Source organism: Citrobacter sp. RHBSTW-01044 (assembly GCF_013781945.1).
In the GTDB taxonomy this organism is placed as follows: domain Bacteria; phylum Pseudomonadota; class Gammaproteobacteria; order Enterobacterales; family Enterobacteriaceae; genus Citrobacter; species Citrobacter braakii.
In genome coordinates, this window is the sequence record NZ_CP056180.1 from 3,268,709 (window position 1) to 3,384,051 (window position 115,343).

The 115,343-nt window shown below is 52.5% G+C and carries 109 protein-coding genes, 5 tRNA genes, 1 other RNA gene, 1 pseudogene and 1 riboswitch (2 of these 117 running past the window's edge); of the genes and pseudogenes, 60 read left to right on the top strand and 56 right to left on the bottom strand.

What is annotated here, in order from left to right; genetic code table 11:
* The 4 genes in view from hlyD to HV352_RS15960 are tightly spaced (at most 10 nt apart) and all read left to right on the top strand, a layout consistent with a single transcriptional unit that may run on beyond the window.
* Nucleotides 1-599, top strand: the 3' portion of a protein-coding gene (gene hlyD, locus HV352_RS15945; protein WP_016156061.1) for a secretion protein HlyD. 397 nt of this gene lie to the left of the window's left edge; the window shows 599 of its 996 coding nt (coding positions 398-996); its start codon lies beyond the left edge, outside the window; the stop codon is at nt 597-599.
* Entirely contained in the window at nt 592-2,328 is a 1,737-nt protein-coding gene (locus HV352_RS15950; protein ID WP_181634876.1) for an ATP-binding cassette domain-containing protein, read from the top strand. The genes hlyD and HV352_RS15950 overlap by 8 nt, the downstream gene beginning before the upstream one ends.
* Nucleotides 2,321-3,454 (top strand): ABC transporter permease, encoded by a 1,134-nt coding sequence (locus tag HV352_RS15955; RefSeq protein ID WP_016156059.1) that lies wholly within the window; start codon nt 2,321-2,323, stop codon nt 3,452-3,454. Before HV352_RS15950 ends, HV352_RS15955 begins: the two co-directional genes overlap by 8 nt.
* Before the next feature lie 10 nt (nt 3,455-3,464).
* Nucleotides 3,465-4,571, top strand: coding sequence for an ABC transporter permease (locus tag HV352_RS15960; protein WP_016156058.1), 1,107 nt, complete (start codon nt 3,465-3,467; stop codon nt 4,569-4,571).
* Here HV352_RS15960 and HV352_RS15965 read toward each other — a convergent pair.
* Complete coding sequence (locus tag HV352_RS15965; RefSeq protein WP_016152353.1) at nt 4,533-4,943, bottom strand: YbhQ family protein; 411 nt, start codon at nt 4,941-4,943, stop codon at nt 4,533-4,535. The genes HV352_RS15960 and HV352_RS15965 overlap by 39 nt on opposite strands.
* A gap of 131 nt (nt 4,944-5,074) precedes the next feature.
* On the opposite strand from HV352_RS15965, the gene HV352_RS15970 reads away from it, so the two are divergent.
* From HV352_RS15970 to HV352_RS15980, 3 genes are read left to right on the top strand one after another with little or no spacing between them, the layout of a single operon-like run.
* Nucleotides 5,075-5,836: an endonuclease/exonuclease/phosphatase family protein gene (locus HV352_RS15970; protein WP_016156057.1), complete on the top strand. Its 762-nt coding sequence runs from the start codon at nt 5,075-5,077 to the stop codon at nt 5,834-5,836.
* Complete coding sequence (clsB, locus tag HV352_RS15975) at nt 5,833-7,074, top strand: cardiolipin synthase ClsB (RefSeq protein WP_019076341.1); 1,242 nt, start codon at nt 5,833-5,835, stop codon at nt 7,072-7,074. Before HV352_RS15970 ends, clsB begins: the two co-directional genes overlap by 4 nt.
* Nucleotides 7,074-8,036, top strand: a complete 963-nt coding sequence (locus HV352_RS15980) for a YbhN family protein (RefSeq protein ID WP_016152350.1) — start codon at nt 7,074-7,076, stop codon at nt 8,034-8,036. The genes clsB and HV352_RS15980 overlap by 1 nt, the downstream gene beginning before the upstream one ends.
* Before the next feature lie 39 nt (nt 8,037-8,075).
* Here the strand turns inward: HV352_RS15980 and HV352_RS15985 are convergent, their stop codons facing one another.
* From HV352_RS15985 to moaA, 6 genes are all read right to left on the bottom strand, one after another.
* Nucleotides 8,076-8,780 (bottom strand): Bax inhibitor-1/YccA family protein, encoded by a 705-nt coding sequence (locus tag HV352_RS15985; protein WP_003831536.1) that lies wholly within the window; start codon nt 8,778-8,780, stop codon nt 8,076-8,078.
* Between the two features lie 41 nt (nt 8,781-8,821).
* Nucleotides 8,822-9,274, bottom strand: coding sequence for a molybdopterin synthase catalytic subunit MoaE (gene moaE / locus HV352_RS15990; protein ID WP_016152349.1), 453 nt, complete (start codon nt 9,272-9,274; stop codon nt 8,822-8,824).
* A 1-nt stretch (nt 9,275) separates the two neighbouring features.
* On the bottom strand, nt 9,276-9,521 hold the full coding sequence (gene moaD / locus HV352_RS15995) for a molybdopterin synthase sulfur carrier subunit (RefSeq protein WP_016152348.1): 246 nt from the start codon (nt 9,519-9,521) through the stop codon (nt 9,276-9,278).
* Complete coding sequence (gene moaC / locus HV352_RS16000) at nt 9,514-9,999, bottom strand: cyclic pyranopterin monophosphate synthase MoaC (RefSeq protein WP_003035188.1); 486 nt, start codon at nt 9,997-9,999, stop codon at nt 9,514-9,516. Before moaC ends, moaD begins: the two co-directional genes overlap by 8 nt.
* Nucleotides 10,000-10,001: 2 nt before the next feature.
* A complete protein-coding gene (gene moaB, locus HV352_RS16005; protein ID WP_181634877.1) occupies nt 10,002-10,514 on the bottom strand; it encodes a molybdenum cofactor biosynthesis protein B in 513 nt (170 codons plus the stop codon).
* A 19-nt stretch (nt 10,515-10,533) separates the two neighbouring features.
* The gene (gene moaA / locus HV352_RS16010) at nt 10,534-11,523 is read right to left on the bottom strand and encodes a GTP 3',8-cyclase MoaA (protein ID WP_016152346.1); all 990 of its coding nucleotides are present in this window, start codon (nt 11,521-11,523) and stop codon (nt 10,534-10,536) included.
* Nucleotides 11,511-11,656: riboswitch (molybdenum cofactor riboswitch) on the bottom strand. It overlaps the preceding gene by 13 nt.
* A 392-nt stretch (nt 11,657-12,048) precedes the next feature.
* On the opposite strand from moaA, the gene yvcK reads away from it, so the two are divergent.
* Nucleotides 12,049-12,957: a uridine diphosphate-N-acetylglucosamine-binding protein YvcK gene (gene yvcK / locus HV352_RS16015; RefSeq protein ID WP_016156054.1), complete on the top strand. Its 909-nt coding sequence runs from the start codon at nt 12,049-12,051 to the stop codon at nt 12,955-12,957.
* 64 nt (nt 12,958-13,021) lie between these two features.
* Here yvcK and nhaC read toward each other — a convergent pair whose 3' ends face one another.
* From nhaC to uvrB, 3 genes are all read right to left on the bottom strand, one after another.
* Complete coding sequence (gene nhaC, locus HV352_RS16020) at nt 13,022-14,488, bottom strand: Na+/H+ antiporter NhaC (protein WP_181634878.1); 1,467 nt, start codon at nt 14,486-14,488, stop codon at nt 13,022-13,024.
* A gap of 15 nt (nt 14,489-14,503) precedes the next feature.
* A complete protein-coding gene (locus HV352_RS16025) occupies nt 14,504-15,715 on the bottom strand; it encodes an aminotransferase class I/II-fold pyridoxal phosphate-dependent enzyme (RefSeq protein WP_181634879.1) in 1,212 nt (403 codons plus the stop codon).
* Between the two features lie 315 nt (nt 15,716-16,030).
* A complete protein-coding gene (uvrB, locus tag HV352_RS16030; RefSeq protein ID WP_016152344.1) occupies nt 16,031-18,052 on the bottom strand; it encodes an excinuclease ABC subunit UvrB in 2,022 nt (673 codons plus the stop codon).
* A 770-nt stretch (nt 18,053-18,822) separates the two neighbouring features.
* Here uvrB and HV352_RS16035 point away from each other — a divergent pair.
* Nucleotides 18,823-19,545: an ATP-binding cassette domain-containing protein gene (locus HV352_RS16035; protein ID WP_181634880.1), complete on the top strand. Its 723-nt coding sequence runs from the start codon at nt 18,823-18,825 to the stop codon at nt 19,543-19,545.
* On the opposite strand, the gene bioD is transcribed toward HV352_RS16035, so the two are convergent.
* From bioD to bioB, 4 genes are read right to left on the bottom strand one after another with little or no spacing between them, the layout of a single operon-like run.
* A complete protein-coding gene (gene bioD, locus HV352_RS16040; RefSeq protein WP_101699852.1) occupies nt 19,511-20,209 on the bottom strand; it encodes a dethiobiotin synthase in 699 nt (232 codons plus the stop codon). The genes HV352_RS16035 and bioD overlap by 35 nt on opposite strands.
* Entirely contained in the window at nt 20,202-20,957 is a 756-nt protein-coding gene (bioC, locus tag HV352_RS16045) for a malonyl-ACP O-methyltransferase BioC (protein WP_016156049.1), read from the bottom strand. The genes bioD and bioC overlap by 8 nt, the downstream gene beginning before the upstream one ends.
* Nucleotides 20,941-22,098, bottom strand: coding sequence for an 8-amino-7-oxononanoate synthase (gene bioF / locus HV352_RS16050; protein WP_181634881.1), 1,158 nt, complete (start codon nt 22,096-22,098; stop codon nt 20,941-20,943). The genes bioC and bioF overlap by 17 nt, the downstream gene beginning before the upstream one ends.
* Nucleotides 22,095-23,135, bottom strand: coding sequence for a biotin synthase BioB (bioB, locus tag HV352_RS16055; RefSeq protein WP_029139462.1), 1,041 nt, complete (start codon nt 23,133-23,135; stop codon nt 22,095-22,097). The genes bioF and bioB overlap by 4 nt, the downstream gene beginning before the upstream one ends.
* Nucleotides 23,136-23,211: 76 nt before the next feature.
* Between bioB and bioA the strand changes: the two genes are divergently transcribed.
* The 6 genes and pseudogenes from bioA to HV352_RS16080 all read left to right on the top strand — a co-directional run bounded on the left by bioA (nt 23,212) and on the right by HV352_RS16080 (nt 26,422).
* A complete protein-coding gene (bioA, locus tag HV352_RS16060; protein ID WP_088583128.1) occupies nt 23,212-24,501 on the top strand; it encodes an adenosylmethionine--8-amino-7-oxononanoate transaminase in 1,290 nt (429 codons plus the stop codon).
* A gap of 48 nt (nt 24,502-24,549) precedes the next feature.
* The gene (locus HV352_RS16065; protein ID WP_155553748.1) at nt 24,550-24,705 is read left to right on the top strand and encodes a hypothetical protein; all 156 of its coding nucleotides are present in this window, start codon (nt 24,550-24,552) and stop codon (nt 24,703-24,705) included.
* A 154-nt stretch (nt 24,706-24,859) separates the two neighbouring features.
* Nucleotides 24,860-25,294: a hypothetical protein gene (locus HV352_RS16070; RefSeq protein WP_047501295.1), complete on the top strand. Its 435-nt coding sequence runs from the start codon at nt 24,860-24,862 to the stop codon at nt 25,292-25,294.
* Nucleotides 25,295-25,465: 171 nt separating this feature from the next.
* Complete coding sequence (locus HV352_RS16075) at nt 25,466-25,726, top strand: hypothetical protein (protein ID WP_049269854.1); 261 nt, start codon at nt 25,466-25,468, stop codon at nt 25,724-25,726.
* Nucleotides 25,698-25,846 (top strand): annotated as a pseudogene (locus tag HV352_RS23745) (phage tail protein); the annotation flags it as partial. The gene HV352_RS16075 and the pseudogene HV352_RS23745, both read left to right, overlap by 29 nt.
* 99 nt (nt 25,847-25,945) lie before the next feature.
* The gene (locus tag HV352_RS16080) at nt 25,946-26,422 is read left to right on the top strand and encodes a kinase inhibitor (protein WP_016156043.1); all 477 of its coding nucleotides are present in this window, start codon (nt 25,946-25,948) and stop codon (nt 26,420-26,422) included.
* Nucleotides 26,423-26,478: 56 nt separating this feature from the next.
* On the opposite strand, the gene hutH is transcribed toward HV352_RS16080, so the two are convergent.
* From hutH to hutI, 5 genes are all read right to left on the bottom strand, one after another.
* Entirely contained in the window at nt 26,479-27,999 is a 1,521-nt protein-coding gene (gene hutH / locus HV352_RS16085; protein ID WP_181634882.1) for a histidine ammonia-lyase, read from the bottom strand.
* Between the two features lies 1 nt (nt 28,000).
* Nucleotides 28,001-29,686: a urocanate hydratase gene (gene hutU, locus HV352_RS16090; RefSeq protein WP_049043080.1), complete on the bottom strand. Its 1,686-nt coding sequence runs from the start codon at nt 29,684-29,686 to the stop codon at nt 28,001-28,003.
* Nucleotides 29,687-29,811: 125 nt separating this feature from the next.
* Nucleotides 29,812-30,531, bottom strand: coding sequence for a histidine utilization repressor (locus tag HV352_RS16095; protein WP_016152334.1), 720 nt, complete (start codon nt 30,529-30,531; stop codon nt 29,812-29,814).
* Between the two features lie 87 nt (nt 30,532-30,618).
* Nucleotides 30,619-31,560, bottom strand: coding sequence for a formimidoylglutamase (gene hutG, locus HV352_RS16100; RefSeq protein ID WP_181634883.1), 942 nt, complete (start codon nt 31,558-31,560; stop codon nt 30,619-30,621).
* Entirely contained in the window at nt 31,557-32,780 is a 1,224-nt protein-coding gene (hutI, locus tag HV352_RS16105) for an imidazolonepropionase (protein ID WP_181634884.1), read from the bottom strand. The genes hutG and hutI overlap by 4 nt, the downstream gene beginning before the upstream one ends.
* Before the next feature lie 223 nt (nt 32,781-33,003).
* On the opposite strand from hutI, the gene HV352_RS16110 reads away from it, so the two are divergent.
* From HV352_RS16110 to HV352_RS16170, 13 genes are all read left to right on the top strand, one after another.
* Nucleotides 33,004-34,287 (top strand): putative acyl-CoA thioester hydrolase, encoded by a 1,284-nt coding sequence (locus HV352_RS16110; RefSeq protein ID WP_181634885.1) that lies wholly within the window; start codon nt 33,004-33,006, stop codon nt 34,285-34,287.
* A 568-nt stretch (nt 34,288-34,855) separates the two neighbouring features.
* On the top strand, nt 34,856-35,560 hold the full coding sequence (locus HV352_RS16115; protein ID WP_181634886.1) for a type IV pilus major pilin: 705 nt from the start codon (nt 34,856-34,858) through the stop codon (nt 35,558-35,560).
* A gap of 84 nt (nt 35,561-35,644) precedes the next feature.
* Nucleotides 35,645-37,795: a prepilin-type N-terminal cleavage/methylation domain-containing protein gene (locus HV352_RS16120; RefSeq protein ID WP_181632748.1), complete on the top strand. Its 2,151-nt coding sequence runs from the start codon at nt 35,645-35,647 to the stop codon at nt 37,793-37,795.
* Between the two features lie 16 nt (nt 37,796-37,811).
* Complete coding sequence (locus HV352_RS16125; RefSeq protein ID WP_181632749.1) at nt 37,812-38,267, top strand: TcpQ domain-containing protein; 456 nt, start codon at nt 37,812-37,814, stop codon at nt 38,265-38,267.
* Between the two features lie 20 nt (nt 38,268-38,287).
* Entirely contained in the window at nt 38,288-39,730 is a 1,443-nt protein-coding gene (locus HV352_RS16130) for a type II and III secretion system protein (protein WP_049040755.1), read from the top strand.
* Between the two features lie 7 nt (nt 39,731-39,737).
* Nucleotides 39,738-40,283, top strand: coding sequence for a hypothetical protein (locus HV352_RS16135; RefSeq protein WP_103283646.1), 546 nt, complete (start codon nt 39,738-39,740; stop codon nt 40,281-40,283).
* Between the two features lie 4 nt (nt 40,284-40,287).
* Nucleotides 40,288-41,142: a hypothetical protein gene (locus HV352_RS16140; protein ID WP_181632750.1), complete on the top strand. Its 855-nt coding sequence runs from the start codon at nt 40,288-40,290 to the stop codon at nt 41,140-41,142.
* Entirely contained in the window at nt 41,124-41,660 is a 537-nt protein-coding gene (locus HV352_RS16145) for a hypothetical protein (protein WP_181632751.1), read from the top strand. The genes HV352_RS16140 and HV352_RS16145 overlap by 19 nt, the downstream gene beginning before the upstream one ends.
* 143 nt (nt 41,661-41,803) lie before the next feature.
* Nucleotides 41,804-43,186 (top strand): ATPase, T2SS/T4P/T4SS family, encoded by a 1,383-nt coding sequence (locus tag HV352_RS16150; RefSeq protein WP_131341739.1) that lies wholly within the window; start codon nt 41,804-41,806, stop codon nt 43,184-43,186.
* Complete coding sequence (locus tag HV352_RS16155; RefSeq protein ID WP_181632752.1) at nt 43,170-44,207, top strand: type II secretion system F family protein; 1,038 nt, start codon at nt 43,170-43,172, stop codon at nt 44,205-44,207. The genes HV352_RS16150 and HV352_RS16155 overlap by 17 nt, the downstream gene beginning before the upstream one ends.
* A 12-nt stretch (nt 44,208-44,219) precedes the next feature.
* Nucleotides 44,220-45,017 (top strand): A24 family peptidase, encoded by a 798-nt coding sequence (locus HV352_RS23815; RefSeq protein WP_103929041.1) that lies wholly within the window; start codon nt 44,220-44,222, stop codon nt 45,015-45,017.
* A 12-nt stretch (nt 45,018-45,029) separates the two neighbouring features.
* The gene (locus HV352_RS16165; RefSeq protein WP_233896706.1) at nt 45,030-45,806 is read left to right on the top strand and encodes a M23 family metallopeptidase; all 777 of its coding nucleotides are present in this window, start codon (nt 45,030-45,032) and stop codon (nt 45,804-45,806) included.
* Between the two features lie 14 nt (nt 45,807-45,820).
* Entirely contained in the window at nt 45,821-46,930 is a 1,110-nt protein-coding gene (locus HV352_RS16170; protein WP_181632753.1) for a hypothetical protein, read from the top strand.
* An 81-nt stretch (nt 46,931-47,011) separates the two neighbouring features.
* Here HV352_RS16170 and pgl read toward each other — a convergent pair whose 3' ends face one another.
* Nucleotides 47,012-48,007 carry a 6-phosphogluconolactonase gene (gene pgl, locus HV352_RS16175; protein WP_049042052.1) on the bottom strand — a complete coding sequence of 332 codons (996 nt, stop codon included), beginning with the start codon at nt 48,005-48,007 and terminating at the stop codon, nt 47,012-47,014.
* Between the two features lie 165 nt (nt 48,008-48,172).
* Between pgl and HV352_RS16180 the strand changes: the two genes are divergently transcribed.
* Nucleotides 48,173-48,991: a pyridoxal phosphatase gene (locus HV352_RS16180; RefSeq protein WP_181634887.1), complete on the top strand. Its 819-nt coding sequence runs from the start codon at nt 48,173-48,175 to the stop codon at nt 48,989-48,991.
* On the opposite strand, the gene modC is transcribed toward HV352_RS16180, so the two are convergent.
* From modC to HV352_RS16200, 4 genes are all read right to left on the bottom strand, one after another.
* Nucleotides 48,992-50,050, bottom strand: coding sequence for a molybdenum ABC transporter ATP-binding protein ModC (gene modC / locus HV352_RS16185; protein WP_016152328.1), 1,059 nt, complete (start codon nt 50,048-50,050; stop codon nt 48,992-48,994). It abuts the gene before it with no gap.
* 2 nt (nt 50,051-50,052) lie between these two features.
* Complete coding sequence (gene modB, locus HV352_RS16190) at nt 50,053-50,742, bottom strand: molybdate ABC transporter permease subunit (RefSeq protein WP_016152327.1); 690 nt, start codon at nt 50,740-50,742, stop codon at nt 50,053-50,055.
* Complete coding sequence (modA, locus tag HV352_RS16195; protein ID WP_016152326.1) at nt 50,742-51,515, bottom strand: molybdate ABC transporter substrate-binding protein; 774 nt, start codon at nt 51,513-51,515, stop codon at nt 50,742-50,744. Before modA ends, modB begins: the two co-directional genes overlap by 1 nt.
* A 201-nt stretch (nt 51,516-51,716) precedes the next feature.
* Entirely contained in the window at nt 51,717-51,866 is a 150-nt protein-coding gene (locus HV352_RS16200) for an AcrZ family multidrug efflux pump-associated protein (protein WP_003023026.1), read from the bottom strand.
* Nucleotides 51,867-51,996: 130 nt separating this feature from the next.
* On the opposite strand from HV352_RS16200, the gene modE reads away from it, so the two are divergent.
* From modE to gpmA, 7 genes are all read left to right on the top strand, one after another.
* Nucleotides 51,997-52,785 carry a molybdenum-dependent transcriptional regulator gene (gene modE, locus HV352_RS16205; protein ID WP_016152325.1) on the top strand — a complete coding sequence of 263 codons (789 nt, stop codon included), beginning with the start codon at nt 51,997-51,999 and terminating at the stop codon, nt 52,783-52,785.
* A gap of 67 nt (nt 52,786-52,852) precedes the next feature.
* Nucleotides 52,853-54,325 carry a molybdate ABC transporter ATP-binding protein ModF gene (modF, locus tag HV352_RS16210; protein ID WP_181634888.1) on the top strand — a complete coding sequence of 491 codons (1,473 nt, stop codon included), beginning with the start codon at nt 52,853-52,855 and terminating at the stop codon, nt 54,323-54,325.
* Between the two features lie 217 nt (nt 54,326-54,542).
* Nucleotides 54,543-55,559 carry a UDP-glucose 4-epimerase GalE gene (galE, locus tag HV352_RS16215; RefSeq protein ID WP_016152323.1) on the top strand — a complete coding sequence of 339 codons (1,017 nt, stop codon included), beginning with the start codon at nt 54,543-54,545 and terminating at the stop codon, nt 55,557-55,559.
* Between the two features lie 9 nt (nt 55,560-55,568).
* Nucleotides 55,569-56,615 carry a galactose-1-phosphate uridylyltransferase gene (gene galT, locus HV352_RS16220; protein WP_181626319.1) on the top strand — a complete coding sequence of 349 codons (1,047 nt, stop codon included), beginning with the start codon at nt 55,569-55,571 and terminating at the stop codon, nt 56,613-56,615.
* Nucleotides 56,616-56,618: 3 nt separating this feature from the next.
* The gene (galK, locus tag HV352_RS16225) at nt 56,619-57,767 is read left to right on the top strand and encodes a galactokinase (protein WP_019076310.1); all 1,149 of its coding nucleotides are present in this window, start codon (nt 56,619-56,621) and stop codon (nt 57,765-57,767) included.
* A complete protein-coding gene (galM, locus tag HV352_RS16230) occupies nt 57,761-58,801 on the top strand; it encodes a galactose-1-epimerase (RefSeq protein WP_181634889.1) in 1,041 nt (346 codons plus the stop codon). The genes galK and galM overlap by 7 nt, the downstream gene beginning before the upstream one ends.
* Nucleotides 58,802-59,033: 232 nt before the next feature.
* Entirely contained in the window at nt 59,034-59,786 is a 753-nt protein-coding gene (gene gpmA, locus HV352_RS16235) for a 2,3-diphosphoglycerate-dependent phosphoglycerate mutase (protein WP_003022999.1), read from the top strand.
* Between the two features lie 155 nt (nt 59,787-59,941).
* On the opposite strand, the gene aroG is transcribed toward gpmA, so the two are convergent.
* Complete coding sequence (aroG, locus tag HV352_RS16240) at nt 59,942-60,994, bottom strand: 3-deoxy-7-phosphoheptulonate synthase AroG (RefSeq protein WP_016152319.1); 1,053 nt, start codon at nt 60,992-60,994, stop codon at nt 59,942-59,944.
* Nucleotides 60,995-61,311: 317 nt separating this feature from the next.
* On the opposite strand from aroG, the gene HV352_RS16245 reads away from it, so the two are divergent.
* Both HV352_RS16245 and zitB read left to right on the top strand, forming a co-directional pair.
* On the top strand, nt 61,312-61,686 hold the full coding sequence (locus HV352_RS16245; RefSeq protein WP_181634890.1) for a YbgS-like family protein: 375 nt from the start codon (nt 61,312-61,314) through the stop codon (nt 61,684-61,686).
* Nucleotides 61,687-61,799: 113 nt separating this feature from the next.
* The gene (gene zitB, locus HV352_RS16250; RefSeq protein WP_181634891.1) at nt 61,800-62,741 is read left to right on the top strand and encodes a CDF family zinc transporter ZitB; all 942 of its coding nucleotides are present in this window, start codon (nt 61,800-61,802) and stop codon (nt 62,739-62,741) included.
* On the opposite strand, the gene pnuC is transcribed toward zitB, so the two are convergent.
* The 19 genes from pnuC to cydA form a co-directional block, all read right to left on the bottom strand.
* Nucleotides 62,738-63,457 carry a nicotinamide riboside transporter PnuC gene (gene pnuC / locus HV352_RS16255; RefSeq protein WP_016152316.1) on the bottom strand — a complete coding sequence of 240 codons (720 nt, stop codon included), beginning with the start codon at nt 63,455-63,457 and terminating at the stop codon, nt 62,738-62,740. The two genes, zitB and pnuC, sit on opposite strands and share 4 nt — an antisense overlap.
* Before the next feature lie 27 nt (nt 63,458-63,484).
* A complete protein-coding gene (gene nadA, locus HV352_RS16260; protein ID WP_016152315.1) occupies nt 63,485-64,528 on the bottom strand; it encodes a quinolinate synthase NadA in 1,044 nt (347 codons plus the stop codon).
* A gap of 269 nt (nt 64,529-64,797) precedes the next feature.
* A non-coding RNA gene (locus HV352_RS16265) (RtT sRNA) lies at nt 64,798-64,923 on the bottom strand.
* 29 nt (nt 64,924-64,952) lie between these two features.
* A tRNA-Lys gene (locus HV352_RS16270) sits at nt 64,953-65,028 on the bottom strand.
* 32 nt (nt 65,029-65,060) lie between these two features.
* A tRNA-Lys gene (locus HV352_RS16275) sits at nt 65,061-65,136 on the bottom strand.
* Nucleotides 65,137-65,285: 149 nt separating this feature from the next.
* Nucleotides 65,286-65,361, bottom strand: a tRNA-Lys gene (locus HV352_RS16280).
* Nucleotides 65,362-65,364: 3 nt separating this feature from the next.
* A tRNA-Val gene (locus HV352_RS16285) sits at nt 65,365-65,440 on the bottom strand.
* A gap of 26 nt (nt 65,441-65,466) precedes the next feature.
* Nucleotides 65,467-65,542, bottom strand: a tRNA-Lys gene (locus HV352_RS16290).
* A 165-nt stretch (nt 65,543-65,707) separates the two neighbouring features.
* Nucleotides 65,708-66,496, bottom strand: a complete 789-nt coding sequence (cpoB, locus tag HV352_RS16295) for a cell division protein CpoB (protein WP_047359468.1) — start codon at nt 66,494-66,496, stop codon at nt 65,708-65,710.
* Nucleotides 66,497-66,505: 9 nt separating this feature from the next.
* Entirely contained in the window at nt 66,506-67,024 is a 519-nt protein-coding gene (gene pal / locus HV352_RS16300) for a peptidoglycan-associated lipoprotein Pal (RefSeq protein WP_003022983.1), read from the bottom strand.
* 34 nt (nt 67,025-67,058) lie between these two features.
* Nucleotides 67,059-68,351 (bottom strand): Tol-Pal system beta propeller repeat protein TolB, encoded by a 1,293-nt coding sequence (gene tolB / locus HV352_RS16305; RefSeq protein WP_003022981.1) that lies wholly within the window; start codon nt 68,349-68,351, stop codon nt 67,059-67,061.
* A gap of 127 nt (nt 68,352-68,478) precedes the next feature.
* The gene (gene tolA / locus HV352_RS16310; RefSeq protein WP_181634892.1) at nt 68,479-69,720 is read right to left on the bottom strand and encodes a cell envelope integrity protein TolA; all 1,242 of its coding nucleotides are present in this window, start codon (nt 69,718-69,720) and stop codon (nt 68,479-68,481) included.
* 64 nt (nt 69,721-69,784) lie between these two features.
* Nucleotides 69,785-70,213 (bottom strand): colicin uptake protein TolR, encoded by a 429-nt coding sequence (gene tolR / locus HV352_RS16315; protein ID WP_003022978.1) that lies wholly within the window; start codon nt 70,211-70,213, stop codon nt 69,785-69,787.
* Nucleotides 70,214-70,216: 3 nt separating this feature from the next.
* Nucleotides 70,217-70,909, bottom strand: coding sequence for a Tol-Pal system protein TolQ (gene tolQ / locus HV352_RS16320; protein WP_016152312.1), 693 nt, complete (start codon nt 70,907-70,909; stop codon nt 70,217-70,219).
* The gene (gene ybgC, locus HV352_RS16325; RefSeq protein WP_181634893.1) at nt 70,906-71,310 is read right to left on the bottom strand and encodes a tol-pal system-associated acyl-CoA thioesterase; all 405 of its coding nucleotides are present in this window, start codon (nt 71,308-71,310) and stop codon (nt 70,906-70,908) included. Before ybgC ends, tolQ begins: the two co-directional genes overlap by 4 nt.
* Nucleotides 71,311-71,640: 330 nt before the next feature.
* A complete protein-coding gene (ybgE, locus tag HV352_RS16330) occupies nt 71,641-71,934 on the bottom strand; it encodes a cyd operon protein YbgE (RefSeq protein WP_016152311.1) in 294 nt (97 codons plus the stop codon).
* Nucleotides 71,934-72,047, bottom strand: coding sequence for a cytochrome bd-I oxidase subunit CydX (cydX, locus tag HV352_RS16335; protein ID WP_003022970.1), 114 nt, complete (start codon nt 72,045-72,047; stop codon nt 71,934-71,936). The genes ybgE and cydX overlap by 1 nt, the downstream gene beginning before the upstream one ends.
* Nucleotides 72,048-72,061: 14 nt before the next feature.
* Nucleotides 72,062-73,201: a cytochrome d ubiquinol oxidase subunit II gene (cydB, locus tag HV352_RS16340; RefSeq protein ID WP_016152310.1), complete on the bottom strand. Its 1,140-nt coding sequence runs from the start codon at nt 73,199-73,201 to the stop codon at nt 72,062-72,064.
* A 15-nt stretch (nt 73,202-73,216) separates the two neighbouring features.
* Nucleotides 73,217-74,785, bottom strand: a complete 1,569-nt coding sequence (cydA, locus tag HV352_RS16345) for a cytochrome ubiquinol oxidase subunit I (protein WP_016152309.1) — start codon at nt 74,783-74,785, stop codon at nt 73,217-73,219.
* Nucleotides 74,786-76,002: 1,217 nt separating this feature from the next.
* Here cydA and glmS point away from each other — a divergent pair.
* From glmS to cobO, 10 genes are all read left to right on the top strand, one after another.
* Nucleotides 76,003-76,452 (top strand): methylaspartate mutase subunit S, encoded by a 450-nt coding sequence (gene glmS / locus HV352_RS16350; protein ID WP_016152308.1) that lies wholly within the window; start codon nt 76,003-76,005, stop codon nt 76,450-76,452.
* Nucleotides 76,452-77,840 carry a methylaspartate mutase accessory protein GlmL gene (gene glmL / locus HV352_RS16355; protein ID WP_016156015.1) on the top strand — a complete coding sequence of 463 codons (1,389 nt, stop codon included), beginning with the start codon at nt 76,452-76,454 and terminating at the stop codon, nt 77,838-77,840. Before glmS ends, glmL begins: the two co-directional genes overlap by 1 nt.
* Before the next feature lie 18 nt (nt 77,841-77,858).
* Nucleotides 77,859-79,304 carry a methylaspartate mutase subunit E gene (locus tag HV352_RS16360; RefSeq protein WP_016156014.1) on the top strand — a complete coding sequence of 482 codons (1,446 nt, stop codon included), beginning with the start codon at nt 77,859-77,861 and terminating at the stop codon, nt 79,302-79,304.
* Nucleotides 79,304-80,545, top strand: coding sequence for a methylaspartate ammonia-lyase (locus HV352_RS16365; protein ID WP_016152305.1), 1,242 nt, complete (start codon nt 79,304-79,306; stop codon nt 80,543-80,545). The genes HV352_RS16360 and HV352_RS16365 overlap by 1 nt, the downstream gene beginning before the upstream one ends.
* 3 nt (nt 80,546-80,548) lie before the next feature.
* Entirely contained in the window at nt 80,549-81,919 is a 1,371-nt protein-coding gene (locus tag HV352_RS16370; RefSeq protein ID WP_016156013.1) for an acyclic terpene utilization AtuA family protein, read from the top strand.
* Complete coding sequence (locus tag HV352_RS16375; RefSeq protein WP_016152303.1) at nt 81,916-82,233, top strand: DUF4387 domain-containing protein; 318 nt, start codon at nt 81,916-81,918, stop codon at nt 82,231-82,233. The genes HV352_RS16370 and HV352_RS16375 overlap by 4 nt, the downstream gene beginning before the upstream one ends.
* A gap of 168 nt (nt 82,234-82,401) precedes the next feature.
* Nucleotides 82,402-83,706, top strand: coding sequence for a dicarboxylate/amino acid:cation symporter (locus HV352_RS16380; protein ID WP_016152302.1), 1,305 nt, complete (start codon nt 82,402-82,404; stop codon nt 83,704-83,706).
* 125 nt (nt 83,707-83,831) lie between these two features.
* Entirely contained in the window at nt 83,832-84,833 is a 1,002-nt protein-coding gene (gene glsA, locus HV352_RS16385; protein ID WP_016152301.1) for a glutaminase A, read from the top strand.
* Between the two features lie 58 nt (nt 84,834-84,891).
* Nucleotides 84,892-86,544 (top strand): class I fumarate hydratase, encoded by a 1,653-nt coding sequence (locus tag HV352_RS16390; protein ID WP_016152300.1) that lies wholly within the window; start codon nt 84,892-84,894, stop codon nt 86,542-86,544.
* A gap of 9 nt (nt 86,545-86,553) precedes the next feature.
* Complete coding sequence (gene cobO / locus HV352_RS16395; protein WP_016156012.1) at nt 86,554-87,156, top strand: cob(I)yrinic acid a,c-diamide adenosyltransferase; 603 nt, start codon at nt 86,554-86,556, stop codon at nt 87,154-87,156.
* A gap of 82 nt (nt 87,157-87,238) precedes the next feature.
* On the opposite strand, the gene HV352_RS16400 is transcribed toward cobO, so the two are convergent.
* On the bottom strand, nt 87,239-88,141 hold the full coding sequence (locus HV352_RS16400) for a LysR substrate-binding domain-containing protein (RefSeq protein WP_016152298.1): 903 nt from the start codon (nt 88,139-88,141) through the stop codon (nt 87,239-87,241).
* Nucleotides 88,142-88,546: 405 nt separating this feature from the next.
* On the opposite strand from HV352_RS16400, the gene cobA reads away from it, so the two are divergent.
* On the top strand, nt 88,547-89,335 hold the full coding sequence (gene cobA / locus HV352_RS16405) for a uroporphyrinogen-III C-methyltransferase (protein ID WP_181634894.1): 789 nt from the start codon (nt 88,547-88,549) through the stop codon (nt 89,333-89,335).
* Here the strand turns inward: cobA and HV352_RS16410 are convergent.
* Nucleotides 89,314-90,207 carry a PocR ligand-binding domain-containing protein gene (locus HV352_RS16410; RefSeq protein WP_181634895.1) on the bottom strand — a complete coding sequence of 298 codons (894 nt, stop codon included), beginning with the start codon at nt 90,205-90,207 and terminating at the stop codon, nt 89,314-89,316. The genes cobA and HV352_RS16410 overlap by 22 nt on opposite strands.
* Before the next feature lie 371 nt (nt 90,208-90,578).
* Between HV352_RS16410 and otnK the strand changes: the two genes are divergently transcribed.
* The 8 genes from otnK to HV352_RS16450 are packed head-to-tail and all read left to right on the top strand — an operon-like array spanning nt 90,579 to nt 97,333.
* Entirely contained in the window at nt 90,579-91,835 is a 1,257-nt protein-coding gene (gene otnK, locus HV352_RS16415; RefSeq protein WP_109017807.1) for a 3-oxo-tetronate kinase, read from the top strand.
* Nucleotides 91,832-92,476, top strand: a complete 645-nt coding sequence (locus tag HV352_RS16420; protein ID WP_016152294.1) for an aldolase — start codon at nt 91,832-91,834, stop codon at nt 92,474-92,476. The genes otnK and HV352_RS16420 overlap by 4 nt, the downstream gene beginning before the upstream one ends.
* Nucleotides 92,477-92,485: 9 nt before the next feature.
* Entirely contained in the window at nt 92,486-93,292 is an 807-nt protein-coding gene (locus tag HV352_RS16425; protein WP_016156008.1) for a DeoR/GlpR family DNA-binding transcription regulator, read from the top strand.
* Nucleotides 93,273-94,049 carry a TIM barrel protein gene (locus HV352_RS16430; RefSeq protein ID WP_181634896.1) on the top strand — a complete coding sequence of 259 codons (777 nt, stop codon included), beginning with the start codon at nt 93,273-93,275 and terminating at the stop codon, nt 94,047-94,049. Before HV352_RS16425 ends, HV352_RS16430 begins: the two co-directional genes overlap by 20 nt.
* Before the next feature lie 28 nt (nt 94,050-94,077).
* The gene (locus HV352_RS16435) at nt 94,078-94,890 is read left to right on the top strand and encodes a 3-keto-5-aminohexanoate cleavage protein (RefSeq protein WP_181634897.1); all 813 of its coding nucleotides are present in this window, start codon (nt 94,078-94,080) and stop codon (nt 94,888-94,890) included.
* A 21-nt stretch (nt 94,891-94,911) separates the two neighbouring features.
* A complete protein-coding gene (locus HV352_RS16440) occupies nt 94,912-96,258 on the top strand; it encodes a bile acid:sodium symporter family protein (protein WP_181634898.1) in 1,347 nt (448 codons plus the stop codon).
* A 5-nt stretch (nt 96,259-96,263) separates the two neighbouring features.
* A complete protein-coding gene (locus tag HV352_RS16445; protein WP_016152289.1) occupies nt 96,264-96,683 on the top strand; it encodes a heme-binding protein in 420 nt (139 codons plus the stop codon).
* Nucleotides 96,680-97,333 (top strand): aspartate/glutamate racemase family protein, encoded by a 654-nt coding sequence (locus HV352_RS16450; RefSeq protein WP_181634899.1) that lies wholly within the window; start codon nt 96,680-96,682, stop codon nt 97,331-97,333. Before HV352_RS16445 ends, HV352_RS16450 begins: the two co-directional genes overlap by 4 nt.
* Before the next feature lie 53 nt (nt 97,334-97,386).
* On the opposite strand, the gene mngB is transcribed toward HV352_RS16450, so the two are convergent.
* Nucleotides 97,387-100,020 (bottom strand): mannosylglycerate hydrolase, encoded by a 2,634-nt coding sequence (gene mngB, locus HV352_RS16455; protein WP_181634900.1) that lies wholly within the window; start codon nt 100,018-100,020, stop codon nt 97,387-97,389.
* A 24-nt stretch (nt 100,021-100,044) separates the two neighbouring features.
* Nucleotides 100,045-101,961 carry a PTS 2-O-a-mannosyl-D-glycerate transporter subunit IIABC gene (gene mngA, locus HV352_RS16460; RefSeq protein ID WP_181635483.1) on the bottom strand — a complete coding sequence of 639 codons (1,917 nt, stop codon included), beginning with the start codon at nt 101,959-101,961 and terminating at the stop codon, nt 100,045-100,047.
* Between the two features lie 184 nt (nt 101,962-102,145).
* On the opposite strand from mngA, the gene HV352_RS16465 reads away from it, so the two are divergent.
* On the top strand, nt 102,146-102,862 hold the full coding sequence (locus HV352_RS16465) for a GntR family transcriptional regulator (protein ID WP_181634901.1): 717 nt from the start codon (nt 102,146-102,148) through the stop codon (nt 102,860-102,862).
* 81 nt (nt 102,863-102,943) lie between these two features.
* Here HV352_RS16465 and sucD read toward each other — a convergent pair whose 3' ends face one another.
* The 8 genes from sucD to sdhC form a co-directional block, all read right to left on the bottom strand.
* Nucleotides 102,944-103,813, bottom strand: coding sequence for a succinate--CoA ligase subunit alpha (gene sucD / locus HV352_RS16470; RefSeq protein WP_003022929.1), 870 nt, complete (start codon nt 103,811-103,813; stop codon nt 102,944-102,946).
* A complete protein-coding gene (gene sucC, locus HV352_RS16475) occupies nt 103,813-104,979 on the bottom strand; it encodes an ADP-forming succinate--CoA ligase subunit beta (protein ID WP_003022927.1) in 1,167 nt (388 codons plus the stop codon). The genes sucD and sucC overlap by 1 nt, the downstream gene beginning before the upstream one ends.
* Before the next feature lie 90 nt (nt 104,980-105,069).
* Nucleotides 105,070-106,293, bottom strand: a complete 1,224-nt coding sequence (gene odhB, locus HV352_RS16480) for a 2-oxoglutarate dehydrogenase complex dihydrolipoyllysine-residue succinyltransferase (RefSeq protein ID WP_016156001.1) — start codon at nt 106,291-106,293, stop codon at nt 105,070-105,072.
* A gap of 14 nt (nt 106,294-106,307) precedes the next feature.
* Nucleotides 106,308-109,109 (bottom strand): 2-oxoglutarate dehydrogenase E1 component, encoded by a 2,802-nt coding sequence (gene sucA, locus HV352_RS16485; RefSeq protein WP_016152283.1) that lies wholly within the window; start codon nt 109,107-109,109, stop codon nt 106,308-106,310.
* A 235-nt stretch (nt 109,110-109,344) separates the two neighbouring features.
* A complete protein-coding gene (gene sdhB / locus HV352_RS16490) occupies nt 109,345-110,061 on the bottom strand; it encodes a succinate dehydrogenase iron-sulfur subunit SdhB (RefSeq protein WP_003022921.1) in 717 nt (238 codons plus the stop codon).
* A 15-nt stretch (nt 110,062-110,076) separates the two neighbouring features.
* Complete coding sequence (gene sdhA, locus HV352_RS16495) at nt 110,077-111,843, bottom strand: succinate dehydrogenase flavoprotein subunit (RefSeq protein WP_003022919.1); 1,767 nt, start codon at nt 111,841-111,843, stop codon at nt 110,077-110,079.
* Nucleotides 111,843-112,190 carry a succinate dehydrogenase membrane anchor subunit gene (gene sdhD / locus HV352_RS16500; protein WP_005122550.1) on the bottom strand — a complete coding sequence of 116 codons (348 nt, stop codon included), beginning with the start codon at nt 112,188-112,190 and terminating at the stop codon, nt 111,843-111,845. Before sdhD ends, sdhA begins: the two co-directional genes overlap by 1 nt.
* The gene (sdhC, locus tag HV352_RS16505) at nt 112,184-112,588 is read right to left on the bottom strand and encodes a succinate dehydrogenase cytochrome b556 subunit (protein WP_016152282.1); all 405 of its coding nucleotides are present in this window, start codon (nt 112,586-112,588) and stop codon (nt 112,184-112,186) included. Before sdhC ends, sdhD begins: the two co-directional genes overlap by 7 nt.
* Nucleotides 112,589-113,285: 697 nt before the next feature.
* Here sdhC and HV352_RS16510 point away from each other — a divergent pair.
* Nucleotides 113,286-114,569, top strand: coding sequence for a citrate synthase (locus HV352_RS16510; RefSeq protein ID WP_016152281.1), 1,284 nt, complete (start codon nt 113,286-113,288; stop codon nt 114,567-114,569).
* Nucleotides 114,570-114,743: 174 nt separating this feature from the next.
* Nucleotides 114,744-115,343, top strand: the 5' portion of a protein-coding gene (locus HV352_RS16515; RefSeq protein ID WP_016156000.1) for an AbrB family transcriptional regulator. 447 nt of this gene lie beyond the right edge of the window; 600 of the gene's 1,047 nt are visible here — the first part of the coding sequence; it begins with the start codon at nt 114,744-114,746; the stop codon falls past the right edge of the window.

Genomic DNA, 115,343 nt, shown 5'->3' on the forward strand with positions numbered 1-115,343 from the left:
AGGTAGGATTGTGGAAAAGCCGCACTATCTCCGCCAACGATCTGGAAAACGCCCGTTCATCACGCGATCAGGCGCTGGCCTCTCTGAAATCCGCACAGGATAAACTCAGCCAATACCGCAGCGGTAATCGTGTGCAGGACATCGAGCAGGCGAAAGCCACGCTCGAACAAGCTCAGGCCGAGCTGGCCCAGGCAGAGCTTAATTTGCATGACACCACGCTGACCTCGCCGTCTGACGGCACGTTACTCACCCGTGCGGTCGAACCCGGCAGCATGCTGAACGAAGGGGGCACGGTACTGACGCTGTCACTCACGCGTCCGGTATGGGTTCGCGCCTACGTTGATGAACGAAATCTGAGCCAGGCGCAGCCAGGACGCGAAATCCTGCTTTACACCGATGGCCGTCCGGACAAACCGTATCACGGTAAAATCGGCTTCGTGTCGCCCACCGCCGAGTTTACCCCAAAAACAGTCGAGACCCCTGACCTGCGCACCGACCTGGTTTATCGCCTGCGTATTGTGGTGACCGACGCGGACGATGCGCTGCGCCAGGGAATGCCGGTAACGATAAAGTTCAGCGATGAGGCACGGCATGAATGACGCCGTCATTACGCTGAATGGACTGACGAAAAACTTTGCCGGAATGGATAAACCGGCCGTCGCCCCGCTCGACTGTACCGTTCATGCGGGCTACGTGACCGGGCTGGTCGGGCCGGATGGCGCTGGCAAAACCACGCTGATGCGAATGCTGGCAGGGCTGTTGAAACCCGACGCCGGTAGCGCAACGGTAATTGGTTTTGATCCCATCAAAGACGACAGCGCGCTGCATGCGGTACTGGGGTACATGCCGCAGAAATTTGGTCTGTATGAAGATTTGACCGTCATGGAGAACCTTAATCTCTATGCAGATTTACGTAGCGTTACCGGTGAAGCGCGAGAAAAAACCTTTGCCCGACTACTGGAATTTACCTCGCTGGGGCCGTTTACCGGACGACTGGCCGGCAAGCTTTCCGGCGGCATGAAACAGAAGCTCGGACTTGCCTGTACGCTGGTCGGTGAACCCAGCGTGTTACTGCTGGATGAGCCTGGCGTGGGCGTCGACCCTATTTCCCGTCGCGAACTGTGGCAAATGGTTCATGAGCTGGCCGGGGACGGCATGCTGATCCTCTGGAGCACTTCGTATCTGGATGAAGCTGAACAATGCCGTGATGTGCTGCTGATGAACGAAGGTGAATTGCTGTATCAGGGCGATCCCACTCAGCTTACGCAAACCATGTCGGGTCGCAGCTTCCTGATGAGCAGTTCGCAGGAAAATAACCGCCGACTGCTGCAACGCACGTTAAAACTGCCGCAGGTTAGCGACGGGATGATTCAGGGGAAATCCGTCCGCTTAATCCTGAAAAAAGAAGCGACGGCCCAGCAGATTCAAAACGCTGACGGCATGCCGGAGATAACCATCAACGAAACCGCCCCCCGCTTCGAGGATGCCTTTATCGATTTACTTGGCGGGGCCGGAACATCGGAGTCCCCGCTGGGTGCTATCCTGCATACCGTGGAAGGCACGCAAGGTGAAACGGTGATCGAAGCCAAAGCGCTGACCAAAAAATTTGGCGATTTTGCCGCTACCGACCACGTAGACTTTGCCGTGCAGCGCGGCGAGATTTTTGGTTTGTTAGGACCCAACGGCGCGGGCAAATCCACCACCTTTAAAATGATGTGCGGCCTGCTGGTCCCCACCTCGGGTAAAGCGCTGGTGCTGGACATGGACCTGAAGGTCAGCTCCGGTAAAGCGCGTCAGCATCTGGGTTATATGGCACAGAAATTCTCCCTGTATGGCAACCTGACGGTTGAACAGAATCTGCGCTTTTTCTCCGGCGTCTACGGCCTGCGCGGTCGGGCGCAGAAGGAGAAAATCGAGCGGATGAGCGAGGCATTCGGCCTGAAGAGTATCGCCTCCCACGCCACCGACGAACTGCCGCTGGGCTTTAAACAGCGCCTGGCGCTGGCCTGTTCGCTGATGCATGAACCCGACATTCTGTTCCTCGATGAACCCACTTCCGGGGTCGATCCCCTCACCCGTCGGGAGTTCTGGTTACATATCAACAGCATGGTGGAAAAAGGCGTCACGGTGATGGTGACCACCCACTTTATGGATGAGGCAGAATACTGCGATCGCATCGGGCTGGTGTATCGCGGCAAACTGATTGCCAGCGGTACGCCGGACGACCTGAAAGCTCAGGCTGCTGACAGTGAGACGCCAGACCCGACCATGGAACAGGCCTTTATCACGCTAATCAATGACTGGGATAAGGAGCATACGCATGAGTAACTCCGTTCTCTCCTGGCGTCGCGTACGCGCGCTGTGCGTGAAAGAGACGCGCCAGATCGTCCGCGATCCCAGCAGTTGGCTGATTGCGGTGGTGATCCCGCTGCTGCTGCTGTTTATCTTCGGCTACGGGATCAACCTCGACTCCAGCAAGCTGCGGGTAGGGATTCTGCTCGAACAGCAAAGCGAAGAGGCGCTGGATTTTACCCATACCATGACCGGTTCACCGTATATTGACGCCACCATCAGCGATAACCGTCAGGAATTGATTGAGAAAATGCAGGCCGGGCGCATTCGCGGGCTGGTGGTGATCCCGGTGGATTTCGCCCAGCAGATGGCGCGACCCAACGACGTGGCGCCGATCCAGGTGATCACCGACGGCAGTGAACCGAATACCGCTAACTTTGTACAGGGTTATGTCGAAGGCATCTGGCAGATTTGGCAACAACAGCGGGCGGAAGATCGCGGAGAATCATTTGAACCTTTGATCGACGTGCAGACCCGCTACTGGTTTAACCCGGCGGCCATCAGCCAACATTTTATTATTCCCGGGGCGGTAACCATCATCATGACGGTTATTGGCGCTATCCTCACCTCATTAGTGGTGGCGCGCGAATGGGAGCGCGGAACCATGGAAGCGCTGTTGTCTACCGAAGTCACCCGCGTCGAACTGCTGCTGTGCAAACTGATCCCCTATTACTTTCTGGGCATGCTGGCGATGCTGCTGTGTATGCTGGTGTCGGTGTTTATTCTCGGCGTGCCCTATCGCGGTTCGTTGCTGATCCTGTTTTTCATTACCAGCCTGTTCCTGCTCAGCACGCTCGGCATGGGGTTGCTTATCTCCACCATCACCCGCAACCAGTTTAACGCCGCGCAGGTCGCGCTAAACGCCGCCTTCCTGCCCTCGATTATGCTGTCAGGTTTTATCTTCCAGATAGACAGCATGCCGGCGATTATCCGGGCAGTAACCTATATTATTCCGGCTCGTTATTTCGTCAGCACCCTACAAAGCCTGTTTCTGGCGGGAAATATTCCGGTGGTGCTGATTATCAACGTGCTGTTTTTAATCGCTTCGGCGGTGATGTTTATTGGCCTGACGTGGCTTAAAACCAAACGTCGGCTGGATTAAGGGGACGGGCATGTTTCATCGCTTATGGACATTAATTCGTAAAGAGCTGCAATCGCTGTTACGTGAACCGCAGACGCGAGCCATTCTGATTTTACCGGTGCTGATTCAGGTTATTCTGTTCCCGTTCGCGGCCACGCTGGAAGTCACCAACGCCACTATCGCTATCTATAACGAAGACAACGGTAAACATTCGGTGGAACTAACCCAGCGCTTCGCTCGCGCCAGCGCCTTTACGCACGTTCTGCTGCTGAAAAGCCCGCAGGAGATCCAGCCCACCATCGACACGCAAAAAGCCCTGTTGCTGGTGCGCTTCCCGGCCAACTTTTCGCGTAATCTGGATACCTTCAAGCAGGCTCCCATGCAGATTATTCTCGACGGGCGTAACTCTAACAGTGCGCAAATTGCCGCGAATTATCTGCAGCAGATCGTTAAGGAGTATCAGCAGGAGCTGATGGACGGCAAGCCGAAACCGAACAACAGCGAGCTGGTGGTGCGTAACTGGTATAACCCGAATCTGGATTACAAATGGTTTGTGGTTCCGTCGCTGATCGCCATGATCACCACCATCGGCGTCATGATCGTCACTTCGCTCTCGGTTGCCCGCGAGCGCGAGCAAGGCACGCTGGATCAGCTGCTGGTCTCCCCGCTTACCACCTGGCAGATATTCATCGGTAAAGCGGTGCCCGCGTTAATTGTGGCAACGTTTCAGGCCACCATTGTGCTGGCGATCGGCATCTGGGCTTATCACATTCCGTTTGCCGGTTCACTGGGGTTGTTCTATTTCACGATGGTGATTTACGGGCTGTCGCTGGTCGGCTTTGGTCTGCTGATTTCATCACTGTGTGCCACCCAGCAGCAGGCGTTTATCGGCGTGTTTGTGTTTATGATGCCGGCGATTTTACTTTCAGGCTACGTCTCGCCGGTCGAAAATATGCCGGTCTGGCTACAGAATCTGACGTGGATAAACCCAATCCGCCATTTTACGGACATCACGAAACAGATTTACCTGAAGGATGCGAGTCTGCAGATTGTGTGGGGAAGTTTGTGGCCGCTGTTGGTGATAGCGGCCACGACCGGCTCAGCGGCGTATGCGATGTTTAGACGCAAGGTGATGTAGCTTTTTGTCTTTCGCCAACAGCGAGACCACGGCGGGTCCGGCAAGGATCACCAGCCCCGCCAGGGCCAGCAAGACGTTGTTTTGCAGCACGCGCGACAGCAACCACAGTACGATCATCGCGGCACCGAAATACCACGTGGTAGTCAGTTCTTCCAGCACATCAGCTACGTCGCGCCAGCGCTGTTCATGGTGACGTTGCAAGGCCAGCATTAATAAAACCGTTACGCCGTAAACGACGCATAATCCCAGGCCGACGCGCACCAGCGTACCGCTCATCCAGCCCATTACCAGCAACGCCACTACCAGTAAATGCAACACAATCTGCCAGCAACTTAGACCCGTTGCGACACGAACACGTTGTTGCCACCTCATGGCTTTTCTCCTGAAGGATTTTCAACTAATTATTCAGAGTACCGGACTTTACGGAAAATTCCGCAACACCGCATCTTTTTGTGACGACGACTACACTATTTTATTTAGGAAGTGACGCCAACGGGAGGCTCATGAGCGGATCGGGAGTTCAATTTTCATTCAATGTGCTCACCATTAATACTCACAAAGGGTTCACCGCCTTCAACCGGCGTTTTATTTTGCCTGAGCTACGGGAGGCTGTCAGAACGGTCGGTGCAGACATTGTGTGCCTACAGGAAGTTATGGGCGCGCACGATGCTCACTCGCTGCAGATTGAGAACTGGCCGGATACCACCCACTACGAATTTCTGGCGGACACCATGTGGAGCGACTTCGCCTACGGGCGTAACGCCGTGTACCCGCAAGGGCATCACGGTAACGCGGTGCTGTCGCGTTATCCCATTGAACATTATGAAAATCGCGATGTGTCCGTCGGCGCGAGTGAAAAGCGCGGGGTCCTCTACTGCCGCATCGTGCCGCCAATGCTCTCGCACCCAATCCATGTCATGTGCGTGCATCTCGGTTTGCGTGAAGCACACCGTCAGGCCCAGCTCGCTATGCTGGCTGACTGGGTCAATGCCCTGCCCGACGCGGAGCCCGTGGTGATCGCCGGAGATTTTAACGACTGGCGGCAAACGGCCAATCACCCGTTGAAAGCCAGGGCCGGCCTTGACGAGATTTTTACCCGCGCCCACGGTCGCCCGGCGCGGACGTTTCCGGTGCAGTTTCCCCTGCTGCGTCTGGACAGGATCTATGTGAAAAACGCGAATGCCAGTACCCCAACGACGCTGGCGCTGCGTCACTGGCGACATTTGTCCGATCATGCCCCCCTGAGTGCGGAGATTCATTTATGAAAAATGGCTGGCGTGAAGGCAATCAAATTCAACTGCTGGAAAATGGCGATCAATACTATCCCGCCGTCTTTGACGCCATTGAACAGGCACAGCAAAAAATTATCCTTGAGACCTTTATCTGGTTTGAAGATGCGGTCGGAAAACAGCTGCATGCCGCCTTGCTCGGCGCCGCCCAGCGCGGAATCAAAGCAGAGGTGCTGCTGGACGGTTACGGTTCGCCGGATCTTAGCGACAGTTTTGTCGAAGAGTTGACCGTAGCTGGCGTTATTTTCCGCTACTACGATCCGCGCCCGCGTCTGTTCGGTATGCGTACCAATCTCTTTCGCCGTATGCATCGCAAAATTGTGGTCATTGATGACCGTGTTGCCTTTGTCGGCGGCATCAATTATTCCGCTGAACACATGTCTGATTACGGTCCCGAGGCCAAGCAGGATTACGCCGTTCGCGTGGAAGGTCCAGTCGTGGCCGACATCCTGAAATTCGTGCTGGATAACTTACCGGGACAGAGCGCCGTACGACGCTGGTGGCGACGTCATCACCGGGCAATTGAAAATCATCGGCCAGGCGAAGCGCAGGCGCTGTTTGTCTGGCGCGATAACGAAGAGCATCGCGATGATATTGAACGCCACTATTTGAAAATGCTGACCCAGGCCCGGCGGGAAGTGATCATTGCCAATGCCTATTTCTTTCCGGGTTATCGCCTGCTGCATGCCCTACGAAAAGCTGCGCGACGCGGTGTTAGGGTAAAACTCATCGTCCAGGGTGAACCGGATATGCCGATTGTGAAAGTGGGTGCCCGCCTGCTGTATAACTATCTGGTTAAAGGCGGCGTCCATGTCTATGAATACCGGCGTAAGCCCCTGCATGGTAAAGTCGCGCTGATGGACGATCATTGGGCGACGGTAGGTTCCAGCAATCTCGACCCGCTTAGTCTGTCGCTCAATCTGGAGGCAAATCTTATTATTCATGACCGCACGTTTAACCAGACCCTGCGTGACAACCTGAACCCCATTATTGCGCAGGACTGCAAGCGAGTTGATGAATCAATGCTGCCAAAACGCACCTGGTGGAACCTGACCAAAAGCGTGCTGGCCTTCCACTTTTTACGCCACTTCCCGGCGCTGGTCGGCTGGCTACCGGCGCATACCCCGCATCTGGCCGAGGTAGAACCACCCGCACAGCCAACTCTGGAAACCCAGGATCGTATTCCAACTGAGGATGCAGGAGGGGAAACCTGATGCCAAAAAACCACCGACGCTGGCGCTTAGCGAAAAAGATCCTCACATGGCTATTTTTTATTGCGGTCATCGTATTGCTGGTCGTTTATGCCAGTAAGGTCAACTGGCAGGAAGTGTGGACGGTAATCCGCGATTACAATCGGATCGCCCTGCTCAGCGCCGTAGGGCTGGTGATCGTCAGTTATTTACTTTACGGCTGCTATGACTTGCTCGGGCGCTACTACTGCGGGCACAAGCTGGCAAAACGCCAGGTCATGCTGGTGTCGTTTATCTGTTACGCCTTCAACCTGACGTTAAGCACTTGGGTGGGCGGTATTGGGATGCGTTATCGTCTCTACTCGCGTCTCGGATTACCGGGGAGCACAATTACGCGAATTTTTTCACTGAGCATTACCACCAACTGGCTGGGCTATATTCTGCTGGGCGGTTTTATTTTCACCTTCGGCGTCGTTGAACTGCCCGCGCACTGGTATATCGATGAAGGTACGCTACGCCTCTTAGGCATTGCGCTGCTGCTGATGATTGTTGTTTATCTGTGGTTTTGCGCTTTCGCTAAACATCGCCACATCACCATCAAGGGCCAAAAACTGGTACTGCCCTCCTGGAAATTTGCCCTCGCTCAAATGGCGATATCCGGTACTAACTGGATGGTAATGGGGGCGATTATCTGGCTGTTGCTGGGTCAGAATATCAACTATTTCTTCGTGCTGGGCGTGCTGCTGGTGAGCAGTATTGCCGGTGTTATCGTGCATATTCCGGCGGGGATTGGTGTGCTGGAGGCGGTCTTTATGGCGCTGCTGGCAGGAGAGAATACCTCTCAGGGGACAATCATTGCCGCCCTGCTCGCGTATCGCGTGCTGTACTATTTTATTCCGCTGCTGCTGGCGCTGATGTGCTATTTGCTGCTGGAGAGTCGGGCGAAAAAGTTGCGGGTAAAAAACGAGAAGGCGATGGCGAAATGATTCACCGGATGGCGGCTTACGCCATCCGGCAACAGAGAGTTAACGACGATTGCCGAAGATACGCAGCAGCATCAGGAACAGGTTGATGAAGTCCAGATACAGCGTTAAGGCCCCAAGAATCGCGTATTTACGCAGATTGGAGCTGTCACGCAGGTCGATCTGCTCACCGATGTTTTTCAGCTTCTGCGTGTCATAAGCGGTCAGGCCGACAAACACAATCACCCCAATATAGGTCACCGCCCACATCAGCGCTTCGCTCTTCAGCCAGAAGTTAACCAGCGAGGCCAGCACAATACCGATCAGCGCCATAAACAGCATATTGCCGAAACCGCTGAGATCGCGTTTGGTGGTGTAGCCGTACAAACTCATGATCCCGAACATCCCGCCAGTGACCACAAAGGTGCTGGCGATAGACGAGTAGGTATAGACGATAAAAATGCTTGATAGCGTCAGCCCGGTTAATGCCGAATAGAGCATAAACAGCGTGGTCGCCATTCCCGCGCTGAGCCTTTGCACCATGCCGGACAGGACGAACACCAGCGCTAGCTGGGCGATGATCAGTCCAAAGAAGGTGATTTTGCTGGAGAAGACAAACATCATCACCGCGGGCGTATTTGCCGCATACCAGGCGATAAACGCCGTCAGCAACAGTCCGCAGGTCATCCAGCCGTACACCTGCGCCATATACGTTTGCAGGCCGGAACGGGCCTGTACAATAGAATCGGATCGTGGGAATCGGTCCATGACAATCTCCTGAATCAGTATGAGCCTACACCAATTGTACTCTACCAGCGTTTTGCTGCTAGCTTATCGCTGTCGCGGGCATCAACCCAGCGCTCACCTTCTGGCGTGGCCTCGCGCTTCCAGAACGGTGCGCGGGTTTTCAGATAATCCATAATGAACTGCCCGGCATCAAACGCGCTGCTGCGATGCGCACTGGTCACGCCAACAAAAACGATTTCGTCACCCGGCCACAGTTCGCCAATGCGATGAATGACCGTTACTCGTCCCAGCGGCCAGCGCGCACGCGCTTCGTCGACAATCTCCGCCAGCGCTTTTTCGGTCATTCCCGGATAGTGTTCCAGCGTTAACGCCTGCACGCTATCGCCGAGATTGTGATTGCGGACTTTACCGGTGAAAGTGACCACCGCGCCATCTTCATCGCGTTCGGCCAGCCAGGGATACTCTTCCCCGACGCTGAACGGCGCATGACCAACAACAATTCGCGTTTCAGCCATCTTAGCCTCCGGTTACCGGTGGGAAGAAAGCCACTTCGTCACCCGCATTAAGGGGATGGTCAAAACTGACCAGCGTCTGGTTTACCGCGGCCAGCAGCTTGCCGTCTTCCAGCGCCAACGCCCAGCGATCGCTTTTTGCCGCAAGACTCCGGCGCAGCGCTTCTACCGTTGCAAACTCAGCGGCGACTTCTATCGCATCCGTGTTCACCAATTCCCGTACCTGAGCAAAGAAAAGAACCTTAATCATGCGCATCTACCTTAAAATCTCCCGATTTGCCGCCGCTTTTAGCCAGCAAACGCACCGGACCAATTACCATATCCTTTTGCACCGCTTTGCACATATCGTAGATGGTCAACGCTGCCACGGAGGCCGCCGTTAACGCTTCCATTTCGACGCCGGTTTTCCCGGTCAGGCGACACAGCGTTTCAATGCGTACGCGGTTGTGTTCCGGCTCGGCGTGCAGATTAACTTCAACCTTGCTCAACATCAGCGGATGGCACAGCGGGATAAGATCCCAGGTCCGTTTGGCGGCCTGAATACCGGCAATACGCGCCGTGGCGAAAACGTCGCCCTTATGGTGGCTGCCGTCGATAATCATCGCCAGCGTTTCGCTACGCATGGTCACGAATGCTTCTGCACGCGCCTCGCGTACGGTTTCCGCTTTGGCGGAGACATCCACCATATGCGCTTCGCCAGCGGCGTTAATATGAGTCAGTTGCGACATACTTATTTCTTCAAATGTGGGTGGAAATTACACGGACGCGTACGGGCATCGAGCTGCGGCGCAATGATATTTTCCCATGCGGTACGACACGCTTTAGTCGACCCCGGCATGGCGAAAATCAGCGTTTTGTTGGCCACTCCAGCAATCGCCCGGGATTGCAGCGTCGCGGTGCCAATCTCTTCAAACGACAGCATACGGAATACTTCACCAAACCCTTCGACTTCTCTGTCGAACAGCGGTTGCAGCGCTTCTGGCGCCTGGTCCCCTTCGGTTAAGCCCGTGCCGCCTGTAATGAACACAACCTGCACATCCTCACTGGCAATCCATGCAGAAACCTGGGCGCGAATGGCGTAGCGGTTCTCTTTGACAATCGCCTTGTCGACAATCTGATGACCCGCCTCTTGCGCCGAGTCACGCAGATAATGGCCGGAGGTGTCATCTTCTTCGCCGCGACGGTTGGAAACAGTAAGAATAGCAATGCGTGTCGGGATAAATTCAGCGCTTACCTGACTCATGAAAAACTCCTTTTAGCGATCAGCCGCCAATGTAAGATAAGTTTTGCGTAATACCGGTATTGTTCTGATGCAGGAAATGAGTCTGCTTTTTCTCCAGCAGCGCGGCTGAAATGCGTTCTTCCAGCGCCGACTGCTGAGCGTCATCTTCAAGCAAATCACGCAGGCTTACGCCGCCTTCACCAAATAAACACAGATGCAGTTTGCCGACAGAGGAAACGCGCAGACGGTTGCAGGTGGCGCAGAAGTCTTTCTCATAAGGCATGATCAGACCAATTTCACCAGCATAGTCAGGATGACAGAAAACCTGAGCCGGGCCGTCGCTGCGCTGTCGGATCTGGTGGATCCAGCCGCGACGCAACAGCTCATCACGCAGGACCTGGCCTGAGATATGGTGTTTACGGAAGAGAGAGCTGCCCTCGCCCGTTTCCATCAGTTCAATAAAGCGTAGTTGGATAGGACGGGGCTGAACCCACGCCAGGAAGGTGTCCAGTTGATGATGGTTTACGTCGCGCATCAGCACGGTATTGACTTTCACTTTTTCAAAACCCGCATCAAAGGCGGCGTCAATGCCTGCCATCACCTGCTGAAATTTGTCCTGCCCGGTAATGGCGTGAAACTGACGGGCATCGAGGCTGTCGACGCTGACGTTAAGTGCGGTCAGTCCGGCATCGCGCCAGGCAGCAGCATCACGCGCCAGACGATAACCATTAGTGGTCACCGCAATCTGACGGATGGCGTGGTTTTCGCGCACGGCGGCGATAATGTCGGTAAAGTCGCGACGCAATGAAGGTTCGCCCCCTGTCAGACGCACTTTTTCCGTTCCCAGACTGGCGAACGCGCGCGTAACGCGGCGAATTTCATCAACGGTCAAAAAGCCGTTATTGGTGACACCGCCGGGCTTATAGCCATCCGGCAGGCAGTAGGTGCAACGAAAGTTACACACATCGGTAATCGACAAACGTAAGTAGTAAAACTTACGTGCGAAAGCATCGGTAAGTTGAGAGCCCATGTACACCTTTCCAAATACGGGAGACGTAGTCATTTCTTCCTACGCCCTGGTGACAAACTTATTCAAGTATTGTCACGGCCAAAGCACCGTATCATTTGACCCAGGTGCAGAGGCTAGAGTGTTTATTCTCGTCATACTTCAAATTGCAGAAGCGTGGGCTTTATTCGTTCACCCCAGTCACGTACTTATGTCCGCTTACGGGGGATTCTCTCCCTCACTGCCTTCCTGCAACTCAAATTATTCAGAGTACATTGTGGTTATGCCGATACTAGCGTGTAAATGACGCTTTTGCCATGTACACTTTCGCTGTATAAACACATACATAGCGACAAGATCGTGCAATTTCGCTACAGAATAAGCAAAAACCACAGTTTTGCATTGATATACATCATCTTGCCGGCAGGTGAATCTCGTCAGAAAGGAGTAGATCGCAGAAAAAAATTACGCCAGATTCCGCCTGGATAATTGCTGAAAACACACTATTTACGTTACTGTAGCGCCGATCAATTGATATCAGGAAAATATATGCGCACTCGCACGCTGGCAGATCTGGACCGCGTTGTCGCTCTCGGCGGAGGGCATGGACTGGGACGCGTTCTCTCCTCTCTTTCCCCTTTAGGTTCACGCCTGACGGGGATCGTCACCACGACCGATAACGGCGGGTCGACAGGTCGTATTCGTCGCTCTGAAGGAGGCATTGCCTGGGGAGACATGCGTAACTGTCTGAACCAGTTAATTACTCAACCCAGCGTTGCATCCGCCATGTTTGAGTATCGTTTTGGCGGTAATGGTGAGCTTTCCGGGCATAACCTCGGAAATCTGATGTTAAAGGCGCTCGATCACCTCAGCGTGCGGCCTCTGGAAGCCATTAATTTAATTCGTAATCTGCTGAAAGTTGACGCGCATTTAATTCCGATGTCGGAGCTGCCGGTGGATCTGATGGCTATCGACGATCAGGGACATGAAGTCTATGGCGAAGTGAATATCGATCAGCTCACCATCCCGCCTCAGGAACTGATGCTGTCGCCAAAAGTCCCCACCACGCGGGAGGCAGTTGAAGCTATCGCCGAAGCGGATTTGATTTTGATCGGACCCGGCAGTTTTTACACCAGCCTGATGCCGCTCCTGCTGCTCGACGAATTGGCGCAGGCATTACGTCGCACACCTGCCCCGATGGTCTACATCGGCAATCTGGGTCGTGAATTAAGCCTGCCAGCAGCCAGCCTGACGCTTAACGATAAGCTGGCAATCATTGAACAGTACGTTGGCAGGAAAGTGATTGATGCGGTGGTTGTAGGCCCGAAAGTGGATGTATCCACCGTTACCGACCGCGTTGTTATTCAGGAAGTGCTGGAAGCCAGCGACATTCCCTACCGCCATGACCGCCAGCTATTGCATTACGCGCTGGAGAAAGCGGTACAGGCGCTGGGGTAATCTCAAGTGCGTGATTAGCATACAATCCTCATCGTAATGAGGATTGTACTTGTAGCTTACTGCATTAACCTCTCAGCACAGGTACCTGCTCGGCGGATATTGGCTCTTCGTATCTTGTGCCAAAATTAGACCACCGGGCAAGAATGGCAAAGAATACGGCCATAACCAGGCAACTTAAATTGAACAAAACCCAGGGTGCATAATCCAGCGTCGCTACCCCCAGCGTCTTCGCCATGAACATACCAGATATTGTCCAAGGGAAAAGCCCTTCAAGTAGCGTGGCTCCAGACTCCATTGATCGGGACATATTAACCATATGCAATTTTTTGTTTTTAAAACAAGGATCATAAATATTCTTCACCAGAAAGAAACTGATGACTGCATTGCCAGTGCAGGCAACTAATAAAGAACTTGTGAACATTGTCGCCAACAGAGTACTGGTCACCGTTTTTAATTTCTGAACCAGTCGCCCAAGCAGTACATTAAGGCCACCAGAAACATCAAGTGCCGAAGCGAACATAAATGCACAAAGCATAACCACAATTGGGCTAACCATTGAATACATACCGCCACGATTAAGCAATATATTAATATTTTTAGTCGTAGATTCATTCATCGCGACATCTGAAAAATTGCTGATCATATTGGTATTAAAGCCATTAATCGATGCTTGAACGAGGTCCATCATGGTAAACGGCTGAAAAATTGCGCATATTGCCAGAGCAAAAAAAGAAGATGCGATCAAGACAATAATGGTATCCCATTTTTTTATCGCACCAATAAAGACCAGCAATGTCGGTAATATTAATAAAGGGTTAAGCCAGAATAATGAGTTTAGCGCTTTTTTCATGACCGGGATAGTATCTAGTTGGATTGAATTTACCACATTTAAATCTAACCCCGCGATATAAAACCCCAGGCAGCCAAACAAAAAAGCAGGAACCGATGTATACAACATATTTCTAATACTTTGATAAAGCTCAGCCCCCGCAGCTAACGCGGCCATGTTTGTGGTATCTGATAAAGGAGATAATTTATCACCAAAATAGGCACCGGAGATAACGGCTCCAGCAGTAATCGGCAATGACACATTCATCGCCGCAGCAACGGCAACCAACGCCACACCAATTGTTCCTGCGGAACCCCATGAAGTGCCTGTAAATGTCGAGATGCAAACCGTCACTAAAAAAGCTGTAAGATATAAGTAAGCTGGGTTGATAATTTCCAGGCCATAATAGACCATTAACGGAATTGTACCACTAACCATCCAGCATCCAATCAACATACCGATCGACAGTAGAATTAACATTGCAGGGACGGCATCTTTTATTTTTTCTATAAAAGTCTGGAGAATTTCCTTCCAGCCCGCGCCATAGTATCTGGCAAAAAAACCTGTAATAATCGTAATAACAATTAAGATAAATTCAACTGGATAATTTAAAATCCCAATACCTATGAAGAAAACCAGAAAAATAGCCACTAATAACATCAATGCTGCATAAAAGCTCGGTTGCTTATTTGTGCTTACCATGTTATTTTCCCGCTATTAATATGTTTTTATAGAATCAAACGCATTCTCTAAGTCCGCGATTAACATCTCTGGAGATTCTTGTCCAATTGAAATCCTAATTAAACCAGGCGCCATCCCATCTTTGCATATTACATCCTGGTTATAACCGCGATTTGGAGAAATAATCAGGCTTTCATATCCCCCCCAACTGCACCCCGGTTTGAAAATTCTACAACTATCAATGATGGCTTTAACTTTTTCAAAACTGCCATCTTTAAGTTCAAAACTAATGAGACCAGAAGTACCAAACATTTGTTGTGAAACAATTTCACGTTGTTTTGCATCAGCCATAAGGGGGTGACAGATATTCTCAACCTCTGCTCTGCTATTGAGAAAAGTAAGAATTGCATAGGTATTATTCTGATGTTGTCTCATGCGCAGCGGCAACGTTCGTAAACCGCGAATCACTAGCCATGCACTATCCGGGGCCAGCACTGCGCCAAGAAGCTGATGTGAAAAATCACGAATAATATCAAGATAGACTTTTGCGCCTACCACAGCACCCGCCGTTAAATCACTGTGACCGCCGATATATTTAGTACAAGAGTGGAGCACTAAATCGAAACCAAGAGTCAATGGCTTTTGGAAGAGTGGCGTAGCCCATGTATTATCAATGGCAGTAATAATATTATTCTCTTTCGCCAACCCTGCTATCATCTGCAGATCTACAACTCGCATGGTCATTGTTCCTGGGGATTCCGTGTATATCATGCGAGTATTCGGCTTTATTTTCTGCCGAATATCCTCGACATCGCCACTGAGAACAATGTCATAGTCAATACCAAATCGTTGTTGCATTTGCTTCACCAGCACAACTGTTGGACCATAAACATTATTCATCAGAATAATATGGTCACCACTTTTCAGCAGGCCAAACAATGTTGCGCTTATCGCGCCCATGCCCGAGCCAAAAACTTTGCAGGCCGCGCCACGCTCCAACGCTGCCAGTTTATGCTCTAACAGTTCCGTTGTTGGGTTAAGCCCCCGGGAATAGATGTAACGTTCAGCTTCGTGCTGCATATCATCACAGTATTGCTGATAGCTCTGCTGCACAAACAGACTGGTTTTTACTAGCGGAGGGCTGACTGCACCAAAATTTTTCTGGTGTTGTTCACCAACTCCAGAACATATCATGGCGTCCTGAACGGCATAATCATTCTCAGCGTAATTGCATATTATCTCTTTCATAATTTTCCTTTATATTTTCGTCAGGGAAATTTCTATAACAGGACAATTATAAAAAAAGGAACAATGACAGCCTTTTTCTTGCTGCCAAAATGCTGAAAGAATCGTCAGAAATGTAAAGAATAAAACGATGAGGTTCACAAAGTGGAAAAACAAAAATCAATTCAGCAAAGAATCAATTAGAGTGAGTGCATTAATTTTAAGAATAATAAATGGCAATAGAAAAACGAATAATATAATTATAAGTGATAATACATTCTGTATTTTTCCAATCGCCATGGCATTTACGCGATGGCGAATTGGAAAGTGGAAACAATCTTACGATGCCGCGATAAACAACTCGCGCAGCTGATGCAACTGGTCGCGGATTGTCGCAGCCTCTTCAAATTCAAGATTCTGCGCATGCTGCATCATCTGCCCTTCCAGCTCATGAATCTTCTGCTGCAGCGCTTTTGGCGTCATATCCAGTTCGACAATTTCAGACTTCGCGCCTGCGCGTGACTTCCCTTTGCCTTTCGCCTTAGTCTTCGCAATATTCTGACCCAGCGCCAGAATATCGACCACTTTCTTGTTCAGCCCCTGCGGCGTAATACCGTGTTCTTCGTTGTAGAGCTGCTGTTTCTCACGACGGCGTTCAGTTTCCCCTATCGCCTTAGCCATTGAGGCGGTAATTTTGTCGCCGTAGAGAATAGCCTTCCCGTTGATATTACGCGCCGCACGGCCGATGGTCTGAATAAGCGAACGTTCAGAACGCAGGAACCCTTCTTTGTCTGCGTCCAGAATCGCCACCAGTGAGACCTCAGGCATGTCCAGACCCTCACGTAACAGGTTGATACCCACCAGCACGTCAAACTCGCCCAGACGCAGGTCACGAATGATTTCCATACGTTCCACGGTATCGATGTCTGAGTGCAGATAGCGCACCCGCTCACCGTGCTCTTCGAGGTATTCGGTGAGATCCTCTGCCATCCGTTTCGTGAGCGTAGTGACCAGCACACGTTCGTTAATCGCCGCACGGATGCGGATCTCAGACAGCAGATCGTCAACCTGCGTCGCCACCGGGCGTACCTCAATGATCGGATCCAGCAGGCCGGTCGGTCGTACTACCTGATCGACGACGTCATCACCGGATTTCTCCAGCTCATAGTTGCCCGGCGTCGCTGAGACGTAGATGGTCTGCGGGGCCAGCGCTTCAAACTCTTCAAATTTAAGCGGACGGTTATCCAGCGCCGACGGCAGACGGAATCCGTATTCGACCAGAGTCTCTTTACGCGCCCGGTCACCACGATACATACCGCCAATTTGCGGGATAGTGACGTGGGATTCATCCACCACCAGCAGGCCGTCGGCAGGCAGGTAATCAAACAGCGTCGGCGGCGGCTCGCCGGGGCCACGCCCGGACAGATAGCGGGAGTAGTTTTCAATCCCCGAGCAGTAACCCAGCTCATTCATCATTTCCAGATCGAACTGCGTACGCTGACTTAGCCGCTGTTCTTCCAGCAGTTTGTTATTTGCCAGCAGGACCTTACGCCGCTCTGCCAGCTCAACTTTGATTTCTTCCATCGCCTGCACGATACGTTCGCGCGGCGTCACGTAGTGCGTTTTAGGATAGATGGTGTAGCGTGAAATCGTGGATTCAACCTGCCCGGTAAGCGGGTCAAACAGCGATAAACGTTCGACCTCTTCATCAAACAGTTCCACGCGCAGCGCGATATCGTCGGATTCAGCCGGGAAAATGTCGATCACTTCACCACGCACGCGGAAGGTTCCGCGCTGAAATGCCTGATCGTTGCGGGTATATTGCAGTTCCGCCAGGCGGCGCAGGATCGCACGCTGGTCGATAATCATCCCCACCGTCAGGTGCAGCATCATTTTCAGATACAGATCCGGATCGCCCAAACCATAGATAGCGGAAACTGACGCGACGACAACGACATCCCGACGTTCCAGCAGCGCTTTGGTCGCCGACAGACGCATTTGCTCAATATGTTCGTTAACCGAGGCATCCTTCTCGATGAAGGTGTCAGAACTTGGTACGTAGGCTTCCGGTTGATAATAGTCGTAGTAGGAGACGAAATACTCCACCGCGTTATCCGGGAAGAACTCTTTCATCTCACCGTACAACTGCGCGGCCAGCGTCTTATTGGGAGCCAGCACCATGGTAGGCCGCTGCAAGTCCGCAATTACGTTAGCGATGGTGAATGTCTTCCCCGAGCCCGTCACCCCCAGCAGCGTCTGATGCGCCAGACCATCCTCCAGCCCTTCTTCCAGACGGCGAATAGCCTCAGGCTGATCGCCAGAGGGTTTAAAAGCGGAATTTAGTTTGAACGGTTTACTCATGAGCAGCTACCTGAAGCAATGGGCGGGCAGGTGTGTAATTTTACTCGCAGTCGTATATTTTGCCAGTAAAATATACTGGATGAAAAAACAGTAACGCACCAGAATATTTCTGATACGCCATCAGAATGACCGTGACTGCAGGCTAAAATTTGGCCTCAGACAAGATAAAACACCAGCAAAAACGTGTTATCCCCAAAGCAATGACTTTTTTAACATTTGTCAAGCTGCCCGATGAAAGTTTTGTGGCAACGCATGACACTTCTGCGACAGCCATTGATTTTATCTAACATTCTGTAATTTAATGACTATTATCCCGAGCCGTCTTTCGCATCAATTTAGTCGCAGGCCGCGTCTTCTCTCGCTTACATTGTGTTTTCTAACTCTAATACACAAGGTTATCCACAGGAATAGTGGATAACTGCCTCCAGCCCGTATGGACTGTAGCCTGGCAAAAACGCCCTCACTCCCTTTTCCGGAGGGATAAAAAAAATTTATCGCTATTTTTTGATATTTATCAGCTAACGAAGCGGCCTGGAATGGCCGGGATCTTGCTCGCATTTTCATCATTTTCTTGCCTGCACCATTACGACACCGCCAGGCACTGGCAATGTGCACAAAACAACGCCAGCCCTCCGGCCAGCCAGACGTTACCGCCTGCGCGGCACACTCTCCTGCTGTTTTTTGACCCCAATCCCTCTTCTGGCAAGAGAATTGCAATTTTCTTCCGACGACCTGTACGTGGGGCGGATAACATCATGCTGGAGGAATCTATGTTGAGTCTTCGCGCAGTGAATCATTATTACGGTAATCAACACTCTCTATGGGATGTGGATCTCGACCTGCTGCCCGGTAAATGTACCGGTGTGCTGGGGCTTCCAGGAATGGGAAAGACTACGCTGACCAATTGCATTATCGGCAATTTAACGATCGAAAGCGGCACCATGTTCTGGCATCAGGCTGGCGCGCCGCCGCGCGACCTGAGTCCCATTCCGGCGGCAAATCGCATCGCGCTGGGCATTAACTACGTTTCACAAGAGAGACGGATTTTTTCGCAATTGACGGTAGAGGAAAGTCTGCATATTGCGCGCCAGGCGGTTGAGGAAAGCGAAACGATGAACAGCAGTGATATTTACCGCCTGTTTCCACAGCTGTTCGTACTGCGTCAGGCCAAAGGGGCGGCATTATCGGAAGATGATCAGCACCAGCTTGCGCTCGCCAGCGCGCTGGTCACACGCCCGCGCCTGCTGATCCTCGATGAGCCCACGCGGGGAAGTGGCCAGGCATATATCCACAAACTGGGGAACCTGGTTGTAAGGTTAAGCCAGGAGCTCGGCATCGCCATAATGCTCGCGGAGCAGAGCCTGCCGTTTATTCGTCGGGTCGCTGACTGCTACTGCCTGTTACACCGTGGGCGCAACGTGGCTCAGGGGCAAATCACACAGCTCAGCAACCCGCTAATCAACGACTGGGTGACGCCACAGACAAAACGCTAAGATCGATATAACGTCCTGTTGATGCCCGCTCCGGCTCTTCTGCCAGCCAGGGAATCTCCCCCAGCAGCGGAGCCGCAAGCACACGCCTGAGCGTTGCCATATATTCAGCATGACGCTTGCCAGGTGGCGTCACATCATTGGCGACCCATCCGGCAAGCGTCAGTCCGGCCTGCTGCACCGCCTGGGCGGTCAGCACAGCGTGGTTGATACAGCCGAGCTTAACGCCAACCACCAGAATGACCGGCAGCTGCTCTGTTTTCACCCAGTCAGCAAAACTCAGCGTTGGCGAAAGCGGCGTAAACCACCCGCCGGCACCTTCCACCAGCACCCAGTCAGCCTGTTGTTCCAGCGCGCGTAAACCCGCAGACATTACAGAGGCCTGAATGGGGCGACCTTCGTCCGCGCTGATGATATGCGGTGAGGTAGGTTCCGCGAAGGTATAGGGGTTGATAGCCGCATAGTCCACCGTCACAACGCTGTTGCGCTGTAATGCCAGGGCATCACTATTACGCAGACCTTCAACCGTCATTTCACTGCCCGACGCCACTGGCTTATAGCCGACGGTTCGCAATCCCCTCTGCCCCGCCGCCTGCAGCAACGCGCAGCTGGCGATAGTTTTACCCACTTCGGTATCCGTCCCGGTGACAAAAAAAGTGTTAGTCACGTTGAATCACTCCCAAAAATAGATGATAGGTCAGCGGATATTTCCCCTGCTGGCAGGGCCAGGCTAGCTGCAGCTGGCGCAGCTGTGAGCGGGTGAGGACGCGCGGCTCGCGGCCATCATGCAAATGCGTCGCGCCAATGCCCTTCAGCGAGCGCATGGCGCTCAGCGCATCGTCAAACCACAGCGTGACGGCATGAGACTGGTATTCAACGTCCCACCCATGCAGGGCGTTTTCCAGTTGCTCCACGGGCAAAAAACGATTGGCGTGCTCCCGCTCATCAACCGCTCGCCACGCCTGACGAAGCTCCGGCATTGACCCCTGCGCCAGGGTACTAAACGCCACCGTCCCGCCAGGACGCACCACCCGGTAAAGCTCACGTAACGCGCCGCGCAGATCGCTGCACCACTGTACGGCCAGATTGCTCCAGGCCAGGTCGAAAGTAGCAGCAGCCTGCGGAATGGCTTCAATATCCGCCAGCAAATAGCGGTGGGCGACATCGTGACGCTGTGCTTCAGTCAGCATTTGCGCCGACAGATCCAGCGCGCAGACCTCGCTCCCCTGCTCCCGCCAGTAACGGCTCATACGCCCGGGTCCGCAGCCCGCATCTAAAACCTGAGAGAATGCCCGACCATCGAGTCGCGCCAGTAACGCATCGGCGCTCTGACGCTGGAGTTCCGCGTGTTGCTCATAGTGAGTAGCCGCGCGACCAAACGCGGCAGCAATCGCCTGCTTATTGACCTGAGCCATGCAGCACCTCCAGTAAGCGATCGATATCCTGGACTTCATGCGCCTGGGTCAGCGTAAGCCGCAGCCTGGCCGTACCAACCGGCACCGTCGGTGGGCGAATAGCCGTCACCCAGCATCCCTGTTGACGTAATGCCTCCGCCAGCTGCAAGGCTTTATGATTGTCGCCCACGATAAGTGGCTGAATGGCGCTGTCTGACTGCGCCAGCGTAAAGTCCGGCGTATTCACCCCAGCGCGAAAACGCTGGATCAGCATCGCCAGTTTTTCTCTGCGCTCATCGCCTTCGCGGCTGCGGATCACCTCCAGCGCGGCACGCAAGGCCTGGGCCTGCGCCGGAGGCATACTGGTGCTGTAGATCAGATGACGGGCAAACTGCAGCAGATAATCGGCCACGCTGTCTGAGCACAAGATTGCCGCACCGCTGACGCCAAAACCTTTGCCAAACGTCACCACTAACAGCTCGGGTTTCACCTGCTGTCGGGAGCACGAACCGCGCCCTTCCTCACCGCTGACGCCAATCCCGTGCGCATCATCCACCAGCAACCACGCGCCCTGCTGCTCTGCCACCGCGTGAATTTCCGCCAGCGGTGCGCTATCGCCATCCATGCTGAACACACCTTCAGTGACCACGAGTTGTTGCCCCGGACAGGGGGTGGTCAGCAGACGTTCCAGATGTTGGGGATCGTTATGGGTAAAGCGACGTAGCACGGCAGGGCTAAGGCTGGCAGCTTCCAGCAGTGAGGCATGGCTGAGCCGGTCAGCAACAATCCGGTCCTCTTTGCCCATCAGCGCGGCAATGACCGCCTGATTAGCGGCAAAACCGGAGATAAACAGCAGCGCCCGTGAATAGCCGAGCCATTGCGCCAGCTCATCTTCCAGCGCCTGATGAGCAACGGAATAACCGCTGACATGACCCGAGCCGCCGCTGCCGACGCCAAAACGCTCAGCGCCTTGCTGCCACGCGCAGATAATATGCGGATGGTGGCTTAAGCCAAGGTAGTCGTTGCTGGAAAAGTTCAGATACTGGCGACCGTCGGCCTGCAGCCAGCGACCGGCGCCCTGCGTCACCGCATAGCGCCGACGCAACGCATCAGCACGACGACGCGCCGTTAACGCATCGTCTATTTTTTGCTGCCAGGTCATACGGTTGCCGCGTTGTAGTATTCGTCGGTATCTGGGGTACGCAGCGCCTGTTCCAGGCGTTGCTGCTGTTCGTTATCGCCCGCCAGCACCGCCGTTTGCTGCGGATTGAGACCCAGCTTGCGAAACAACAGCAAATCCTTATCTTCGTTCGGATTCGGCGTGGTCAGCAGTTTGCAGCCGTAGAAAATCGAGTTAGCCCCGGCCATAAAGCACATCGCCTGGGTTTGTTCGTTCATTTGCTCGCGTCCGGCTGAAAGACGGACATATGAAGTCGGCATCATGATCCGCGCCACGGCGATAGTACGAATAAAATCAAAGGCATCCACATCGTCGTTATCGGCAAGCGGCGTGCCTTTCACTTTCACCAGCATGTTGATCGGCACGCTTTCTGGCGGCGTTGGCAGATTCGCTAATTGCAGCAACAGACCCGCGCGGTCGGTCACCGTTTCCCCCAGTCCCACAATCCCGCCGGAGCAAACTTTAATGCCCGCCTCACGCACTTTATCCAGCGTATCCAGACGCTCCTGGTACGACCGGGTTGTGATGATATTGCCGTAGAATTCCGGCGAGGTGTCGAGGTTATGGTTGTAGTAGTCCAGACCCGCATTGGCCAGCCGCTGGGCCTGATTTTCGTTCAGCGTACCCAGCGTCATACACGCTTCTAGCCCCAGTTCTTTTACGCCCTGAACCATCTGTTCCAGGTAAGGCATGTCGCGTTCGTGTGGATTCTTCCACGCCGCGCCCATGCAAAACCGCGTTGAACCGGCCTGTTTCGCTTTACGCGCAGAGTCCAGTACCTGTTCAACCTCCATCAAACGTTCCGTTTCCAGACCGGTTTTATAGCGGGAGCTTTGTGGGCAGTATTTGCAGTCTTCCGGGCAGGCACCGGTCTTAATCGACAGCAGCGTACTGACCTGAACCTGCCGCGGATCGAAGTGCTGACGGTGAACCTGCTGCGCTTCAAACAGCAGATCCAACAGCGGTTTTTCAAATAATTCGGTGACTTGCGACATTGTCCAGCGAGAAGAATGAGCCATATTGGTATACGTTTCGTTATGAGTTTGGTGTAGACTCGTAAACCTAAATCTTTTTAATTTGGTTTACAAGTCGATTATGACAACGGACGATCTTGCGTTTGACCAACGCCATATCTGGCACCCTTACACCTCCATGACCTCCCCGTTACCGGTTTATCCGGTGGCGCGTGCCGAAGGTTGCGAACTGATTTTAGCCAGCGGTGAGAGGCTGATAGACGGCATGTCGTCCTGGTGGGCGGCGATCCACGGTTACAATCACCCACAGCTGAACGCCGCGATGAAAACGCAGATTGATGCCATGTCACATGTGATGTTTGGCGGCATTACCCATGCCCCGGCCATTGCACTGTGCCGCCAGTTGGTGGCGATGACGCCAGAGGCGCTGGAGTGCGTTTTTCTCGCGGATTCAGGTTCGGTCGCCGTAGAAGTAGCAATGAAAATGGCGCTGCAATACTGGCAAGCCAAAGGCGAATCCCGTCAGCGTTTCCTGACATTTCGAAACGGTTATCACGGCGATACCTTCGGCGCGATGTCGGTCTGCGATCCCGACAACTCGATGCACAGTCTGTGGAAGGGTTATCTGCCGGAGAACCTGTTTGCGCCCGCCCCGCAAAGCCGCATGGACGGCGAGTGGGACGAACTGGATATGGTGCCTTTTGCCCGCCTGATGGCCGCGCATCGCCACGAGATTGCGGCGGTGATCCTTGAGCCGATTGTGCAGGGCGCTGGCGGCATGCGCATGTATCATCCCGAATGGTTAAAGCGCATCCGTAAGATGTGCGACCGTGAAGGTATCCTGCTGATTGCCGATGAAATCGCCACCGGATTTGGTCGTACAGGCAAGCTTTTTGCCTGTGAACACGCCAACATAACTCCGGACATTTTGTGCCTCGGCAAAGCGTTAACCGGCGGAACGATGACCCTTTCCGCCACCCTGACCACGCGTCAGGTCGCGGAAACCATCAGCAACGGTGAAGCCGGATGCTTCATGCACGGTCCAACCTTTATGGGTAATCCGCTGGCCTGCGCCGTCGCCTCCGCCAGCCTGTCGTTACTCGAAACCGGCGAGTGGCGCTCACAGGTAGCGACTATTGAAGCGCAACTGCGGACAGAACTCGCCCCGGCGGCAGACTCCAGTTGGGTAGCCGACGTGCGCGTACTCGGCGCCATCGGCGTGATCGAAACCACGCATCCGGTGAATATGGCGGCGTTACAGAAGTTCTTTGTTGAACAGGGCGTGTGGGTACGACCGTTTGGCAAACTGATCTATCTGATGCCGCCGTACATTATTCAGCCCGATCAGTTGCGTCGTCTGACCCAGGCCGTAAACGAGGCTGTGCGCAGTGCAACATTTTTTAGCGAGTAATCAGCGCCCGGTCCGGACGTGGAAAAGTGAAACAGCCCGGATTATTCGATGACTGATGAAGTAACAATATTTAGACATGAAGGCCGGATTATTCCGGCCTTTTTTTATTTGCATCAAAGAAATTGCAAATCGTTTTATGTCGATGCTGAGCAAAAATTGACGGGTGTTTTAGTAAGCGATAGCGTGAATTTGTCACGTAAGTGATTAAAGTGAAAGGATTTTATGAGATTTTCCTTAAATGGAGTTTTAAGAAAATGGCTATTCCAGCTTATTTATGGCTCAAAGATGACGGCGGCGCTGATATCAAAGGTTCCGTCGATGTTCATGGACGTGAAGACGGCCCGCTTGAGGTTGTACGATGAAACGGCTCGCATTATTGCTACTACTTCCGTTTATTGTGGCCACTTCAGCAGCTGGCGAAGTGAACTGGCCCGATGCGCTGAAAGGCGTGGCTGCGGGCGATCAAGCGTGGCTGAATAAAACGCCAGAACTCGCGGCTGCGGCAGATGTTAAGCAGGCCATTAAACTGGAAGATGCTTTATCTGCTGCCCTAACAGCAAATACAACCGGCGCTCTTGATGCGCTCAGCGTCATTGACGCGGGAAAATGGCCGCACATGATCGGGACTGATATTGTCTGCGGAGTGCCTGTTGAAGCTCCAGCAACCGTTGAGGATTTTTATCAGCGGACACGTCCTGCGTTGTTAAGCACTGATAAGGGCGCTCGCTGCTTGTGGTTCCTCGAAGCAACATATGAGGAATGGAAAGCAGACAAAGCCCGTCAGGTTAAGTAAGATAATTAACCCGGTCAATATGGCCGGGTCCTTTCCTCCGCTTCCCTTTGATTTTTCGTGCCGCAGCCGCTCCCTGAATACTCAACACCACACAATAACCACTCATGAAGTGGGTTTAACCGACAGCACCGGCACGCCGCACACGTTCCGGCACCCAGTAAGGATTATTTAATGACATTTCCCGTCCCAACCGTTGCGGAAAGTACCGACCGCCAGTTACGCGATATTCAGCACGCGCTACCCGATGAGAACGTCGACACCAGCAGCGACAGCGACTACGCCGTCCGGGCTAATGCTGTATCAGGCGTGGCGGACGGTCTCTACGCCTATCAGGGCTGGATTATTCGCCAGATTTTCCCTGACACCGCCGAGAAGGAGTATCTGGAGTTTACTCGATGCCGAACTGGCTGGACTGGTCACCAGTGCGAATAAAGTACCCGACTTCCCGGAGAGGATAAGGCAGCGCTGGCTGATTTAACTTCTGTTGGTCGTGACATTATCAGCAAGAACGCTATTGCCGACATTCTCACATACCTTGGTTTGCACGAGACCGGATTTGCCCCCCTTGATTGAACGCAAAACAGTCCAGAATATTTCGCCACGCTACATACGGTTCCTGGCTACACTTTTTGGCTAACGAGAGGAGTCAGCATGAAACTAATCAGTAACGATCTGCGCGATGGCGAAAAGCTTGCGCATCGCCACGTCTTTAACGGCATGGGATATGACGGGGATAATATTTCCCCGCATCTGGCGTGGGATGACGTGCCCGCAGGGACTAAAAGCTTTGTCGTGACCTGCTACGATCCTGATGCGCCAACCGGCTCCGGCTGGTGGCACTGGGTGGTGGTAAATCTGCCAGCAGATACCCGCGTACTCACGCAAGGCTTCGGCTCCGGGCTGGTTGCGCTGCCGGATGGGGTGATTCAGACCCGTACGGATTTTGGGAAAGCAGGTTATGGCGGTGCTGCGCCGCCGAAGGGGGAAACCCATCGCTATATCTTTACGGTTCACGCGCTGGATGTGGAGCGTATTGATGTCGATGAGGACGCCAGCGGCGCGATGGTTGGCTTTAACGTTCACTTCCACTCGCTCGCCAGCGCCTCGATTACGGCAATGTTCAGTTAAGCTGTGTTGTGCCGGATGTCGGTTTCGCCGCATCCGGCCTACTAAACAAGGCTTCTCTACAGAAATTCAGGCAACAATTTCAACAACGTCCCCTGGGCTAACAGTTCGGTTGCACATTCAATATCCGGAGCAAAAAAGCGATCCTGCGTATAGTGGGCAACCTGCTCGCGCAGAGCCTGGCGCGCCTGCTCCAGCAGCGGGCTTGAGGTTAACCCTTCACGCAGGTCAATCCCCTGACACGCCGCCAGCCACTCCACGGCAATCACGCCGCGCGTATTCGCCGCCATCTCCCACAACCTGCGGCCCGCTGCCGGCGCCATAGACACATGATCTTCCTGGTTGGCGGAGGTCGGCAGGCTGTCCACACTGTGCGGATGCGCCAGCGCTTTGTTCTCACTCGCCAGCGCGGCCGCGGTTACCTGAGCAATCATAAAGCCGGAGTTCACCCCGCCGTTTTTCACCAGGAACGGCGGCAACTGCGACATATGTTTGTCCATCATCAGCGCAATGCGTCGCTCTGATAACGCCCCGATTTCCGCAATCGCCAGCGCCAGGTTATCTGCCGCCATCGCCACCGGTTCAGCATGGAAGTTGCCGCCGGAAATGACATCGCCCTCTTCAGCAAACACCAGCGGGTTGTCGGAAACCGCGTTGGCTTCTACCAGCAGGACCTCCATTACCTGACGCATTTGCGTCAGGCACGCCCCCATCACCTGCGGCTGACAGCGCAAAGAATACGGATCCTGCACTTTTTCACAGTTATGATGCGACTGAGAAAGCGCGCTGGTGTCGGTCAACACGTGGCGGTACAGCGTTGCGGCATCAATCTGCCCACGCTGTCCTCGTGCGGCATGAATACGGGCATCAAACGGACGACGAGAGCCCAATACGGCTTCGGTGGTCAGCGCCCCACACACCGTCGCAGACGCGAACAGCTCCTGGGCTTCAATTAACCCGCGCAGCGCAAAGGCTGTGGAAGCCTGGGTACCGTTGAGCAGCGCCAGCCCTTCTTTCGCCTCCAGCGTAATCGGCTCCAGCCCGGCCTTTTTCAGCGCTTCGGTCGCCGGAAGCCATTCCCCCTGCCAGCGCGCTTTACCTTCGCCCAGCAGCGTCAGAGACATATGCGCCAGCGGTGCCAGGTCGCCCGATGCGCCCACTGACCCTTTCGCCGGGATCAGCGGATACACCTCGGCATTCACCAGCGCAATCAGCGCTTCAATCACGCTGAGACGAATACCCGAAAAACCCCGCGCCAGGCTGTTGATTTTCAGCACCATAATCAGGCGAACCATCGCGTCATCTAGCGCCTCACCAACGCCTGCCGCATGGGAAAGCACCAGCGAACGCTGTAAATTCTGCAAATCTTCCGTAGCGATACGGGTCTGAGCCAGCAGGCCAAAGCCGGTATTAATGCCATACGCCGTACGGCCTTCAGCGACAATATTATTGACGCAGGCGACGCTTGCGTTGATCGCATCAATCGCCCCGGCATCCAGGCTCAGTTTGACCGGATGCTGCCAGATGTCGCGTAGTTGCGTAAAGCTCAGATGACCCGGCGTTAATGTCATGGTGTTCATATCAGCGTTTCTCCTGCGTCGCCGCGACCATCGGCAAATTCAGCCCTTCTTCGACGGCGCATTCCACCGCAATGTCATACCCGGCGTCGGCGTGGCGCATCACCCCGGTAGCCGGATCGTTATGTAATACCCGGGCGATACGCGCTGCGGCTTCATCAGTGCCATCGCAAACAATCACCATCCCGGCATGCTGGGAGAAGCCCATTCCTACCCCGCCACCGTGATGCAGTGACACCCAGGTTGCACCGCTGGCGGTGTTAAGCAGCGCGTTCAGCAGCGGCCAGTCGGATACTGCATCAGAACCGTCGCGCATGGCTTCGGTTTCGCGGTTCGGGCTGGCGACGGAGCCGGAATCCAGATGATCACGGCCAATAACAATCGGCGCAGACACTTCGCCGCTGCGCACCATTTCATTAAACGCCAGCCCCAGTTTTTGACGCCATTCCAGACCGACCCAGCAAATACGCGCCGGTAATCCCTGGAAGTTAATCCGCTCACGCGCCATATCCAGCCAGTGGTGCAGGTGCTTATCGTCAGCCACGATCTCTTTCACTTTGGCATCCGTTTTATAAATATCCTGCGGATCGCCGGAAAGCGCCACCCAACGGAACGGGCCAATGCCACGGCAGAACAGGGGGCGAATATAAGCAGGGACGAAACCGGGGAAATCAAAGGCGTTTTCCACGCCCATCTCTTTGGCCATCTGGCGAATGTTATTGCCGTAATCAAACGTCGGCACGCCCATTTTGCTGAACGCCAGCATTGCCTCGACGTGCGTTGCCATTGAGCGTTTCGCCGCCTGTACCGTGCCCTGCGGATCGGACACCGCTTTCGCCTGATACGCTTCCCAGCTCCAGCCGGACGGCAGATAACCATGCAGCGGATCGTGGGCGCTGGTCTGGTCAGTGACCATATCCGGGCGCACACCACGCTTCACCAGTTCCGGCACAACGTCGGCGGCGTTAGCGCATAGCGCAATGGAGACCGCTTTACCCTCGCGGGTGTACTTTTCGATACGTGCCAGCGCGTCGTCAAGCGATGTCGCCTGCTCGTCCACGTAGCGGGTACGCAGACGGAAATCGATCCGGCTTTGCTGGCACTCAATATTCAGCGAGCAAGCACCTGCCAGCGTTGCGGCTAACGGTTGCGCCCCACCCATGCCTCCCAGCCCGGCGGTCAGCACCCAGCGTCCGCTCAGGTTACCTTGATAATGCTGACGCCCGGCCTCAACGAAGGTTTCATAAGTCCCCTGCACGATGCCCTGGCTACCGATGTAGATCCAGCTCCCGGCGGTCATCTGGCCATACATCGCCAGCCCCTTGGCGTCCAGCTCGTTGAAGTGTTCCCAGGTAGCCCAATGCGGCACCAGGTTGGAGTTGGCAATCAGCACGCGCGGCGCATTGTCATGGGTTTTGAAAACGCCAACCGGTTTACCGGACTGGACCAGCAGGGTCTCATCGGTCTCCAGTTTGGTCAGCGCGTTGACGATGGCGTCATAACATTCCCAGTCCCGCGCGGCGCGACCAATCCCGCCGTATACCACCAGCTCATGCGGATTTTCCGCCACATCGGGATCCAGGTTGTTCATTAACATGCGCAGCGGCGCTTCGGTCAGCCAGCTTTTGGCCGTTAAGGTGGTGCCGCGTGGGGCACGAATATCCTGCTGACGGTACTTGCTATGAGACATGGTAGAGCACTCCTCGCGAACGATCGGACAGATAAGTAACATATACTTGTCTATACAAGTTGTCGCAAGCGTGCTTTTAACAAAAAAGATACAATTTTATTATACTGCGGCAGCAATCACGCTTTTCAGGACATAAACCGCCCTTGCAGGCGATAGCGGGAACCCGGGAAGAGCAAACGGGCATGAGAGACAATGGATGACGCAGACCAGGTTTTACGGCGGATCAACAGACAGGGATCGTGTTCTTTGATATTCAGCAGCGCGCACTCTTCGGCACTGGCGCGGACCGCTTCAACAATATGCTCGCCTTCCGTTAAAGGGGCTATCAGCGACAGATACGCATGCGGCGTAGTCTGGCTGTAATCCTGCGCCAGATACGCTGGCACAATTTCGGCATTCACGCAGCGATCTTCAATCTGCACCGGCAGTTCGTTCTCGTAGTGCACCATGACAGAGTGAAAAATGGAGGTGCCTTCTTTGACGTTTAACACCAAAGCTTGCTGCGCGCTTGCCTGGGTTCGTTCAAGCGTGATCACCTCGCAGCGGTGCTGATGCTGACGGGCGTTGATTTCATCCGCGATGCTGCGAATTTCAAACAGCGCAGACTGGCCCTTCGGCTCGGCGACAAACGTCCCTACGCCCTGCAAACGAACCAGTAACCCTTCATCCGTTAACTCACGCAGCGCCCGGTTGATGGTCATGCGGCTGAAACCATACTGCGCCACCAGCTCCGCCTCAGAGGGAATGCGATCGTGAGGTTGCCAGATACCGCTGGCAATCTTTTCGCTGATCTCCTGTTTGACCTTTTCGTAAAAAGGTGCCGGAGCAGAACGGGATGGGAGCATGCGTAAGCCTTCCTTAAGCTGAGAATGTGAGTGGGTACAGTTTACAGGCATTACCCGAACCTGATAAGCGCAACGCCATCAGGTATATCAGTGCCACCAGTGCGCGATTTGCCAACCTAATCGCGCCGCAACGCGCGCCGCTCTGCCATCATCGTCAAAGCGTGGATTAAATTCAACCATATCCACCGCCTGCAGTTTACCGCTACGACACAGGGGTTCAATCAGACTCAGCAGCGTCGCCAACGGTACGCCCAGCGCAGCGGGTGCCGACACGCCGGGCATTTCCCACACCGGCAGCACGTCGAGATCGATAGTCAGATAGATAACATCCAGGTTGGCGACAAACTGCGCTAACTGCGCCTGCGCCGTTGCACAGTACAGATCTTCCACCACGGTCACACCAAGCCGCTGCGCCTCATCCCATAACGCCTGGGTGTTTGCCGCCCGACTGACACCGATACAGGCATAGTGAAATTCCCGCTGCTGTTCATCGCAAAGCTGCGCCAGTTGGCGAAACGGTGTGCCGGAAGTAGCCTGATCGGCATGGCGCAAATCGAGGTGGGCATCGAAGTTGACGATCCCCACTTTCGCCTGCAGGAACGCATCCAGCACGCCTGCGCCGTGCGCAAATGCGGTTTCGTGTCCTCCTCCCAGAACAAAGGTACGTATATTCTCCTGCTGACAGCGCTGCACCGCATTGCGTAGCGCCTGCTGCGCGCCCTCAAGGTCGGGGGCCTGGGCCACAATATTTCCCAGATCCACCAGCCGATGATGCCCATCGTGGCTGGCTAAATTCGCCAGCGCCTTGCGCAGCACATCAGGCGCTCCGGCGGCTCCCGTCCGGCCCTGATTACGTTTCACGCCTTCGTCGCAGGCAAACCCAAGCAGCGCTATCTGCTCGCGATACATTTCTGGGCTAAATGTCGGGCTCAGCGTGATCGTCTGAAACAGGCGCAGCGCATTCGGCGATTCGGCGCGGTCATCACGTCCCTGCCACAACGCAGGTGAAACAGGTTGCCAGTGAGTCATACTATTTGTCCTTTGAATACGCGTTGGTAGAGCGGGTTCCGCCCCGGTTCATACAGGATCTCGACCGGGAGAGTTGCATCCCACACCACAAAATCGGCCACAAACCCGGCCTTCAATTGACCATGAGTGGTATGACGTCCCAGCGCCCGGGCCGCATGACGGGTGACGCCCGCCCATGCTTCTTCCGGCGTTAAGCCAAACTGAACGCAGGCCATATTCATCGCCCAGTGCAGGCTGATAAACGGGCTGGTACCTGGGTTAAAATCTGTCGCCACCGCCATCGGTACCTGATACTGACGCAGCAACGCCACCGGCGGACGCTGTTGCTCTTTAAGGAAATAGAATGCGCCGGGCAGCAGCACGCCGACCGTACCGCTTTGGCTCATCGCCGCTACGCCCGCTTCATCGAGATATTCAATATGATCGGCGGATAACCCGTGGTAGCGGCTTACCAGCTGTGCGCCACCCAGCAATGACAGCTGTTCAACATGACCTTTAATCGGGATGCCCAACGCCTGCGCGGCCTGAAACACCCGCTCGCTCTGCGCCAACGTAAAACCCACGCTTTCACAAAACAGATCGACGGTCTCGAACAGCCCTTGTTCCCACAGCTGCGGCAAAATGGTCTCGCACACCAGCGTAATATAGCCGTCAGGATCATCCCGGTATTCTGCTGGAGTCGCATGGGCAGCCAACAGCGTGGGGCTTATTTCAATGATATTCTCCGCCGCCAGCGCCGCTGCCACGCGCAATATTTTCTCTTCTGTCTGCAAATCCAGGCCGTAACCGGATTTTATTTCCAGCAACGTAACGCCTTCTTTGATTAGCTGTTCCATACGCTGATGCGCTAGATGTAAGAGTTGCTCATCACTGGCGCTGCGAGTTGCTGATACGGTGGCATTGATCCCCCCGCCCTGGGCGCTTATCTGCTGGTAGGAGACACCGTTTAGCCGCTGCTCCCATTCGCCTGCGCGGTTTCCACCAAAGACCAGATGCGTATGACAGTCAATCAGGCCAGGTGTAATTAGCCTGCCCTGCATATCAAAGGTATTGTCATGTGTGAGATAGAGCGATGACTCCGGGACGATATCGCGAATCTTCCCCTGGCGGACGATCAGCGCATGACCCTCCACCAGCCCATACGGGGTGTTACGTTCGGGATCCATGGTCGCCAGACGAACATTGCGCCAGATAACATCATCAGGGAAGAATTGCTGCATTCGACTCACCACTTGTCATAGGTTGTATAGACATTTATTTTTGATTATACGGATGTTGTCAACCTGAAGGACCGTAATTGTTATGTATTTGTGATATAAGAACTCTCCGCACCGGGCATTACGGCGATAAAAACAACTTTTTACCTTTTAACCTTCCCGTTTCGCTCAACTTAGTATAAAAAAGCAGGCTTCAATGGATAACTTTCAAAGCCCGGAGCAACCTGTGAACATATCATCAGTTTCCCGTCTGGCGCTGGCAATGGCTTTTGGCGTGATGCTGACCGCCTGTAGCTCTACGCCGCCCGATCAAATTCCTTCCGATCAGACCGCGCCAGGTACTTCTTCGCGCCCGATCTTGTCGGCCAATGAAGCGAATAACTTCGTTGCTGCGCACTATTTTTCCGCGCTGACGCCAAACACCGCGCCGTGGAGCCCTTCTGCTATTTCTCTGCCTGCACAGCCTGACTTCGTGGTTGGCCCGGCTGGGACTCAGGGCGTCACCCATACCAGCATTCAGGCTGCGGTTGATGCGGCAATCATCAAACGTACTAACAAACGTCAGTACATCGCGATTATGCCGGGCGAGTATCAGGGCACGGTATATATCCCGGCAGCAACGGGAAGTCTGACGCTGTACGGTATGGGCGAAAAACCGCTGGATGTGAAAATTGGCCAGGCTATTGATGGTGACATGAGCACCGCAGACTGGCGTCGTACGGTGAACCCGGGCGGTAAATACATGCCGGGTAAACCGGCGTGGTATATGTTTGATAATTGCCAGAACAAGCGCGGCACAAATATTGGCGTGATGTGTTCTGCCGTCGTCTGGTCGCAAAATAATGGTCTGCAATTGCAGAACCTGACCATCGAAAACAATCTGGGTGACAGCGTTGATGCGGGTAATCACCCGGCCGTTGCGCTACGTACCGATGGCGATAAAGTGCAGATCAATAAGGTCAACATCCTCGGTCGCCAGAATACGTTTTTCGTGACTAACAGCGGCGTACAAAACCGTCTGGAAAACGATCGTCAACCGCGTACTTTGGTAACCAACAGCTACATTGAAGGCGATGTGGATATTGTTTCCGGTCGCGGCGCCGTGGTGTTCGATAACACCGATTTCCGCGTTGTGAACTCCCGTACGCAGCAGGAAGCCTATGTGTTTGCACCAGCGACGCAGTCAAACATCTACTACGGCTTCCTCGCCACAAATAGCCGCTTCACGGCGAGTGGTGATGGCGTGGCACAGTTGGGCCGCTCGCTGGATGTCGATTCAAACACAAACGGTCAGGTCGTTATCCGCGACAGCGTGATCAACGAAGGCTTTAACATGGCAAAACCATGGGCTGACAGCGTTATCTCGAAGCGTCCTTTTGCCGGTAATACCGGTGCACAAGATGACAAAGGTGAAATCCAGCGCAACCTGAACGACACCAACTTCAACCGCATGTGGGAATACAACAACCGCGGTATCGGTAGCAAAGTGGTTGCCGAACCGAAGCAGTAATCACAGCCATCAAACCGCTGGCGGGAACACTCCCGCCAGCCCCCTTCACCGCTTTCAACGTCTTTTCTTCACACAGGTCATATTTTCACCAACGCAGGTTTGAAATCGATCGCGTGAATCAATCTATTTATAGCCAAAATAATTCGAGTTGTATGAAGGCAAGCCCAGGCGCTAACATAAGTAAGTTACAGAAACGATTAACTTGATAAATATTATTCTGCCGCTAAACTCAATTTTTAACCCAAAATAGATAAAAGCTAATCCATATTAATTTTAATATATTAACCCCATCAATATATTTTACTCTCTGGAAAAGGGAAATTACCGTAACGTTATCTAAAAACAACTCAAAAAAACCTTATGATATTTGTTATATATAAAATATACATATGGAAAAATGATTCAAAAACAACTCATCTGACCAGTCACCTTTTTTCCTAATTATCCCGTCACAACCTTTAGCTTCTGGTGCTTTCTTAAAAATGCCGCATATAATGTTTTGGCACAATGTGTGTGGGGTTAATTTTTTAATTTTTCAGTAACCAGCAATATCTAAGGATTGATAGACATGAAAAGCATGATTCATTCATGGAAAAAAAAGGCAGCACAGTATCGTGAATTGAAAAAGCAGAAAGGCGTAACGCTGCTTGAAATTATCATTGTACTGGGCATTATTGGTATTATTGCCGCAGGTGTGGTTATTCTGGCACAGCGTGCGTTTACATCTCAGGATATTTCAGACCTGACCGATAATACGAACTCTGTCCGTGTTGCGATGACAGAGGCGTATAAAGACTCCGCTGAATATCCGGCTCGCGCTGATTCAAATTCAGAAACAAAAGCTGGGATCGAGACATCATCTGGAACATCCGCAATCGTTGGTCTGGTCAAGATGGGTAAAATCGGTCCTAGCGAAGCGTTCAATGGATTCTCTAACGATGCTTTTGAAATTGGACCTGCAAAACTTTCCGCTACTGCCGCGAAGAATAAAGCTTTCTTTATGGTAATCAACGGACTGGAGATGGAAGATTGCCGTAACATTGTGTCACAGATTGGTTCTCAATGGGATTACGTGGCGACCACTACAGCGGCTGCAGGTGCAATGTCTGGTAATGCTGCAGCAATTGATATCAGTGTTGAAGCGAACCCTGCTACTGGTATTTTGAAAACAACGACTGATGATAAGTTAACGCCTGCCAATATCGTCGCAACTGGTGTCTGTGACACTGATCCAACTGGTCCAACTAACGCTATCGTTTTAGGTAGCCGTTAATAAATACTGGCAATATTTTTTTAATTTGTTGTACTTATTCTGCCCTCTTTATTAGAGGGCAGTCCTTCTAAATGGACTTTATAAATGATAAGTAAGCACAGCACGAATGCTCACGGCCGTCAGGCAGGCGTCACCCTTCTTGAAATGATTGTTGTGCTTGCCATTATCGGCATGTGCCTGATGACATATGCCAATTATAAACGAAAAGAAGCCCAGCAAAGTCACCAGCTTATTGTCGCTGATATGATCGTCCGTGATATTTCTGGCGTAATGCGCTTTATTGCGCAAAATAAACTGAATGTTCTGGGGGGCGGTGAAGAAGCCAACCCACTATTCGGGACGAAAAATACTAACGTCACCGTCGCGAATTATGATAATCGCGTATCTAATAAAACCTTACAGGATCAACCTTATCCTAATACGGATACAGACAAATTTTATTCCGGCTGGTCTGTTGGTGTGTCAACACAAGCCCAGGTATCGCCCACTCGAGGTTCTCGCTATCTGTTTCTGGGTAGTGAATGTAAAAATGGCAATAACCCGAAAGGGAAACTGCCCTTCGCCCTTGCGGAGTCTATGCTGCCGTGTGAACTGCGCCCTGGCGCCGAATCGCTGGAGCTGATGCTGGAACGCGTGGACTTCGTCAACAACATTCGGCAAGCCGGCACCAGCGGGCCAGGTATTGAACGTGTCGACTTCTACATCACCTACCAGACAGATGCCGAGAACGAAGGCCTCCATTTTGCCGGATTTATTAAGCCGCTGGAAAAAGCGCTGAAAGGCGTCGATCTCAGCTATCTGCAGGCGGTGGTGTTTGAAATCGAGGGTAACGGTAATTTTAAACTGGTAACCTCGGCCTCAGGCCAGCCGCTGCAGATGGGGGACGTTCCCAATCATATGGACAGGCTCAATGCGAATAAACGTTACGGCATTCGCTTAAGCTTAGACAAAAGCAGTGAAGATATTGCAGCCGATGGTTCCGTTCCAACGGCCAAACTATGCTGGAACGATGCCAAAGACGAAGCCGGACCGTGTATTACGGCGATTGATGAAGACCGCCTGCTGATTACCAGCAGCGATGCAACGGGCAAAGATAAAAACGAACCGGCGATGTGCTGGAGCAGAGAGCAAAACAAGAGCACGCTGTGCCTGGCGGCAATGGACAGCAACGGCGTCAATCCTGGCGCGGATAACCCGGACGATCGCATTCTGCATCTGCGTACCAGCGCGGATAAAACAGACGGTAGCGAGGCAGAACCTGCTTTACCAAGCTCACTCAAAGGCACCACCGGCACGCTGTACGCCAATATCGTGATGGAAAATACCTCGCGCAAACATCCGGAAAAATGGCATGTGGCTTACGATCAAGTAGAGGCAAACGCGCTTAAGGATGGTCAGCAGAATAATGATGATACCACTCGTGTATTTTCTGATGCCTTCAGTGGTCAATATGAGCTGGTGACGCCCACCACCACTTTTTATCAGTCATTTAAAAACGATTATCCGCAGGGTAAAGGTCCGACAGGGGCTGATGATATTTATAAAGAGGCAAATAAGAGTACAAATTACGATGGTCTCTTAAGTGAGCCGGGCGTGATTCGTTTACCGTTGCAAACGTGTCCTAAAGTAACCGGTATCGATAAAGACGGTAACACCACGCTGCGAAGCCTCTATCCCCGCCTGTCGGTCGCCATATCATCGGTCGCGGCAGATGAGAATGCTGAAACAGACACTGGTTATACTGACTACACCCAGCAGGGGGCAACGCGTTTGAATACCGTTAAAACCCGCAACAAAGTGGGGGCGGTAGCGGGTGTTGCGATCCAGGCCAATATAGTGGTTAACAAAGATACAGCAGCCCCTGCCAACGATCCGGTGAAAAGGGACAAAAACGGAACCTTTGAGGACTGGATCGCGGAAGACTGGTTCAAAGGTGCAGGTACCAGGGACGACCCCGCCCCCTTCTGGTTAATCAGCGCCACCTCGGCAATGATTAATCCCGATGGTGATGGTATCAATAAAATGAATCCGCAGTCTCTCTCAGTGGTGATTAACCAGTGGTGTAGCACGATCCCGCAAGGGGGAATGATTTCATCCGAAGGTTACGCCTGGAAGACGGCGATGCCGAATAAGTATGTGCTCCATTCTCTTGTTGCGGAAGATAACGATCTTAAGTTTTATAAAGAAGACGGTAATAAACTTGATATTCCGGACCATGAAAGAATCACCTATTAATCATTGGAAGAGTAAGATGAAAAAAACATGGATAATTGGGGCTGCCGTGTCCGCATTATTAGGCAGCCAGGGAAGTTTTGCCGCCAGCGCACCAGCCGGGCAAAAAATTGACGCAGGGATGTTAACCACCACGCCAGTGAAAGAAAGTACAACCACGCCGCGAAATCCCTTTTCCGGGGATGATACGGTGAAAAGCGTCGCACCTGTCAGTGCGCCAGTAATGGAAATAAAAATTGATTTACTGGAGGAGGAGTTATTAAGCCAGCAGCTTTCAAAATGGGCGCAGCAAAATGGCTATAAGCTGCTCTGGAACAGCTCAACTGATTTTGTTATTTACAAGGCAATTCATTTGCAGGGTAAATCAATACAGGATGTGCTGGTTAAGCTTGGACAAGTATTTACGTCAGAAAACTACGGGCTGGTGATAAAAGACTACCAGGCGAATAACGTACTGATCATTGATGAGCAGTAATTAAGCAAGGGAATAATGCTATGAAAATTAAAGTTTCGCTTCTGGCGTTGACGCTGGCTCTTCAGGGTTGTACGTCTATTGATACCAAGTACGATAAAAGTATTGTCCCGCAGGAAACCGGCAACCCGACCACTCCGGATGAGATGAAAACGACCGGTTATATGAAATATAACGAGCCTTATCTGGGCAAAAAGGTTGAATATAACTCCCGTAAACAGGCGCTGCTGCGTAAGCAGGTGAGTATTCAGTCCTACGAGCCTACCGATCTGGCGACAATTCTTGAGGCGGTGACCGCGCAAACCGGTATTAGCTACCGTATTAATACTTCCATTCCCGGTGGAAAATCGGATGCGGGGGAACCGGAGTTCCGTAGCGTTAAGTTCAACGGAACGTTTGAGGAATTTACCCGCTATATTTCCGCACTATATGACGTGAACCCAGTGCTGGATAACAACGGCGTGCTGGTCGTCTCTTATTTCCAGAACTATGTGCTGAAGCTGGATTTTTACGGCGAAGACAACAAGTTTGAGACCAGTCTCGACCTGTCCGGTAATGAAGCCACTACCGGTGGCGGTCTGAAAGGCAAAGCCGAAACCAAATTTGAATCCAGCTTCTGGGACGACGTTGAGGATATGGCGGAAAAATTCGTCTCCAGCGGCGTTTACAGTATTTTTAAAGACGCCTCGATTCTGACGATCACCGCGCGTCCTTCGGAGTATCACGCGCTGAATGAGTCGCTGAAGAAATTCCAGGCGGATAATACCCGTCAGTTTGTCGTGACTTACAAAATATTTACCCTTGATAAGCGCAAAACGAAAGAGCTGGGCGGCGGGGTCAATATGACCTTCAATGACGGGACCTCCTCTTTTGGTATCGACAGCTCAGAAATGCTGATGAAGCTCTCCGGCGGCTTAACCGCAGGCTGGACCAATCAGCATATGAATATCAGCTCTCAACTGGATGCCCTGTACGAACTCACCGGCAGTAAGGTGATCCAGAGCGGTTCGTTTATTACCCGTAATAACATCCCTATTCCACTCAACATGACCACGTCGCAATATTATGTCTCCAGTCGCACCAGGGAAGAAGACTCCAATTCAGGAGACGTCAGTACGGAGGTGGAAACCACGGAACTGGTCACCGGCACCAGCTTTATTCTTACCCCGCGTATCTTAACCGACGGGCGAATTGAAGTGGCCAGCGGCTTTACCAAGCGCTACCTCAACTCAATCGATACCTTTGATGAAGTTCAGTTGCCGTCGGTAAGCACGACGGAAATGTTTAACATTTCCACAATTACGCCGGGTAGCCTGCTGCTGGTCAGCAAATACGAAGCGAAAGAGGATGCTGACGGTCAGGGATGGTCGGTGCTGGCAGGCTCGGTTACCAACAGCGATCATGTCGAAACGGTGGTTATGGTAGTCGGTATTGATAATTACCGTGCCCCAACGCAGACCCGATGAGGGCATCATGCTTAAGCACTTATCAGAAAATCGGGTATTAATTGATCTGGTCTGGAGCTACGAGCCCGCCTCTCACGAACCTTATTATCTTGACTGGCTGGCGCATTTACGGCGAACCCATCGCCAGTTAACGGTCCTGTCGGATGAAGGGGAAATGGTTACGGGTTTCTGTACTAAACACTCCACCTTATATGAGCCTTTCGCCCTGTGGATGAAAGCTCTGTACGGTGACGGTATTTATTATTACGAGCAGGTGGAAAGCTGCTATTTCCTGATTATCTCGCACGGTGTTCCCGTTTCGGGCAGCGATCGTCTGGTCTCCAGACGCTTCTGGATGAAGCTGAAAGAGCAGTTGAAAGAATCGCCACAGTATGCGGAGCTACCGTTAATTCAGTTAACGGAACAGCACATTGAGGCGGTGATTGAAGGCTGTACTGGACATCAGCAGCGGCAGAAAAAGCGGCGACAGATGATGATCGGCGCTCTGATAGCAGGCGGCATCGTATTTTTACTGGTGTTTATGACACTACTGAAATTATTTATAAAAGGATGAGAACGTGGCGGTCTCTGAAAATCTCTATTTCTGGAAGCGTCGTAATATAGGGGGCGCACCTACCGGACGAGGCGGTAAAATTATCGTCTGGGTCGTTACGCTACTGATTTTATTAGCTGGCGGCGGCGGGTCGGGCTATTACTATTTTATCTGGAAACCGGAGCAGGAACGATTAGCCAGAGTCAAGGCTGAACAGGCTGCCCGCCAGCAAAAAATCAAAGCTATCGAAGATTTTTATCGCAAGTCACTCACGGGCGGCAGCATTTCTGATGCCAGCCTGCTGCTGGAGCAGCTCTTGCTGGCAAATAAAAAACTGTCGCAGGTGGGCTTTGCGCCAAAAAGTATTGAATGTACCAGTACGGGTTGCTCACTCAGCTATGCGCTGAATCCAGGGCGGATATTTAGCGTGGCCGATATTAATCTCTGGGGCAAAACCTGGTCGCCCAGTTTTTCAAAAAACACGCTGGACTATACGGGCGTTGAGTCCGGGATGAATAAACACCCATGGCTCAGCGCGTGGCAGAGTAAAAATACGGTCAATCTGCCGGTCTGTACCGATGTATTAAGTTATATCAGCACCTGGAACTCATTAGGCGGACGAAATACCGAACTGGTATTAACGGGAATGCCCTCCTCTGCCGTCGGGCAAAATGAAAGCGCGCTGAAAAGTGCGGTAACGTCATTCGGCATGCTGTTCGTCGGTTGGACGATCACCTCACCGACCAAAATGGATTTCTCAGGCGTGTCGTTGGTGTTGAATAAGCAACCCTTTGCCGACGCGTTTATTATCAAATCAATCGTATTCACTGAAAACTCAACGCTCGTTACCGGAGGACTGGCATGCAAAAAGGGAAATTAATTATTGCGGGAATAGTGTTGACGCTTTCACCTGCTCTTTACGCCGCAGATACGGCAGAAATCATCCCCGCGCAGGAGGTTGTGCAAGCGGAAGGCACGCCGCCGTTAAGCGACGTATCGCCGATGCAGGATCACGTTGTTGAGATGATAGAAAAAGATTTCAACTTCGAGAGCCAGTACCGCGAGCTGGCGAATCAGCTTGCGCTGGAAAAAGTCCGCAGCGAGCTGCGTAAGCTTCGCGGTGAGAAAAAGACGGATAGCGCAGCGATTATGCCGGTGAGCACCGCCAGCACAATGGATTATATTAGCGCTTCCCCAGGAGCAACCTCAGAATCTGCGCCTGGGCTGCGGCCGCTGCTGATTTCCGAAATCGCGGGTCAAAAACGCGTGGCGATTGCCGGCGCCGACGGCGGCGTGAAGATGGTGCCGCTGAATCAGCGTTTTAGTTACGGCGGTTATGACTATATTGCGCGTCATAACAAGGCAAATGACGTGACGGTCGAGGTTGTGGGTAAGTGATCGATTATATCCAGTTTAACGAGGAGAATATTCATTCTCAGGAGTGGCAATTCCAGGAGTATGACGGCGATATTCTGGTTGCTGAGCATGCGGATGAAGCCTGGTTACTGGTATCCACGCCTTTGATTGATAATCTGGCACCAATGCAGGCGGTGTGCCACCGCCTGCAGGTTTCCCATAATATTCAGGTTAAGGGAATAGCGCAGGTTACTGAGAAAAATTATTACCTGATCGTTGAACAACTGCTGTCGGCGGGAAGTAAGCTGCTTGAACAGGAAAGCAGTAACACACAGCTTGCGCTGGAAGAGATGCTGAAAAAGGCCGTGGCGTTGAAGGCCAGCGACCTGCATATCACCCGTAATGATATGGTGGCGAATATTGAGCTGCGCATTAACGGCGTGCTTTGTCCGTTTATACAGATGAAGGCGTCACGCTGCGATGAGCTGGTGTTCGTGCTCTACAACGTTGAGGCAAGCACCCGCGACACCACCTGGAACCGCAATATTGCGCAAAACGCCAATATCCTCTATTCGCTGGCGGGGAAAAGCTACCGCTTCCGCTATGCGCACTATCCGATATTTGGCGAGACCAGCGATTGCTATCACGCGGTATTGCGAATTATTCCATCGGGTCTGGACAGAGCCAGCGTCGCGAGCCTGGATAAGCTTGGCGTTTCCGATGAGGAAATTAGCGACCTCAAAAGGATCCTGAGTAACCCCTACGGCGCTTATATTATTGCCGGAACAACCGGTTCGGGGAAATCCACTACCCTGAAGAATTTGATGGAATGGATGCAAATCAACCGCTATGACAATCGCGGCTGTTTTCTGACCGTAGAAGATCCGGTCGAATATCAGATCTATGGCGCGACGCAAAGTTCGGTATTAAGCGGCGAATCCGGAGGATTCCATTCGGCGATCAAATCCTCGCTGCGTCGCGATCCGGACGTGCTGATGGTGGGGGAAATTCGCGACAATATCTCTTCTAACGCGCTGGCTGGGGCGGTGGAAAGTGGTCACTACTGCTTTACCACCGTGCACGCAGGCAACATCGTTTCGTTATTGCAACGCTTATCCGCGCTCGGTATTACCAGCGATAAGCTTTCAACGCCGGGCTTTATTGCGGGCTTACAGTGCCAGAAGCTAATACCGGTACTGTGCCCGCAGTGTAAAACGTCGTTACGGACCACCGCCATTAAGGGACGCGAATTCCAGCTTTATGAAAAAAACGCTGAAGGCTGTCCGGCCTGCAAACACACCGGTATTGGCGGACGCCAGCTGGTGATGGAGTATTTGCTGCCGGTGTATGACGAGCTGGAGGCCATTGCTGAACAGAAGTGGCTTAAAGTTTATACCGTCTGGCGCGCGAAGCGATTAAAACAGACCGGCCTGAGTGAAGGATTCGAAATTAAAGAAAAAACAATGGCGGCGGTACTTCAGGGACGCGTGTGCGCGACCTGGTTTCAAATGGAGTTTGGGCAAGTCGTTCAGGAAGAGCTGGAGGTAATAGTTGAAAAAATTCGGTAAGAAACAGCGTATTTATCTTTATCAGTTTTGCGCAGACATGATTAACGCTGAACTTCCGTTGTATGACGCGTTGCAAAAATTACGCGCGGAAGGGGAAAAACTGCTCGGCAAAGGATTTGCTAAACGTCTGGAAGAGCTGACAAGCAAAATGGCGAAAACCACCTCCATTGCGATGGTTTTCGAGGGGCTGGTCCCTGAATCTGAACTGAGCGTGATTAACGCGGCGGAGCGCAGCGGCAGCCTGGCCGACGGTTTTATCACCCTGGTAAACGTAATTAATTATAACGACGAGCTGCGCAAGAAAATCGTCGGCGCCATCACCTTCCCGCTCATTATGCTGGTCCTGTCGCTGGTGGTGATAGGCGGTTATGCTTATAAAGTGTTCCCGGCTTTTGAAGGCGTTGTACCGGTTGAAAAATGGCCTGGCGTCACCAGCGCGCTCTATATTTTTGGGATGGCGCTGTGTAATGGGCTGTGGATATATATCCTCATTGGTTTTATTGCGCTGGTTACCGTGATCAAAATAGCGATGGGCAAAATGACCGGGAATATTCGTAATCAGTTTCTTGACCGAATTATGCCGTTCTCAACGTATAAGCAGTTGACCGCCTCTATTTTTCTCAACAACCTGGCGCTGATGTTAAAAAACGGCATTCCGCTCAACGATGCGCTCAGCATTATTAGCCTGAACTCCAGCCGCTGGCTGCGCTGGCACCTGGCCGGGATGCAGAAGAAAATGGCGGCAGGCGTCAGCTATGGGGAGGCGCTCAATTCGGGTTTACTGAACACGGAAACGCTGCTCAATATCAGCCTTTACGCCGCGCTACCCTCGTTTAATGAGGTGCTGCTGGCGGTATCGAATAAATCACGTGAACACATTCGGGAATATATCACTAAACTTTCCGGGTTATTAAAAGCGCTCTCCACGCTGATATTAGGCGGTTGCGTAATATGGGTTTTTGCCGCGTTGTTTTCGCTCAGCGACAAGTTGGCGGCGATGGGCGCCAGCGGTTCTTTTTAGGAAAATTAAATCATGGAACTGTTAATGCCATGGATGGTGGCTATTTTTATCCCACTTGGATTGCTGTTTGGTAGCTTAGCCAACGTGATTATTTATCGTCTGCCGCTGATGCTTGGCGTGATAGATGAGGATGATTCAGAAGGGGCGGCTGTTAATTTGTGGTGGCCGCCGTCGCACTGCCCTGCCTGTAAATCAGATATTAAGCCCTGGGATAATATTCCGGTTCTCAGTTGGCTGTTACTGAAGGGCAAATGCCGCCAGTGCGGCATTGCGATCCCGGTTATTTATCCGGTTTCTGAACTGGCGATGGGGCTGGTATGGGGGGCGCTGGCCTGGTTTTACCTGCCGCAATGGTCTCCTCAGCTCGCGCTGGCATATGCGCTGTTGTTTATGGTGCTCTACAGCGCGGCGGTTATCGATTTTAAACATCTGATTCTGCCGGACGCGCTGGTCTTCACCGTGCTCTGGGGCGGGCTACTGCTTGCCGCATCGGGCTACTCCATGGTGCGGGTGAAGGACGCGGTTTATGGCGTCGCCGCCGCCTGGCTTCTGTTGTGGAGCGTGATGAAGCTATGGGAGACGTTGTGCAAACGCGACGGTCTGGGTTACGGCGATGTCAAGCTCTACGCCGCCTGCGGGGCGTGGCTTGGCTGGCAGCGCCTGCCGGAATTACTTTGCTTTTCGGCGCTGGCCGGGCTGCTGTTTTACGCCGGTGTGCGGTTCTTTTATACGCAAGAGGATGACAAACATCGCTTTTATATTCCGTTCGGTCCGGCTATCGCGCTGGTCGCGTTTTTACTGCTGCTCTGACGGAGGTCGATCGTGTCGTGTCTGATATGGAGCATATGGCTGACAATGTCGCCGCTGGCGACGACCAGCTGCGAGCAGGCCTGGCAGCAGGCTTTCGTTCCGTCATTACAGGCGGCGCAAATGTGGTCAGAAGAGAACCTGAGGATGCCGTCCAGCGCTGCGGCGGTGGATGATGATAACGCCCCAGTACGCTTTATCTGGCCCGTGGCGAAGCGCCAGATCAGCTCAGGATTTGGACAACGCCTGCACCCTGTGCTGGGGCGCATGATGCAGCATAAAGGCATGGATATTCCTGTGCCATTCGGCAGCAGCGTGCATGCAATTGCCGACGGCGAAGTGGTGGAGAGCGGCTACGGTCGCGGCACCGGGTACTTTATCACTCTCCGTCATGCGGACGGCTGGTTGAGCCGCTATTTTCATCTCGCCTCTGCGCGGGTGCGTAAGGGCGAAAAGCTGACGGCGGGCGAAGAGATCGCCGCATCCGGCAGCAGCGGTTTTAGCACCGGTCCGCATCTGCATCTGGAAATTGCCTGGCGGGGCGTGGCACTCGACCCACAGCCCTTGCTGAACAACACCCCGATGCTGGCGCGCGCCGGACGGGCGTCCACGGAAGAAAAATCCGACGCTCAGCCTCGGGTGGTGCTGGTTTCTCAGGGACCGGGCGGAACCCGGATTACCGTCCGGTTTAACAACAAAACGCGCACCGTGGCACCAGGTAGTATGGTGTTTGGCGACTATCAGGTCGTGCTGTTGCGCAGTGGTAAATATCAGATTATTTCCGTCGCATAAAGAGGGAGTGACAAATGAAAAGGACTGTTTTATCGGCAGGGCTGATCTCGGCAATGCTGCTTTTTAGCACAAGTGCAATATCTTCGAATAATGCTCCCAATTCAGGAGACGACCTCAGTGCAAATTTTGGTTTTCTGAAACGCACGCCGGCCTCGCTGGGGCCGCATTATTTTACCGTTCGGGTAACGGCAGAGACGTTTAGTCGGCAATTTAGTACTGAGGCTATACAATCGTATGGCGTGAACGTGTACTGGAAAACGAAAGGGTACGATCAGGATAAAGGTCGTAATAATCTTAGTGTTACTGCACCAAATTTACCGCGTTGTCCATTTAAAGAGGAAAGGCAATGTGATAACAGTAGAGACAAACTTAGAGGTAATTCGGAGGCTTCATCAGAACACCTTGAAGGTTTGCTTTATAGTTATCTCGAGATTGACAATGGTATTTATATTCAGGGCAAGGTCCCCGATAAACTTCAAAGAGCGACACGGTTCTTTAGACATCGCTATGGCGGTTACGAGTATCCACCGGCGAATAAGCAGGATGAGGTGGACGATCCTAATGTCCGGCTCTCAGCGATCTTTTTTTCCCAAAGCGAAGCCCCCTGTGAGAAAGCAGGCAGTCGATTCTGCGGTGGCCAGGATGGACATCAAGTCCCTAAAGACATACTTATATCAAGTAACGATCTGGAATATCTCGTCATTGAAGTCATTGGTTTCCAGCATACGAATAAGAGAGTGTTTAAAAATGACGCCTTTTATACCTTCCCTATTGCGGCTGTAAAATATGTCCCCACAGGGCAGGGCAAGAAAATGAAGATATTAAGATCGGATAGGCATGCCAAGCCAGGAATGGGGATGGAAATGTTTGCGGCTACTTTCCCTTCGACGCCCCCCAATAACGATACGGATGGATATTGGGATGTCGGTGCTACGTCTATTCATGGTGATGCAGATGAAATCGATTTCACAAATATTGACGTTCTCAAGGTGAAGCTTTTCTATAATTCTCGATACCCAGACTGGGACACACCTGAGGACACGGGGATTTATTTTCAATTAGAAAAGACGGATTTAATATGTTTCCCCTGGGTCAATGCTAAGTGTATTTATCCGTTGAAATAACTTATTTTCCCCGCGAGGTTCACACGGATGTAAACCTCGCTTTTATCTTTGAACAGGCTTTTCCTGCTCTGACTGATGGCGTTAGTAAGCGTTCACCACGACCCACATCGGTCCCTGCCCCACCGCATAACGCCCCTTCTCTGCCAGCAGCCCCTGCTCGCCAGCAATCTCATACACCGCGATATGGTGCGATTTCTGTCCGGCGGCAATCAGGTATTTACCGCTGTGATCGATATTAAACCCGCGCGGCTGAGTTTCAGTAGGCTGGAAACCCTCTTTGGTCAGCACGCTGCCATCTTCAGACACGCTAAAGATCGTAATCAGGCTGGCGGTGCGGTCACAGGCGTACAGATGACGACCATCCGGTGTAATGTGAATATCCGCTGCCCAACGGGTATCAGTGAAATCAGCCGGCATCATATCCAGCGTCTGCACACACTCAATCTTGCCGTATGGATCTTTCAGCGCCCAGACGTCAACGGAGCTGTTCAGCTCATTCACACAGTAGGCAAATTGCTTATTCGGATGGAACGTCATATGACGCGGGCCAGCACCTTCAACGGTGGTCACTTCTGCCGGTTCCTGCGCCACCAGATGTCCATCATCGCTTACCTCAAACAGACAGATACGATCCTGTTTCAACGCCGGAACCCACAGGATACGGTTATCCGGTGAGATGTTGGCCGAGTGGCAGCCGTCCAGACCTTCAACCACGTCAACCTGTTCCACCGGCAGGCCATCTTCCAGACGCGTGACGCTCACGCTCCCGGCGTTATAAGAGCCGACAAACACGAAACGTCCCTGATGATCGGTAGAAATATGCGTCGGGCTACCCGGCAGCGCAGACTCCGCCGCGAAGGTCAGCGCACCGTCATCAGGCGCAATGCGGTAAGCCAACACGCGAAACTCCGGGCGCACGCCAACATAGAGGTAGCGCTTATCCGGGCTGACGACCATCGGCTGTACCTGACCCGGCACATCAACCACCTGCGTCAGCGTCAAAGAACCATCATGATTCAGGCTCCAGACGTGGATTTGCTGACTTTCAGGGCTGGCGGTATAAACGGTTTGCTTCATGAATACTCCTTTGCTTTTTGGCAGGTGGCTGCAATTGCCTGACACACGCCTAAGGTAGACGCATTTAACGGTGAATGCTTAATTAAGGCGCAGAATTTTGTCCGGCTCCCGTCTCGGTGTACCATTCCAGCAGACAAAATTCTCAACCTTAATCTGGAAATAACTATGACCGCACGCGTGATTGCCCTGGATTTAGACGGTACCCTGTTGACTCCGAAAAAAACCTTACTGCCATCCTCTGTTGAAGCGCTCGCGCGCGCCAGAGAAGCAGGATACCAACTTATCATTGTCACAGGTCGCCATCACGTTGCTATTCATCCTTTTTATCAGGCACTGGCGCTCGATACACCTGCAATTTGCTGCAACGGCACCTACTTGTATGATTATCAGGCAAAAACGGTACTGGAATCCGATCCCCTTCCGGTAAACCAGGCATTACAGCTGATCGAAATGCTGGATGAACATCAGATCCACGGGCTGATGTATGTGGATGAGGCCATGCTGTATGAGCGCCCAACCGGACATGTGGTGCGTACCGCTAACTGGGCGCAAACCCTGCCGCCGGAACAGCGCCCTACCTTCACCCAGGTACCTTCGCTGGCGCAGGCCGCACATGACGTTAACGCCGTCTGGAAATTTGCCCTCACCGACGAAGATATTCCGAAACTGCAGCAGTTTGGTAAGCATGTTGAACAACAGTTGGGGCTGGAGTGTGAATGGTCCTGGCACGATCAGGTCGACATTGCCCGTAAAGGCAACAGCAAAGGACGACGCCTTACCCAGTGGATTGAAGCACAGGGCGGGTCTATGGAAAACGTCATTGCCTTTGGTGACAACTTTAACGATATCAGCATGCTGGAAGCCGCAGGTACCGGCGTGGCGATGGGTAATGCCGACGACACGGTCAAAGCCCGCGCCAACATCGTAATTGGTGACAACACCACCGACAGCATCGCGAAATTTATCTACTCCCACCTGCTGTAATCACGCGGTAATCGACACGCTTTTAATTTGCGCGTACAGCCACAGGCCAGGTTTGATACCCAGTTCATCCCTGGCCCACGGGCTGATCCTCGCCCACAGCGTTTTACCGCCCACTTCAAGCTGAACCTCCACCTGACCATTATCGTCATAGCACTGCGCGACTTTCGCCCGCAGCACGTTACGAATACTGGTCTGCTGCGGCGGTTGAAGCACCAGCGAAACATCAGATGCCTGAATACGAATACGCAGCGCAGTTTGCAGCGGTTGATCCAGCTTATTGACCCATAGATGCTGATCGCCAAGCGCCAGTGCAGTCATTGCGTAATGTGGATGATGTTCCAGCACGCTGACTTTCAGAATGCTGCTTTGCTGTTCCTTTGGTAGCCACGGGTGCATCACGCTGCTGCCCCAGACATCTTCCAGCGAACCGAACGCTTTGACCTGCCCGTTTTCCAGCACCATCACTTTGTCTGCCAGGTGCAAGATTTCATCGAGCGAGTGGCTGACGTACAGCATCGGAATATTAATTTCACGTGCCAGGCGTTGCAGGTAAGGCAACAGTTCGCGCTTACGCGGGATATCCAGCGAGGCTAACGGCTCATCAAGCAACAACAGTTCCGGCGCGGTAAGCAGCGCCCGACCGATGGCTACGCGCTGTTTTTCACCGCCAGAAAGACCGCCAGGCAGACGGTCAAGCAGCGATTCAATGCCCAACAGGGCCACCAGCTTATCAAACTGTCCGGCCATACTTTTCGCCATACCGTAACGCAGGTTGCCGCGCACTTTATAATGCGGAAACAGGCGCGCATCCTGGAAAACATAGCCCACCCGGCGTTTTTCGGGCGTTAAACAGATACCGTTCTCGACGTCGTTCAAAACCCGTCCGTTAAGCACGATGCGCCCGGACTGCGGCTGCGTCAGGCCGCTGATGGCGTTAATCAGCGAGGTTTTACCCGCACCGGAAACGCCAAAAATAGCGGTGATCCCACTGGCTGGCAGCGTTTCATTGAGCGTCAGGCAATGCGTCCCCAGCGTTTGGGAGAAATTAAGTTCCAGCATGATTACCGCCCCGTCCGTTCACGGCTAATACGCGCCAGCCATTCAGAAATCAGCAGTGAAATCAGCGCTAACACAATAGAAATGATACATAACCTTGCCGCCGCGCTTTCGCCACCAGGGGTCTGGATCAGGGTATACATCGCCGATGGGATAGTGCGGGTTTCGCCAGGAATATTGGAGACAAAGGTAATCGTTGCGCCAAATTCCCCGAGGGAACGCGCGAACGCCAGCACCGTACCGACAATGATGCCGGGTAGCATCAGCGGTAAAGTAATCGTGACAAATACGCGCCAGCGTCCAGCACCCAGCGTGCGGGCCGCCTGCTCCAGCTTGACATCGACACCTTCCAGCGCCAGACGAATAGCCCGTACCATAAGCGGGAAAGACATCACCGCCGCAGCCAGTACCGCACCGCGCCAGCTAAAGGCAAAGGTAATGCCAAACCAGTCATACAGCCATTCGCCAATGAATCCGCGGCGTCCCATGGCGACCAACAGCAGATAGCCCACCACGACCGGCGGCAGTACCAGCGGCAAATGCAGAACGCTGTCGAGCAGCGCTTTGCCCGGGAACTTGCATCGCACAAGCAGCCAGGCAAAGAAGATCCCAAACGGCAGACTAAACAACACAGCCAGGGAAGAAACTTTCAGGCTCAGTATAACGGCCTGCCATTCAGGATCGGTCAGTATCATTACTTGGTCGTAAATCCATAACGTTTAAAGATTTCAGCAGCCTGCGGTCCTTTCAGGTAATCATAGAACGCGCTGACCGTTGCGTTTTTGTGCCCATCAACAATTGCGATAGGGTATTCCACTTTTTTGTGTGAATCTTCCGGGAAAGTCGCAACAACTTTTACACCCTTGCTGGCGACAGCATCGGAACCATAGACGATCCCCAGCGGCGCTTCGTTACGCTCTACCAGCGCCAGCGCACCGCGCACATCTTCGGCAGGTGCCAGTTTCGGGGCCAGGGTATCCCATGCCCCCAGTTTTTGCAGCGCTTCTTTAGCATAAATGCCCGCCGGAACATGTTCCGGATCGCCAACGGCCAGACGCCCACCATTTAACAAACGGGTCCAGTTGGTTTTGCTGTCGATGGTGAAGTCTTTCTGCGCACTGTCTTTCGGTGCGACAACCACCAGGCTGTTACCCAACAGCGTTTCACGCGTTGCGGTATCAATCGACTTTTTGTCTACCGCGTAATCCATCCATTTCTGATCGGCAGAGATAAACAGATCGGCCGGTGCGCCTGCTTCAATCTGGCGCGCCAGCGTGGAAGAAGACGCAAAAGAGGAGACAACATCAACGTTCTTCTCTTTTTTGTATTGCGTCGCAATATCCTGCATCGCGTTAGTCAGTGAAGCCGCTGCGAAAACAGTAATCTTTCCTTCATCCGCCAGCGCATGCCCGGCAACAGTAAGAGAAAGTGTTGCCCCGGCAAACAAGCGTAACCATGTACGTGCCATCTGTAACTCCTTTGAATTTCGTTATGTAGCCGCAAATATAACGAGTAAACCAGGATTTTCCCAGTGGTTATTGATACCAATTTGAGGTTACACGAAGAAAATATCGGCAGGGAAAGCAGGATCTTGAGAAACGGTAGACTGAGAAAACGGGTTGGAAGGCGTAAAAAATATAAACGCCCGACTGAGCGGGCGTTTGGGGAATCAATGATTCTGTCTGGACTGGTCTTTTTGACCGATACCGGAGAAAATGTTGAACACTTCACCCAGTCCGTAAATCAGACCCAGAATGATGGCCATTACCACAGGTACCATGATTACGGCGAATACCAGACTTTTCAATAACTCTAACATGGTCAACTCCAGATGTAGTCCTTAGCTGTATTCTAACCACATAACGCAGAAAAGCACTCCCCTTTTGTGCGGTCGGCTTTGCTCAGGCACGGTTTTCCGTCACAATACCCTTTTTTGCCAGGAGCTTGTGATGCAGGCCGAAATCCTTCTTACGCTGAAACTTCAGCAAAAACTGTTTGCCGATCCCCGTCGCATTTCTCTGCTTAAGCATATTGCGCTTTCCGGCTCTATCAGTCAGGGCGCGAAGGATGCAGGTATTAGCTACAAAAGCGCCTGGGATGCGATTAACGAAATGAACCAACTAAGCGAGCAGACGCTGGTTGAGCGCGCCACCGGCGGCAAAGGCGGCGGCGGCGCGGTATTAACGCGCTACGGCCAACGCTTAATCCAGTTGTATGATTTGCTGGCGCAGATCCAACAAAAAGCCTTTGATGTTTTGAGCGATGACGATGCGCTACCGCTCAATAGCCTGCTGGCGGCTATCTCTCGATTTTCACTGCAAACCAGCGCCCGTAACCAATGGTTTGGCACAATCACCGCCCGCGACCACGATCAGGTCCAGCAGCATGTCGACGTCCTGCTGGCCGATGGCGAAACGCGCCTGAAAGTGGCGATCACTGCGCAAAGCGGCGAGCGTCTGGGTCTTGAGGAAGGCAAAGAAGTACTGATTCTGCTGAAAGCGCCGTGGGTAGGAATCACTCAGGACGACGCCATCGCTCAGGCCGCCGATAACCAGTTGCAGGGCACGATTAGCCATATTGAACGCGGTGCGGAACAGTGTGAAGTGCTGATGACGTTGCCAGACGGCCAGACGCTGTGCGCCACCGTTCCGGCCCAAGACGCCGCAACGCTGCAAGAAGGCGCTAACGTCACCGCATGGTTTAATGCAGACAGAGTGATTATCGCCACGCTGTGCTGAGTAGATTGACATCAGCCTGAAGAACACGTATCCCTGTTATTAATCGCTGCAAATAATGGGATACAAAATGTCATCGTTGCAAATTTCGCAAGGCACGTTTCGTCTTAGCGACACAAAAACGCTCCAGTTAGATGCGTTGACGTTAAACACGGGTGATAGCTGGGCGTTTGTTGGCGCTAACGGGAGCGGGAAATCCGCGCTGGCCCGCGCACTGGCGGGTGAGCTGCCGCTTCTGAAAGGCGAGCGCCACTGTCAGTTCACGCGTATTACCCGACTCTCCTTTGAGCAGCTACAAAAGCTAGTCAGCGACGAGTGGCTGCGAAACAACACCGATCTTCTTAGTCCCGGTGAAGACGACACCGGGCGCACCACCGCCGAAATCATCCAGGATGAGGTCAACGATCCCGCCCGCTGCGCTGCGTTGGCGCAGCAGTTTGGCATTTCTTCCCTTCTCAACAGGCGTTTCAAATACCTTTCCACCGGTGAAACACGCAAAACCCTGCTCTGTCAGGCGTTAATGTCCGCGCCGGATTTACTGATCCTTGATGAGCCCTTTGACGGGCTGGACGTGGCGTCACGCCGTCAGTTAGCAGAACTGCTCGCGGAGTTGCATCAGGCCGGCTTTACGCTGGTGCTGGTACTTAACCGCTTTGATGAGATTCCCGAATTCGTGCAGTTTGCTGGCGTACTTGCCGATTGCACACTGACAGAAACCGGCGCAAAAACCGACCTTCTGCAACAAGCATTAATCGCTCAGCTTGCCCATAGCGAGCGGCTGGAAGGAATTCAGTTACCTGAACCGGACGAGCCTTCGGTGCGCCGTACGTTGTCAGATAACGAGCCGCGAATTGTGCTTAACGATGGCACGGTCTCGTATAACGATCGCCCTATCCTTCACCATTTGAGCTGGCAGGTAAATCCGGGGGAACACTGGCAAATCGTCGGCCCCAACGGTGCGGGAAAATCAACTCTGCTCAGTTTAATCACCGGCGATCACCCTCAGGGCTACAGCAACGACCTGACCCTGTTTGGCCGTCGCCGTGGCAGCGGTGAAACTATCTGGGATATCAAAAAACACATCGGCTACGTCAGCAGCAGTCTGCATCTGGATTACCGGGTGAGTACCACAGTTCGCAACGTTATTCTCTCTGGTTATTTTGATTCAATCGGCATCTATCAGGCCGTTTCCGACAGGCAGCACAAGCTGGTGCAACAGTGGCTGGATATCCTTGGCTTCGATAAACGTACCGCGGATGCGCCATTTCATAGTCTTTCCTGGGGACAGCAGCGGCTGGCACTGATTGTTCGCGCGCTGGTTAAACACCCGACGTTGTTGATCCTTGACGAGCCTTTGCAAGGGTTAGATCCGCTCAATCGCCAACTGATTCGCCGTTTTGTGGATGTGCTAATCGGTGAAGGTGAAACTCAACTGCTGTTCGTCTCTCACCACGCCGAAGATGCCCCAGCCTGCATAACCCATCGACTGGAGTTTGTGCCCGAGAACGACATCTACGCCTATCGACTAACGTCTCTGCGTTAGTTTTCATTGCAGGGCGTTTATCACGCCCTTTTTTTCTGCTTTTTTTCAGACAAACGCTGAAATAGCAACCTAACATAATGATTTAAAATAAAATAACCATTAAAAATGCGTGAAACCCATGGAGTGTAAACGATTCCACTAATTTATTCCGTGTCACACTTTTCGTATCTTTGTTATGCTATGGTTATTGCATACCATAGGCTTAACGGAGCGAATTATGAGAGTATTGGTTACAGGTGGTAGCGGTTACATTGGAAGCCACACTTGCGTGCAGTTGTTGAAAAACGGTCACGAGGTGGTGATCCTGGACAATCTCTGCAACAGCAAACGCAGCGTTTTGCCCGTCATTGAGCGTTTAGGTGGCAAGCAGCCGACCTTCGTGGAAGGGGATATCCGTAACGAAGCGCTGATAACCGAAATTCTACACGATCATGCCATTGACACGGTCATTCATTTTGCGGGTTTAAAAGCCGTTGGAGAATCGGTTGCCAAGCCGTTGGAGTACTATGACAACAACGTCAATGGCACCCTGCGTCTGGTGAATGCAATGCGCGCCGCCAACGTGAAAAACTTCATTTTCAGCTCCTCCGCGACCGTCTATGGCGATCAGCCGCAAATTCCTTACGTTGAAAGCTTCCCTACCGGCACGCCGCAAAGTCCGTACGGCAAAAGCAAGCTGATGGTAGAACAAATCCTGACCGACCTGCAAAAAGCACACCCCGACTGGAGTATCGCCTTACTGCGCTACTTTAACCCGGTTGGTGCTCATCCGTCGGGCGATATGGGGGAAGATCCGCAAGGTATTCCCAACAACCTGATGCCTTACATCGCACAAGTTGCCGTGGGCCGCCGCGAGTCCCTTGCCATATTTGGCAACGACTACCCAACTGAAGATGGTACCGGCGTTCGCGACTACATCCACGTGATGGATCTCGCCGACGGCCACGTCGTCGCGATGGAAAAACTGGCGGGCAAACAGGGTGTACATATTTACAACCTCGGAGCAGGCATCGGCAGCAGCGTACTGGACGTGGTCAACGCCTTCAGCAAAGCCTGCGGTAAACCCATTAATTACCATTTCGCCCCGCGCCGTGATGGTGATCTTCCAGCTTACTGGGCAGATGCCAGCAAAGCCGATCGCGAGCTTAACTGGCGCGTGACCCGCACACTGGATGAAATGGCACAAGACACCTGGCACTGGCAGTCACGCCACCCGCAAGGATATTCGGATTAAGGACCAATCATGACGCAATTCAATCCTGTCGATCATCCACATCGCCGTTTTAACCCGCTCACCGGGCAGTGGATCCTCGTATCACCGCATCGCGCCAAACGCCCGTGGCAAGGCGCACAGGAAACCCCGTCTAAGCAGGTACTGCCTGCACATGACCCGGACTGTTTCCTGTGTGCTGGCAATACGCGCGTTACCGGTGATGTAAATCCGGATTACACCGGGACCTATGTTTTTACCAATGATTTTGCGGCGCTGATGTCCGATACCCCGGACGCGCCGGACAGTCACGATCCGTTGATGCGTTGCCAGAGCGCGCGCGGTACCAGCCGCGTAATTTGCTTCTCGCCCGATCACAGCAAAACGCTGCCAGAACTCAGCATCCCTGCGCTGACAGAAATCGTAAAAACGTGGCAGGAGCAGACCGAAGACTTAGGGAAAACCTATCCCTGGGTGCAGGTATTTGAGAATAAAGGCGCGGCGATGGGGTGCTCGAACCCGCACCCGCACGGTCAAATTTGGGCCAACAGCTTTTTGCCCAACGAAGCTGAACGTGAAAATCGCCTACAGAAAGCATACTTCGCCGAACAGGGCGCGCCGATGCTCGTTGATTACGTCCAACGTGAACTGGCAGACGGCAGCCGTACGGTCGTTGAAACTGAGCACTGGCTGGCGGTTGTCCCTTACTGGGCCGCGTGGCCGTTCGAAACGCTGCTGCTGCCGAAAGCGCATGTGCTGCGTATTACCGATTTGACCAACGAGCAGCGTGCTGACCTGGCGCTGGCGTTGAAAAAACTGACCAGTCGTTACGACAACCTGTTCCAGTGCTCATTCCCCTACTCCATGGGCTGGCACGGCGCGCCGTTTAACGGTGAAGAAAACGAACACTGGCAGTTGCACGCGCACTTTTACCCGCCGCTGCTGCGTTCCGCGACCGTGCGTAAATTTATGGTCGGTTATGAAATGCTGGCAGAAACCCAGCGAGATCTGACCGCAGAACAAGCGGCTGAGCGACTGCGTGCGGTCAGCGACATCCATTTTCGCGAATCCGGAGTGTAAATAATGAGTCTGAAAGAAAAAACACAATCTCTGTTTACAGAAACGTTTGGCTACCCTGCCACCCATACTATTCAGGCACCGGGTCGTGTAAACCTGATCGGCGAACATACCGATTATAACGACGGCTTCGTTTTGCCCTGCGCCATCGACTATCAAACCGTCATCAGCTGCGCGGCGCGCGACGATCGAAAAGTACGCGTCATCGCCGCTGATTACGACAATCAGGTTGATGAGTTCTCTCTCGATGCGCCGATTATCGCCCACGATAGCCAGCAGTGGTCAAACTACGTGCGTGGCGTGGTAAAACATCTGCAAAAGCGCAATAACGCCTTTGGCGGCGCGGATCTGGTGATCAGCGGTAACGTCCCGCAGGGTGCTGGCTTAAGCTCTTCTGCCTCACTGGAAGTCGCTGTTGGTACGGTATTCCAGCAGCTCTATCATCTGCCGCTCGACGGCGCGCAGATTGCCCTGAATGGCCAGGAAGCTGAAAACCAGTTTGTCGGTTGTAACTGCGGCATCATGGATCAACTGATCTCCGCACTTGGCAAGAAAGATCATGCACTGCTGATCGACTGCCGTACGCTGGGCACCAAAGCCGTTTCTATGCCTGAGGGTGTAGCGGTGGTGATCATCAACAGCAACTTTAAACGCACGCTGGTCGGCAGCGAATACAACACCCGTCGCGAACAGTGTGAAACTGGCGCGCGTTTCTTCCAGCAGCCAGCGCTGCGTGATGTCAGCCTCGAAGCGTTTAACGCTGTCGCCCACGAGCTGGATCCGATTGTTGCCAAACGCGTGCGCCACGTCATCACGGAAAATGCGCGTACCGTTGAAGCCGCACAGGCACTGGAAAAAGGCGACCTGCTGCGCATGGGCCAGCTGATGGCGGAATCTCACGCCTCAATGCGCGATGACTTTGAAATCACGGTGCCGCAAATTGATACGCTGGTAGAGATTGTCAAAGCGACCATCGGTGATCAAGGCGGCGTGCGGATGACCGGCGGCGGTTTTGGCGGCTGCATCGTGGCGCTGATCCCGCAAGATTTGGTTCCTGCCGTACAGCAGGCTGTCGCCGCACAGTACGAGGCAAAAACCGGTATTAAAGAAACATTCTACGTCTGCAAACCTTCACAAGGAGCCGGACAATGTTAAACGAAATCCCCGTGCAGGCTCCGGACGGTCAACCGTTTCGCCTGCTCACCCTGCGCAATGACGCAGGAATGGTAGTCACGCTCATGGACTGGGGCGCGACCCTGCTCTCTGCGCGTATTCCGCTTAGCGATGGTAGCGTGCGCGAAGCATTACTCGGCTGCGCCAGTCCGGAACAATACCCGGAACAGGCTGCATTTCTGGGGGCTTCGATTGGCCGCTACGCGAACCGTATCGCCAACAGCCGCTATACCTTTGCTGGCGAAACCGTTGAATTACTGCCAAGTCAGGGCAATAACCAACTGCACGGCGGACCGGACGGTTTCGACAAACGTCGCTGGCAGATAGTCAATCAGAATGACCGTCAGGTGCTGTTCGCCTTAACGTCTGACGATGGCGATCAGGGCTTCCCAGGCCATCTTTGCGCCACCGCGCAGTATCGCCTGACTGATGATAATCGTATTTCGATAACTTATCGTGCCACGGTCGATAAACCCTGCCCGGTGAATCTGACAAATCACGTCTATTTTAACCTCGACGGCAATAAAACGGATGTGCGCCAGCATAAGCTGCAAATTCTGGCGGACGAGTACTTACCGGTTGACGAAATGGGTATCCCGCATGATGGACTGAAATCCGTCGCCGGTAGCACGTTCGATTTCCGCACCCCTAAAATCATCAGTAGTGAATTTCTGGCCGATGACGATCAGCGCAAGGTGAAAGGTTACGATCACGCCTTCCTGCTTCAGGCACAGGGCAATGCGCGTACGCCGGTCGCTCAGTTGTGGTCACAGGATGAAAAACTGCAGATGGTGGTCTACACCTCGGCCCCGGCATTGCAGTTTTACTCCGGTAATTTCCTCGGTGGTACGCCTTCCCGCGGGCCAGAGGCCTACGAAGACTGGCAAGGCCTGGCGCTGGAAAGTGAATTTCTGCCGGACAGCCCGAACCACCCCGAGTGGCCACAGGCGGATTGCTTCCTGCGTCCGGGTGAAGAGTATGCCAGCGTGACGGAATATCAGTTTATTCCAGCTTGATCGTTTCCCCTCCCAGGCCTGATGACGTATCTTTTCGGGCCTGGTGCTTGTTAATCACAGTAGAACCGCTCAAATCCCCACCACTCAAAGACAAAATCGCAACCTTGAGTTCACAAGAACCTTACACTGTAGCGCTATTTTCGCTATGGTTATGCGTAAGCATTGCCGCTTACACATTACGGCAATATAATGAGAATTATTATCATTCGATATGATTTATAGGAGTGAATGTATGGCTGTAACTAAGCTGGTTCTGGTACGTCACGGTGAAAGTCAGTGGAACAACGAAAACCGTTTTACCGGTTGGTATGATGTTGATCTGTCCGAGAAAGGCGTGGGCGAAGCAAAAGCGGCAGGAAAACTGCTGAAAGAGGAAGGCTACAGCTTTGATTTTGCTTATACCTCCGTGCTGAAACGTGCCATCCACACCCTGTGGAACGTACTGGACGAACTGGATCAGGCCTGGCTGCCGGTTGAGAAATCCTGGAAACTGAACGAACGCCATTACGGTGCGCTGCAGGGTTTGAACAAAGCAGAAACCGCGGAAAAATACGGTGATGAGCAGGTTAAGCAGTGGCGTCGCGGCTTTGCGGTTACCCCGCCGGAACTGACCAAAGACGACGAGCGTTACCCGGGTCACGATCCGCGTTATGCGAAGCTGACCGACAAAGAGTTACCGGTTACCGAAAGCCTGGCGCTGACCATCGATCGCGTTATCCCTTACTGGAATGAAACCATTCTGCCGCGCATGAAAAGCGGTGAGCGCGTAATTATCGCCGCTCACGGTAACTCTCTGCGTGCGCTGGTTAAATACCTGGATAACATGGGCGAAGATGAGATCCTTGAACTGAACATCCCGACCGGCGTACCGCTGGTGTATGAGTTCGACGAAAACTTCAAGCCGATCAAACACTACTATCTGGGTAACGCTGACGAGATCGCAGCAAAAGCGGCGGCCGTTGCGAACCAGGGTAAAGCGAAGTAATTTTCGCGGTAAGTTAAAGAAAAAGCGTGGATTTCTCCACGCTTTTTTATTTCGGCCCTACAAGAAAATGTAGGCCGGATAAGGCATCGCCGCCATCCGGCAGTCTGCACCGGAATGCCTGATGGCGCTACGCTTCTCAGGCCTATGGAACTTGGTTAACCGCGACGCGCTTTTACCGCATCCGCCAGTTGACGCAACACCGCATCGGTATCTTCCCAACCAATGCAGGCGTCGGTGATGCTCTTACCGTAGGTCAGCGGCTCACCGCTATCCGGATTCTGATTACCTTCCACCAAATGGCTTTCGATCATCACGCCAATAATTGCTTTTTCGCCACCGGCGACTTGTCCGCAAACATCCTTAGCAACATCCATCTGCTTTTTGAACTGCTTGCTGGAGTTGGCATGGCTGAAGTCGATCATCACTTGCGCAGAGAGTCCTGCTTTGACCAAGCCTTCTTTCACGTCCGCAACGTGCTGAGCGCTGTAGTTCGGCTCTTTGCCACCGCGCAGAATGATATGGCAATCGCCATTACCACTGGTATTCACGATCGCTGAATGCCCCCATTTGGTGACAGACAGGAAGCAGTGCGGTGCCCCTGCAGCGTTGATTGCATCAATCGCCACTTTGATGGTGCCATCGGTACCGTTTTTAAAACCAACCGGGCAGGACAGACCCGATGCCAGCTCGCGGTGCACCTGAGATTCTGTTGTACGTGCCCCAATCGCGCCCCAGCTCATCAGATCGGCGAGATATTGTGGGGTAATCATATCGAGGAATTCACCCGCAGTCGGCAATCCGCTGTCGTTGATATCCAGCAGCAGTTTACGCGCAATGCGCAGCCCATCATTGATCTGGAAGCTGTTGTCCATGTGCGGGTCGTTGATAAGCCCTTTCCAGCCAACGGTGGTACGCGGTTTTTCAAAATAGACGCGCATGACGATTTCAAGCTCACCTTTTAACGCTTCGCGCAGCGCCAGCAGACGAGTGGCATACTCTTTGGCAGCTGCCGGATCATGAATAGAGCACGGCCCAATCACCACCAGAAGGCGATCGTCGCTCCCTTTCAGAATTTTATGAATCGCCTTACGGGCATGAGCCACCGTATTGGCGGCATTTTCAGTAGCGGGGAATTTTTCCAGCAGTGCGACTGGTGGTAATAACTCGTTGATCTCTTTAATGCGTAAATCGTCGTTCTGATAATTCATGATTATTCCAGCGTTGCCATACTTATATAAATGAATGCAATCCCTCCAATCTATATCTTCAGTCATAAAGTGTAAACGGGGTTTTACACTTTGGACGGATTAATCCTGGAATTGGCCAAAAAAACGCAATAAAGTAGCGAAAAACGAGATCCAAACTACAATTTCTAACTGTAACAGCTTTAATTTTCATAGATTTCAAGATTCTATGCTGGTTTTAATTTCCATAGCAAAACGATTAACCACATATTAATGATGTAACTGGCACATGCACTGTTGGAAGACGTTATCCGACATATCGACCTTAACAGGAGCATAATATGCATATGACAAAGCTGGCTTCACTCTTCCTTACCGCTACACTCAGCCTCGCCAGCGGCGCGGCACTGGCTGCTGAAAGCAACGCGCAGTCCAATAACGGTCAGGCAAATTCCTCGGCTGATGCAGGACAAGTCGCCCCAGACGCCCGCGAAAACGTGGCGCCAAATAATGTCGACAACAGTAACGTGAATTCAGGTGGCACAATGCTGCACCCGGACGGTTCATCAATGAACCATGAAGAGATGACCAAAGATGAGATGCACAAAAACACTATGTGTAAGGACGGTCGCTGCCCTGATGTGAATAAGAAGGTTGAGACCGGAAACGGCATCAACAATGATGTTGACACAAAAACTGATGGCACCACGCAGTAACGCTGAAATTAAAGCTAATAACGGGAGAGCAATAGCTCTCCTTTTTAATTTTATCATCCCAAAAACGGTATGATGGCATACAGTAAAGATGAGAATAACAAAGGGATGGCATAATGGCGCACGCACATACTCATACTTCCTCTGAACAATCCAAGGACAATAATGCCCGCCGACTGATGTTCGCATTCTGCATTACAGCCGGATTTATGTTGGTTGAAGTGGTGGGTGGCATACTTTCTGGTTCACTGGCCTTGCTGGCCGACGCCGGGCATATGCTCACGGATGCTGCGGCGCTGCTTTTCGCGCTGCTGGCCGTCCGGTTTTCCCGTCGCCCGCCCACAATACGACACACCTTCGGCTGGCTGAGGCTCACGACGCTGGCCGCATTTGTTAATGCCATCGCATTGGTCGTTATCACCATTTTAATCGTCTGGGAGGCGATTGAGCGCTTCCAGACACCTCGCCCCGTGGCTGGCGGCATGATGATGGTTATTGCTGTCGCGGGTCTACTGGCCAACGTGCTCGCTTTTTGGGTTTTACATCGCGGCAGTGAAGAGAAAAATCTGAACGTCCGCGCCGCGGCGCTGCATGTGATGGGCGATTTACTCGGCTCGGTCGGGGCAATCATCGCTGCGCTGATTATTATCTGGACGGGCTGGACACCCGCGGACCCAATTCTCTCGATTCTGGTTTCCGTGCTGGTGCTGCGTAGCGCTTGGCGATTGCTAAAAGATAGCGTTAATGAATTACTGGAAGGTGCCCCGCTGACGCTGGATATCGCCGCACTGCAGCGCCATCTCAGCCGGGATATTCCTGAAGTCCGCAACGTTCACCATGTCCATGTCTGGATGGTGGGCGAAAAACCGGTAATGACGCTGCATGTTCAGGTGATCCCGCCACACGATCACGATGCGTTGCTGGAGCGTATTCAGCATTTCCTTATCCATCACTACCAGATTGAACACGCCACAATCCAAATGGAGTATCAGCCGTGCAATGGGCCGGACTGTCACCTGTATCAGGGCGTGTCCGGCCATTCACATCATCACCATTAATGAGAAAGCGCGTGGGAACCCCGCTCACGCGCGCTGTTAATCCACATCCTGCTACCGTTCAGAGCGATAACCGTCAGGATCATATATTCCAGCGACATGGCATATACGCCTTGCAGGGCAAAGATCACCACGCTAATGACGTTAATGATCACCCACAGCAGCCAGTTTTCAACGTATTTGCGCGTCATCAGGATCATCGCCGCAATCGACAGCACCATCATGCAGGAGTCCCAGAACGGGAATGCATCGGGTTGTAGTTCAGGCACAACAACCTGTAAGCCCAATGCCTGCATAATATTCACTGCAATGCCTGTCAGGAATGCAAAGACCGGATCGATATAGATCGACATCAGGCCGATCGCCACCACGCAAGCCGCCAGCCAGCCGATCGCTTTTGGAAGCGGTAGCCAGCGAATTTTCAGTTCCGCTTCATGCTGGTTGGTTTGCCGGGACCAGGCATACCAGCCGTAGATATTTGCGGCAAAGAAGAAAACTTGCAGCAACAAGCTGGCATAGAGCTGGATCTGAAAGAAGATAATTGCAAACAGCGTGACGTTTATCAGACCGAAGAAGTAATTGCTGATTTTCTCAAGGCTCGCCAGGCCAATACACAGCAACCCGGCGATCGTTCCCACGGCTTCGATCCACGACAAATCGTAACCACCCGCGCCAATCGGAATATGTACCAGAATGTTCTGCGTGCTAAAAAAGTCCATCTTTTCCCCCAGAGCAAAAATAAATAATTACGCTCGAAGTGTAGCCGCAAATTCCAACATACGGTTTAACGGCAACAGCGCCCCTTCTCTCAGCGAGTCCTCAACATGTATCTCATGAGCCGCGCCGCCATGTTCCAGGCCCTCAGCAATCGCTTTCAGGCCATTCATCGCCATCCACGGACAATGCGCACAGCTGCGACAGGTTGCCCCCTCGCCAGCCGTCGGAGCTTCAAGCAGCTCTTTATCCGGAACGGCCTGCTGCATTTTGTAAAAAATGCCCCGGTCAGTCGCCACAATCAACTGCTTATGCGGTAACGATTTAGCCGCGTTGATGAGCTGGCTGGTTGAGCCAACCGCATCTGCCATATCAACGATAGACTGAGGGGACTCCGGGTGCACCAGCACCGCGGCATCAGGGTAAAGCCCTTTCATGCGTGTTAAGGCCTGGGTTTTAAACTCGTCGTGGACGATACAGGCCCCCTGCCAACAGAGCACGTCTGCGCCGGTCTGTTTTTGCACGTAGTTGCCCAGATGTCTGTCCGGAGCCCAGATGATTTTTTCACCTAAACTATCAAGATGTTCAATAAGTTCAACCGCGATACTGGAAGTCACGACCCAGTCCGCACGTGCTTTAACGGCAGCAGAGGTATTGGCGTAAACCACCACGGTACGATCCGGATGCGCATCGCAAAATGCGCTGAACGCGTCAATCGGACAGCCCAGATCTAATGAACATTCCGCCTGTAAGGTCGGCATCAGGATGGTCTTTTCCGGGCTGAGAATTTTGGCAGTTTCTCCCATAAACCTCACGCCCGCAACCAGCAGCGTAGAGGCAGAATGCTTTGCACCGAACCGCGCCATCTCCAGAGAATCAGAAATACAGCCCCCGGTCTCTTCCGCTAGCTGCTGAATTTCAGGATCGGTGTAATAATGCGCGACCATAACGGCATCACGCTCTTTCAGCAGGCGCTTGATTTTTTCACGATAAAATTGCTTTTCATCCACACTTAGCGGTACTGGCTTCGGCGGAAACGGATAAATTGCTGCTTCTGGATCAAACATCACGCTCATCTTGCTTTCTCGTTTCACTGGCTTAACGAAATAACCGATTAAAAGCGTGACGCACGCCATATTCGGTTTGATTTGTTTTGTATGCTAAACAAGATAGCGGATTGGCGCAGAAAAGTCACAATAATTGCGTGTGATGAATGCCGGATGGCGTCTGACGTCTTATCCGGCCTACACGAGTAGTGTCGTCTGTAGGCTGATAAGCAAAGGACATCAGGCAATCTTATAAATCGCAGATAGCAAAAAGGCGCCTTTAGGGCGCCTTTTTACACTGGTGGGGCGTGCAGGATGACTCGCTTCGCTTGCCCTTCGGGCCGTCGCCGTGAACGGCTCCGTTGTCTCACTGCGTTCGACCCGAACCTGCTGCAGGTTCGAATCTTATAAATCGCAGATAGCAAAAAGGCGCCTTTAGGGCGCCTTTTTACACTGGTGGGGCGTGCAGGATTCGAACCTGCGACCAATTGATTAAAAGTCAACTGCTCTACCAACTGAGCTAACGCCCCCGTATGGGGTTTACTGCTTCAATTATTCAGGATGGTGGGTCGTGCAGGATTCGAACCTGCGACCAATTGATTAAAAGTCAACTGCTCTACCAACTGAGCTAACGACCCGCTCGGATGTCACCTGAAAAATTTTTTACTCGACACCAATATAAGAATTGGTGGGGCGTGCAGGATGACTCGACTTCGTCTCGCCCTAACGGGCCGTTGCTAAAGCAACGTTATCCTTCACGTTTAACACCTGAGTACAATGTTAAAGTTGGTGGGGCGTGCAGGATTCGAACCTGCGACCAATTGATTAAAAGTCAACTGCTCTACCAACTGAGCTAACGCCCCGAGTGGTGGGTGATGACGGGATCGAACCGCCGACCCCCTCCTTGTAAGGGAGGTGCTCTCCCAGCTGAGCTAATCACCCGATACTACGCTGGATACTGCATTAAGTGGTGGGGCGTGCAGGATTCGAACCTGCGACCAATTGATTAAAAGTCAACTGCTCTACCAACTGAGCTAACGCCCCACTTTTTTCGCCGCTTTCGGGCTGTTTGATATCCCTTGGCAACGGCGGCATATATTACTGATTTCAGATTTTAGCGCAACAAAAATTTCGATGTAAATAACTCAACTGCTTAGGAATCACACGACACGACCAGAAATAACACGATTTCTGGTCGCATGGTGGTCATTACATCGCGCCAAGGCGTTTTTGCGCTTGTTTCGCGCCATCAGTGCCAGGATATTTAGTGATAACCTGCTGATAAACCGCTTTAGCTTTTGCTGTGTCACCTTTGTCCTGCATGATGACGCCGACTTTATACATCGCGTCTGCAGCCTTAGGTGATTTGGGGAAGTTTTTAACTACCGAAGCAAAATAGAACGCAGCATCATCTTTTTTACCCTTGTTGTAATTCAACTGACCCAGCCAGTAATTCGCATTGGGCAGGTAAGTAGAGTCCGGGTACTTTTTGATGAAGTTCTGGAATGCTTCAATCGCGTCATCCTGGCGGGATTTATCCTGCACCAGAGCAATCGCTGCATTGTAATCGGTATTCGCATCGCCAGTTTGCACGGGAGCCCCTGACGTTGCTGCAACTCCCGCATCAGGTGCAGGGGTTGCCGCCCCACTCTGATCGCCACCTGTAGACTGTGCCGCAGGCGCACTACCGCTGCCAAGATTATTCATCTGCAGCAATATCTGCTTCTGTCGCTCAACAACCTGATTCAGTTGATATTGATTTTCCTGAATTTGACCACGCAGGGAATCGATATCGGACTGATTATCGGAGAGTTGTTGCTGGAGTTGGGTTAAAAGCTGACTGTGAGCGTTAGAAATACGCTCGAGTTGAGTGACACGGTCTTCGACCGAGCCTGAGCCGACACTACTGATTGGCGCCTGTGCAAAAGCGGCCCAGGGGGCCGCTATGCCAACCAGTAACGACAGACTCAACAGGTGATGTCTGAAGTTACTGCTCATGCAATTCTCTTAGTAAACCAGTACGGCGCGACGGTTTTTGGCGTAAGCCGCTTCGTCATGACCCAGTACTGCAGGTTTTTCTTTACCGTAAGAAACGATGGAGATCTGGTCAGCAGAAACGCCTTTACCCTGCAGGTACATCTTAACGGCGTTCGCACGACGCTCACCCAGGGAGATGTTGTACTCAGGAGTACCACGTTCGTCCGCATGACCTTCTACGGTGACTTTGTAAGACGGGTTGCTACGCAGGAAGTTAGCGTGAGCATCCAGCATTGCAGCGAAGTCAGAACGGATATCGTACTTGTCCAGATCGAAGTAAACGATGTTGTTCTGCTGCAGCTGTTGCATCTGAAGACGCGCTTGCTCTTCAGAAGACATGTTGCCGCTGCCGTTTGCATCCATACCAGTGCCGGCACCCAGCATGCCTTCGCTGCCGTCATTGCTGGCGTTCTTGTTAGAAGAACACGCTGCAATAGCCATAACAGGCAGAGCAATCATCAGCCCTTTCAGCACTTTGTTCAGTTGCATTTCAATGATTCCTTTATTAATCAATTATTTATTATCACAGATACGGCGACCAGGCAGGGAATTTAACCTGACCATCAGTTGCCGGAAGACGCGCTTTGAAACGCCCATCTGTAGAAACCAAATTCAGCACGGATCCCATCCCCTGAGAAGAGCTGTAGATTACCATAGTGCCGTTAGGTGCCAGACTTGGCGTTTCATCCAGGAACGTTGACGACAGGACTTGTACGCCACCCGCTACCAGATCTTGTTTGGCAATGTGCTGCTGACCATTGGCTGAGCTTACCATTACCATAAACTTACCGTCGCTGCTCACATCCGCATCCTGGTTTTGCGAACCTTCCCAGGTAATACGCTGCGGAGCACCGCCGTTGACGTTAACTTTATATACCTGCGGACGACCGGCCTGGTCAGAGGTAAAGGCCAGGTTTTGGCTGTCCGGGAACCAGGTAGGTTCCGTGTTGTTGCTGCGACCATCCGTCACCTGACGGATCTGACCGGAACCAATGTCCATGACATACAGGTTCAGGCTACCGGTTTTAGACAGGGCAAACGCCAGTTTGCTGCCATCCGGAGAAAACGCAGGTGCACCGTTGTGACGTGGGAACGACGCTACCTGACGAACCGCGCCATTAGACAACGTCTGAATAACCAGCGCAGAACGACCGCTTTCGAAAGTGACGTATGCCAGCTTTGAACCGTCCGGAGACCATGCCGGAGACATCAGCGGCTGCGGAGAACGGTGTACCACGAACTGGTTGTAGCCATCGTAGTCGGATACACGTAATTCGTACGGGAACTGGCCGCCGTTCGTCTGAACAACATAAGCGATACGGGTACGGAATGCACCTTTAATACCGGTCAGTTTTTCAAACACTTCGTCACTTGCAGTATGGCCCGCGTAACGCAACCACTGCTTGTTCACTTTATAGGTGTTCTGTGCCAGTACGGTACCCGGTGCGCCACCGGTATCTACCAGTTGATAAGCAACGCTGTAGGAACCATCCGGATTTGGCGTAACCTGACCTACTACCACGGCATCAATACCCAGCGCAGACCATGCGGCAGGTTGAACTTCCTGTGCGGTACCCGGCTGCTGCGGCAGGCGAGAACGGTCTAACGGATTAAATTTACCGCTGTTACGCAGGTCAGCGCCTACGATACCACCGATATCTTCAGGTGCAGCACCCGGCCCTGCCCACTGGAAGGGGACAACACCAATCGGGCGTGCCGAGTCCACCCCCTGGGTGATCTCGATACGTACTTCTGCGTGCAGCACCGCTGCCCACAGCATCAGAAAACCAAATGCTACTCGTAATGCCTGCTTCATCATATCTCCCTTATCTGGACGGAAAGCCCACGATAATTTAGCAGAATGTTAACAAACTCAAATACACAAAACTACCAGAACGCTGTCTCAACCTTAGACCGTTTCCCCTGAATTCTCAGGGACGTTATTACAGTTTAAAGTCCAGCTTGGCATCTTTTACTTTTTCATAAACAGCCTGGCTAGGCGGTTTAGGAATTCTGGCTGTTTTCGCAGCCGTCAGCGCAGCCTGACACAATGCCGGATCTCCGCCCTCTTCGGTCACATCCAGTAACAGACCATCGGGTGCTAACTTGATATGTAATACGCAAGATTTACCCGCATACAAATCGGCACCATACAGACGGCTCTGGATCGCATTACGAATTTGAGATGCGTAAGCACTGATATCAGCGCCAGATGCACCGCCATTTGCACCACTTGTACCACTATCTTTCGCCGGTTGACCGTTTCCTTTCGCTCCACCACCCGATTTCGGTGCATTCTTACCGGAGCTTAAGTCACCCAACAAGTCGTCAACGCCAGAGGCTGCAGCTGCTTTTTCGGCCGCAGCCTTTTTCGCAGCCGCCGCTTTATCTGCCGCAGCTTTCTTATCGGCTGCAGCTTTTTTATCTGCTGCTGCTTTTTCCGCTGCGGCTTTCTTATCAGCCGCAGCCTTTTCAGCAGCGGCAGCTTTCGCGGCAGCGGCTTTTTCTGCTTTCTCTGCAGCAGCTTTCTCGGCTGCTGCTTGCTTAGCGGCTTCAGCCTGAGCTTTCTTCGCAGCGTCTGCGGCAGCCTTAGCAGCTTGTGCTTCGGCAATTTTCTTCGCATCAGCGGCGGCTTTAGCGGCTTCAGCCTCTGCTTTTTTCTGTGCGTCCGCAGCGGCTTTCTTCGCGGCATCTGCCGCTTGTTTCGCCTGAGCATCAGCTTTGGCCTTCGCATCTGCAGCAGCCTTCGCCGCAGCTTCTTCAGCCTGTTTCTGTTGCTCTTGCGCTTTCGCGGCGGCGGCTTCGGCCTGTTTCTGCTGTTCCGCCTGTTCGCGCACTTTTTCCTGCGCGGCTAAACGTTCTTTTTCAAGTTGCTTCAGTCGCTCTTGCTCGGCCGCCTGCTTCTCGCGAAGTTCCTCAGCTTGCTGCTGCGCCTGTTTTTCACGCTGCTCTTCTGCACGTTTAGCACTTGCCTGCTGTTGCTGCTGCCTGTCGTACTGTTGCACAACGGCGCCAGGATCGACCATAACGGCGTCGATGGACGAACCGCCACCGCCGCCGGCTGAAGCATCAATGTGCTCATCGAACGAACTCCAGATCAGCGCTGCAAATAAAATGACATGCAGCACCGCTGAAATAATTATCGCCCTTTTGAGCTTGTCGTTTTGTTCGGTTGCCTTTGACACTCTCGGTTCCCAAAAAACTGTTCGCCTGTTACGCGCTATCTTTCAAGCCAGCAAAACGCAGTCATCAGATTGGCTGCGTCATCAAGCCAACCGATTTTACGCCTGCACTGTGTAACAAGTTCAGCGCTTTAATTATTTCATCATAAGGCACGTCTTTCGCACCACCGATTAAAAAGACCGTTTTCGGATTGGTCTGCAGGCGACTCTTCGCTTCCGCGATAACCTGCTCCGGCGGCAGTTGATCCATACGATCTTTCTCAACGACCACGCTGTATTGCCCTATCCCGGAAACTTCAATAATGACCGGCGGTTCGTCGTTACTACTGACAGCTTGCGATTCGGTCGCATCCGGCAGGTCGACTTCCACACTCTGCGTAATAATCGGCGCGGTTGCCATAAAGATCAGCAACAGCACCAGTAGTACGTCGAGCAGCGGCACAATATTGATTTCGGACTTGAGTTCGCGACGACCTCGTCCACGCGTTCTGGCCATGGCTTACCCCTTGTTGCTCTCGCTAACGGTAAACGCCTGGCGGTGCAGAATCGCGGTGAACTCTTCCATAAAGTTGTCGTAATTCAGTTCCAGCTTGTTCACGCGCTGATTCAGTCGGTTGTAAGCCATAACCGCCGGGATTGCCGCAAACAGACCGATAGCCGTTGCAATCAACGCTTCCGCGATACCCGGTGCGACCATTTGCAGCGTTGCCTGTTTTACCGCGCCTAACGCGATAAATGCGTGCATGATCCCCCAAACGGTACCGAACAGACCGATATACGGGCTGATGGAGCCGACGGTGCCGAGGAATGGAATATGCGTTTCCAGCGTTTCCAGTTCACGGTTCATCGAGATACGCATCGCACGGGATGCCCCCTCAACGACCGCTTCCGGCGCATGACTATTCGCCCGATGCAGACGAGCAAACTCTTTGAATCCGCTGTAGAAAATTTGTTCCGAACCCACCAGATTATCACGACGTCCCTGGCTTTCCTGATACAGGCGCGACAATTCAATGCCGGACCAGAACTTGTCTTCAAATGCTTCGGCTTCACGTGAAGCCGCATTAAGAATACGGGTCCGCTGGATAATAATGGCCCAGGATGCGATTGAGAAACCAATCAAAATCAACATGATAAGTTTAACCAGAAGGCTTGCCTTCAGGAACAAATCAAGGATATTCATGTCAGTCACTGCTTAAACTCCGCGACAATAGACTTGGGAAGCGCACGAGGCTTCATTTTGAGTGGATCAACGCAAACAATCAGAACTTCGGCTTCATTCAGCCCGGTGTTCTCTGCGTTGACAATGCGTTGCGTGAAAACCAATGAGGTGCCACGCATTGACGTAATTTCGGTTTGGACTTCGAGCATATCGTCGAGCCGGGCAGGCGCAAAATACTCCAGCGTCATCTTGCGCACCACAAAGGCTACACGTTCGGCCAACAGGACCTGCTGACTGAAGTGATGATGACGCAGCATTTCTGTGCGTGCTCTTTCGTAAAAAGCGACGTAGCTGGCGTGGTAAACCACCCCTCCGGCATCGGTGTCCTCATAGTAGACACGAACCGGCCATCGAAACATATACTTGTTCATTCTTACTGCCTCTTTGTTGGCTTCGCCCACTCACACCGGTCGCTTAACTTTGTAAGCGCCTGGTGACTCGCGTTCTTGCCGCCGCGATGCTTCAAGAATGTCGTTGTATATCGCGCTGTATTCACTTTACATCCCGGTAATGCAATTAAGTTGCGTCCTGATGGTCCAGTGTCGCCACCGCACACAACTCCAGGGCACAACCTTAGGTTAATGCTTTCAAACTTCGCTACTATACGCGCGGGAATGGTGGTTTGGAATGGGGGAAAGTAAACGGAGAGTAAAAATTTATGGGCTTATGCAAGCCCATAAATATTTAAGGATGTTTCTTATTCAAAAGAAGAAGAAAATCAGACCAACAACCAGGACGATATCCGCGATTAGCGGGCAGAAAATGCCCTGCCAGTGTACGGCGCGAGGACGAAAACCAACGCCGTGAATGATGCCTGCGCAGACCGCCCACATCAGCAGGAGACCATGCCAGATTTCCAGCTCACTGGTTTTGGCCGCGAAACGTGACGGATCCCAGAATATGCAGCCAGCCAACACGATTGCCAGCACAAAGGAAAGCGCCCGCAAGGGGCGCTTATCCATCGCGTTATACTGCATCGCGATAATGTTGGTCATCAGCTATCTTCTTGTCCGGCTTTGCCTGATTCAACGTGCTCAAGCGCCAGCGCTGTGATTATCCCAAATGCACAGGCAAGAAGCGTTCCCAAAATCCATGCGAAATACCACATTTTAAGCTCCTTACTTAGTACAGAGAGTGGGTGTTGCTTTCAATATCTTCTTTGGTGATGCGACCGAACATCTTCCAGTAACACCAGCCGGTGTACAGCAGAATGATCGGAACGAACACACAAGCTACATACGTCATCAGATTCAGCGTCAGCTGGCTGGACGTTGCATCCCACATGGTCAGACTTGCGTTCATCATGGTGCTGGATGGCATCACAAACGGGAACATTGCGATACCAGCCGTCAGGATGATGCAGGCTAACGTCAGTGAAGAGAAGACGAACGCCCATGCCCCTTTCTCCATACGAGAAGTCAGGATGGTCAACAGCGGCAGAACCACGCCCAGTGCAGGAACCAGCCACAGGATAGGTGCATTGTTAAAGTTCACCATCCATGCGCCAGCCACGCGAGCCACTTCTTTGGTCAGCGGGTTAGAGGCGGCATGATGATCCAGTGCTGAGGTCACAACATAACCGTCAATACCGTAAATCACCCACACACCAGCCAGCGCGAAGCAGACCATAGTGACCAGTGCCGCAACCTGCGACGTTGCACGCGCACGTAGATGCAGTTCACCTACCGTACGCATCTGCAGATAGGTCGCGCCCTGGGTGATGATCATCCCAACACTCACGACACCCGCCAGCAGACCAAACGGATTCAGCAACTGGAAGAAGTTACCGGTGTAGTACAAACGCATGTAGTCGTCTACGTGGAACGGAACCCCTTGCAGCAGGTTGCCGAACGCCACGCCAATAACCAGCGGTGGAACGAAGCTACCAATGAAGATGCCCCAGTCCCACATGTTGCGCCAGCGCATGTCTTCAATCTTGGAGCGGTAATCAAAACCGACCGGACGGAAGAACAAAGACGCCAGTACCAGGATCATCGCCACATAGAAACCGGAGAACGCAGCGGCATACACCATCGGCCAGGCAGCGAACAGTGCGCCACCCGCGGTGATGAGCCAAACCTGGTTACCGTCCCAGTGCGGGGCGATGGAGTTAATCATAATTCGACGCTCGGTATCATTACGACCGAGGAAACGGGTGAGCATGCCCACCCCCATGTCGAAGCCATCAGTGACCGCGAAACCAATCAGCAGAATGCCAACCAGCAGCCACCAGATAAAACGCAATACTTCATAATCGATCATTTGACGACTCCTGTCTTAGCGTGCCGGCTGAGAAGTCACAGTGGACTGCTCGTAGTGATAACGACCGGTTTTCAGGCTACTCGGCCCAAGGCGTGCGAACTTGAACATCAGATACAGTTCAGCCACCAGGAACAGGGTATACAGGCCGCAAATCAACAGCATCGAGAAGATGAGGTCGCCAGCGGTCAGCGAAGAGTTTGCTACGGCTGTTGGTAACACTTCACCAATCGCCCACGGTTGGCGGCCGTACTCTGCAACAAACCAACCGGATTCAATGGCAATCCACGGCAGAGGAATCGCATACAGCGCGGTGCGCAGCAGCCATTTTTTCTCACCGATACGGTTACGAATCACGGTCCAGAAGGACACTGCGATGATTGCCAGCATCAGAATGCCGCACGCCACCATAATACGGAAAGCGAAGTACAGCGGCGCAACGCGAGGAATAGAATCTTTCGTTGCCTGCTGAATTTGCGCTTCGGTCGCGTCGGTGACGTTATCCGTATAGCGTTTCAGCAGCAGACCATAACCCAGGTCTTTCTTCATGCTGTTGAACTGGTCGCGAACGGCCTGATCGGTAGTTCCTGCACGCAGTTCTTCCAGCAGTTGATACGCTTTCATCCCGTTACGGATGCGCTCTTCGTGCTGCACCATCAGGTCTTTCAGACCAATGACCGGTGTATCAACAGAGCGGGTGGCAATGATGCCCAGCGCATAAGGAATTTGAATCGCAAAATGGTTTTCCTGCGCATCCTGGTCCGGAATACCGAACAGGGTAAAGGAAGCCGGTGCAGGCTGCGTTTCCCATTCTGCTTCAATAGCAGCGAGTTTGGTTTTCTGCACGTCGCCCATTTCGTAACCGGATTCATCACCCAGAACGATAACAGACAGAATAGCAGCCATACCAAAGCTGGCGGCGATTGCAAAAGAACGTTTAGCAAACGCGAAGTCACGACCGCGCAGCATATAGTAGGAGCTGATCCCCAGAACGAACATCGCGCCACAAACATAACCAGATGCCACAGTGTGAACAAATTTCACCTGTGCTACCGGGTTGAGCACCAGTTCAGAGAAGCTCAGCATCTCCATGCGCATGGTTTCAAAGTTGAAATCCGCGGCGATTGGGTTTTGCATCCAGCCGTTCGCAACCAGAATCCACAGTGCGGACAGGTTAGAACCCAGGGCCACCAGCCAGGTGACGCACATATGCTGGACTTTACCCAAACGGTCCCAGCCGAAGAAGAACAGACCTACAAAGGTGGATTCGAGGAAGAAGGCCATCAAACCTTCGATCGCCAGCGGCGCACCGAAAATATCCCCTACATAGTGGGAGTAGTAAGACCAGTTAGTCCCGAACTGGAACTCCATGGTCAGACCGGTTGCCACACCCAGAGCGAAGTTGATACCAAACAACTTGCCCCAGAACTTGGTCATATCTTTATAAATCTGTTTGCCGGAAAGGACGTAGACCGTTTCCATGATGGCCAGCAAGAACGCCATACCTAGCGTCAGTGGCACAAACAGGAAGTGGTACATCGCGGTCAAGGCAAACTGTAAGCGCGACAGTTCGACTATATCTAACATCATGACTCCTTGCTCATCGCATGAAGACTCCGAGAGTGAACCCCGTTAGAAAGGGTCACACGCATGCCCCAATACAAATTTATCTGCTTCCCTCCGCCGCTGCTCTTTCTTCTCATTTGAAGAAAGGACAATGATGAAAGGTTACAAACATGTTAATAAAACACTCAAATTGATCCCGCAATTATATTACGCCGTAAAATCCTTACAATAAACAGGTTTTTATCGAGGTAAATTTGCATTTTTCGATAGTGATCAATTTATAGCTAATTTATCACTTTCAGACCAATTTGATCTGCAGCAATTTAACCTCTTTTAAGGCTGTTTACCAAGTTTTAAACATTGATTTAAATCAATTTTCAAATTTAATGTTAATAGTGTTTAACAGTCAGGTGACTAGTGAATGCTATGTTAACGGTATGTTTTTCAATGAGTAATTGCCGTTACTACAAATGATAGGATATTTATTTAAATCTACACGATCTTTTAACCCGCCCGACTGACAAAATTGCCAGCAGATAAAGAGTCACTATTGCTGGGTAGCTCACAGTTTTTTGTTTAGCAAGTCATGGAATTGTTATTTCATACAAATTATTCATTTAAATTTTACTTATAATTAACACCAAGATGTAACTATCTCAAATGGAAGCGAAAGCGTCCCTCATTGACAGACGCATTGGGTTTGACGTCTTCAGCACAGCGCAGGCGTTTCGCTTAAAGCATCACTGAAAGTTATCACTCACTTCTCTTTTTCTCTTATGTGGCAACGTTTAAATATGCCACAAACAATTCATTATCATTTTTATCTTAAATTTAACAAAATATAATTATGTCATATAAGATTAAAAAATAAAAAACCGTTATCCCGTTCACAAGTTATTTAGTAAAGATAATTTTTTAAATTATAAAAAATGACACATGAATGAGACGCACAACAAAATAAGATTTCGATCACAAACATGGCAAGTCATTTATTCGTCATTTTCCTGGTAAATTAAAAAAACCCGCAAAAACAACATTCAACCACCTGATAAACAAGGATTTTTACAAATAAAAAATATAATAATCATTTTGCGCAGGATATTTTGAAAATAGATCAATTGCTTCCTTTTCCGCTTACACAGAAACTCCGACCCTATTAAGAGGTTGTCACAAACCATGTTCTAAATATTAGAAAATAATTTTCACTTATTGACCATCAGCCCTACAGAGGATTACCCATGAAGAAATCTACACTTGTTATTGGCGTCATCGGTGCTGACTGCCATGCAGTAGGTAATAAAGTTCTGGATCGCGTTTTTACTGCTCATGATTTTCACGTAATCAACCTCGGAGTGATGGTGAGCCAGGATGAATATATTGATGCCGCGATTGAAACAGGCGCCGATGCCATCGTGGTGTCCTCTATCTACGGTCATGGCGACATTGACTGCCTCGGGTTACGTGAGCGCTGCATCGAACGCGGCCTCGGCGACATTCTGCTGTACGTCGGTGGCAACCTGGTAGTTGGTAAACATGACTTCGGCGATGTGGAAGTGAAGTTTAAGGAGATGGGTTTTAACCGCGTCTTCGCACCGAGCCACGACCTGGAAGATGTCTGCGCGCTTATCACCAATGATATTCGCCAACACAATGGCCTCGAGCAGCGTTGCCTGGAAGAGGCTATCTGATGCAAACAGTTTCTGTCGATATCGGCTCGACATGGACCAAGGCTGCCCTCTTCGCCCATGAAGGCGAGGAATTAACCCTGGTAAACCATGTCCTGACCCCAACCACCACACATCATCTGGCAGACGGTTTTTTTGCCAGCCTGAATCAGGTGCTGAACGTTGCCGATGCTCGCCCGTTACTGAAAAGTGGTGAAGTGCAGTTGAAATACTCCTCCTCGGCCAAGGGTGGGCTCGCCGTTGCAGCAATGGGGCTGGTGCCTTCCATTACGCTGGAATCAGCAAAAGTTACCGCCCATTCGGCAGGAGCGAAAATCGCGCAATATTATTCGTACAAACTGAACCGGCATGACATCCAGGAGCTGGAATCATCACCGCCAGACATTCTGTTGTTTACCGGCGGTACAGACGGTGGCGAAGAAAGCTACGGCCTTGCGAATGCGCACGCGCTGGCAGGCTCAACGCTTGATTGCGCCATTATCTACGCCGGAAACCGGGACATTCAGGACGAAATACAAACGATTCTGGGACATAAAGATCTGACCACGGTAGACAACATTCTGCCTGACCTCGATCACCCGAATCCGTTTGCCGCGCGCCAGGCGATTTGCGATGTGTTCTTGTCACGCATTGTCAAAGGTAAAGGTCTGGACGTCATCGTCGGCGAAACCGGCGAAGAGCCAATGCCGACGCCATGGACGGTATATGAGTTAGTCAAAGCCATTAGCGATTACGACAGCGCATGGAAGGAATTCATGCTGATTGATATGGGCGGAGCCACCACGGATGTCTATTCGGCCAGCGCGAATACCCTCTCCCCCGATACCGTCCTGCATGGTGTTCCTGAACCGTTCGTCAAACGTACCGTTGAAGGCGACCTGGGAATGCGCGTTTCCGCCGTCGTGGTGGGAGAAAGTACGCAGGATATGGTGAAAGTCATCTTCGCCCAACAACCGCAGCGCGAGGAAGCGTTTTACCGCTATCTGCGTCATCTGGTGGGGCAACCGGATTACCTGCCGCTCAGCGAGGAGGAGAAATATTTCGACACCCTGCTGGCAGGTTTGTGCGTGGGCTATGCCGCTGAGCGCCACGCGGGCACTAAAAAGCAGGTTTGCACCTGCGTGGGTAACGTGGATTTACAGATGGGTCGCGATCTCACCACCGTACGCAAAGTCGTCGGTTCAGGGGGATGGCTCTCTCGCGCCAGCCAGTTCGATATCCATAACTGGCTCAAATACCGGGAGTTGGACGACCAGGGTAAAAGAATTTTGTTACCGAATCAGTTTGAGTATTACCGCGATTCAAATGGCCTGCTCCCGCTACTGGCAAACGTCGCCAGGCTGTACCCGCAAGCCGCTGCTCGCACCAGCATTCAGTGTTTAACCCTATAAAACTTAAGGCAGCTACGAATGGAACTTCGAAATAAAAAATTGACCCATGACGAATTCATGACCGAAAGGCATCAGGTATTACAAACCTGGGAAACCGGCAAAGACGTTGAGAACTTCGAAGATGGCGTGAAGTACCAGCAATCAATTCCGGATAAAAAGCGCTTCTCCCTTGCTCTGCTGAAGGCCGATCAGGAAGGGAAAACCCTGAGCCAGCCGCGCGCAGGCGTAGCATTAATGGATGAGCATATTGCGCTGCTCAAAACATTGCAGGAAGAGTGCGACCTCCTGCCGAGTACTATCGATGCCTATACCCGTCTGAACCGCTATGAAGAAGCCGCTGTCGGGATCCAGAAATCTATCGAAGCAGGTACTTCCAAGCTGAATGGTTTACCGGTCGTCAATCACGGGGTTGCTGCCTGCCGTCGTATGACTGAAGCGCTGGAAAAACCGATCCAGGTTCGTCACGGCACGCCTGATGCGCGCCTGCTGGCAGAAATCGCCATGGCCAGTGGCTTTACCAGCTACGAAGGCGGCGGCATCTCCTACAACATTCCTTACGCTAAACGTGTCACTCTGGAAAAATCCATCCGCGACTGGCAGTACTGCGACCGCCTGATGGGCCTGTACGAAGAGAACGGTATTCGTATCAACCGTGAACCATTTGGCCCACTGACCGGCACCCTGATCCCGCCGTTTATGTCCCACTCGGTGGCGATTATCGAAGGTCTGTTGGCTCTGGAACAAGGCGTCAAGTCAATTACCGTTGGCTACGGCCAGGTCGGTAGCCTAACGCAGGATATTGCAGCGATTCAGGCGCTGCGTGAACTTTCCCACGAATATTTCCATAACCACGGCTTTGACGATTACGAACTGAGTACCGTTTTCCACCAGTGGATGGGCGGATTCCCGGAAGATGAAGCAAAAGCCTTCTCCGTTATCGCCTGGGGCGCAGCGGTTGCCGGTATGTCAGGTGCCACCAAAGTGATCACCAAAAGCCCGCACGAAGCGTTCGGTATCCCAACGGCGGCAGCGAACGCCCAGGGTCTGAAAGCTTCACGCCAGATGCTCAACATGGTCAGCGACCAGAAATTCCCGCAGTGCGCTGCCGTGGAGCAGGAAGTTGATCTGATTAAGAGCGAAGTCCGCGCGGTGCTGAAGAAAGTCTTCGAACTGGGCAATGGCGACATTGCGCGCGGTACGGTGCTGGCCTTTGAAGCAGGCGTACTGGATGTACCTTTCGCGCCTGCCGCCTGTAATGCCGGTAAGATCCTGCCTGTTCGCGATAACACAGGCGCCATCCGTATTCTCGAAGCCGGTGCCGTTCCGCTGCCGAAAGACATTCTTGCCCTGCACCACGACTACGTCGCAGAGCGCGCGCATTTCGAAGGCCGCAAGCCTTCTTTCCAGATGGTCATTGATGACATCAACGCCGTATCCCACAGTAAATTAATAGGAAGACCATAATGAAAATTAAACAGGCCCTTTTCACAGCTGGCTACTCCTCATTTTATTTTGACGATCAGCAGGCCATCAAAAACGGCGCCGGTCATGACGGGTTTATCTATACCGGCGCTCCGGTAACGCCTGGATTTACATCTGTTCGTCAGGCGGGTGAATGCGTATCCGTACAGCTGATTCTGGAAAACGGCGCGGTAGCGGTGGGCGATTGTGCAGCGGTGCAATATTCAGGTGCAGGTGGACGCGATCCGCTGTTCCTGGCTGAAAACTTCATTCCGTTCCTTAACGATCACATCAAACCGCTGCTGGAAGGCCGTGACGTTGATTCGTTCCTGACCAACGCCCGTTTCTTTGACGAACTGCGTATTGACGGCCATCTGCTGCATACCGCCGTACGTTATGGTCTGTCTCAAGCGCTGCTCGACGCGGCGGCACTGGCTACCGGTCGTCTGAAAGCAGAAGTGGTTTGTGATGAATGGCAACTGCCGTGCGTCCCGGAAGCCATTCCATTATTTGGCCAGAGCGGCGACGACCGTTATATCGCCGTCGACAAGATGATCCTCAAAGGTGTGGACGTCCTGCCGCATGCGCTGATCAATAACGTAGAAGAGAAGCTGGGCTTCAAAGGCGAAAAACTGCGTGAGTACGTCCGCTGGTTGTCTAACCGCATCCTGAGCCTGCGCACCAACGAAACCTATCACCCGACGCTGCATATTGATGTCTACGGCACCATCGGTCTGATCTTCGATATGGATCCGGTGCGTTGCGCCGAATATATCGCCAGCCTGGAAGCCGAAGCTCAAGGCCTGCCGCTGTACATTGAAGGCCCGGTAGATGCCGGTAACAAGCCGGATCAGATCCGCATGCTCACCGAGATCACTCAGGAGCTTACCCGTCTGGGTTCCGGCGTGAAAATTGTTGCGGATGAATGGTGTAACACCTATCAGGATATCGTGGACTTCACCGACGCGGGCAGTTGCCACATGGTGCAGATCAAGACCCCGGATCTGGGCGGTATTCACAACATCGTCGATGCGGTGCTGTATTGCAACAAACACGGAATGGAAGCCTATCAGGGTGGTACCTGTAACGAAACGGAAATCAGTGCGCGTACCTGCGTACACGTCGCGCTGGCTGCGCGTCCAATGCGCATGCTGATCAAGCCGGGTATGGGTTTCGATGAAGGTCTCAACATCGTGTTTAACGAAATGAACCGCACCATCGCGCTGTTGCAAACTAAGGATTAAGAGATGGCACGCACATTTAAGATCTTATCGCCTACGGCTATCCTGGGTTATGGCTTCCCGGAAGAAAGTTTTCGTAAAGCCATGGAAGAGTCACCGGATCTTATTGCTGTTGACGCAGGTTCCTCCGATCCAGGCCCCCACTATCTGGGGGCGGGTAAACCCTTTACCGACCGGGCCGGTGTGAAACGCGATCTGCGCTATATGATCGTGGCAGGCGTGAAGAACAACATCCCGGTAGTGATCGGCACGGCCGGTGGTTCTGGCGCAGCTCCGCATCTGGAGTGGTGTCGCCAGATAATCCATGAGATCGCACAGGAAGAAAAACTGTCCTTCTCAATGGCGTTAATCCCGTCTGATGTCGACAAAGAAATCGTTCATCAGGCGCTGGATAACGGCAAAATCACCGCGCTCGATTTTGTGCCTGAACTGACTCACGATGCAATTGAAGAGAGCACCTACATTGTCGCGCAGATGGGCGTCGAGCCTTTTCAGCGTGCGCTCGAAGCTGGCGCGCAGGTGGTGCTGGGCGGACGTGCCTACGATCCGGCCTGCTTCGCCGCGCTGCCAATAATGCAGGGCTTTGATGAAGGTCTGGCACTTCATTGCGGGAAGATCCTTGAGTGTGCTGCCATTGCCGCCACCCCTGGCTCCGGCTCAGATTGTGCGATGGGGATCATTGATGACAACGGCTTTACGCTGAAGGCGTTCAATCCCAAGCGTAAGTTCACTGAAACTTCCGCTGCGGCGCACACCCTGTATGAGAAGTCCGATCCGTACTTCCTGCCAGGACCAGGCGGCGTGCTGAACCTGAAAGCGTGCACCTTTACCCAGGTTAACGAGGGCGAAGTGTATGTCAGTGGTTCACGTCATGAAGAAACACCGTATGCGTTGAAACTGGAAGGCGCGCGTCAGGTTGGCTTCCGTTGCCTGACCATCGCCGGAACGCGCGACCCAATTATGATTGCCGGGATTGACACCATTCTCGAAGAGGTACAGGCAAGCGTGGCGCGTAACCTCTCACTGAATGACGACAGTATCCGCATGACGTTCCACCTGTATGGTAAGAACGGTGTGATGGGCAACCATGAACCGATGAAAACCGCCGGTCATGAGCTGGGGATTTTACTGGATGTCGTTGCGCCGACGCAGGATATCGCCAACAGCGTTTGCTCGCTGGTACGCTCTACCCTGCTGCACTACGGCTATGAAAATCGCATTGCGACTGCGGGCAACCTCGCCTTCCCGTTCTCGCCATCTGATATTCAAAGTGGACCGGTGTATGAGTTCTCGATCTATCACCTGATTGAAGCGAGCGATGCGCTGCGATTTGATTTCCACATTGAACAGGTGACGCCAGAAGGAGTTCAGGCATGAAACACTCAATTTGTTCACTGGCGCAGGTTATTCGCTCCAAAAACGCCGGACCTTACGAACTGGTTTTAGATATTTTATTTAAAACCAGGGAAGACTATCAGCGGGTAAAAGCCTGCGAGCAATTAACACCGCAGCTCATTGCCAGTTTATATAATGTTGAACCTGACTTCATTCACAATATCGTGTGGTTCGATCCGGCGAATGCCGTAAAAATCGTCATGCCGCGCGATATTATTTCCGGCAACGTCGGTGACAATGATGTTTATGGTGCGCAGCAACACGCTCCATTATTAAGTATTGAGTTCGACTTGTAACAAAAAACACAATAACAACCATTGGAGCACAGAATTCAGCGGTATCACAGTGCTTCGAATTATTCATGCGGTTGGTCACAACAGGCGTGCGTCTGAGCTGCTGTCCAGGCTCAGGCGCACGCCACCCTACACAATTCCAATTACCAGCCTTTATCCGATGGAGTACACATGAAGAAAATAAGTTTAACGAAGATGATCATATTAGGCCTGATACTCGGCATGATTGCCGGGGTGGCCATAAATAATATGGCCGCGGCTGAAACCGCAAAATCCTATGCAGCAGATATTTCTATTTTTACCACTATATTCTTACGCATGGTAAAAATGATTATCGCGCCATTGGTTATTTCAACTCTGGTTGTTGGTATTGCCAAAATGGGCGATGCCAAAACGCTGGGACGTATATTTTCGAAAACCTTCTTCCTGTTTATTTGCGCCTCTCTGGTGTCAATTGCACTGGGTCTGGTTATCGTTAACATCTTCCAGCCAGGCGCGGGGATCAACTTCGTGCCACATGACGTCGGGGCTGTTGCCGCCGTTAAGTCAGAGCCATTCACGCTGAAAGTGTTTATCTCGCACGCGGTACCGACCAGTATTGTCGATGCGATGGCGCGTAACGAAATTCTGCAGATCGTGGTGTTCTCAATTTTCCTCGGTTGCAGCCTGGCCGCGATTGGTGAAAAAGCCGAGCCTATCGTGAAGGTTCTGGATTCACTGGTACACGTGATGCTGAAGCTGACGGGCTACGTCATGCTGTTTGCACCACTGACCGTTTTTGCCGCTATTTCTGGTCTGATTGCCGAACGTGGTCTGGGGGTGATGGTCAGCGCCGGGATCTTCATGGGTGAATTCTATCTGACCCTGGGTATGCTGTGGGCAATCCTGATTGGCCTGTCAACCATGATAGTCGGGCCTTGCATCGCGCGTTTGACCAAATCAATCCTCGAGCCTGCACTGCTGGCCTTTACTACCTCCAGCTCAGAAGCCGCCTTCCCGGGCACCCTGGACAAGCTGGAAAAATTCGGCGTTTCTTCAAAAATCGCCAGCTTCGTTCTGCCTATCGGTTACTCCTTTAACCTGGTCGGCTCCATGGCGTACTGCTCATTTGCCACCGTCTTTATTGCTCAGGCGTGCAACATTGAGCTGAGCATGGGCGAGCAAATTACCATGCTGTTAATCCTGATGCTGACCTCTAAAGGGATGGCGGGCGTACCGCGTGCATCAATGGTGGTTATCGCCGCAACTCTGAACCAGTTCAACATTCCTGAAGCTGGTCTGATCCTGTTGATGGGCGTCGATCCGTTCCTTGATATGGGTCGTTCTGCTACCAACGTCATGAGTAACGCAATGGGTGCTGCCATTGTAGGTCGCTGGGAAGGTGAACACTTCGGCCAGGGTTGTCGTGGCACTGCACCAGTGAAGACCCCGGAACAAGAACGTCCGGTTACCGAAACAGAAGTCGCGTTGTCCTGATACGACGTTTTTGCCGGATGACGCTTACGCTTATCCGGCCTACATAACGTTTAACTATCCGTTGGCCGGATAAGGCGGTAAGCCGCCATCCGGCACCATGATGAGCACACCAACAGGATTGCACCATGACTAAAACTCTTCTCGGCGTGAGTATTTTTTCCTTCAGCGTTTTGTTTAGCGCAACGACTCTCGCGCAAACCACGCCGGATTACGCAAAGCTTATCGACCAGGCACATCAAAAATATAAAAGTAACCACGATGGAAAAGTCGCCGACTACATCCCTGCCCTGGCGACCTACAGCCCGAATAACTTTGCCATCACCATTGCCACGGTGGACGGCAAGATCTACCAGGTTGGCGATGTTAACAAACCCTTCCCCATGGAATCCCTGAGCAAAGTCTTCACCATGGCGCTCGCCATGGAACAGCACGGCCCTCAGGTGGTGCTGGATAAACTCGGGGCCAATGCCACCGGCATGCCCTTCAACTCCGGTTTAGCGGTTGAGCTGACCAAAGGCGCACCTGAGAACCCGCTGGTAAACGCCGGGGCGATGAGCACCGTTAGCCTGATTGAAGCCAAAGACAAAACCGATCGCTGGAACAAAATCCTCGACAACCTGAACGTCTGGGCCGACGCCACGCTCACGGTTAATGAGCCGGTCTTTAAATCCGAGATGGAAACCAACCAGCACAATCAGGCGCTGGCGAAGCTGATGGAATCCTATAACAGCTTCTATGGCAATACCGACGAAGCTGTCGAAATTTATACCCGTCAGTGCTCGGTGGATATCACCGTTGAGCAACTGGCCAAAATGGGGGCGGTACTGGCGAACAAAGGCAAATCTCCATTCAACGGCAAGCAGTTGCTGAATGAAAAATATGTTCCGCAGGTGCTGGCAGAAATGGCGATTGCCGGACTATACGACGGCAGCGGTAAATGGCTCTACACCGTGGGCATCCCGGCAAAAAGCGGCGTCGGCGGCGGCATGGTCGCCGTTGTCCCGGGCGAATATGCGATTGCCGTCTATTCTCCGCCGCTGGATGAAGCCGGTAACAGCGTTCGCGCCCAGAAAACGATCGAATATGTCGCCGAAGCGACAAAAGCCAATGTCTTTTTAGCGCATTAAGCAATTACGGATGGCGTGAGCGCCATCCGACATATTAACTAAAAGGTGAGATGTAAACATGTCTAAACCATTTGTCTGGCAGGAACTCTTTGTTCAGAGTAAAGATAATACCGAATATGAATTACTGAGTAACCAGCACGTTGCGGTAACGGAGTTAGACGGAGAGGAAGTGATTAAGGTTGCGCCAGAAGCGCTAACCTTATTAGCCCAGCAGGCATTTTATGAGGCTTCATTTTTCCTGCGCGCCGGACATTTAAAACAGATAGCCAGCATTCTGCACGATCCGCAGGCCAGCAGTAACGATAAGTACGTCGCATTGCAACTGCTACGCAATGCTGAGGTTTCGGCCAAAGGCGTCCTGCCCAACTGCCAGGATACCGGGACGGCAACCATTGTGGCCTGCAAAGGACAGCATGTCTGGACCGGCGGCGATGACGCAGAAGCATTAAGCAAAGGCGTGTACACCACCTTCACCGAAAACAACCTGCGTTACTCGCAAAATGCCCCGCTGGACATGTATACCGAGGTCAATACCCAGACTAACCTGCCGGCGCAAATCGACATCAGCGCCACGCCGGGTAACGAATACCGTTTCCTGTTCGTCAACAAAGGCGGCGGCTCTGCTAACAAAGCGGCGCTGTTCCAGGAAACCAAATCTATTCTGCAGCCGGAAAAGCTCACCGCGTTTCTGATCGAAAAAATGAAATCACTGGGTACAGCCGCCTGCCCGCCGTATCACATCGCTTTCGTCGTTGGAGGCTTGTCCGCCGACCAGACGCTGAAAGTTGCTAAACTGGCTTCAACTAAATATTACGATAACCTGCCCACCAGCGGGAACGAATTGGGTCAGGCATTCCGCGATACGGCGCTGGAAGCCGAGCTGCTCAACGCCAGTCGCGAGTTTGGCATCGGCGCGCAGTTTGGCGGCAAATACTTTGCCCACGATATCCGGGTGATCCGCCTGCCACGCCACGGCGGCTCCTGCCCTATCGCCATGGCTCTCTCCTGCTCAGCCGACCGCAACATCAAGGCCAAAATCAACAAACACGGAATCTGGCTGGAAAAACTCGAGCATAATCCGGGCAAATTTATTCCCGATTCACAGCGGGTAGAAAATGGCGCCCAGACCGTACAACTGGATCTGAATCGTCCGTTGCGCGAGATCCTGCAGGATCTCACCACTCTGCCAATTGGGACGCGTTTATCGTTAAACGGCCCGATTGTTGTGGCTCGCGATATCGCGCATGCCAAAATCAAAGAGCGCCTGGATAACGGCGAACCGATGCCAGATTACATGAAAAACCATATCGTCTATTACGCGGGCCCGGCTAAAACCCCCAGTAATCTGGCCTGCGGTTCGCTCGGTCCCACAACCGGCGGGCGCATGGACGGTTACGTCGATGCTTTCCAGGCCGCGGGCGGCAGTCTGATCATGTTGTCGAAAGGCAACCGCAGCGCGCAAGTCACGGATGCGTGTCGCAAACATGGTGGTTTTAACCTTGGCAGCATTGGCGGCGCCGCAGCCTTGTTGGCGCAGCAGTACGTGAAGAGCCTGCACTGCCTTGAATATCCCGAGCTGGGAATGGAAGCGGTGTGGATGATGGAAGTTAAAAATATGCCGGCCTTCGTATTAGTGGATGACAAAGGCAATAACTTCTTTAGCCAGTTTGAGCAGCAGCACCGCTGCGCAACCTGTCCGGCAGGACATTAAGGAGTCACCATGGAAGCGCGAGCCAATAATGACAGACACCGCCAGCGTCAGCAGAAACTGAAAGAACAGGTTGATACCCGCGTGGCGGCGGCAACGGAGAAGAAAGGGATCCTGATTGTCTTCACCGGCAACGGTAAAGGAAAATCCACCGCAGCCTTTGGTACGGCAACGCGCGCGGTTGGTCACGGAAAAACCGTTGGCATCGCGCAGTTTATTAAAGGCCAGTGGGATAATGGCGAGTACAACACGCTGCAACCGCTCGGTGTCGAATTTCATATTATGGGCACCGGATTTACCTGGGAAACCCAAAATCGGCAAGCGGATATCGAGGCGGCAACGGTAGTCTGGCAGGAAAGTAAGCGCATGCTGGCTGATCCGCAGTACGATCTGGTGGTGTTGGATGAGCTCACCTACATGCTGGCTTACCACTATCTGGACACCCAGGAGGTTATCAGCGCCATCGAAAATCGCCCTGCGGAGCAAAGCGTCATCGTGACCGGGCGCGGATGCCATGCGCTGCTACTGGAACTGGCCGATACGGTCAGTGAAATTCGCCCGGTCAAGCACGCGTTTGACCGCGGGATTCAGGCACAGATTGGAATCGACTGGTAGCCGTTCTTTTGCCGGATAACGATGCTAACGCGTCTTATCCGGCCTACCAATCTTTGTAGGCCTGATAAAGCGCAAACCACCATCAGGTAGCCGACACCACGGACTTACTGAGCAACCAGTTACGAAATGTCTGTAAATGCGCAGACTCCGATTTCTCTTCACGCCACGTCATAATGAAACGGTTTCCGGTGCGCATTGGAACATCGCAAGGAATGACCATATCACCATTATCCAGATCGTGCTGAATGGCAAAACGAGGAAGCAGCGCAACCCCCAGATTAGAACGGACCGCCGCAATCAACATCGACAACAGATCAAATCTCGGGCCTTTATTTACCAGCGGACTGCTGACGTTGGACAGCGCAAACCATTCCTGCCAGCCTTTGATTCGCGTACTCTGGTGCAACAGCGGGTATTCGTTCAGCAGTTCGTGGACTGACAGTTTCCGTTCCGGTTCGGCCAGCAGACAGCGGCTGCAAACTGGCAGAATTTCCTCTTCAAACAGGTACTCAACCTCTGACCACGGTGAGTAGAAATCTTCGCGCATAATTGCCGCATCATACTCACGATTAAGAAAATCACCGATATTCGCCAGCGAATGGATGTTCACAATAATATCAGGATTGAGTTTGTTAAACTCGCGCAGGTTGGGGATCAACCAATGCGTACTGAACGTCGGATTTACCGCCAGCTCAATAACCTGTACGGTCGGTTGCCAGGTCATTATTGTGGTCGTATCGCGCTCGAGTTTATTTAACGTTTCTTTAACGATACTTAAATAATGTTTGCCGGCCGCATTTAAAAAAATACGTTTTTTGGCATGATTAAATAGCGCGGTATTAAGAAAATCCTCCAGTGCATTCACCTGGCGGAAAACAGCACTTTGTGTTAACGCCAACTCTTCAGCTGCCCGGGTATAACTTTCGTGACGCGCAACCACTTCAAAAGTTACCAGCAACTCCGTCTTGGGTATTTTTCCTCTCATAACCTCTTCCATATGCAGCGTACAAAAATAGTTTAATTTATAAAAAATAATTCAAAGCACCCAGATAAGCACCGAGAGTTATATTTTATTTTCTCCATTGATGTCATTGATCCAATCCATGATTTGCTCACACTGATGGCGGATAAATATTAACCAATAATACTCAAGCACAACAATAAACACAATTTAAATAAGGTTAAACCTAAGTAAATAGTGCCAATAAGTTCTTAATAATTTTTCAAGTCTTCTTGTTTATTGCAGAAAAAACTTTGCGAGATTAATCAATATTATCCATGCGCTAATCCTGGATAATTTCACGTTATAACTTACGGGCAAACGACTGCTTTTAATCATTTATTGATGTCGTTTGTGCCATTTTTTGACAGACGTGATAAAGGACACATTGTGAAAACTTTCGGAAAGGTCTGGCTCGTTGGAGCAGGTCCTGGTGATATTTCATTACTGACCCTCAAAGCAATGATGTGCATTAAACAGGCCGACGTCATTATTTACGATCGGCTGGTCAATCCTAAAATTTTGGAATGGGCATTACCTGACTGCCTGCTTATCAATGTCGGCAAAAATCCAGGCTTCCATTGCGTTCCCCAGGATGAAATCAACGCACTGCTGGTCCAGTATGCCCAAACACACCACAACATTGTGCGCCTCAAAGGTGGCGATCCGTATGTATTTGGCCGTGGGGCTGAAGAAGTGGAGGATCTGGTTGAAATGGGCATCCCTTTTGAAGTTGTACCGGGTATTAGTTCTACGATTGGCGGCCTGACCTATGCCGGTATCCCGGTGACGCATCGCGATTTTGCCTCCGGCTTTCACGTGGTGACTGGCCACACGCGGGAAGGCAATCAGCAGCAGGACTGGCGTCAACTGGCGAAACTTAACGGCACGTTGGTCATCGTCATGGGTATCGCCAATCTGGCGTTTATCTGTGAAGAGCTGTTGATGGGCGGTAAATCAGCAGACACGCCCGCCGCGCTAATTATGTCCGCGACCCGAGAAAATCAACGTCGCCTGACCTGCACGCTCGGTTCATTATTGAGCAAGGCGCAGGAAGCTAATATTGTACCACCGGCGCTGATTGTAATCGGAGATGTGGTGACCCTGAGCGATCGGCTCTCTTTTATACCTGAAGCCATCCCGCTGCCAGACAATCTTTACTGCGAAAGTCTGGCGTGACGAAAAGACTGGGGCGACGTTTGATGCGCCGCCCGGAAAACGCGGCAAAAGTAACTGGTTTGCGCGTATTGCAGTTTCCTGGCAATACTGTCTATGGAATGATCCGGATCGTGTAATAACTCCCCTGCTTTTTGCATTTTTTTCTGACTCACCCAGGTTTTAAAATTAACACCCTGGCGTTTCTTGAAAAAACGGCTGAAATAGTTCGCGCTTAAGCACACATGAGCCGCGACAGATTCCAGAGACAATTCACCATACAAATTCTCGTCAATATAACGCAGCGCCGCCATAAGTTTTTTCTCGTGACGTGAAGGCTCAGTGAAATAATGATGAGCGTAACGGGTTGCCGGAACCTCAATCTTCTCAGAGATCAATTGTTCTTTCTCAAAATTATCAACAATAAAACTTAACAAATTTGCTGACGCCACCAGTACATTATTATCCACCATCGCAGACTGGCCCCACTCTGCTTTAATTTCGGGGTTATTAATCCATGAGTTTTTGTTATCAATAGCGATAGTTTTATATTCCTGATATTTTACCCGCACCTGCCCGCAGATAATAAAACCGTAAAGGTGTCCCTCATGAATTAATGGCATCGAGAACAGGCTTAGCCCTGCATGACAGGTGAGTATTCTGGGTTTAAGCTGTTTTAATGCCTCAAAAGCACAGTACTTGTCGCACTTTTGGCAACCTGCTCGATAGCGCTCATCCGCACGCATTGATGTGCAAAACGAATTAAAATTATGACATTCAGACAACGCTATACCGTTAATATCAACGACGACTGTGGCTAACCCAGTGGCTCGGGAGAAGAGTTCTGCGATAGAGAAAAAACGGTGTAAATAGTCATCCTGGATTTTCAGCGGCACGTTATCCTCCGGCATTAATAATATTAAGGCCGCTAATATGCAAAAATTAGCCTCAGGAAAGAATGATGCTCACCGCAAAAAATAATCTCATTTGTGCAGATGATTATGATCAATTGGCAAGAAAATTATAGCAACCACGATAATACTCTGCAGCACACCGCGACTTCGCTTTCTCAAAGATTAACGAATCTTCACACTCTCTTGTGAGACTCTTTTCGCAACACCCAACACCTAACTTCATTATTTTCAATAAATTACCCGTTTTTAATCTGAATCGATGATGTGCTTATTTGTGATAATCATCATGTGAATGTGAAAGGCCCTCCTGAATAATATGTTCAATTAGCAAACAATCTGAACGGAGTTGATCCATGGCCGTCACCACAGGCGTTATCGCCGACGATTTTACCGGCGCAACGGACATTGCAAGCTTTATGGCGCAGCAGGGGTGGCGCGTCGCGCTTCTGCCCGGTATGCCCGATACCGCGCAATGCTGGAATGAAGAGGTTGACGCTATCGTCATCTCGCTGAAAAGCCGCTCATTACCCGCAGAACAGGCCGTCACCCAATCCCTGTCCTGTGCCCGCTGGCTGAAACAAAATGCAGGTGTCCGCCAGATTTATTTTAAATATTGTTCGACGTTTGACTCCACGCCAACAGGCAATATTGGCCCGGTCAGCGATGCATTGATGAACGACCTGCAGGTTCCGCTGATCGTCCACTGCCCCGCTCTGCCGCAAAACGGACGCACGGTGGTGCATGGTCATCTTTTTGTACACGGTGTACTGCTTAACGAATCCGGGATGGAAAAGCATCCGCTCAATCCAATGAACGATGCCAGCCTGCCGCGCCTGCTGAGCGCGCAAACGCCAGGCGCGGTTGGTTGCATCAACCTCACGACCCTGCGTCAAGGTGTGGAAGCGGTCACTTACGCCCTGGCCCAACTTCAGGCTGAAGGTACGCGTCACGTTATCGTCGATACGCTGGATGAAGCAGATCTCAACACGCTGGCGCAAGCTCTCCATGCCAGCCCTCTGTTAGCCGGTGGCTCCGGGCTCGGCGGCGCGCTGGCCGCCTGCAGCGGAGGCCAGCAATCCATGCCGCCGGACTCTTTTCCACTGCCTGCCAAAACGGTGGTGTTCTCCGGTAGCTGTTCGGCAATGAGCAATCGTCAGGTTAATCGCTATAAGGCCGCATCAGCGTCTCGTTTGCTTGATGTGTCCCGCTGCCTGTCTGATGCCGAACGCTACACCGATGAACTGAGCGCCTGGGCGATGACGCATATCAGCGACTCATTAGCGCCACTGATATACGCCACCCAGCCGCCAGACGTACTCAAACGTATTCAACAGGAGCACGGCGAACAGGTCGCCAGCCAGGCAATCGAACACGCTTTTGCCCGGCTGAGTTCAAAGCTACGAACTGCGGGTGTAAACACCTTTATCGTCGCGGGCGGAGAAACCTCCGGCACCGTTGTGGAAGCCTTGCAGGTGAAGCGTCTGTCCGTCGGCAAAGCCATTGCGCCAGGCGTGCCGTGGGTATTTTCCTCCGGTCTGGCGCTGGCGCTGAAGTCAGGCAACTTTGGTGACGACGATTTCTTTTTTACTGCCCAGGAGTACGCATTATGAATTCGGTGAGTGAACACCAACTGCGCGAACTACTCGTCCACTATGGCCGTTCCCTGTTTATGCGCGGTTACAGCAGCGGCGGTTCCGGCAATCTTAGCGTCAAAATGCCAGATGGCGGCTATCTGGTGACCCCGACCAACTCTTGTCTGGGCGAGCTTGATCCTGCCACGCTAAGTCGACTGGATGCCAACGGCGTTCATCTTAGCGGCGACAAACCCTCAAAAGAGGTGCCCATGCATCTGGCGTGGTATCGACATCGGCCATCCTGCGGCGCGGTCGTGCACCTGCATTCTCCATGGCTGACCGCGCTCTCCTGCCTGCCGTGCACCACGCCGAAAAACTGCCTGCCGCCGTTAACGCCGTACTATGTGATGCGCGTCGGGCAGTTACCGCTGCTGCCCTATTTCAAGCCTGGCCATGAAGGCATTGCCAGCGCACTGAGTGAAATCGCGGCAGACCATACGGCCGCGCTGCTGGCCAATCACGGGCCGGTAGTAAGCGGTCGCTCGCTGCGTGAGGCGGTGTTTAACGCTGAAGAACTGGAAGACAGCGCCCGCATCTGGCTGACGTTAAAACCGCTTGGCTATGTTCCGCTCTCAGAAGAAGCGGTGGCCGAACTTGAACATTCCCGGCAAGCGTGAGGTGACATAATGATCCCCGAGCAACGACGTGATTTTATCTACCGCTACGTGCACGAAAAAAATGCCGCCTCATTTAATGAACTGGCAGATTTGATGAGCGTGTCGCATATGACCGTGCGTCGCGACATCCAGTTGCTGGAAGAAGAAGGCAAAGTTATCGCCATTAACGGCGGAGTGAAGCTGAATAACCTGCTGAAATCCGAGCTGCCATGGCGGGAAAAAGCCGAGTTGAATCATGACGTGAAACGTAAAATGGGCCAGCTCGCCGCCATGCTCATTGAGCCCGGACAAACGCTGTATCTGGATGCCGGAACGTCGTTGTTTGAAGTGGCGAAAGCGGTCGCCGCCAGCCACTGTTTCAATCTGACGGTAGTAACCAACGATTTTTCCATCAGCCACTATCTGATGGATATGCCGCACATCACGCTCTATCACACCGGTGGTCTGGTGGATCAGCGTAACCGCTCATGCCTTGGAAAAAGCGCCGCCAGTTTTCTGCGCACCATTAATATTGACGTGGCGTTTCTGAGCTCCTCATCGTGGGATACCGAACGCGGCATGTCGACGCCGAGCGAAGGGAAAGCCTCGGTTAAAGAAGCGGTACTCACCGTTTCCCGGCGTCGGGTGCTGGTCTGCGACAGCAGTAAGTTTGGCAAATACGGCATGTTCCATATCTGTGGGCTGGAACAGTTAACCGACATTATTTCTGATAACCGGTTACCGGAAAACGCCCAGCAAACTATTGCCAGCCAGGGCGTTAAGCTGCATCTGGTTGATAACCGGGAGGGTGCGCGCCATGCTGAAGTTAGCGGCTAACCTCGACTGGTTGTTTACAGATTTACCGATAGCAGCGCGATTTGCGGCGGCGAAGGCGGCTGGTTTTCGCGGCGTTGAAGGGCTATTTCTCTGGCAGCACCCGCTGGCGCATTTGCACGCTGCACAGCGGGAAACATCCCTGCCGGTGGTGCTGATGAACGCACCGGCGGGTAACTGGGCACAAGGTGAGCGGGGACTGGCCGCGCAGCCCGGTCGAGACCCGGAATTTCACCATAGCCTCAACATGGCGCGTGATTACGCCACGGCGCTGGGCTGTCGTCGGGTTCACGTTATGGCCGGTTCGCGCTGCGACGATCTGACGCTTCACGCTCAGCGCACTCTCCTGACCAACCGGCTGCGTATCGCCTGCGATATGATGGCTGAAGCGGAAATCGATGTGCTGATTGAACCGTTAAATTCGCAGGATATGCCCGGTTATTTTATTGACAGCTTTCCGTTGGCCGAATCTATTATTCAAGAGGTTGGCAAGAAAAATATCGGTTTACAGTTTGATATTTACCACTGTCAGAAAATTCATGGCAATGTGGCAAAAAATATTGAACGCTACTTCACCTTAATTAAACATTTTCAAATTGCTTCTGTCCCCTATCGCCATGAACCGGGAACAGGTGAATTAAATGAAACATGGCTATTCGATTTTATTAGAAAAATCAATTACCAGGGCTGGATTGGCTGTGAATATCAACCATCAACATCAGGGCCCGACTCATTAAACTGGATAAAGCCTTACCTATAATTTAAATATCTCTGTACCGGAGGAAAATATGTCGGATACTGTTATTATTTCGCTGGCACCCGTTGCCGCGGATTGCCCCAGAGTTATACCCGCAGAACTGGCGCAGGAAATACTCGCCAGCGTAGAGCATGGCGCGTCCATCGTGCATTTACACGTTCGCGATAAACAGGGTCGCCTGACGCCGGATACCACCGATTTTCAGGCGACCATTGATAGCGTCATGCGCCATTCAGACCTGATTATTCAGGCATCTACCGGCGGCGTCTCTTCAATGTCCATCGCCGAACGCTGCGCGCCACTCTCCTGCCCCGGCGTAGAGATGGCTTCGCTGAACGTCGGTTCCGTCAACCTCGGAGATGCGGTGTACTTTAATCCCGGTCCGGACGTGGAATATTGCTCCCGGAAAATTGTCGAGCACAATATTATTCCCGAGTTTGAAGTTTTTGAAATTGGCATGATTAATAACATCCTGAACCTTGAAGATAAACTAAAATTCCAAAAACCCATGCTCTTTAATATCGTCCTCGGCCATCGCGGCAGTACGCCAGCAACCATTGATGCTTTAATTGCTCTGCGTAGCATGATCCCGCGCGATGCCTTATGGGGTATTACTCATTTTGGCAGAAAGAACTTCGATATTATTGCCGCCGCCGTCGGCATGGGGGCCAGTGAAGTACGCATCGGCTTTGAGGATAGCTATTATTTAAGCGCTGAAGAAAAAGCACAGCATAATTACCAGCAGGTTGCCAAACTCGCCACGCTCATTCGCAGCATGGATAAAAAAGTCGCCACGCCAGAAATTGCGCGGCACATGTTATCTATTCCATCCCGGCAGCAATAACAACAGCAAGGACATTTCAACATGACTATGACCACTGTTATTCACAAAACCGGACTCGGCGTCAGCGTTGCGGGCGCGGCGCTGGCGATTATCGGTGCGCTAATCCAGTCCGCGGCGCTCTGGCAGCCCGGGCTGGTGATGTTCACCGCCGGATTCGCCGCCGGTGCAGGCTACTGGCCGGGTCTACGCAGCTATCAGTTTACGCTATGGATCATCGCCGGGTTTGTCGCCGCCATGACCTGGTCTACGGATCTGATCGTCTGGGGCGGTTTCAATATCACCCATAAATGGATCGTGTTCCTCGTCATTCAGGCCACCATGTTTAGCATGGGCACTAAGCTAACGATCCAGGATTTTATTGACGTCGCCAAAATGCCGTGGGCGGTGTTTATTGGCACCTTCTGCCACTTCGTTATCATGCCTCTGCTCGGCCTGAGCATTACGCTTATCTTTAACTTTCCGCCTGAGGTAGCGGTCGGGATTCTGCTGATTGGCGCCTGCCCAAGCGGACTCTCCTCTACCGTCATGGTCTATATCGCGAACGCCAATCTGGCGCTGGCGGTCTCGATCGCCGCAGTCTCAACGCTGGCGGCAACGGTGATGACGCCACTGTGGGTTAATCTGCTGGCGGGGTCGATGATCGATATCCAGCTCACCGCAATGGTAATGGATGTGGTGAAAATCGTATTGATCCCCATCGGCGCGGCAATTCTGCATGACTATCTGAAAACCTATGCGGACGTGCGCGGACGCCGTGTCGTCCAGATGCTGGCCGGGATCGGCGCTCTTTGGCTGCTGTATATGATTGCTGGCGGCTGGGACGCGCTGTTTGGTCACGCCAGCGCCGACGCGCAAATGTACGCGGTGGTGCTCAACTTCGTGGCAGGCGGTCTCGTCTGGGCATTGTTCTACAACTGGCTGTATGGCCGCGTGGCGGGCGTGAAGAAAATCATGCCGACCATCTCAATGATGGGGATCATTTTCTTTACGACCACCGCAGCCGCAGCCGGGCGCGAGAACCTGGTGCAGGTCGGCTTCCTGCTCTGCTTCGCCATGTTGATGCATAACCTCGGCGGCTTCCTGATTGGCTATCTGATGAGCCGCTGGATCTTCCGCATGGACGTACAGTCTGCCCGCACCGTAGCCTTTGAAGTCGGCCTGCAAAACGGCGGCATGGCGTCCGGGCTTGCCGCAGCAATGGGCAAACTGGCAACGGTTGGCCTGGCCTCGGCGGTGATGACTCCGCTTGGTAACGTCAGCGGCTCGCTGCTCGCGAACTACTGGCGCAAGAAAGACGCCAAACAGGCGCAGGCCGCCGCAGCCAAAGATCCCGTTCAACCCGCTTGCGAAAATCTGTCAAAAGGATAATCACGATGACAACTCTCACTCTGGGGCATGCCCTGCGCGCCGTGGCCTCTGCGCTCGACCTTGCCGAAACATGTTACGCAAAACGCCCGTTAAGCGTGGCCGTATGCGATGCCAATGGCGAACTACTCAGCTTTGCGCGGATGGATAACGCCAAACTGTTAACCATCGAGTTAACCCAGCGCAAAGCACGCACCAGTAGCCGCCTGGGCTGTACCACGCAGGCATTTTTACAGCGACTGCAGAAAGAGCAACTGGATATTGGTTATTTTGCCGACCCGCTGTTTACGGCACTGCCGGGCGGGATCCCGATTCTGCACCAAGGAAAATGCCTTGGGGCCGTCGCGGTAGGCGGTTTATCCGCGCAGGAAGATCATGATGCGGCGCTGGCCGTCGCGGAAACGTTACTTAAGGAGATTGCCCAATGAAAAAGGTCGCCATGCTGCATACCAGTGCCGCCACGCTTACGATGATGCAACAGCTGATTGCCGACATCATGCCGGATGTTGAAGTCATGCACCTGGTGGAAGAATCCATGATCAAGCAGGTAATGAAGGCCCAGGGCGTGACGCCCAATATTGCCGCCCGCATCGCCGATTATGTACATATTGCCGAAAAGGCGGACTGCGATATCTTTATTACCGCCTGCTCCTCAATTGGTACTGCGGTGGAACAATGCCAGTTTATGACCCCACTGCAGCTCGCGCGCATTGACTGCGCAATGGTGGAAGAGGCGATTGAAAAAGGTGAGCGGATCGCCGTACTGGCGACCGTGGCAACCACGCTGAAGCCAACGCTGGATTACGTACAGCGCAAAGTGCAGCAGAGCGGTAAATCGCGCACCATCACGCCTATATTAATGGAGGAGGCATTCCACGCGCTGCTGGCGGGAGACATGGATACTCATGACCGTATCGTCAGTGAAGGGTTACAGAGCGCCTTTACCCAGGCAGATGTTGTGATGCTGGCGCAAGCATCGATGGCGCGCGTTTTACAGCAGCTCCCTTCCCCGCCGGTGACGGTAATGACCTCGCCGGAAAGCGGAATTCGCTGGTTGAAAACACTGGCATCATCCTGATAGCGGCCGGTCAGCGCCAGCATAAGATTGCTGGCGCTGACTTATCACTTCTTTCAGGCCAGTTTCAGACTAAACGTCCGCGACTGCCCTGGCCGAAACTCGCCGTTAATCCCCTTCGTATCACTCTGCTCGCCAGCGGGTATTTCATCCATACCGGTTTCGCGGCAATGCATTACGCTTTGGCTAAACGACACGGCGGCATCGCAGCTGACGCTGTCAGAGGGATTAAATAAACGCAGGATGATTTCATCTCTGTCCTCTGCTTTTTTTAGCGCGCTAAGCTGACAGCCAACCGGTGACATACTCAACAGGCTGTAGCTATCGGGAACAGTAAACGCTGCTTTGTTGAGCTTCATCGCATCCCACGGGATTTTGTTATAACACTGGACGGGCGTCAGCCAGGCACGCGCCTGCTGAGCCAGGCCAACGTTAAGCGGCGTCCCGCTATAACTAAACAGGCAAAAGCGCCCGTGCAGCACACCCCGCATCTGGGAATCCGGTACCGCCATTTTTATGCCTGACGGCCTGCCGGGACGCAATAAGAGATCCTCTTTGCCGAGTAAGCCGACGCCACGGAGCAGCGTCAGAGCAAACGTTTTTCTCTCCTCACCCACTACCTCAAATTCGCGCAATCCTTCGCTAAACACCGCGAGTCCATGACGCCCCTCCTGCAGCGCGGCGTAGTTGAGCAGATTCCAGACCGGCACCGGCGCTTCTTTCCATCCCTCAGCCTGCCAGTTGGCCATCGCTTCATCGTGAACAGGCCGTAGCAGCGAGCCAAACTGGGTATCAGCCAACACGTCATTAGTGTGAAATGGCGTGGGGATAAGCACCCGAACTCGGTGATCGTCAGCCTGATTGTCAATGCGAATATCAGCCTCAATCCGCCGGCTGTTATGGCTCAGCGTAACACCTATTTCGATGCTAACTTCACCATTGCGCTGACGTGACGCGCGCGCCTCCAGATCCGCCGGAACCGCCATCCGATAGCGAATGATTGCCCGGTCTTGCCATCCCTCGCGGATAATTTCATGCTCAAACGCAACGCCCGCAGACGTGAGGCGCCAATCCTCGCGCGAGGGGGAGTAATCGTACTCATCCCCGTCGTCGGCGCTTTCTTCAATCTCCAGTACGCGTTGATAAACAATCCCTGAATCCTTATCGCGTAGCTGTAGCGTTCCATCGTCATTGAGATCGATCAGCCAGAACGCGTTCTCCAACAGTGCCTGGGTCGCCGGAGCGGGTATCGCCTGACGGCCAGCAACATGCGGTTCGATATACAGCGTGCAGTACCCCATCGAAGGTAGAATCTGGTTGAGCTGAATATCAAACTCCATAAACGGCTCGTAGTTGCCGTAATGGACGATTTGCCGGTCGATAAGGCCAGGATCAAGCTCGCGCACGCCACGAATAAAATAAGGGATTTCATTTCCACTGCCATCAAGCAGGCGGAACTGGCTGGCGCGAAGACGTACGGTCGTATTGATCACCGCCTCACGCGGCCAGGGCATCAGGTTGAACATCACCAGCTTGTCTTCTTCACTGTGCGCCATGTTGTCAGTGATTTTACGCAGGTAAAAACGAATCAAATTGTCGGCCATATCTTCGGCCAGCACGAAGCGTGAAACGATTTCACGATGCACTTTATCGCTACAGCAACAGCCGATGCTGTCGTGGGCATGATTCTTTAAAATCTCTTTCCACATTTTCTCCAGCAGACCGTGGTGATATTCAAAACCTAAACTCCAGGCCAGCGTGGCGAGCGGTTCCAGCAGGTTAACGATTTTATTCTCAATACGCGCATGGATAATTTTGATATCCATTCGTGTGGAGCCAATCGTACGATGCACGCGCATATATTTACCGTCTATAAACTCGCCGTGCAGGGTAGCCAACGTCTCCCGATGCGCTTCGATATGAGCAAAAACCTCCTCGAAGCGGCTCATGACAAATTTTCGCTGCGGGTAGATTTCACGCAGTTTATCCATCACCGCAAAGATGTTTTGCTGTAATGGCATCTGGTCATGCCCGTTGGGTAATAGGATTTCTTTAGTCACCGAGGCGTTCTCCAGCACCTCGAAGTAGCCGTCAAGTCGCTTACGCAGCCCGGCCTCATCCTCGGGTAAGTACTTACCAATCGCATAGCCCAGCGGCAACACCTGTGTCGTGACCTGGCTACCGTCAGCGCTTTGCCATAAAAATTCGGTTTTATCGGTGCCATGACGTTCAGAGCACCCACGCCAGAACAGAGCCCGGTTGATACCAAAACCATTATAAATATGCGGCATCTGCCCGGACATCCCAAATGAATCAGGTAGATAACCTATCTTCATCGGTTCGCCAAAGGCCATACAATCGCGGATGCCGTACATCAGATTGCGGACAATTGACTCACCGGAAACGAGGGTCGTATCCGTTTGCGTGTACCAGGGGCCGATAATAAGCTTCCCGGCCTGCACCAGCGCTTTAACCCGCTGCCGGTTTTCAGGTTTCACCGCAAAATAGTCTTCCAGCACCGCCGTTTGACCATCCAGCACGTAATATTTGTACTCTGCATCCTGCTCAAGGCGAGTCAGGATCTCTTCCATATTGTTAACCAGCAAAATACGCGACTCTTCGGTGGTGAAGTACCACTCACGGTCCCAGTGCATATGCGGCGTAATGTGAACGCGAGATACTGCTTTCATCGTCATTTCCTGTTGAGTAAGTGCTTACGGCATCACGCTATCGGTGACGTATTTCCCCTGTTTAACCGCTTGACGCCGCCAGAGCAGTAAAATCGCCGTGGAGATAATCGTCCCAATCAGTGCGGCGCCAAACCAGCCCGCGGCGGCCATCACCGCGCTTAGGTCTGCGGGGATAAGTAAAAAGAGCGAGAAAATCCCGGCACCTGGGGTCGAAAGCCCAATCCCCATGGCCCCAACGATGGCTCCGGTCGCCATCGACCCCATCACTAAAGAGCCAATCACCCGAATCGGGTCCTCAATCGCCAGCGGAATCGCGCCTTCGGTAATCCCGGCAAGGCCGAGCAGCCAGGTGGATTTACCGGTCTCAATCTCAAACTGTTTGAACAGGCGTGGCGCCAGCATGGTTGAAGCGGTGACGGTGAAAGCAGAAACCATTTTTACCGAAGCGAAAATGGCGTAGGGGCCGAATACGCCGTTGGCCATCGCGCCCAGACAAAAGGCATACGCCGCTTTATTGACCGGACCGCCAAGATCAAACGAACACATAAAGCCCAGGATCATACCGAGCAATAGCGCGTTGGTGCCTGATAACCCATTTAGCCAGGCAGTCAGCGAGGTATTGATCCAGGCGACAGGCTCGCCAATCACAAACAACATCAGGCTACCCGCGCCCAACGTGCCAATCACCGGATAGAGGTAGAACGTTAAAAAGCCATTGAATTTGCTGCTTAATCGCAGATGCTGTTTCACCCAACGCATGAGATAATCGGCAATCAGGCCACCGGCAACACCGCCAAGAAAACCCGAGCCGATTAAGTTCGCCGCCAGACCCGCCGCAAAGCCTGGAGCCAGCGCTGGTTTATCCGCCAGCGAATAAGCGGTATAGGCCGACAGTACCGGAACCATCAGCGTGCCCAGCATCCCGCCGCCGAGTTGGCGATACATCCACAGCCAGGATTTCTCTAAGCTGTACACATCCTGTAGGCCGAAAATCTGTGCAATCAATACCGCCACCGCCAGTACCGTCCCTCCGGCGACGATTAACGGCACGGCAAACGAAATTCCGCTCAGCAGTGCTTGTTTCAGGTCAGTTTTCAGCCCCTTTTTCACCTCTGTCTGTGGCTGAGAAACACGCTGGCTTTGCAGAGGCTCCAGCGCTAACGCCTGTTCAATCAGCGCTTTTGCGTGGCGCAACGGTTCGGCAACCGGAACGGAGATCGCCGGGATACCGTTGAAACGTTCACTTTCTTTAATAGCGACCTCTGCGGCGAAAATGCAGGCGCGCGCATCATTCAGTTGTTGAGCCGTTAAGCGGTCTTCAATGCCATTGGCACCCTGTTTTTCAACCACCACGTTAACGCCCATTTGCCGACCGGCTTTCTCCAGATACTCAGCCGCCATATAGGTATGCGCAATCCCCGCCGGACATGCGGTAACGCAAACAATCGTTGGCGCATCCGCCGTCGCCACTGCGGCCTGCGGCGGTGTTTCGACCACTAATGCCGCCAGCACCGCTTCGGCGCTGGTCGCCGCCATGACGCGAGCACGCAGATCCTCATCCGCAAGGCAGGTGGTCAGTTCGGTCAGGATTTGGATATGAGTCGAACCGGCTTCATCTGGCGGAATCGCCAGCAAAAAAATAAGTTCAACAGACTCCGGGCCATCAATACCTTCCCAGTCCATCGGTTCACTCAGCGTCGCCACCGCGAAAGCCGCCTCTTTCACGGCCGACGATTTACCGTGCGGTACCGCCAACCCTTCGCCAAGCGCCGTAGGCCCCAGCGATTCGCGGTGAAAAACTTCCGCCAGATAAGCGTCGGCATCGGTGATTTTGCCTAATTCGGTCAGCCGCTGCGTAAGTTGGCGAATGGCATCGTCACGATCGGTAAATCTCGCCTGCACACAGACTGCGCGAGGGTGGGACAGTATTGTCAAATTCATCATAGTCCTCAGAGGATTGTCATTATTTTGTGCCGCGATTGTCGCAGACAAAACAATACCTTTACGTGATCAATTTCACTAACGAGACAATATTTGTATTTAATTTGTATTATTTACTATTGATAAAATGTACGCATAATTTGTCTTGAATATCTGACTTTATTGCCGACAAAAGCGAAAAGAGATGAGCCAAAAACCGATGTACCGCCAGATAGCCGACGTTCTGCGCGAACAAGTTGCAAAAGGTGAATTAAAACCAGGTGATGCACTTCCCACAGAATCTACGCTACAGAGCCGTTTCGAGGTCAGCCGCGTGACCATCAGGCAAGCACTCAAGCTGCTGACGGAACAGAATATTATCGAGAGCATTCAGGGCAGCGGTTGGTATGTGAAAGAGGAGCGCGTCAATTACGACATTTATCAGCTCACCAGTTTTTATGAGAAGCTGGCCGACCGTCAGGTTGAAACGCACAGCGAAGTGAAGGTCTTTGAGGTCATTCCAGCAGGAGAGATGCTGGCCGAGTGGCTACAGCTGGCGGCTGAAGATAAAGTCTGGCATGTAAAACGAGTTCGTTTTATTAAGCAGAAAGCCGTTACCCTCGAAGAGACATGGATGCCGCTCGCCCTCTTTCCCGATCTCACCTGGGAAGTGATGGAAAATTCTAAATATCACTATATAGAACAGATCAAAAAGATGGTTATCGATCGCAGCGAGCAGGAACTGATCCCGGTTATTCCGGATGAGGATACTGTAGAAATGCTGGGCATGCCGCAGGGGAAACCGGTGCTGGAGAAAATCTCTCGCGGGTTTCTGCTCGATGGACGCGTTTTTGAATACAGCCGCAACACCTTCAAAAGCGACGATTATAAATTTACGCTGGTGGCAAAACGACGCCATTAAAAAAGGCCATCATCAGATGGCCAACCATGTCGAAACGGGACCAGCCCTTGACTATGCAGAGAGTCAGGGCTGTTTTTTTTCTTACTTAATCACTGTTTTCAGCGCTTCGCCGATATCGGCCAGGCTACGAACGGTTTTCACGCCAGCGGCTTCCAGCGCAGCGAATTTCTCATCCGCCGTACCTTTACCACCTGCGATGATCGCACCAGCATGACCCATACGTTTACCTTTCGGCGCAGTCACACCCGCGATGTAACCCACAACCGGCTTGGTCACATGATCTTTAATGTACGCCGCCGCTTCTTCTTCCGCGCTACCGCCGATCTCACCGATCATGACGATCGCTTCGGTCTGCGGATCTTCCTGGAACAGCTTCAGGATATCGATGAAGTTAGAGCCTGGGATCGGGTCGCCGCCGATACCCACACAGGTAGACTGACCAAAACCATAGTCGGTGGTCTGCTTAACCGCTTCATAGGTCAGCGTACCGGAACGAGAAACGATACCGACTTTACCAGGCTTGTGAATATGGCCCGGCATGATGCCGATTTTACATTCGCCAGGGGTGATAACACCTGGGCAGTTCGGGCCAATCATGCGTACGCCAGCTTCATCCAGCTTCACTTTCACGGTCAGCATATCCAGCGTTGGGATACCTTCGGTGATGGTGATGATAAGCTTGATGCCTGCATCAATAGCTTCCAGGATGGAGTCTTTGCAGAACGGAGCCGGAACGTAGATAACGGTGGCGGTTGCGCCGGTCGCTTCTACCGCTTCACGTACGGTGTTGAACACCGGCAGACCCAGATGCGTGGTGCCACCTTTGCCCGGCGTAACACCGCCGACCATTTGCGTACCGTAAGCAATCGCTTGTTCAGAGTGGAATGTCCCCTGGCTACCGGTGAAGCCCTGGCAGATAACCTTGGTATCTTTATTAATTAAAACTGACATTATTTCCCCTCCACTGCGGCAACAACCTGCTGAGCTGCATCCGTCAGACTTTTCGCTGCAATAATATTCAGGCCGCTATCAGCCAATTTTTTCGCGCCGAGTTCAGCGTTGTTACCTTCAAGACGTACCACGACCGGAACGTTAACGCCCACTTCTGCTACCGCGCCGATGATACCGTCCGCGATCAGGTCGCAGCGTACGATACCGCCGAAGATGTTAACCAGTACGGCTTTAACATTGTCGTCAGAGAGGATAATTTTGAACGCTTCGGTTACACGTTCTTTGGTCGCACCGCCGCCAACGTCGAGGAAGTTAGCCGGTTCGCCGCCGTGCAGTTTAACGATGTCCATGGTGCCCATTGCCAGGCCCGCGCCGTTAACCATACAACCGATGTTGCCGTCCAGAGCGACGTAGTTCAGTTCCCACTGTGCAGCCTGTGCTTCACGCGGATCTTCCTGAGACTGGTCGCGCATTTCACGCAGGTCAGCCTGGCGGAACAGCGCGTTGCCGTCAGCGCCCAGTTTGCCGTCGAGGCAGATCAGATCACCCTGCTTGGTCACCACCAGCGGGTTGATTTCGATCAGCGCCAGATCGCGCTCAAGGAAGATAGTCGCCAGACCCATGAAGATCTTGGTGAACTGCTGAACCTGTTTACCTTCCAGACCCAGTTTGAACGCCAGTTCACGACCCTGATAAGGCATCGGACCGGCCAGCGGATCGAGCGCTACTTTGTGGATCAGGTGCGGCGTTTCTTCCGCCACTTTTTCAATTTCCACGCCGCCTTCGGTAGAGGCCATGAAGACCACGCGACGGGAACTACGGTCAACAACTGCGCCGAGGTAAAGTTCTTTACCAATGTCGGTCGCTGCTTCAACCAGAATCTGATTTACCGGTTGACCATGGGCGTCTGTCTGGTAAGTGACCAGACGTTTACCCAGCCAGTGTTCAGCAAAAGCGCGAATGTCTTCTTTGCTGTTCACAACCTTCACACCGCCCGCTTTACCACGGCCACCAGCGTGAACCTGACATTTCACTACCCACGGGCCTGCGCCGATTTTAGATGCAGCTTCTTCAGCTTCACGCGGAGTAGTACAGGCATATCCCACCGGTGCCGGTAAGCCATAGCGGGCAAAAAGTTGTTTTGCCTGATATTCATGTAAGTTCATGTGTTCTGTCCATCCTTCAGGTAATCGTTATCTTTTACCCGTAGGCCTGATAAGCCTCCAGACCTACGGGGCAGGTGATACTCTTATTTACTACACGTCCAGCAGCAGACGCGTCGGATCTTCCAGCAACTCTTTAATGGTTACCAGGAAGCCTACTGACTCACGACCATCGATCAAACGGTGGTCATAAGACAGCGCCAGATACATCATCGGCAGGATTTCAACCTTGCCGTCTACGGCCATCGGACGATCTTTGATGGCATGCATACCCAGGATGGCGCTCTGCGGTGGGTTGATGATCGGGGTAGACATCAGGGAACCGAACACGCCACCGTTAGTGATGGTGAAGTTACCGCCCGTCAGATCGTCGACCGTCAGCTTGCCGTCGCGACCTTTAACTGCCAGCTCTTTAATATTTTTCTCGATGTCAGCCATACCCAGCAGATCCACATCACGCAGGACCGGCGTGACCAGGCCACGCGGCGTGGAGACCGCCATGCTGACATCAAAGTAGTTGTGGTACACCACGTCATCGCCGTCGATGGACGCGTTCACTTCCGGATAGCGTTTCAGCGCTTCAACAACCGCTTTCACGTAGAAAGACATAAAGCCCAGACGGATACCGTGACGTTTCTCGAACGCGTCACCGTACTGCTTACGCAGATCCATGATTGGCTTCATGTTGACTTCGTTGAACGTGGTCAGCATGGCGGTGGAGTTTTTCGCTTCCAGCAGACGCTCAGCTACGCGTTTGCGTAGGCGGGTCATCGGAACACGTTTTTCGCCACGAGCGCCCAACTGAGCCTGTGGCGCAGGCGCGGCGGCCGGCGCTTTGGCTTCTGCTTTCGCAGCCGGTGCTTTGGCCAGATGCTTTTCAACATCTTCACGCGTGATACGACCACCGACGCCGGTGCCATTGATGGCGCTGGCTTCGAGGTTATGCTCACCCAGCAGGCGACGGATCGCCGGGCTCAGGGCATCGTTGTTCTGTTCAGCAAGAGACGCCTGCTGGCGTTGTGCCGGAGTAGAATCTTTCTCTTCAGACTTGGCGCTGGTCTCTTTGCCAGAGCTGTTGCCTTCACGCAGGCGACCGAGGATCTGGCGAGAAGTGACGGTTGTCCCTTCATCTTCCAGAACCGCATCAAGAATACCGTCCGCTGATGCCGGTACTTCCAGTACCACTTTGTCAGTTTCGATTTCTACCAGTACTTCATCACGACGTACTGCATCGCCCGGTTTTTTGTGCCAGGTTGCAACCGTTGCATCCGCTACGGATTCAGGCAGGTCGGGAACAAGAATATCTACGCTACTCATTATTTATCCTTTATTTAATCGACGTTCAGCGCGTCATTAACCAGATCTTGTTGCTGCTTCTGGTGAACGGACATATATCCTACTGCCGGAGAGGCAGAGGCCGGGCGACCTGCATAACGCAGAGCTGACCCAAATGGAATTACTTCACGGAAATGATGCTGGCTGCAGTACCATGCGCCCTGGTTGAGCGGCTCTTCCTGGCACCAGACAAAATCATGTACATGAGCAAACGGTTTCAGCGCTTCCTGCACCGCTTTATGCGGGAACGGATAGAGCTGTTCGATACGCACAATGGCGACATCTTTTTGGTCGTTCTTGCGGCGTTGCTCCAACAGGTCGTAATAAACCTTACCAGAACACATCACGACACGCTTCACGCCTTTAGGATCAAGTTCATCTACTTCGCCAATGGCTGGCAGGAAGGTGCCATTTGCCAGTTCGTCCAGCGTGGACACCGCCAGCGGATGACGCAGCAGCGACTTCGGTGACATCACTACCAGCGGACGACGCATTCCGCGCAGCGCCTGACGACGCAGCATGTGGTAAACCTGTGCCGGGGTAGACGGGACGCAAACCTGCATGTTTTGCTCAGCGCAAAGTTGCAGATAACGTTCCAGACGCGCGGAGGAGTGCTCCGGACCCTGACCTTCATAGCCGTGTGGCAGCAGCATAACCAGACCGCACATACGGCCCCATTTCTGCTCGCCGGAAGAGATGAACTGGTCGATAACCACCTGCGCACCGTTGGCGAAGTCACCGAACTGCGCTTCCCAGATAGTCAGGGTGCGCGGTTCTGCCGTGGCATAACCGTACTCGAATGCCAGCACCGCTTCTTCAGACAGCACGGAGTCCCATACGCGGAACGTGCCCTGCCCGTTATGCACATGCTGCAGCGGAGTGTACGTTGAACCATTCGCCTGGTTATGAATAACCGCATGACGGTGGAAGAAGGTTCCACGGCCAGAGTCTTCACCCGACAGACGTACCGGAATGCCTTCATCAACCAGCGTGGCGTAAGCCAGATTCTCTGCGCCACCCCAGTCGAACAGCTTCTCGCCTGCGGCCATGGCCTGACGGTCGCCGTAAATTTTGGCAACACGCGATTGCATTTCCACCGCTTCAGGCACGGTGCTGATGCGTTTTGCCAGCTCCTGCAGACGCTTCATCTCAACTTTGTTCGGGTAGTTTTCATCCCATTCGTGGTTGAGGTACGGCGACCAGGTGAAGGAGTGCATATTCATTGGACGCCACTCTTTCACCACGCATTCGCCTGCGTCCAGCGCGTCACGATACAGATTGACCATTTCGGTCGCATCTTCCAGCGTAGCGACGTTGTCCGCTTCCAGCTTGTCAGCGTAGATTTTGCGCGGAGTCGGATGCTTTTTGATTTTCTGATACATCAACGGCTGGGTTGCGCTTGGCTCGTCGGCTTCGTTGTGGCCGTGACGGCGGTAGCACACCAGATCGATGAAGACATCGCGTTTAAAGGTATTACGGAAATCCAGTGCCAGACGCGTTACGAAAGCGACCGCTTCCGGGTCATCCGCGTTCACGTGGAAAATCGGCGCCTGAACCATCTTACCGATGTCGGTGCAGTACGGTGTAGAACGTGCATCTAGCGGGTTAGAGGTGGTGAAGCCCACCTGGTTGTTGATAACGATGCGAACGGTACCGCCCACTTCGTAACCACGCGCTTTCGACATGTTCAGGGTTTCCTGAACCACGCCTTGCCCGGTTACTGCCGCATCACCATGAATAGTGATTGGCAGCACTTTATTGCTGCTCGGCTCGTCCAGACGATCCAAGCGTGCACGTACGGAACCGATAACCACCGGGCTAACGATTTCCAGGTGCGACGGGTTAAACGCCAGCGCCAGATGCACCAGACCGCCTTCGGTTTCGATATCTGATGAGAAGCCCATGTGGTACTTCACGTCACCGGTGCCGAGGTGTTCTTTATGTTTGCCCGCAAATTCGTCGAATAGATCCTGCGGCTTTTTACCCAGCACGTTAACCAGGACGTTCAGACGACCACGGTGCGCCATACCCAGTACCACTTCACGGGTACCGCTATTACCGGCGTGGCGGATCATCTCTTTGAGCATTGGGATTAACGCATCACCGCCTTCCAGTGAGAAGCGTTTCGCACCCGGGAACTTCGCGCCCAGGTAGCGTTCCAGACCTTCCGCGGCGGTCAGTTCGCTGAGGAAGCGTTTCTTCTCTTCACTACTGAACGCAGTACGACCAGACTCGATACGCTGCTGAAGCCAGCGTTTTTCTTCGGTGCTGGTGATGTGCATATACTCGGCGCCAATCGGGCCGCAGTAGGTTTGTTTCAGCGCGACAACCAGGTCGCTCAGCTTCATCGTGTCTTTGCCACCGGCAAAAGAACCCACGTTAAAGCTTTCCTGGAAATCCGCATCGGTCAGATCGTGGAAGGAGGGATCCAGATCGGCCACATTTTCTTGCTGCCACAGTCCCAGCGGATCGAGATTCGCATGCTGATGACCGCGGAAACGATAGGCGTTAATGAGCTGCAGGACTTTAACCTGCTTCACATTGGCATCAGGGTCGGAAATAGAAGAAGAGTAACGTGGGGTAATCAACGCCTGTCGACGGAAATAATCACGTGTTTTTGAGTGGAGTTGATCCGGTTTGACTCCGGTACCAGGTAACTGCTGGAACGTCGAACGCCAGTTAGCATCTACCGAGTCAGGGTCGGTTAAGAAGTCTTCATAGAGCTGTTCTATCCAGCTCTGGTTAGAACCAGAGAGGTAAGAAGAGTCCAACCAGGCTTTCAAAGCGCTGTTCTGCATCGTGATCCCTTAAGCATTTGTATGCTTATTTCGCCGTGGATACTACCACGCACACCGATGTGCGTGCCGGGGTTCACTTGTTGCGGACTGTCGTGTCATCTGCGTCCGCTAAGGAACCTTTAAAAACTGTCTAATAATCGTCATCGTTCAGGCTGCGATTATTGCTATCAATGTGGCAGTTTTTAGAGGTTTCCCTGCACGGCCGGGGAATCTCTTCCCCGGCAACTACAACTACTTATGCACTACGTTTGAGCAGCATCGACTTAATATGTCCGATGGCGCGCGTCGGGTTCAGCCCTTTAGGACATACGCTGACGCAGTTCATGATGCTATGACAGCGGAATACGCTGAAAGCGTCACTTAAACCTTCCAGACGGCTGTCGGTCTCGGTATCGCGGCTATCAATTAAGAAGCGATACGCGGCCAACAGGCCTGCCGGGCCAATAAACTTGTCCGGGTTCCACCAGAATGATGGGCAGGACGTTGAGCAGCATGCACACAAAATACATTCATACAGCCCATCGAGCTTCTCACGCTGCTCTGGCATTTGTAAATGCTCACGAGCCGGAGGATTTTTCCCATTATTCAACAAGTAAGGCTTAATCTTCTCATACTGTGCGTAGAATTGCCCCATGTCTACCACCAAATCGCGCACAACCGGTAAACCTGGCAGCGGGCGAATGACAATTTTCTTGCCCGGCTGATTCAGCGCAGAAATAGGTGTGATACAGGCCAGTCCATTTTTGCCGTTCATGTTCAGACCGTCGGAGCCGCAAACCCCTTCACGGCATGAGCGACGAAACGACAGCGACGGATCTTTTTCTTTCAGCTGCATCAACGCATCCAGCAGCATCATGTCGCGCCCTTCTTCCGCCTCCAGGGTGTAATCCTGCATGCGCGGAGCGTCGTCAACATCCGGGTTATAGCGATAAACTGAAAACTCGAGTTTCATTGTCCTGTCTCCGCATTAATAAGTACGAATCTTCGGCGGGAATGCCGGGCGCAGCTTCGGTTCCATATTGACTTGACGTCGCGTCATGGATTCCGACTCTGGCAGGTACAGGGAATGGCACAGCCAGTTTTCGTCATCACGTTCCGGGAAGTCGAAGCGGCTATGCGCGCCACGGCTTTCGGTACGGAAGTTTGCAGATACTGCAGTGGCGTACGCGGTCTCCATCAGGTTATCCAGCTCCAGACACTCAACGCGCTGGGTGTTGAACTCGCTGGAGGTATCGTCCAGACGGGCATTTTTCAGGCGTTCGCGAATCGCTTTCAGCTCTTCCAGACCCTTCGCCATCGCATCGCCTTCGCGGAATACCGAGAAGTTATGCTGCATACATTCCTGCAGCGCTTTACGAATTGCCACCGGGTCTTCACCGTTACGGTTACCGTTCCAGCGATTCAGACGCGCCAGAGAAGCGTCGATTTCATCTTCGGTTGCATCCAGCAGGTCACCCTGCTCTGCGATAGATTCCTGCAGATGCAGACCCACAGCACGACCAAATACCACCAGGTCAAGCAGAGAGTTGCCGCCCAAACGGTTAGCACCGTGAACCGATACGCAGGCGATTTCACCGACGGCAAACAGCCCTGGGATCACCACATCTTCGCCCTGCTCATTCACGGTCAGCGCCTGGCCGGTGACTTTGGTCGGAATACCGCCCATCATATAGTGGCAGGTTGGGATAACCGGGATCGGCTCTTTCACCGGGTCAACGTGAGCAAAGGTACGGGACAGTTCGAGAATACCCGGCAGACGGGACTCCAGCACTTCTTTACCCAGGTGGTCGAGTTTCAGTTTGGCGTGCGGCCCCCACGGACCGTCGCAGCCGCGACCTTCGCGGATTTCGATCATGATGGAACGCGCCACCACGTCACGACCCGCCAGGTCTTTCGCATTCGGGGCATAACGCTCCATGAAGCGCTCACCGTGTTTGTTCAGCAGGTAGCCACCTTCACCACGACAGCCTTCTGTTACCAGAACACCCGCGCCAGCGATACCGGTTGGGTGGAACTGCCACATCTCCATATCCTGCACCGGCACGCCAGCGCGGATAGCCATACCGACGCCGTCACCGGTGTTGATGTGGGCGTTGGTGGTGGACTGATAAATACGGCCAGCACCGCCGGTCGCCAGCACGGTTGCGCGGGCTTTGAAGTAAACGACTTCACCGGTTTCGATACACAGCGCGGTACAACCAACAATCGCGCCATCGGCATTTTTCACCAGATCCAGCGCGTACCACTCGGAGAAGATGGTGGTGTGGTTTTTCAGGTTCTGCTGATACAGCGTGTGCAACAGCGCATGGCCGGTACGGTCTGCCGCTGCCGCGGTACGTGCCGCCTGCTCGCCGCCGAAATTCTTCGACTGGCCGCCAAACGGACGTTGATAAATTGTGCCATTATCGAGGCGAGAGAACGGCAGCCCCATGTGGTCCAGCTCCAGAATCGCTTCCGGACCGGTTTTGCACATATATTCAATAGCGTCCTGGTCACCAATGTAGTCCGACCCTTTTACGGTGTCGTACATGTGCCATTCCCAGTTATCTTCATGGGTATTACCGAGCGCAACGGTGATGCCACCTTGCGCAGATACGGTATGGGAACGGGTTGGGAACACTTTGGAGAGCAGCGCACAGGTCTGACCGCTCTGGGAAATTTGCAGCGCCGCGCGCATACCTGCGCCGCCGGCACCAATCACAACAGCATCAAATTCTCTGACTGGCAGTTTCATTACACACCCCACACCACAACAAATCCATAAATGACGTAAACCACCAGCGCAACGACGATAGCCAGTTGCAGAATCAGGCGCACGGCCAGCGGTTTAACGTAGTCGGTCAACACCTGCCACATGCCGATCCAGGCATGAATCAAGATGGAGAAAAGAGCCAGCAGGGTGAAGACTTTGGTGAATGCCGATGAGAAGAAACCGGTCCAGACTTCAAACGTCAGTTCGCCGCTGGTGGCGAAGAAGCCGACCATATAGATGATGTATAACGTCAGAACGATAGCGGTAGCACGGACCAGAATGAAGTCATGTACGCCGTTGCGTCCTAATGCGGAGGCGTTGCTTACCATACGAGGACTCCTGCGAGAAGTGAAAGCACGACAATGATAACGAAACAAATTTTGGCGGAACGTGTCCCTGCTTCGAGGGTTTCTTCGATATAGCCAAAATCCATCAACAGATGGCGAATGCCCATTACGGCGTGATATGCCAGCGCAATCAGGATCCCCCACAGAATTAACTCCACAAAGAAGTTATTCATAATGGATGACGCCGCGAGGAAACCTTCAGGGGAGGAAAGGCTGGTACCCAATAACCACAACAGAATCCCGACCGCCACGAAGGTGATCACTCCGGATACGCGATGGAGAATGGACGCTATCGCCGTGATTGGGAACCGGATCGTTTGTAGATCCAGATTGACAGGTCTTTGTTTTTTCACATTTCTTATCATGAATAACGCCCACATGCTGTTCTTATTATTCCCTTTGGACTTCGGGTACAGAAGATGAAGACACCTGTAGCCTGAAAGACGACGGGATTTCCTTCCTCCGGTCTGCGTGCGGGTCAGACAGCGTCCTTACTATAACTACGCGTCATATAAAACACTGCTTCCAGATGCTAAAACGACACGTTACAACGCTGGTTGGCTCGGGATTGCAGGGTATTCCGGAGACCTGGCGGCAGTATAGGACGTTCACAAAATCATTACAATTAACCTACATATAGTTTGTCGGGTTTTATCCCGAACAGTGACATAGGTCACGATAACAACATTATTTTAATTTTTAACCATCTAATTTGACAATCATTAAACAAAGTTGTTACAAACGACACCAGAAAAAGCATATAATGCGTAAAAGTTATGGGGTCACTCTTTCACCGGACATTTAGTTATGTAACAGTGTGGAAGTATTGACCAATACAGTCAGGACAGTTATTAGTGATAGACAGGTTTAATAATTCGGATTGCTAAGTTCTTGATTTGCAGTTTATTCGCCATGAAAAGACCGTTTTACCTGCAAGCGCCCATAGCTCTGTACCCAGGTTATCCCCTCTTTCGCAGAGCGGCGAGCCAAATAACAAACTGGTAACGGTTCATTGATGTACGAAGGCAAATGTGAGTTCCAGCAGTCTTAAGCAATAAGGCGCTAAGGAGACCGTAAATGGCTGATACTAAAGCAAAAATCACTCTAAATGGTGACTCTGCTATTGAACTGGATGTGCTGAAAGGTACGCTCGGTCAAGATGTTATTGATATTCGTAGTCTTGGCTCAAAAGGGATGTTTACTTTTGACCCAGGTTTCACCTCTACCGCATCCTGCGAATCCAAAATTACTTTCATCGACGGTGACGAAGGTATTTTGCTGCATCGCGGCTTCCCGATTGATCAGTTGGCGACCGAGTCGAACTATCTGGAAGTGTGTTATATCCTGCTGTACGGTGAAAAACCGACGCAGGAGGAGTACGACGAGTTCAAAACCACAGTCACTCGCCATACCATGATCCACGAACAGATCACCCGCCTGTTCCACGGTTTCCGCCGCGACTCTCACCCGATGGCCGTTATGTGTGGTGTTACCGGGGCGCTGGCTGCGTTCTACCACGACTCGCTGGATGTGAATAATCCGCGTCACCGTGAAATCGCCGCCTTCCGTCTGCTGTCCAAAATGCCGACCATGGCAGCGATGTGCTACAAATATTCCATCGGACAGCCGTTCGTGTACCCGCGTAATGACCTCTCCTACGCCGGTAACTTCCTGAACATGATGTTCTCCACGCCGTGCGAAAAATACGAAGTGAATCCGATTCTGGAACGCGCAATGGACCGTATCTTGATCCTGCACGCTGACCACGAACAGAACGCCTCAACCTCTACCGTTCGTACCGCCGGTTCTTCTGGCGCTAACCCGTTTGCCTGCATCGCGGCCGGTATTGCTTCCCTGTGGGGACCAGCACACGGCGGCGCAAACGAAGCTGCTCTGAAAATGCTGGAAGAAATCAGCTCTGTTAAACACATTCCGGAATTTGTTCGCCGCGCGAAAGACAAGAATGATTCCTTCCGCCTGATGGGCTTTGGTCACCGTGTTTATAAAAACTATGACCCGCGCGCCACCGTCATGCGTGAAACCTGCCATGAAGTACTGAAAGAACTGGGCACCAAAGATGATCTGCTGGAAGTGGCGATGGAACTTGAACACATTGCGCTCAACGACCCGTACTTCATCGAGAAGAAACTCTACCCGAACGTAGATTTCTACTCCGGCATCATCCTGAAGGCGATGGGTATTCCGTCCTCCATGTTTACCGTTATCTTCGCCATGGCGCGTACCGTGGGCTGGATTGCACACTGGAACGAAATGCACACCGACGGCATGAAAATCGCTCGTCCGCGTCAGCTGTACACCGGCTACGATAAGCGCGATTTTAAGTCTGATATTAAGCGTTAATTGTCTGCCGGATGGCGCCAGCGCCTGTCCGGCTTACAGCCATTAATTCTCCCGGGTCGGACAAGGCATTGAAGCCAGAATCCGACCTGTTTTTTTTGATGCATATTATTTTATTCTCATCATGCTTTCTCTATGATTTACTGAGATTTCCGTCATTTCACTCAGGAGCATGGGATGCCTGTTTTGCAGTGGAGCCTGTTGTTTCTGCTATCGCTCCTTCTTTCCCTGTTCTTTTTGTTTATACACCTTCCAGGACCGCTGCTGCTCGGTTCGATGATCGTCGGCATCATATTCAGTATGCGCGGCATCTCACTGCACCCTCCCCGCTGCACATTTCTTGGCGCGCAGGCGATTCTTGGCTGCATGATTGCCCAAAACCTGACGGGCTCAATCTTAACGACCCTTACGGCCCACTGGCCGATGGTGATTATCATCCTGCTGGCGACCCTTATCAGCAGCGCGGTAATCGGCTGGCTGCTGGTTCGCTACAGTAACCTACCGGGAAACACCGGTGCATGGGGCTCGTCACCTGGCGGTGCGGCGGCAATGGTGGCGATGGCGCAGGAATATGGTGCCGACATCCGGCTGGTGGCGTTTATGCAGTATCTGCGCGTACTGTTGGTGGTTGGTGCGGCGGCACTGGTCACCCGAGTGATGATGGGCGACCAGGCCCAAACGGTCAGTGAGCAAATCGTCTGGTTTCCGCCGCTGAGCAGCAATCTGTTCAGTACCCTGGCGCTGGCCGCCGTTGCCGGTACGGCCGGGCGTCTATTG

Excerpts from the sequence above, each read along its gene's own strand:
- bioC (WP_016156049.1), bottom strand. The coding sequence starts at position 20,957 with ATGGCTCAGGTCAATAAGCAGGCGATTGCTGCCGCGTTTGGTCGCGCG.
- cydB (WP_016152310.1), bottom strand. The coding sequence starts at position 73,201 with ATGATCGATTATGAAGTATTGCGTTTTATCTGGTGGCTGCTGGTTGGC.
- HV352_RS23815 (WP_103929041.1), top strand. The coding sequence starts at position 44,220 with ATGGAACTGTTAATGCCATGGATGGTGGCTATTTTTATCCCACTTGGA.
- zitB (WP_181634891.1), top strand. The coding sequence starts at position 61,800 with ATGGCGCACGCACATACTCATACTTCCTCTGAACAATCCAAGGACAAT.
- HV352_RS16375 (WP_016152303.1), top strand. The coding sequence starts at position 81,916 with ATGAAACACTCAATTTGTTCACTGGCGCAGGTTATTCGCTCCAAAAAC.
- ybgE (WP_016152311.1), bottom strand. The coding sequence starts at position 71,934 with ATGACCAACATTATCGCGATGCAGTATAACGCGATGGATAAGCGCCCC.
- HV352_RS16035 (WP_181634880.1), top strand. The coding sequence starts at position 18,823 with ATGTTGAGTCTTCGCGCAGTGAATCATTATTACGGTAATCAACACTCT.
- nhaC (WP_181634878.1), bottom strand. The coding sequence starts at position 14,488 with ATGGTAAGCACAAATAAGCAACCGAGCTTTTATGCAGCATTGATGTTA.
- cobO (WP_016156012.1), top strand. The coding sequence starts at position 86,554 with ATGGAAGCGCGAGCCAATAATGACAGACACCGCCAGCGTCAGCAGAAA.
- cydX (WP_003022970.1), bottom strand. The coding sequence starts at position 72,047 with ATGTGGTATTTCGCATGGATTTTGGGAACGCTTCTTGCCTGTGCATTT.
- aroG (WP_016152319.1), bottom strand. The coding sequence starts at position 60,994 with ATGAATTATCAGAACGACGATTTACGCATTAAAGAGATCAACGAGTTA.
- HV352_RS16440 (WP_181634898.1), top strand. The coding sequence starts at position 94,912 with ATGACTATGACCACTGTTATTCACAAAACCGGACTCGGCGTCAGCGTT.
- HV352_RS16120 (WP_181632748.1), top strand. The coding sequence starts at position 35,645 with ATGATAAGTAAGCACAGCACGAATGCTCACGGCCGTCAGGCAGGCGTC.
- HV352_RS15985 (WP_003831536.1), bottom strand. The coding sequence starts at position 8,780 with ATGGACCGATTCCCACGATCCGATTCTATTGTACAGGCCCGTTCCGGC.
- HV352_RS16200 (WP_003023026.1), bottom strand. The coding sequence starts at position 51,866 with ATGTTAGAGTTATTGAAAAGTCTGGTATTCGCCGTAATCATGGTACCT.
- mngA (WP_181635483.1), bottom strand. The coding sequence starts at position 101,961 with ATGAATTTGACAATACTGTCCCACCCTCGCGCAGTCTGTGTGCAGGCG.
- HV352_RS16450 (WP_181634899.1), top strand. The coding sequence starts at position 96,680 with ATGAAAAAGGTCGCCATGCTGCATACCAGTGCCGCCACGCTTACGATG.
- HV352_RS16095 (WP_016152334.1), bottom strand. The coding sequence starts at position 30,531 with ATGCTCCCATCCCGTTCTGCTCCGGCACCTTTTTACGAAAAGGTCAAA.
- galK (WP_019076310.1), top strand. The coding sequence starts at position 56,619 with ATGAGTCTGAAAGAAAAAACACAATCTCTGTTTACAGAAACGTTTGGC.
- sdhC (WP_016152282.1), bottom strand. The coding sequence starts at position 112,588 with ATGTGGGCGTTATTCATGATAAGAAATGTGAAAAAACAAAGACCTGTC.
- clsB (WP_019076341.1), top strand. The coding sequence starts at position 5,833 with ATGAAAAATGGCTGGCGTGAAGGCAATCAAATTCAACTGCTGGAAAAT.
- HV352_RS16430 (WP_181634896.1), top strand. The coding sequence starts at position 93,273 with ATGCTGAAGTTAGCGGCTAACCTCGACTGGTTGTTTACAGATTTACCG.
- nadA (WP_016152315.1), bottom strand. The coding sequence starts at position 64,528 with ATGAGCGTGATGTTTGATCCAGAAGCAGCAATTTATCCGTTTCCGCCG.
- sdhD (WP_005122550.1), bottom strand. The coding sequence starts at position 112,190 with ATGGTAAGCAACGCCTCCGCATTAGGACGCAACGGCGTACATGACTTC.
- glmL (WP_016156015.1), top strand. The coding sequence starts at position 76,452 with ATGCAAACAGTTTCTGTCGATATCGGCTCGACATGGACCAAGGCTGCC.
- sdhB (WP_003022921.1), bottom strand. The coding sequence starts at position 110,061 with ATGAAACTCGAGTTTTCAGTTTATCGCTATAACCCGGATGTTGACGAC.
- tolR (WP_003022978.1), bottom strand. The coding sequence starts at position 70,213 with ATGGCCAGAACGCGTGGACGAGGTCGTCGCGAACTCAAGTCCGAAATC.
- cydA (WP_016152309.1), bottom strand. The coding sequence starts at position 74,785 with ATGTTAGATATAGTCGAACTGTCGCGCTTACAGTTTGCCTTGACCGCG.
- HV352_RS16445 (WP_016152289.1), top strand. The coding sequence starts at position 96,264 with ATGACAACTCTCACTCTGGGGCATGCCCTGCGCGCCGTGGCCTCTGCG.
- moaA (WP_016152346.1), bottom strand. The coding sequence starts at position 11,523 with ATGGGCTCTCAACTTACCGATGCTTTCGCACGTAAGTTTTACTACTTA.
- HV352_RS16180 (WP_181634887.1), top strand. The coding sequence starts at position 48,173 with ATGACCGCACGCGTGATTGCCCTGGATTTAGACGGTACCCTGTTGACT.
- modE (WP_016152325.1), top strand. The coding sequence starts at position 51,997 with ATGCAGGCCGAAATCCTTCTTACGCTGAAACTTCAGCAAAAACTGTTT.
- HV352_RS16080 (WP_016156043.1), top strand. The coding sequence starts at position 25,946 with ATGAAACTAATCAGTAACGATCTGCGCGATGGCGAAAAGCTTGCGCAT.
- modC (WP_016152328.1), bottom strand. The coding sequence starts at position 50,050 with ATGCTGGAACTTAATTTCTCCCAAACGCTGGGGACGCATTGCCTGACG.
- HV352_RS15970 (WP_016156057.1), top strand. The coding sequence starts at position 5,075 with ATGAGCGGATCGGGAGTTCAATTTTCATTCAATGTGCTCACCATTAAT.
- moaD (WP_016152348.1), bottom strand. The coding sequence starts at position 9,521 with ATGATTAAGGTTCTTTTCTTTGCTCAGGTACGGGAATTGGTGAACACG.
- HV352_RS16465 (WP_181634901.1), top strand. The coding sequence starts at position 102,146 with ATGAGCCAAAAACCGATGTACCGCCAGATAGCCGACGTTCTGCGCGAA.
- moaC (WP_003035188.1), bottom strand. The coding sequence starts at position 9,999 with ATGTCGCAACTGACTCATATTAACGCCGCTGGCGAAGCGCATATGGTG.
- glmS (WP_016152308.1), top strand. The coding sequence starts at position 76,003 with ATGAAGAAATCTACACTTGTTATTGGCGTCATCGGTGCTGACTGCCAT.
- sucD (WP_003022929.1), bottom strand. The coding sequence starts at position 103,813 with ATGTCAGTTTTAATTAATAAAGATACCAAGGTTATCTGCCAGGGCTTC.
- HV352_RS16400 (WP_016152298.1), bottom strand. The coding sequence starts at position 88,141 with ATGAGAGGAAAAATACCCAAGACGGAGTTGCTGGTAACTTTTGAAGTG.
- galE (WP_016152323.1), top strand. The coding sequence starts at position 54,543 with ATGAGAGTATTGGTTACAGGTGGTAGCGGTTACATTGGAAGCCACACT.
- odhB (WP_016156001.1), bottom strand. The coding sequence starts at position 106,293 with ATGAGTAGCGTAGATATTCTTGTTCCCGACCTGCCTGAATCCGTAGCG.
- modF (WP_181634888.1), top strand. The coding sequence starts at position 52,853 with ATGTCATCGTTGCAAATTTCGCAAGGCACGTTTCGTCTTAGCGACACA.
- hutH (WP_181634882.1), bottom strand. The coding sequence starts at position 27,999 with ATGAACACCATGACATTAACGCCGGGTCATCTGAGCTTTACGCAACTA.
- HV352_RS16245 (WP_181634890.1), top strand. The coding sequence starts at position 61,312 with ATGCATATGACAAAGCTGGCTTCACTCTTCCTTACCGCTACACTCAGC.
- mngB (WP_181634900.1), bottom strand. The coding sequence starts at position 100,020 with ATGAAAGCAGTATCTCGCGTTCACATTACGCCGCATATGCACTGGGAC.
- HV352_RS16075 (WP_049269854.1), top strand. The coding sequence starts at position 25,466 with ATGACATTTCCCGTCCCAACCGTTGCGGAAAGTACCGACCGCCAGTTA.
- sucA (WP_016152283.1), bottom strand. The coding sequence starts at position 109,109 with ATGCAGAACAGCGCTTTGAAAGCCTGGTTGGACTCTTCTTACCTCTCT.
- HV352_RS16365 (WP_016152305.1), top strand. The coding sequence starts at position 79,304 with ATGAAAATTAAACAGGCCCTTTTCACAGCTGGCTACTCCTCATTTTAT.
- hutU (WP_049043080.1), bottom strand. The coding sequence starts at position 29,686 with ATGTCTCATAGCAAGTACCGTCAGCAGGATATTCGTGCCCCACGCGGC.
- bioF (WP_181634881.1), bottom strand. The coding sequence starts at position 22,098 with ATGACCTGGCAGCAAAAAATAGACGATGCGTTAACGGCGCGTCGTCGT.
- HV352_RS16135 (WP_103283646.1), top strand. The coding sequence starts at position 39,738 with ATGCTTAAGCACTTATCAGAAAATCGGGTATTAATTGATCTGGTCTGG.
- moaE (WP_016152349.1), bottom strand. The coding sequence starts at position 9,274 with ATGGCTGAAACGCGAATTGTTGTTGGTCATGCGCCGTTCAGCGTCGGG.
- HV352_RS16420 (WP_016152294.1), top strand. The coding sequence starts at position 91,832 with ATGAATTCGGTGAGTGAACACCAACTGCGCGAACTACTCGTCCACTAT.
- HV352_RS16070 (WP_047501295.1), top strand. The coding sequence starts at position 24,860 with ATGAAACGGCTCGCATTATTGCTACTACTTCCGTTTATTGTGGCCACT.
- pal (WP_003022983.1), bottom strand. The coding sequence starts at position 67,024 with ATGCAACTGAACAAAGTGCTGAAAGGGCTGATGATTGCTCTGCCTGTT.
- HV352_RS15960 (WP_016156058.1), top strand. The coding sequence starts at position 3,465 with ATGTTTCATCGCTTATGGACATTAATTCGTAAAGAGCTGCAATCGCTG.
- HV352_RS16130 (WP_049040755.1), top strand. The coding sequence starts at position 38,288 with ATGAAAATTAAAGTTTCGCTTCTGGCGTTGACGCTGGCTCTTCAGGGT.
- HV352_RS15980 (WP_016152350.1), top strand. The coding sequence starts at position 7,074 with ATGCCAAAAAACCACCGACGCTGGCGCTTAGCGAAAAAGATCCTCACA.
- HV352_RS16025 (WP_181634879.1), bottom strand. The coding sequence starts at position 15,715 with ATGAAAGAGATAATATGCAATTACGCTGAGAATGATTATGCCGTTCAG.
- modB (WP_016152327.1), bottom strand. The coding sequence starts at position 50,742 with ATGATACTGACCGATCCTGAATGGCAGGCCGTTATACTGAGCCTGAAA.
- galT (WP_181626319.1), top strand. The coding sequence starts at position 55,569 with ATGACGCAATTCAATCCTGTCGATCATCCACATCGCCGTTTTAACCCG.
- HV352_RS16425 (WP_016156008.1), top strand. The coding sequence starts at position 92,486 with ATGATCCCCGAGCAACGACGTGATTTTATCTACCGCTACGTGCACGAA.
- HV352_RS16390 (WP_016152300.1), top strand. The coding sequence starts at position 84,892 with ATGTCTAAACCATTTGTCTGGCAGGAACTCTTTGTTCAGAGTAAAGAT.
- glsA (WP_016152301.1), top strand. The coding sequence starts at position 83,832 with ATGACTAAAACTCTTCTCGGCGTGAGTATTTTTTCCTTCAGCGTTTTG.
- HV352_RS16065 (WP_155553748.1), top strand. The coding sequence starts at position 24,550 with ATGACTGATGAAGTAACAATATTTAGACATGAAGGCCGGATTATTCCG.
- HV352_RS16370 (WP_016156013.1), top strand. The coding sequence starts at position 80,549 with ATGGCACGCACATTTAAGATCTTATCGCCTACGGCTATCCTGGGTTAT.
- HV352_RS16125 (WP_181632749.1), top strand. The coding sequence starts at position 37,812 with ATGAAAAAAACATGGATAATTGGGGCTGCCGTGTCCGCATTATTAGGC.
- HV352_RS16145 (WP_181632751.1), top strand. The coding sequence starts at position 41,124 with ATGCAAAAAGGGAAATTAATTATTGCGGGAATAGTGTTGACGCTTTCA.
- modA (WP_016152326.1), bottom strand. The coding sequence starts at position 51,515 with ATGGCACGTACATGGTTACGCTTGTTTGCCGGGGCAACACTTTCTCTT.
- tolB (WP_003022981.1), bottom strand. The coding sequence starts at position 68,351 with ATGAAGCAGGCATTACGAGTAGCATTTGGTTTTCTGATGCTGTGGGCA.
- galM (WP_181634889.1), top strand. The coding sequence starts at position 57,761 with ATGTTAAACGAAATCCCCGTGCAGGCTCCGGACGGTCAACCGTTTCGC.
- sdhA (WP_003022919.1), bottom strand. The coding sequence starts at position 111,843 with ATGAAACTGCCAGTCAGAGAATTTGATGCTGTTGTGATTGGTGCCGGC.
- uvrB (WP_016152344.1), bottom strand. The coding sequence starts at position 18,052 with ATGAGTAAACCGTTCAAACTAAATTCCGCTTTTAAACCCTCTGGCGAT.
- cpoB (WP_047359468.1), bottom strand. The coding sequence starts at position 66,496 with ATGAGCAGTAACTTCAGACATCACCTGTTGAGTCTGTCGTTACTGGTT.
- HV352_RS16380 (WP_016152302.1), top strand. The coding sequence starts at position 82,402 with ATGAAGAAAATAAGTTTAACGAAGATGATCATATTAGGCCTGATACTC.
- otnK (WP_109017807.1), top strand. The coding sequence starts at position 90,579 with ATGGCCGTCACCACAGGCGTTATCGCCGACGATTTTACCGGCGCAACG.
- moaB (WP_181634877.1), bottom strand. The coding sequence starts at position 10,514 with ATGAGTCAGGTAAGCGCTGAATTTATCCCGACACGCATTGCTATTCTT.
- HV352_RS15965 (WP_016152353.1), bottom strand. The coding sequence starts at position 4,943 with ATGAGGTGGCAACAACGTGTTCGTGTCGCAACGGGTCTAAGTTGCTGG.
- HV352_RS15955 (WP_016156059.1), top strand. The coding sequence starts at position 2,321 with ATGAGTAACTCCGTTCTCTCCTGGCGTCGCGTACGCGCGCTGTGCGTG.
- pnuC (WP_016152316.1), bottom strand. The coding sequence starts at position 63,457 with ATGGACTTTTTTAGCACGCAGAACATTCTGGTACATATTCCGATTGGC.
- HV352_RS16435 (WP_181634897.1), top strand. The coding sequence starts at position 94,078 with ATGTCGGATACTGTTATTATTTCGCTGGCACCCGTTGCCGCGGATTGC.
- HV352_RS16150 (WP_131341739.1), top strand. The coding sequence starts at position 41,804 with ATGCAGGCGGTGTGCCACCGCCTGCAGGTTTCCCATAATATTCAGGTT.
- sucC (WP_003022927.1), bottom strand. The coding sequence starts at position 104,979 with ATGAACTTACATGAATATCAGGCAAAACAACTTTTTGCCCGCTATGGC.
- HV352_RS15950 (WP_181634876.1), top strand. The coding sequence starts at position 592 with ATGAATGACGCCGTCATTACGCTGAATGGACTGACGAAAAACTTTGCC.
- bioB (WP_029139462.1), bottom strand. The coding sequence starts at position 23,135 with ATGGCTCATTCTTCTCGCTGGACAATGTCGCAAGTCACCGAATTATTT.
- HV352_RS16360 (WP_016156014.1), top strand. The coding sequence starts at position 77,859 with ATGGAACTTCGAAATAAAAAATTGACCCATGACGAATTCATGACCGAA.
- bioA (WP_088583128.1), top strand. The coding sequence starts at position 23,212 with ATGACAACGGACGATCTTGCGTTTGACCAACGCCATATCTGGCACCCT.
- yvcK (WP_016156054.1), top strand. The coding sequence starts at position 12,049 with ATGCGCACTCGCACGCTGGCAGATCTGGACCGCGTTGTCGCTCTCGGC.
- ybgC (WP_181634893.1), bottom strand. The coding sequence starts at position 71,310 with ATGAACAAGTATATGTTTCGATGGCCGGTTCGTGTCTACTATGAGGAC.
- HV352_RS16510 (WP_016152281.1), top strand. The coding sequence starts at position 113,286 with ATGGCTGATACTAAAGCAAAAATCACTCTAAATGGTGACTCTGCTATT.
- pgl (WP_049042052.1), bottom strand. The coding sequence starts at position 48,007 with ATGAAGCAAACCGTTTATACCGCCAGCCCTGAAAGTCAGCAAATCCAC.
- HV352_RS16115 (WP_181634886.1), top strand. The coding sequence starts at position 34,856 with ATGAAAAGCATGATTCATTCATGGAAAAAAAAGGCAGCACAGTATCGT.
- gpmA (WP_003022999.1), top strand. The coding sequence starts at position 59,034 with ATGGCTGTAACTAAGCTGGTTCTGGTACGTCACGGTGAAAGTCAGTGG.
- hutG (WP_181634883.1), bottom strand. The coding sequence starts at position 31,560 with ATGACTCACTGGCAACCTGTTTCACCTGCGTTGTGGCAGGGACGTGAT.
- hutI (WP_181634884.1), bottom strand. The coding sequence starts at position 32,780 with ATGCAGCAATTCTTCCCTGATGATGTTATCTGGCGCAATGTTCGTCTG.
- HV352_RS16170 (WP_181632753.1), top strand. The coding sequence starts at position 45,821 with ATGAAAAGGACTGTTTTATCGGCAGGGCTGATCTCGGCAATGCTGCTT.